The sequence below is a fragment of the Leclercia sp. GLN_9 genome (assembly GCF_043105735.1).
Lineage (GTDB): Bacteria > Pseudomonadota > Gammaproteobacteria > Enterobacterales > Enterobacteriaceae > Enterobacter > Enterobacter adecarboxylatus.
On the sequence record NZ_JBICLV010000014.1, the window covers coordinates 1 to 115,343 of the forward strand.

96 protein-coding genes, 1 pseudogene and 1 riboswitch (1 of these 98 running past the window's edge) are annotated in these 115,343 nt (G+C 56.4%); of the genes and pseudogenes, 53 read left to right on the top strand and 44 right to left on the bottom strand.

Going from position 1 to position 115,343, the window contains the following annotated elements:
* Nucleotides 1-203 precede the first annotated feature (203 nt).
* Nucleotides 204-1,055, bottom strand: coding sequence for a glutamate racemase (murI, locus tag ACF8PE_RS08345; protein WP_032615226.1), 852 nt, complete (start codon nt 1,053-1,055; stop codon nt 204-206).
* Complete coding sequence (btuB, locus tag ACF8PE_RS08350; protein WP_392494766.1) at nt 1,000-2,853, bottom strand: TonB-dependent vitamin B12 receptor BtuB; 1,854 nt, start codon at nt 2,851-2,853, stop codon at nt 1,000-1,002. The genes murI and btuB overlap by 56 nt, the downstream gene beginning before the upstream one ends.
* A gap of 65 nt (nt 2,854-2,918) precedes the next feature.
* Nucleotides 2,919-3,095, bottom strand: a riboswitch (cobalamin riboswitch).
* A gap of 104 nt (nt 3,096-3,199) precedes the next feature.
* Here btuB and trmA point away from each other — a divergent pair.
* On the top strand, nt 3,200-4,300 hold the full coding sequence (trmA, locus tag ACF8PE_RS08355) for a tRNA (uridine(54)-C5)-methyltransferase TrmA (RefSeq protein ID WP_150872713.1): 1,101 nt from the start codon (nt 3,200-3,202) through the stop codon (nt 4,298-4,300).
* A gap of 47 nt (nt 4,301-4,347) precedes the next feature.
* Here trmA and ACF8PE_RS08360 read toward each other — a convergent pair whose 3' ends face one another.
* Together ACF8PE_RS08360 and fabR are read right to left on the bottom strand one after the other, a co-directional pair.
* Nucleotides 4,348-4,707 carry a YijD family membrane protein gene (locus ACF8PE_RS08360; RefSeq protein ID WP_032615232.1) on the bottom strand — a complete coding sequence of 120 codons (360 nt, stop codon included), beginning with the start codon at nt 4,705-4,707 and terminating at the stop codon, nt 4,348-4,350.
* 10 nt (nt 4,708-4,717) lie between these two features.
* Complete coding sequence (gene fabR / locus ACF8PE_RS08365) at nt 4,718-5,356, bottom strand: HTH-type transcriptional repressor FabR (protein ID WP_032615233.1); 639 nt, start codon at nt 5,354-5,356, stop codon at nt 4,718-4,720.
* 196 nt (nt 5,357-5,552) lie between these two features.
* On the opposite strand from fabR, the gene sthA reads away from it, so the two are divergent.
* Entirely contained in the window at nt 5,553-6,953 is a 1,401-nt protein-coding gene (sthA, locus tag ACF8PE_RS08370) for a Si-specific NAD(P)(+) transhydrogenase (RefSeq protein WP_032615234.1), read from the top strand.
* Here the strand turns inward: sthA and oxyR are convergent.
* The 4 genes from oxyR to argC all read right to left on the bottom strand — a co-directional run bounded on the left by oxyR (nt 6,936) and on the right by argC (nt 11,435).
* Nucleotides 6,936-7,853, bottom strand: a complete 918-nt coding sequence (oxyR, locus tag ACF8PE_RS08375; RefSeq protein ID WP_032615235.1) for a DNA-binding transcriptional regulator OxyR — start codon at nt 7,851-7,853, stop codon at nt 6,936-6,938. The genes sthA and oxyR overlap by 18 nt on opposite strands.
* A 319-nt stretch (nt 7,854-8,172) precedes the next feature.
* Complete coding sequence (gene argH, locus ACF8PE_RS08380) at nt 8,173-9,546, bottom strand: argininosuccinate lyase (protein WP_032615236.1); 1,374 nt, start codon at nt 9,544-9,546, stop codon at nt 8,173-8,175.
* A gap of 101 nt (nt 9,547-9,647) precedes the next feature.
* Entirely contained in the window at nt 9,648-10,424 is a 777-nt protein-coding gene (gene argB, locus ACF8PE_RS08385; RefSeq protein WP_098946274.1) for an acetylglutamate kinase, read from the bottom strand.
* Nucleotides 10,425-10,430: 6 nt separating this feature from the next.
* Nucleotides 10,431-11,435, bottom strand: coding sequence for an N-acetyl-gamma-glutamyl-phosphate reductase (gene argC, locus ACF8PE_RS08390; protein WP_163604057.1), 1,005 nt, complete (start codon nt 11,433-11,435; stop codon nt 10,431-10,433).
* An 88-nt stretch (nt 11,436-11,523) separates the two neighbouring features.
* Between argC and argE the strand changes: the two genes are divergently transcribed.
* The 3 genes from argE to ACF8PE_RS08405 all read left to right on the top strand — a co-directional run bounded on the left by argE (nt 11,524) and on the right by ACF8PE_RS08405 (nt 16,515).
* A complete protein-coding gene (gene argE / locus ACF8PE_RS08395) occupies nt 11,524-12,675 on the top strand; it encodes an acetylornithine deacetylase (RefSeq protein ID WP_032615243.1) in 1,152 nt (383 codons plus the stop codon).
* Nucleotides 12,676-12,922: 247 nt separating this feature from the next.
* Nucleotides 12,923-15,574, top strand: a complete 2,652-nt coding sequence (gene ppc, locus ACF8PE_RS08400; protein ID WP_032615245.1) for a phosphoenolpyruvate carboxylase — start codon at nt 12,923-12,925, stop codon at nt 15,572-15,574.
* A gap of 104 nt (nt 15,575-15,678) precedes the next feature.
* Nucleotides 15,679-16,515, top strand: a complete 837-nt coding sequence (locus ACF8PE_RS08405; protein WP_392494767.1) for a helix-turn-helix transcriptional regulator — start codon at nt 15,679-15,681, stop codon at nt 16,513-16,515.
* Here ACF8PE_RS08405 and ACF8PE_RS08410 read toward each other — a convergent pair whose 3' ends face one another.
* The 5 genes from ACF8PE_RS08410 to ACF8PE_RS08430 are packed head-to-tail and all read right to left on the bottom strand — an operon-like array spanning nt 16,516 to nt 21,478.
* Entirely contained in the window at nt 16,516-16,872 is a 357-nt protein-coding gene (locus tag ACF8PE_RS08410) for a PTS fructose-like transporter subunit IIB (RefSeq protein ID WP_032615249.1), read from the bottom strand.
* Nucleotide 16,873: 1 nt separating this feature from the next.
* Complete coding sequence (locus ACF8PE_RS08415; RefSeq protein ID WP_392494768.1) at nt 16,874-17,752, bottom strand: [formate-C-acetyltransferase]-activating enzyme; 879 nt, start codon at nt 17,750-17,752, stop codon at nt 16,874-16,876.
* On the bottom strand, nt 17,718-20,015 hold the full coding sequence (locus ACF8PE_RS08420; protein ID WP_392494769.1) for a formate C-acetyltransferase: 2,298 nt from the start codon (nt 20,013-20,015) through the stop codon (nt 17,718-17,720). Before ACF8PE_RS08420 ends, ACF8PE_RS08415 begins: the two co-directional genes overlap by 35 nt.
* A 48-nt stretch (nt 20,016-20,063) precedes the next feature.
* Nucleotides 20,064-20,384: a PTS fructose-like transporter subunit IIB gene (locus ACF8PE_RS08425; protein ID WP_032615255.1), complete on the bottom strand. Its 321-nt coding sequence runs from the start codon at nt 20,382-20,384 to the stop codon at nt 20,064-20,066.
* Nucleotides 20,385-20,398: 14 nt separating this feature from the next.
* Nucleotides 20,399-21,478 carry a PTS fructose transporter subunit EIIC gene (locus tag ACF8PE_RS08430; RefSeq protein WP_032615257.1) on the bottom strand — a complete coding sequence of 360 codons (1,080 nt, stop codon included), beginning with the start codon at nt 21,476-21,478 and terminating at the stop codon, nt 20,399-20,401.
* 307 nt (nt 21,479-21,785) lie between these two features.
* On the opposite strand from ACF8PE_RS08430, the gene ptsP reads away from it, so the two are divergent.
* The 3 genes from ptsP to ACF8PE_RS08445 are packed head-to-tail and all read left to right on the top strand — an operon-like array spanning nt 21,786 to nt 26,077.
* A complete protein-coding gene (gene ptsP / locus ACF8PE_RS08435; protein ID WP_164541152.1) occupies nt 21,786-24,287 on the top strand; it encodes a phosphoenolpyruvate--protein phosphotransferase in 2,502 nt (833 codons plus the stop codon).
* Nucleotides 24,288-24,298: 11 nt separating this feature from the next.
* A complete protein-coding gene (fsa, locus tag ACF8PE_RS08440) occupies nt 24,299-24,961 on the top strand; it encodes a fructose-6-phosphate aldolase (RefSeq protein WP_032615262.1) in 663 nt (220 codons plus the stop codon).
* A gap of 12 nt (nt 24,962-24,973) precedes the next feature.
* Nucleotides 24,974-26,077 carry a glycerol dehydrogenase gene (locus ACF8PE_RS08445; protein ID WP_392494770.1) on the top strand — a complete coding sequence of 368 codons (1,104 nt, stop codon included), beginning with the start codon at nt 24,974-24,976 and terminating at the stop codon, nt 26,075-26,077.
* Nucleotides 26,078-26,181: 104 nt separating this feature from the next.
* Here ACF8PE_RS08445 and katG read toward each other — a convergent pair whose 3' ends face one another.
* The 4 genes from katG to metB form a co-directional block, all read right to left on the bottom strand.
* On the bottom strand, nt 26,182-28,353 hold the full coding sequence (gene katG / locus ACF8PE_RS08450) for a catalase/peroxidase HPI (protein ID WP_392494771.1): 2,172 nt from the start codon (nt 28,351-28,353) through the stop codon (nt 26,182-26,184).
* Nucleotides 28,354-28,496: 143 nt separating this feature from the next.
* The gene (metF, locus tag ACF8PE_RS08455) at nt 28,497-29,387 is read right to left on the bottom strand and encodes a methylenetetrahydrofolate reductase (RefSeq protein ID WP_032615268.1); all 891 of its coding nucleotides are present in this window, start codon (nt 29,385-29,387) and stop codon (nt 28,497-28,499) included.
* A 460-nt stretch (nt 29,388-29,847) separates the two neighbouring features.
* Nucleotides 29,848-32,280, bottom strand: coding sequence for a bifunctional aspartate kinase/homoserine dehydrogenase II (locus tag ACF8PE_RS08460; RefSeq protein WP_032615275.1), 2,433 nt, complete (start codon nt 32,278-32,280; stop codon nt 29,848-29,850).
* A gap of 2 nt (nt 32,281-32,282) precedes the next feature.
* On the bottom strand, nt 32,283-33,443 hold the full coding sequence (metB, locus tag ACF8PE_RS08465) for a cystathionine gamma-synthase (RefSeq protein WP_032615276.1): 1,161 nt from the start codon (nt 33,441-33,443) through the stop codon (nt 32,283-32,285).
* A gap of 278 nt (nt 33,444-33,721) precedes the next feature.
* On the opposite strand from metB, the gene metJ reads away from it, so the two are divergent.
* The gene (gene metJ, locus ACF8PE_RS08470; RefSeq protein WP_003862042.1) at nt 33,722-34,039 is read left to right on the top strand and encodes a met regulon transcriptional regulator MetJ; all 318 of its coding nucleotides are present in this window, start codon (nt 33,722-33,724) and stop codon (nt 34,037-34,039) included.
* Nucleotides 34,040-34,083: 44 nt separating this feature from the next.
* Here the strand turns inward: metJ and ACF8PE_RS08475 are convergent, their stop codons facing one another.
* Together ACF8PE_RS08475 and rpmE are read right to left on the bottom strand one after the other, a co-directional pair.
* Nucleotides 34,084-34,764, bottom strand: a complete 681-nt coding sequence (locus tag ACF8PE_RS08475) for an oligogalacturonate-specific porin KdgM family protein (RefSeq protein WP_392494772.1) — start codon at nt 34,762-34,764, stop codon at nt 34,084-34,086.
* 320 nt (nt 34,765-35,084) lie between these two features.
* Nucleotides 35,085-35,297, bottom strand: coding sequence for a 50S ribosomal protein L31 (gene rpmE, locus ACF8PE_RS08480; RefSeq protein ID WP_032615278.1), 213 nt, complete (start codon nt 35,295-35,297; stop codon nt 35,085-35,087).
* Between the two features lie 202 nt (nt 35,298-35,499).
* Between rpmE and priA the strand changes: the two genes are divergently transcribed.
* The 7 genes from priA to rraA all read left to right on the top strand — a co-directional run bounded on the left by priA (nt 35,500) and on the right by rraA (nt 43,463).
* Entirely contained in the window at nt 35,500-37,695 is a 2,196-nt protein-coding gene (priA, locus tag ACF8PE_RS08485) for a primosomal protein N' (protein ID WP_059306959.1), read from the top strand.
* Between the two features lie 134 nt (nt 37,696-37,829).
* Nucleotides 37,830-38,855 (top strand): DNA-binding transcriptional regulator CytR, encoded by a 1,026-nt coding sequence (gene cytR, locus ACF8PE_RS08490; protein WP_032615280.1) that lies wholly within the window; start codon nt 37,830-37,832, stop codon nt 38,853-38,855.
* Nucleotides 38,856-38,948: 93 nt separating this feature from the next.
* Nucleotides 38,949-39,932, top strand: coding sequence for a cell division protein FtsN (gene ftsN, locus ACF8PE_RS08495; RefSeq protein ID WP_032615281.1), 984 nt, complete (start codon nt 38,949-38,951; stop codon nt 39,930-39,932).
* A gap of 92 nt (nt 39,933-40,024) precedes the next feature.
* A complete protein-coding gene (gene hslV, locus ACF8PE_RS08500; protein ID WP_032615282.1) occupies nt 40,025-40,555 on the top strand; it encodes an ATP-dependent protease subunit HslV in 531 nt (176 codons plus the stop codon).
* Nucleotides 40,556-40,564: 9 nt separating this feature from the next.
* The gene (gene hslU / locus ACF8PE_RS08505; RefSeq protein ID WP_032615283.1) at nt 40,565-41,896 is read left to right on the top strand and encodes an HslU--HslV peptidase ATPase subunit; all 1,332 of its coding nucleotides are present in this window, start codon (nt 40,565-40,567) and stop codon (nt 41,894-41,896) included.
* A 69-nt stretch (nt 41,897-41,965) separates the two neighbouring features.
* Complete coding sequence (menA, locus tag ACF8PE_RS08510) at nt 41,966-42,886, top strand: 1,4-dihydroxy-2-naphthoate polyprenyltransferase (RefSeq protein ID WP_059306957.1); 921 nt, start codon at nt 41,966-41,968, stop codon at nt 42,884-42,886.
* A gap of 91 nt (nt 42,887-42,977) precedes the next feature.
* On the top strand, nt 42,978-43,463 hold the full coding sequence (gene rraA / locus ACF8PE_RS08515; RefSeq protein WP_032615286.1) for a ribonuclease E activity regulator RraA: 486 nt from the start codon (nt 42,978-42,980) through the stop codon (nt 43,461-43,463).
* Nucleotides 43,464-43,544: 81 nt separating this feature from the next.
* On the opposite strand, the gene zapB is transcribed toward rraA, so the two are convergent.
* Complete coding sequence (gene zapB / locus ACF8PE_RS08520) at nt 43,545-43,784, bottom strand: septal ring assembly protein ZapB (RefSeq protein ID WP_032615290.1); 240 nt, start codon at nt 43,782-43,784, stop codon at nt 43,545-43,547.
* 403 nt (nt 43,785-44,187) lie between these two features.
* Here zapB and ACF8PE_RS08525 point away from each other — a divergent pair, with 403 nt between their 5' ends.
* The 4 genes from ACF8PE_RS08525 (at nt 44,188) to fpr (ending at nt 48,581) form a co-directional block, all read left to right on the top strand.
* Nucleotides 44,188-45,033: an MIP/aquaporin family protein gene (locus tag ACF8PE_RS08525; RefSeq protein ID WP_151586732.1), complete on the top strand. Its 846-nt coding sequence runs from the start codon at nt 44,188-44,190 to the stop codon at nt 45,031-45,033.
* A gap of 21 nt (nt 45,034-45,054) precedes the next feature.
* Nucleotides 45,055-46,563: a glycerol kinase GlpK gene (gene glpK, locus ACF8PE_RS08530; RefSeq protein ID WP_032615293.1), complete on the top strand. Its 1,509-nt coding sequence runs from the start codon at nt 45,055-45,057 to the stop codon at nt 46,561-46,563.
* Nucleotides 46,564-46,727: 164 nt separating this feature from the next.
* The gene (gene glpX, locus ACF8PE_RS08535; protein WP_392494773.1) at nt 46,728-47,738 is read left to right on the top strand and encodes a class II fructose-bisphosphatase; all 1,011 of its coding nucleotides are present in this window, start codon (nt 46,728-46,730) and stop codon (nt 47,736-47,738) included.
* Between the two features lie 96 nt (nt 47,739-47,834).
* Nucleotides 47,835-48,581, top strand: coding sequence for a ferredoxin--NADP(+) reductase (gene fpr / locus ACF8PE_RS08540; RefSeq protein WP_032615296.1), 747 nt, complete (start codon nt 47,835-47,837; stop codon nt 48,579-48,581).
* Here fpr and ACF8PE_RS08545 read toward each other — a convergent pair whose 3' ends face one another.
* Nucleotides 48,582-49,001, bottom strand: coding sequence for a DUF805 domain-containing protein (locus ACF8PE_RS08545; RefSeq protein WP_032615297.1), 420 nt, complete (start codon nt 48,999-49,001; stop codon nt 48,582-48,584).
* Between the two features lie 149 nt (nt 49,002-49,150).
* Here ACF8PE_RS08545 and ACF8PE_RS08550 point away from each other — a divergent pair, with 149 nt between their 5' ends.
* Together ACF8PE_RS08550 and tpiA are read left to right on the top strand one after the other, a co-directional pair.
* A complete protein-coding gene (locus ACF8PE_RS08550; RefSeq protein WP_098946309.1) occupies nt 49,151-49,711 on the top strand; it encodes a DUF1454 family protein in 561 nt (186 codons plus the stop codon).
* Nucleotides 49,712-49,821: 110 nt separating this feature from the next.
* Nucleotides 49,822-50,589: a triose-phosphate isomerase gene (gene tpiA, locus ACF8PE_RS08555; RefSeq protein WP_032615300.1), complete on the top strand. Its 768-nt coding sequence runs from the start codon at nt 49,822-49,824 to the stop codon at nt 50,587-50,589.
* Nucleotides 50,590-50,622: 33 nt separating this feature from the next.
* Here the strand turns inward: tpiA and ACF8PE_RS08560 are convergent, their stop codons facing one another.
* The 6 genes from ACF8PE_RS08560 to cpxP all read right to left on the bottom strand — a co-directional run bounded on the left by ACF8PE_RS08560 (nt 50,623) and on the right by cpxP (nt 56,742).
* Nucleotides 50,623-51,927 carry an SLC13 family permease gene (locus ACF8PE_RS08560; protein ID WP_103793410.1) on the bottom strand — a complete coding sequence of 435 codons (1,305 nt, stop codon included), beginning with the start codon at nt 51,925-51,927 and terminating at the stop codon, nt 50,623-50,625.
* 58 nt (nt 51,928-51,985) lie between these two features.
* Complete coding sequence (locus ACF8PE_RS08565; RefSeq protein ID WP_392494774.1) at nt 51,986-52,750, bottom strand: CDP-diacylglycerol diphosphatase; 765 nt, start codon at nt 52,748-52,750, stop codon at nt 51,986-51,988.
* 105 nt (nt 52,751-52,855) lie between these two features.
* A complete protein-coding gene (locus ACF8PE_RS08570) occupies nt 52,856-53,845 on the bottom strand; it encodes a sulfate ABC transporter substrate-binding protein (protein WP_032615306.1) in 990 nt (329 codons plus the stop codon).
* A gap of 202 nt (nt 53,846-54,047) precedes the next feature.
* A complete protein-coding gene (gene pfkA, locus ACF8PE_RS08575) occupies nt 54,048-55,010 on the bottom strand; it encodes a 6-phosphofructokinase (RefSeq protein WP_032615307.1) in 963 nt (320 codons plus the stop codon).
* A 164-nt stretch (nt 55,011-55,174) separates the two neighbouring features.
* Nucleotides 55,175-56,089 (bottom strand): CDF family cation-efflux transporter FieF, encoded by a 915-nt coding sequence (gene fieF / locus ACF8PE_RS08580; RefSeq protein WP_155167574.1) that lies wholly within the window; start codon nt 56,087-56,089, stop codon nt 55,175-55,177.
* A 152-nt stretch (nt 56,090-56,241) separates the two neighbouring features.
* Nucleotides 56,242-56,742, bottom strand: coding sequence for a cell-envelope stress modulator CpxP (gene cpxP, locus ACF8PE_RS08585; RefSeq protein WP_032615311.1), 501 nt, complete (start codon nt 56,740-56,742; stop codon nt 56,242-56,244).
* Between the two features lie 150 nt (nt 56,743-56,892).
* Between cpxP and cpxR the strand changes: the two genes are divergently transcribed.
* Both cpxR and cpxA read left to right on the top strand, forming a co-directional pair.
* A complete protein-coding gene (cpxR, locus tag ACF8PE_RS08590) occupies nt 56,893-57,591 on the top strand; it encodes an envelope stress response regulator transcription factor CpxR (protein WP_032615313.1) in 699 nt (232 codons plus the stop codon).
* A complete protein-coding gene (cpxA, locus tag ACF8PE_RS08595; protein ID WP_032615315.1) occupies nt 57,588-58,961 on the top strand; it encodes an envelope stress sensor histidine kinase CpxA in 1,374 nt (457 codons plus the stop codon). Before cpxR ends, cpxA begins: the two co-directional genes overlap by 4 nt.
* Nucleotides 58,962-59,061: 100 nt before the next feature.
* Here cpxA and yiiM read toward each other — a convergent pair whose 3' ends face one another.
* The 4 genes from yiiM to rhaS (ACF8PE_RS08615) all read right to left on the bottom strand — a co-directional run bounded on the left by yiiM (nt 59,062) and on the right by rhaS (ACF8PE_RS08615) (nt 62,377).
* A complete protein-coding gene (gene yiiM, locus ACF8PE_RS08600; RefSeq protein WP_155167576.1) occupies nt 59,062-59,736 on the bottom strand; it encodes a 6-hydroxyaminopurine reductase in 675 nt (224 codons plus the stop codon).
* A gap of 76 nt (nt 59,737-59,812) precedes the next feature.
* A complete protein-coding gene (gene sodA / locus ACF8PE_RS08605) occupies nt 59,813-60,433 on the bottom strand; it encodes a superoxide dismutase [Mn] (protein ID WP_032615319.1) in 621 nt (206 codons plus the stop codon).
* A gap of 185 nt (nt 60,434-60,618) precedes the next feature.
* Nucleotides 60,619-61,467 carry an HTH-type transcriptional activator RhaR gene (rhaR, locus tag ACF8PE_RS08610; RefSeq protein WP_032615321.1) on the bottom strand — a complete coding sequence of 283 codons (849 nt, stop codon included), beginning with the start codon at nt 61,465-61,467 and terminating at the stop codon, nt 60,619-60,621.
* Between the two features lie 73 nt (nt 61,468-61,540).
* Complete coding sequence (gene rhaS, locus ACF8PE_RS08615) at nt 61,541-62,377, bottom strand: HTH-type transcriptional activator RhaS (protein WP_117386838.1); 837 nt, start codon at nt 62,375-62,377, stop codon at nt 61,541-61,543.
* A gap of 300 nt (nt 62,378-62,677) precedes the next feature.
* On the opposite strand from rhaS (ACF8PE_RS08615), the gene rhaB reads away from it, so the two are divergent.
* The 9 genes from rhaB to rhaM all read left to right on the top strand — a co-directional run bounded on the left by rhaB (nt 62,678) and on the right by rhaM (nt 72,706).
* Nucleotides 62,678-64,147 (top strand): rhamnulokinase, encoded by a 1,470-nt coding sequence (gene rhaB, locus ACF8PE_RS08620; protein WP_077226897.1) that lies wholly within the window; start codon nt 62,678-62,680, stop codon nt 64,145-64,147.
* A complete protein-coding gene (gene rhaA, locus ACF8PE_RS08625; protein ID WP_032615326.1) occupies nt 64,144-65,403 on the top strand; it encodes an L-rhamnose isomerase in 1,260 nt (419 codons plus the stop codon). Before rhaB ends, rhaA begins: the two co-directional genes overlap by 4 nt.
* A 120-nt stretch (nt 65,404-65,523) precedes the next feature.
* Nucleotides 65,524-66,354, top strand: coding sequence for a rhamnulose-1-phosphate aldolase (rhaD, locus tag ACF8PE_RS08630; protein WP_059306948.1), 831 nt, complete (start codon nt 65,524-65,526; stop codon nt 66,352-66,354).
* 85 nt (nt 66,355-66,439) lie between these two features.
* Nucleotides 66,440-67,426, top strand: a complete 987-nt coding sequence (rhaS, locus tag ACF8PE_RS08635) for a rhamnose ABC transporter substrate-binding protein (protein WP_032615332.1) — start codon at nt 66,440-66,442, stop codon at nt 67,424-67,426.
* Nucleotides 67,427-67,474: 48 nt separating this feature from the next.
* Nucleotides 67,475-68,977, top strand: coding sequence for a sugar ABC transporter ATP-binding protein (locus ACF8PE_RS08640; RefSeq protein ID WP_392494775.1), 1,503 nt, complete (start codon nt 67,475-67,477; stop codon nt 68,975-68,977).
* Nucleotides 68,977-69,978, top strand: a complete 1,002-nt coding sequence (locus ACF8PE_RS08645) for an ABC transporter permease (protein ID WP_130588071.1) — start codon at nt 68,977-68,979, stop codon at nt 69,976-69,978. Before ACF8PE_RS08640 ends, ACF8PE_RS08645 begins: the two co-directional genes overlap by 1 nt.
* Nucleotides 69,978-70,982 (top strand): ABC transporter permease, encoded by a 1,005-nt coding sequence (locus ACF8PE_RS08650; protein ID WP_032615450.1) that lies wholly within the window; start codon nt 69,978-69,980, stop codon nt 70,980-70,982. Before ACF8PE_RS08645 ends, ACF8PE_RS08650 begins: the two co-directional genes overlap by 1 nt.
* Before the next feature lie 264 nt (nt 70,983-71,246).
* Nucleotides 71,247-72,395, top strand: a complete 1,149-nt coding sequence (fucO, locus tag ACF8PE_RS08655) for a lactaldehyde reductase (RefSeq protein ID WP_032615338.1) — start codon at nt 71,247-71,249, stop codon at nt 72,393-72,395.
* A complete protein-coding gene (gene rhaM / locus ACF8PE_RS08660; protein WP_150872741.1) occupies nt 72,392-72,706 on the top strand; it encodes an L-rhamnose mutarotase in 315 nt (104 codons plus the stop codon). Before fucO ends, rhaM begins: the two co-directional genes overlap by 4 nt.
* Here the strand turns inward: rhaM and ACF8PE_RS08665 are convergent.
* From ACF8PE_RS08665 to ACF8PE_RS08680, 4 genes are all read right to left on the bottom strand, one after another.
* Nucleotides 72,694-73,968 carry an MFS transporter gene (locus ACF8PE_RS08665; RefSeq protein WP_392494776.1) on the bottom strand — a complete coding sequence of 425 codons (1,275 nt, stop codon included), beginning with the start codon at nt 73,966-73,968 and terminating at the stop codon, nt 72,694-72,696. The genes rhaM and ACF8PE_RS08665 overlap by 13 nt on opposite strands.
* A gap of 44 nt (nt 73,969-74,012) precedes the next feature.
* On the bottom strand, nt 74,013-76,136 hold the full coding sequence (locus ACF8PE_RS08670) for an alpha-galactosidase (protein WP_032615344.1): 2,124 nt from the start codon (nt 76,134-76,136) through the stop codon (nt 74,013-74,015).
* A 104-nt stretch (nt 76,137-76,240) separates the two neighbouring features.
* Nucleotides 76,241-77,236 carry a substrate-binding domain-containing protein gene (locus ACF8PE_RS08675; protein WP_032615346.1) on the bottom strand — a complete coding sequence of 332 codons (996 nt, stop codon included), beginning with the start codon at nt 77,234-77,236 and terminating at the stop codon, nt 76,241-76,243.
* Between the two features lie 21 nt (nt 77,237-77,257).
* On the bottom strand, nt 77,258-77,806 hold the full coding sequence (locus tag ACF8PE_RS08680; protein ID WP_032615348.1) for a helix-turn-helix domain-containing protein: 549 nt from the start codon (nt 77,804-77,806) through the stop codon (nt 77,258-77,260).
* 101 nt (nt 77,807-77,907) lie between these two features.
* Here ACF8PE_RS08680 and ACF8PE_RS08685 point away from each other — a divergent pair, with 101 nt between their 5' ends.
* Complete coding sequence (locus tag ACF8PE_RS08685; protein ID WP_032615350.1) at nt 77,908-78,567, top strand: AzlC family ABC transporter permease; 660 nt, start codon at nt 77,908-77,910, stop codon at nt 78,565-78,567.
* Entirely contained in the window at nt 78,567-78,890 is a 324-nt protein-coding gene (locus ACF8PE_RS08690; RefSeq protein WP_059306944.1) for an AzlD domain-containing protein, read from the top strand. Before ACF8PE_RS08685 ends, ACF8PE_RS08690 begins: the two co-directional genes overlap by 1 nt.
* Before the next feature lie 41 nt (nt 78,891-78,931).
* Here the strand turns inward: ACF8PE_RS08690 and ACF8PE_RS08695 are convergent, their stop codons facing one another.
* Entirely contained in the window at nt 78,932-79,144 is a 213-nt protein-coding gene (locus ACF8PE_RS08695) for a DUF1471 domain-containing protein (RefSeq protein ID WP_032615353.1), read from the bottom strand.
* A gap of 114 nt (nt 79,145-79,258) precedes the next feature.
* Nucleotides 79,259-80,107 carry a formate dehydrogenase accessory sulfurtransferase FdhD gene (gene fdhD, locus ACF8PE_RS08700; protein WP_267958133.1) on the bottom strand — a complete coding sequence of 283 codons (849 nt, stop codon included), beginning with the start codon at nt 80,105-80,107 and terminating at the stop codon, nt 79,259-79,261.
* A gap of 421 nt (nt 80,108-80,528) precedes the next feature.
* On the opposite strand from fdhD, the gene fdnG reads away from it, so the two are divergent.
* From fdnG to ACF8PE_RS08750, 10 genes and pseudogenes are all read left to right on the top strand, one after another.
* Complete coding sequence (gene fdnG / locus ACF8PE_RS08705) at nt 80,529-83,579, top strand: formate dehydrogenase-N subunit alpha (RefSeq protein ID WP_392494781.1); 3,051 nt, start codon at nt 80,529-80,531, stop codon at nt 83,577-83,579.
* 12 nt (nt 83,580-83,591) lie between these two features.
* Nucleotides 83,592-84,494: a formate dehydrogenase subunit beta gene (gene fdxH / locus ACF8PE_RS08710; RefSeq protein ID WP_032615361.1), complete on the top strand. Its 903-nt coding sequence runs from the start codon at nt 83,592-83,594 to the stop codon at nt 84,492-84,494.
* Nucleotides 84,491-85,126, top strand: coding sequence for a formate dehydrogenase cytochrome b556 subunit (gene fdoI, locus ACF8PE_RS08715; RefSeq protein ID WP_032615363.1), 636 nt, complete (start codon nt 84,491-84,493; stop codon nt 85,124-85,126). The genes fdxH and fdoI overlap by 4 nt, the downstream gene beginning before the upstream one ends.
* The gene (fdhE, locus tag ACF8PE_RS08720) at nt 85,123-86,052 is read left to right on the top strand and encodes a formate dehydrogenase accessory protein FdhE (protein ID WP_059306941.1); all 930 of its coding nucleotides are present in this window, start codon (nt 85,123-85,125) and stop codon (nt 86,050-86,052) included. The genes fdoI and fdhE overlap by 4 nt, the downstream gene beginning before the upstream one ends.
* Nucleotides 86,053-86,250: 198 nt before the next feature.
* Nucleotides 86,251-87,267: pseudogene (locus ACF8PE_RS08725) on the top strand (ShlB/FhaC/HecB family hemolysin secretion/activation protein); the annotation flags it as partial.
* A gap of 28 nt (nt 87,268-87,295) precedes the next feature.
* Complete coding sequence (locus ACF8PE_RS08730; RefSeq protein ID WP_392494777.1) at nt 87,296-95,518, top strand: hemagglutinin repeat-containing protein; 8,223 nt, start codon at nt 87,296-87,298, stop codon at nt 95,516-95,518.
* Nucleotides 95,515-95,775 (top strand): hypothetical protein, encoded by a 261-nt coding sequence (locus tag ACF8PE_RS08735; RefSeq protein ID WP_059306936.1) that lies wholly within the window; start codon nt 95,515-95,517, stop codon nt 95,773-95,775. Before ACF8PE_RS08730 ends, ACF8PE_RS08735 begins: the two co-directional genes overlap by 4 nt.
* A 695-nt stretch (nt 95,776-96,470) precedes the next feature.
* Nucleotides 96,471-96,713, top strand: coding sequence for a hypothetical protein (locus ACF8PE_RS08740; RefSeq protein WP_032615377.1), 243 nt, complete (start codon nt 96,471-96,473; stop codon nt 96,711-96,713).
* Between the two features lie 190 nt (nt 96,714-96,903).
* Nucleotides 96,904-97,341: a hypothetical protein gene (locus ACF8PE_RS08745; RefSeq protein WP_032615385.1), complete on the top strand. Its 438-nt coding sequence runs from the start codon at nt 96,904-96,906 to the stop codon at nt 97,339-97,341.
* A gap of 335 nt (nt 97,342-97,676) precedes the next feature.
* Nucleotides 97,677-98,237 (top strand): Ail/Lom family outer membrane beta-barrel protein, encoded by a 561-nt coding sequence (locus tag ACF8PE_RS08750; protein WP_312080165.1) that lies wholly within the window; start codon nt 97,677-97,679, stop codon nt 98,235-98,237.
* A gap of 48 nt (nt 98,238-98,285) precedes the next feature.
* Here the strand turns inward: ACF8PE_RS08750 and fabY are convergent, their stop codons facing one another.
* The 6 genes from fabY to ACF8PE_RS08780 all read right to left on the bottom strand — a co-directional run bounded on the left by fabY (nt 98,286) and on the right by ACF8PE_RS08780 (nt 103,042).
* The gene (gene fabY / locus ACF8PE_RS08755) at nt 98,286-99,227 is read right to left on the bottom strand and encodes a fatty acid biosynthesis protein FabY (RefSeq protein WP_032615389.1); all 942 of its coding nucleotides are present in this window, start codon (nt 99,225-99,227) and stop codon (nt 98,286-98,288) included.
* Between the two features lie 44 nt (nt 99,228-99,271).
* Nucleotides 99,272-99,709, bottom strand: coding sequence for a D-aminoacyl-tRNA deacylase (gene dtd / locus ACF8PE_RS08760; protein WP_392494778.1), 438 nt, complete (start codon nt 99,707-99,709; stop codon nt 99,272-99,274).
* On the bottom strand, nt 99,706-100,587 hold the full coding sequence (locus tag ACF8PE_RS08765) for a virulence factor BrkB family protein (RefSeq protein WP_032615393.1): 882 nt from the start codon (nt 100,585-100,587) through the stop codon (nt 99,706-99,708). Before ACF8PE_RS08765 ends, dtd begins: the two co-directional genes overlap by 4 nt.
* Entirely contained in the window at nt 100,581-101,180 is a 600-nt protein-coding gene (gene yihX / locus ACF8PE_RS08770; protein ID WP_032615395.1) for a glucose-1-phosphatase, read from the bottom strand. The genes ACF8PE_RS08765 and yihX overlap by 7 nt, the downstream gene beginning before the upstream one ends.
* 142 nt (nt 101,181-101,322) lie before the next feature.
* On the bottom strand, nt 101,323-102,111 hold the full coding sequence (locus tag ACF8PE_RS08775) for a DeoR/GlpR family DNA-binding transcription regulator (protein WP_059306932.1): 789 nt from the start codon (nt 102,109-102,111) through the stop codon (nt 101,323-101,325).
* Between the two features lie 34 nt (nt 102,112-102,145).
* A complete protein-coding gene (locus ACF8PE_RS08780; protein WP_103793394.1) occupies nt 102,146-103,042 on the bottom strand; it encodes a sugar kinase in 897 nt (298 codons plus the stop codon).
* 154 nt (nt 103,043-103,196) lie between these two features.
* Here ACF8PE_RS08780 and yihU point away from each other — a divergent pair, with 154 nt between their 5' ends.
* The 7 genes from yihU (at nt 103,197) to ompL (ending at nt 111,945) form a co-directional block, all read left to right on the top strand.
* A complete protein-coding gene (gene yihU / locus ACF8PE_RS08785) occupies nt 103,197-104,093 on the top strand; it encodes a sulfolactaldehyde 3-reductase (protein ID WP_059306930.1) in 897 nt (298 codons plus the stop codon).
* Between the two features lie 10 nt (nt 104,094-104,103).
* Nucleotides 104,104-104,979 carry a sulfofructosephosphate aldolase gene (gene yihT / locus ACF8PE_RS08790; protein ID WP_032615405.1) on the top strand — a complete coding sequence of 292 codons (876 nt, stop codon included), beginning with the start codon at nt 104,104-104,106 and terminating at the stop codon, nt 104,977-104,979.
* A gap of 14 nt (nt 104,980-104,993) precedes the next feature.
* Nucleotides 104,994-106,235 carry a sulfoquinovose isomerase gene (yihS, locus tag ACF8PE_RS08795; RefSeq protein WP_032615407.1) on the top strand — a complete coding sequence of 414 codons (1,242 nt, stop codon included), beginning with the start codon at nt 104,994-104,996 and terminating at the stop codon, nt 106,233-106,235.
* A gap of 16 nt (nt 106,236-106,251) precedes the next feature.
* Nucleotides 106,252-108,276, top strand: coding sequence for an alpha-glucosidase (locus ACF8PE_RS08800; protein WP_204231588.1), 2,025 nt, complete (start codon nt 106,252-106,254; stop codon nt 108,274-108,276).
* A 45-nt stretch (nt 108,277-108,321) separates the two neighbouring features.
* Nucleotides 108,322-109,704, top strand: a complete 1,383-nt coding sequence (locus ACF8PE_RS08805; protein WP_032615411.1) for an MFS transporter — start codon at nt 108,322-108,324, stop codon at nt 109,702-109,704.
* A 55-nt stretch (nt 109,705-109,759) separates the two neighbouring features.
* On the top strand, nt 109,760-111,184 hold the full coding sequence (locus tag ACF8PE_RS08810) for an MFS transporter (protein ID WP_059306928.1): 1,425 nt from the start codon (nt 109,760-109,762) through the stop codon (nt 111,182-111,184).
* Nucleotides 111,185-111,258: 74 nt separating this feature from the next.
* Nucleotides 111,259-111,945, top strand: coding sequence for a porin OmpL (gene ompL / locus ACF8PE_RS08815; RefSeq protein WP_392494779.1), 687 nt, complete (start codon nt 111,259-111,261; stop codon nt 111,943-111,945).
* 79 nt (nt 111,946-112,024) lie between these two features.
* On the opposite strand, the gene typA is transcribed toward ompL, so the two are convergent.
* A complete protein-coding gene (gene typA, locus ACF8PE_RS08820) occupies nt 112,025-113,848 on the bottom strand; it encodes a ribosome-dependent GTPase TypA (RefSeq protein ID WP_032615418.1) in 1,824 nt (607 codons plus the stop codon).
* A gap of 389 nt (nt 113,849-114,237) precedes the next feature.
* On the opposite strand from typA, the gene glnA reads away from it, so the two are divergent.
* Nucleotides 114,238-115,343 carry the 5' portion of a glutamate--ammonia ligase gene (gene glnA, locus ACF8PE_RS08825; RefSeq protein WP_032615419.1) on the top strand. The gene runs 304 nt beyond the window's last position, so 1,106 of the gene's 1,410 nt are visible here — the first part of the coding sequence; the start codon lies at nt 114,238-114,240; the stop codon falls past the right edge of the window.

Sequence of the window (115,343 nt, forward strand, 5' to 3'; positions counted from 1 at the left end):
CCGTATATTACGTTTTCCTCATTCAGAGTCAAGCGATTATTTTTGCTTTTCTCTGCCGGCGTTCATCTCTGAAGCCTGCTGTCACGGCGGTTTGTAATCCGTTGTTCCGTGTCAGTGGAGGCGCATTATAGGGAGTTCTTCGGCAGTGACAAGAGCTAATTTAAAAAAATCTTTCAACCGTCTTTTTTTTGCTCAAAAACGTGCTACAGCGCTAGTTTTTCGAGCGTTTCGAAGCCGTAACGATGTAAAACGGGTAAAAGTTGCTCAGTCTCAGCGGTCAATGCCATGCAATAAGCAATATTCGCGTCGGTAGATTTCGCATCTGGCGCTTCATGTTCAAGCAGCCATGCGGTGCGACGGGCAATAGCTGCCCCCGAGTCTACCAGTCGGGTACCTTCCGGCAGTACGGCAAGCAGCTCGTCCTGCAATAAAGGGAAATGCGTGCAGCCGAGTACAACCGTATCTGGCGGCTCCTTCATACGCAGCCACGGACGCAGAACGCGGCGTAACTCTTCCAGTGATACCGGTTGGCCGTGTAATTTCGCTTCGGCCATCTCCACCAGCTCGGCTGAACCTAACATCGCGATCTGACACTCATTGGCAAAGCGTTCGATCAGCTCGCGGGTATAAGGACGCTTAACCGTCCCGCGCGTTGCCAGCAGTCCCACCACGCCATTCGCCGTCAGGCGTGCCGCAGGTTTAATCGCCGGCACCACGCCGACAACCGGGAATGGGAATTTTTCGCGTAAGGCTGGAAGGGAAACCGTACTCGCCGTATTACAGGCAATCACCGCCAGAGCGAGAGGGTAATGCTGTTGTACAGCAGTCACGATCTCAATGACGCGCTCGACAATAAAGTCTTCGCTCTTTTCCCCATACGGAAAAGCCACGTTATCGAATGCATAGATGTAATGAAGATCCGGCAGTAAATGCCGAATCTCATCATAGACTGAAAGCCCACCGACACCGGAGTCAAACACCAGTACGGTGGGACGTGGGTCAGAAGGTGTAGCTGCCAGACAAGGTGTATTCCCGTCCTGCAGTTTCGTAGCCATAAACTGTCTCGTAGTCTTTATCGAACAGGTTGGCGATTTTACCACGAACTGTAAGGTGAGAGGTGACAGGATATGAAACTGCGAGATCCCACAAACTGACCCCACCCATTTTCACGCGCTCTGAGGTGAACGTATCAGGATTGTACGCCACGTCATAACGGGTGCCCAGGTAACGGTAGGCCAGATTCCAGTCGAGATCCCACACCTGGGTATCCAACTGGTACTTCACCTGCTGCTTAGAACGGCGGGCCAGCACCTCGTTGGTTTTGGCATTGCGCGGGTCAACATAGTCATAAGAGATCTGATGTCCCACCGGGCCGGTATCAAACTGCGCCGTAGCTTCGATACCTTTAATGCGCGCTTTATCGACGTTGTAGTAGCGGAACGTACGCGGGTCGCTGCTAATCAGGTTGTCGATATCATTACGATATCCTGATACGCGCCAGGTGACCGGGCCGGTCAGCCCCTCGAAGCCACCTTCCCACTGCTTGCTCTCTTCCGGCTTCAGGTCCGGGTTGCCATAGCTCGCACTGTGGATCTGGCTCATGGTCGGCGCTTTATAGGCCGTGCCGTAGGAACCGATGATCCGGTAACCGTCGATAAACTCCCATCCGGCGCTGGTCTGCCAGGTGCTATGGTTACCAAAGTTAGAGTTATCATCATTACGTGCTGCGGCTTCCAGGGTGACACTATCAAACTGCTGCATGGCAGACAGGAATACCCCGGTGTTGCGCTGCGTGTAGCCTTGATCCAGATAACCTGTTCCCGCCTCGGTTTTTTGTTTCTGCCAGTCCAGACCCGCGCCGATATTGCCGTGGCCAACCGTCACGGTGTTCAGCCATTGAGCGGTGTACTGCTTAACGTCATCCGTAGTGGCAGAAGAAGCATAACGGCCTTTGCTCGGATCGTAGTTCTGGTCTTTACTGCGACCATACCCGCCCACCAGTTGAGTCTGGTAGATCCCCTGGTTATAGCGCAATCCGGTATCCCAGTTCTGGCTATACAGCTGGCGCGTGTCCGGCAGGCCATCGACCATAAAGTTAGCGTCATAGTGCTCATAGCCGTCATACGCCGTGCGGTTGTCATAACCCAGTCCCCGCACGAAACCGCTCAGGTTATCGGTGAGCTGCTGCTCAACCGAGCCAAACAGCGACTTACTCATAAAGCCGTCACGATCGGGCTGGCGTGGCGCATCCGCCGCATCGATATCAAAGCCGCGGGTATAGGTATAGTTGCCGCCGAGGGTGATTTTGGTTTTATCCAGTACCTGCTGGAAGGACCCATCGTAAGATTGATACCCTTTCGAGCCGACGCTGGCAGTGATTTCAGCGCCTGGCTTGTCCCGGCCGGTGATGATGTTAATCACGCCGCCAATAGCATCCGAACCATACAGGGCGGAACGCGGGCCGCGAATGTATTCGACACGTTGAATGAGCGAAACGGGGATTTGGCTGAGATCCGGTGAGTTACTGATGCCGGCGTTATTCAGTGGAATGCCGTCGATCAATATCAGCACATGACGGGATTCCGTTCCGCGAATAAAGGTAGAGGAATTGGCACCCATGCCGCCGCTTTGGGCGATATCCACACCCGGTAAGCGTGACATGATTTCAACGACGCTTTTTGCCTGCCAGCGTTCAATATCTTCCCGGGTCACAACGGAGCTAGGGGCCAGAACGGTGTTAGCAGGTTGAGCAACACGGTTAGCCGTTACGACCAGCGCGTCTGCGCCAGATTGCGCCCAGCCCGAAAATGCCGTGACGGAAAGCGCCGTCAACAGCGATACTTTTTTTATCATTGTAAAAGCATCCACAATATAAGAAGGATGCCGCAGGCCTCACCCATAGCACGCGATGATGAAACCAAATGCGACGTAATTCCGGCAGGTCTTCGGGCTAGGTGGCTTTATAAGGATGAAGACTTCCCATTTTCACAGTGTCTACAGCTCTCATCCCGCCAGTCTTTACCGCTGCGCGTCAGCTCCAGATTTGCACTGGATTCCCTTTTCACTCTCAAGAGACCGGAAACATAATGCTACATTTAGACACGTATAGATGTCCAGACTGCTGTTAACCATTAAGGCTGGACATCCCCTGTACAATCCCTACAATCCCCGCGTAATTCATCATCAATCAGGAAGCATCATGACCCCCGAACACCTCCCGACAGAACAGTACGACGCGCAACTGGCAGAGAAAGTCGTCCGTCTGCAAAGTATGATGACGCCTTTTGCTGCGCCTGCGCCTGAGGTGTTCCGCTCCCCGGTCAGTCACTACCGTATGCGTGCCGAATTCCGCATCTGGCATGACGGCGACGACCTTTATCACATCATCTTCGATCAGCAGACCAAAAGCCGTATCCGCGTGGACAGTTTCCCGGCGGCCAGCGAGCTGATTAACCAGCTGATGACCCTGATGATGGATGGCGTGCGTAATAATCCGCTGCTGCGCCATAAGCTGTTCCAGATTGACTACCTCACCACCCAAAGCAATCAGGCCATCGTCTCGCTGCTGTACCATAAAGCGCTGAATGACGAATGGCGCCAGGCCGCAGAAGCCCTGCGTGATGCACTGCGTGCGCAGAACATCAACGTGCATCTGATTGGCCGTGCGACAAAAACCAAAATCACGCTGGATCAGGATTTCATCGACGAGCGTCTGCCGGTGGCGGGCAAAGAGATGATTTATCGCCAGGTGGAGAACAGCTTTACTCAGCCGAACGCGGCGATGAACGTGCAGATGCTGGAGTGGGCACTGCATGCCACTGAAGGTTCAACCGGCGATCTGCTGGAGCTGTACTGCGGTAACGGTAACTTCTCGCTGGCGCTGGCGCGTAACTTCAATCGCGTTCTGGCTACCGAAATTGCCAAACCGTCGGTCGCTTCCGCCCAGTACAACATCGCGGCTAACCACATTGATAATGTGCAGATCATTCGGATGTCGGCGGAAGAATTTACTCAGGCGATGAACGGCGTGCGGGAGTTTAACCGTCTGCAGGGAATTGATCTGAAGAGCTACCAGTGTGAGACGATTTTCGTCGATCCACCGCGCAGTGGGCTGGACAGCGAAACCGAGAAGATGGTGCAGGCGTACCCGCGTATTCTGTATATCTCCTGTAACCCGGAAACCTTATGCAAGAACCTGGAAACATTAAGCCAGACGCACAAGGTTGAACGTCTGGCATTGTTCGATCAGTTCCCGTATACGCACCATATGGAGTGCGGTGTGTTACTGACGGCCCGGTAAATCGTAATGCCGGGTGGCGCAGCGCTTACCCGGCCTACAAACACATCTTACTCTGGCAGCTGCTGTTTACGGTTGCGCATTTTAAAGCCGATCCAGAACACCAGCGCCACAGACAGCACCGCAGGCAGGAAGTTAGAGCCAATGTCCGGGTACTCTGCACGCACCACGGTGCTATACAGCAGGACGCCCAGCACAAAGAACGCCGCCGACAATGCCGGTAACCCCACCGGCATGGTGCGATTCTGATAACGCTGATGCAGACAGTACACCGTCAGCACCAGAGAGATCATCGGGAAAACCGAAAACGGCACAATAGAGCTAAAAATCGCTGCAAACGTACCGTTAATGGATAAGCCAGCGATCAATGCCAGCAACAATGTTCCTTTATCCTGTCCTGTCTGTTTCATTACTCACCTTTCACTCATCGGATTGATGCGCCAGTTTTTCTTGTTCACGGCGATACCAGTAATAAGCCCCTTTAGAGATCATCCGCAGTTGCAATACCAGTCGCTCTTCGAGTTGTTTGCGTTGTTCAACGCTCACATCCAGTGCTTCGGCGCCCGCACTGAAGACTATTGTCACCATCGCCTCGGCCTGCGCTTCAGTGAAGGCGCGCGGCATATGGTTTTCGAGTTCAAGATAGTCGGCAAGTTCCGCAATAAAATGCTGAATCTCACGCGCCACGGCGGCACGAAACGCGGCCGACGTACCAGAGCGTTCCCGCAGCAGTAAACGAAACGCGTTGGGATTGTTGCCGATAAACTCCATAAAGGTGGAAACGGAGGTGCGGATCACGCTGCCCCCTTTAGCAATACGCTGACGCGCCTGGCGCATCAGCTGGCGGAGCATCAGCCCGCTTTCATCCACCATGGTCAGACCCAGTTCATCTACGTCACGGAAATGACGATAGAAAGAGGTAGGCGCAATCCCGGCTTCGCGTGCGACTTCGCGCAGGCTCAGACTGGCAAAACTTCGCTCGGCACTCAGTTGACTGAATGCCGCTTCTACCAGCGAACGCCGGGTTTTCTCTTTTTGTTGTGCTCTTACGCCCATCACGATAGTTGAATCCTTCCAAAGGCCCGCTGGCACTATACCAGAGAATAAAATTAATCGGTTTACCTGGCTTACAGAATGACGCTTTCCATGTTGTTTGTGCTCCATCACGCGAAAAGAGCACAACGATAATTGGGTTATCCCGCCAATGATGTTACTATTCTGTTGCTTTTATGTATAAGAACAGGTAAGCCTTACCATGTCACATTCCTACGATTACGACGCAATAGTTATTGGTTCCGGCCCTGGCGGCGAAGGCGCTGCTATGGGACTGGTTAAGCAAGGAGCCAGAGTCGCGGTTATTGAGCGCTACCATAATGTTGGCGGCGGTTGCACCCACTGGGGCACCATCCCTTCTAAAGCCCTCCGCCACGCTGTCAGCCGCATTATTGAATTCAACCAGAACCCTCTTTACAGCGATCACTCCCGTCTTCTCCGTTCATCATTTGCCGATATCCTGAACCACGCTGATACCGTTATTAATCAGCAGACCCGTATGCGTCAGGGCTTTTATGAACGTAATCACTGCGAAATTTTGCAGGGTAACGCCCATTTCGTGGATGAACATACGCTGGCGCTGGAGTGTCATGACGGTTCCGTCGAGACCATCACCGCCGAGAAGTTTGTGATCGCCTGCGGCTCACGCCCGTACCGTCCGGCAGATGTGGATTTCTCCCATCCGCGCGTCTACGACAGCGACTCCATTCTGAGCCTGCACCATGAGCCGCGCCACGTACTGATTTACGGTGCTGGGGTGATCGGCTGTGAATATGCTTCCATCTTCCGCGGCATGAACGTCAAAGTTGACCTGATAAACACCCGCGACCGCCTGCTGGCGTTCCTCGATCAGGAGATGTCCGACTCGCTCTCGTACCACTTCTGGAACAGCGGCGTGGTGATTCGTCACAACGAAGAGTATGAGAAGATCGAAGGCTGCGATGATGGCGTGATTATGCACCTGAAGTCCGGCAAAAAGCTGAAAGCCGACTGCCTGCTCTACGCTAACGGTCGTACCGGTAATACCGATTCGCTGGCGCTGGAAAACATCGGCCTGACCACTGACAGCCGCGGGCTGCTCAAGGTCAACAGCATGTATCAGACCGCTCTGCCGCATATCTATGCTGTAGGTGACGTCATTGGTTATCCAAGCCTGGCGTCGGCCGCTTATGACCAGGGGCGCATTGCCGCTCAGGCGCTGGTGAAAGGTGAAGCGACGGCGCATCTGATTGAAGATATCCCGACCGGCATTTACACCATTCCTGAGATCAGCTCAGTCGGGAAAACCGAACAGCAGCTGACGGCCATGAAGGTGCCTTACGAGGTGGGTCGCGCCCAGTTTAAACATCTGGCGCGGGCGCAAATCGTCGGGATGAGTGTGGGTACGCTGAAGATCCTGTTCCATCGCGAGACGAAAGAGATCCTCGGCATTCACTGCTTCGGTGAACGTGCGGCGGAAATCATCCACATCGGCCAGGCGATCATGGAGCAAAAAGGTGGCGGTAACACCATCGAGTATTTTGTTAACACCACCTTTAACTACCCGACCATGGCAGAAGCCTATCGGGTTGCGGCGCTGAACGGCTTAAACCGCCTGTTTTAACGCACTGTCGAAACGGCCATCCATCGAACTGCGGATGGCCTCTGCCAGCTGCTCATAGCGGCTGCGCAGCGGCGACCCCGGGCGATAGACCAGGCCAATAGTACGACGCGGCTCCGGCTTGATGCACGGCAGATAAACCACCCCGTCACGGCGACGCTCTGGCGGAACGGACAGCGCTGGCAGCAGCGTAATACCACTTCCCGCCGCTACCATGTTACGCAGCGTTTCCAGACTGGTTGCGCGGAAGTGGGTATCTTCATCGGCACCCGCTTCAAAACAGAAGCCCATCGCCTGATCGCGCAGACAGTGACCATCTTCCAGCATCAGCAGCTTTTCACCGGCCAGATCGGCCATCGGTACGCGATCGCGGTTCGCCCACGGGTGATCCTCATAGATCGCCAGCATCATCGGTTCATCAAACAGCGGGACTTCGATAAAGGATTCACTCTCTTTGACCAGCGCGAGGATCGCGCAGTCGAGTTTGCCGCTATCTAACTGCGCCAGCAGCTGATGCGTTTGCGCTTCATGCAGGTACATTTCGAGTTTTGGGAAAGTCTGATGCAGCATCGGAATAATTTGCGGCAGCAGGTATGGGCCAACGGTAGGGATCAGGCCAATATGCAGCGGGCCGGACATAGTCTCCCCCTGCTGGCTTGCCATTTCCTTGAGCACTTTGACCTCGCGCAGCACGGTGCGCGCCTGATCCACCAGCAGAAGACCTGCCTGGGTGAACAGAACCTTACGACTGGTGCGCTCCAGCAGCATCACACCAAGTTCGTCTTCCAGCTTACGGATCTGACCGCTAAGCGTAGGCTGACTGACGTGGCAGGAATCTGCCGCGCGGCGAAAATGGCGGTGTTCAGCTAATGCAACCAGGTATTCAAGATCACGAATATTCATTATTCATCCTCCGTCGCCACGATAGTTCATGGCGATAGATAGCATAGCAATGAACGATTATCCCTATCAAGCGTTCTGTTGAATAATGCATCACAGAGACGAAGCGGCACTGATTACCCTTGAAGTCCTGCCCGTCTAACGAGTTTTTCTCAAAGCTCGAACAACTAAAGCCAACGTGAACTTTTGCGGACCCCGTGGTCCGCTTTTTTTTTGCGTTAAAAAACGGGATAAAAGCAAAATGGCAACCGAAGTTGCCATTTTAGGGTGTGATCTCTCGAACTAAAGGAAAGAGCCGGGGTGGGGCACCAGCCCGCACGCATTAAAGCAGACGGGTTTTTGCATCCGCAATGGCCTGCGCCACCTGCTGCGGCGACACGCCGCCTTTTGCCGCACGCTTATCCAGGCACGACTGCAGCGCCAGAATAGGGTAAACATCATCACCAATCACGTTGCTGAATTTTTGCAGGTCAGCCAGAGATAAATCTTCCAGCGGTTTACCCTGACGAATGGCTTCTACCACCGCTTCACCCACAATATGGTGCGCTTCACGGAACGGCACGCCTTTGGCGACCAGGTAATCCGCCAGCTCGGTGGAGTTAGCATACCCCTGCTGGGCCGCTTCCTGGCAACGCGGACGTTTCACCTGAATGCCGTCCAGCACCAGCGCCGCCATATGCAGACAGTCCAGCCAGGTGTCGAGCGCGTCGAACAGCCCTTCTTTGTCTTCCTGCATATCTTTGTTGTACGCCAGCGGCAGCCCTTTCAGGGTCATCATCATGCCGGTCAGCGCACCCTGCACGCGGCCACACTTGCCGCGGATCAGCTCCAGCGCATCCGGGTTTTTCTTCTGCGGCATCAGGGAAGAGCCGGAAGTCACACGATCCGACAGCTCCACAAAACCGGCTTCGCCAGAGTTGAAGAAGATCAGGTCTTCGGCGAAGCGCGACAGATGCACCATACCGATTGACGCATTTGAGAGCAGCTCCAGCACGTGGTCACGGTCGGAGACGCTGTCCAGGCTGTTGCGGGTGGCGGAAGCAAAGCCCAGCCAGCCGGCCAGCTGCTCACGGTCGATTTCATACGCCGTACCGGCCAATGCGCCGCTGCCCAGCGGGCTAACGTCCAGACGCTTTAAGGCATCCTGCAGACGACTCTCATCACGCGCCAGCATCTCAACGTAGGCCAGCGACCAGTGAGCAAAGGTGACAGGCTGCGCACGCTGCAGGTGGGTATACCCTGGCATCACCGCGTCCTGGTTGTTTTGCGCGGTTTCCACCAGCGCGCTCTGCAGCTGACGGTTCGCCGCCAGCAGTTCCACCACGGTATCTTTACACCACAGCTTCAGGTCGGTCGCCACCTGGTCATTACGGCTCCGGCCGGTGTGCAGCTTTTTACCTAACTGGCCGACTTTGTCGATCAGTTTGCCTTCCACCCAACTGTGAATATCTTCGGCATCGCTCTCGAGGATTTGCTGCGGGTTCAGACGCACCTCTTCCAGCAGGTTGTTCAGCGCCTCTTCCAGCTGCAGCTGTTCGTCTGCGGTCAGCACGCCAACGGTGACCAGCGCTTTGGACCAGGCCACAGAGCCGACAATATCCTGCTCGGCCAGGCGGTAGTCGAAGCGCAAAGAGTCGTTGAACTGTTTGAACCGTTGATCCGCTGCCTGTGTAAAACGCCCACCCCAAAGTGCCATAACATGCTTCCTTTATTCGTTAGTTCTGCCGGGTGGCGCTACGCTTACCCGACCTACGGTCTTGTCGGCCCGGCAAGCAGAGTGCCGCCGGGCAGTAAATATTAAGCCAGAATACGGGTACCAATCGGCGTGCCGTTGAACAGGGCTGGCAGTTGCTCGGCATGACGCCAGGAGGCGATATCCACCGGGCGGCCAAGCGTGCGCGCGGCATCCAGCGCCGCATTCACTTTCACAATCATGCCGTCGGTAATAATGCCCTGGGCGATCAGCTGCTCAGCCTTCGCCGCAGTCATTTCCGCAATGCGCTGGCCTTTGCCGTCCAGAATACCGCTCACGTCAGAGAGGAGAATCAGGTCTGCGCCCAGCGTCGCCGCCAGAGCGGTAGCCGCCTGGTCTGCGTTGACGTTCATCAGCTCGCCCTCTTCGGTCACACCGATAGAGCTGACCACTGGCAGGAATCCCCCTTCCAGCAGGGTGTTAATCAGCTTAGGCGAACCCGGCTGCGCCAGGCCTACATGCCCCAGCTCTTCGTCAAGCTGGGTCACTTTTACGCTGTCGCCATCGCCGAGATAAAGGCCCACGGAGGCGATATGGTGTTTCTTCGCCCAGGCCAGCAGCGTTTTGTTGGCAGTGCCCGCCAGCGCGCCGGTAATGATGTCGATCTGGTCGGCAGGCGTGACACGCAGGCCATTCTTCTTTTTCACCGGCAGGTTAAGGCCTTTCATTAACTCATCAACCACACAGCCGCCGCCGTGGACAATCACCAGCGGGCGTTGATGGGATTCGCGATAGTTAACCAGCGCGGTAAACAGACGCTCCAGCGCCTCTTCGCTGTCCAGCAGCACACCACCAAGCTTGATAATTAATGGGTTCATCATCACACCTTAAATAAGAGACTGCGTTTCAGCATAGCCAAAACGAATATTTGCGCACTGAACAGCCTGGGCGGCTGCGCCTTTCAGTAAGTTATCTTCTGCGGCCACCACAATCAGGTGCTCACCCTGCACGGCAAAGCCGATATCGCAGAACGGCAGGCCGACCACATTTTTCAACGCCGGCACGCCTTTGTCATACAGACGTACCAGCGGTTTATTCGCATATGCCTGCGTGAAAGCCTCGCCTACCTGCTCTTTGGTCACGCCCGGTTTCAGACGGCAGGTGATGGTTTCGAGGATCCCGCGCGGGAAGTTGCCCAGGTGCGGAGTGAAGATGACTTCCGCCCCCAGATGGGTAGTGATTTCCGGGTGATGACGATGATTAAACACGCCATACGGCTGCAGGCTCACTTCACAGAAGCTGTTGGAGATAGCCGCTTTGCGCCCTGCTCCGCTCACGCCGCTGGTAGCGTTGATCACTGGCCACTGGTTGAGATCCAGCAGGTCTGCATCGATCAACGGCTTCAGGGAGAGTTGCGCCGCCGTCGGGTAGCAACCCGGCACGGCAATCAGGTTCGCTTCTTTCAGCGCATCTGCGTTCCACTCCGCCAGACCATATACTGCTTGTTCAAGCAGATCCGGGTGCTGATGGGTGAAACCATAGTATTTTTCATAGAACGCGGCGTCATTCACACGGAACGCACCGGAGAGATCGAATACCACGCAGCCGGCCGCCAGAAACTGCGGCGCCAGGTCGTGGCTAACTTCGTGGGCGGTGGCTAAAAACACCACGTCCACGCCGTCGGTAAACGCGCTGATATCCGACATTGGCTGCAACGGCAGATCAACAATCCCTTTAAGTTGCGGATGTAAATCGGAAATTAACTTTCCTGCATCATTGCTTTGCGCTGAGACAGTCAAAGCGGTTATGGTCATATGAGGATGGCGATTCACGTAGCTTACAAGCTCTGCGCCCGCATAACCGCTAGCGCCTACAATCAGCGTATTCAACATCGGGTTCCTTTATGCTCAACGTTAATGTATTTTTATTCACATTTATTGCATGAATATTGATACTATCACGACCTAAGGTGTGTCAACAATGAAAATGAATTTACCGCCATTTATCGAGATCTACCGCGCCCTGATTGCCACGCCGTCCATCAGCGCAACGGAAGAAGCGCTGGATCAGAGTAATGAGACTTTAATCAATCTGCTGGCGGGGTGGTTCAGCGATCTCGGGTTTAAAGTGGAAGTTCAGCCCGTCCCGGGAACCCGTAATAAATTTAACCTGCTCGCGAGCACCGGGCAGGGTGCGGGCGGCCTGCTGCTGGCGGGACATACCGATACCGTACCGTTTGACGATGGCCGCTGGACGCGCGATCCCTTCACCCTGACCGAGCACGACAACAAGCTCTACGGGCTGGGCACCGCGGACATGAAAGGCTTCTTCGCCTTTATCCTCGACGCGCTGCGTGACGTGGACGTGAAAACGCTGAAAAAGCCGCTCTATATTCTGGCGACTGCCGATGAAGAGACCAGCATGGCAGGCGCGCGCTACTTCTCTGAAAACACCGCAATTCGCCCGGATTGCGCCATTATCGGCGAGCCAACCTCCCTGCAACCTATCCGCGCGCATAAAGGCCATATCTCCACGGCGGTGCGCGTGCTGGGCCAGTCCGGCCACTCCAGCGATCCGGCGCGCGGCGTTAATGCCATCGAACTGATGCACGACGCCATTGGCCGCATCATGACCCTGCGCGACGATCTGAAAGAGCGTTATCACTACGATGCGTTCACCGTGCCGTATCCGACCCTCAACCTCGGCAGCCTGCACGGCGGCGATGCGTCCAACCGCATCTGCGCCTGCTGCGAACTGCATATGGATATCCGCCCGCTGCCGGGCATGACCTTAAGCGATCTTGACGGCTTGCTGAATGAAGCGCTGGCCCCGGTGAGCGAGCGCTGGCCGGGCCGCCTGACGGTTTCTGAACTGCATCCGCCGATCCCGGGCTATGAGTGCCCACCGGACCATCAACTGGTGGAGGTGGTGGAAAAACTGCTCGGCGAAAAAACCGACGTGGTGAACTACTGCACCGAAGCGCCGTTTATTCAGACTCTCTGTCCGACGCTGGTCCTCGGTCCGGGTTCCATCAACCAGGCCCACCAGCCGGATGAGTATCTGGAAACGCGCTTTATCAAACCGACCCGTGAACTGATCACCCAGGTTGTGCATCACTTTTGCTGGCATTAATGACTGTCCCCCTCTCTCACGAGAGGGGAAAAATCTCATGATCTTCGTCACACTCCTATAAGCATCTCTTATCTGACGCAAAGCGAATTAAATTTCGTAAATTGCCCGCATTTATTCGTTTGCTGAACCGTTTTCGCAGCAATTGACGACGGGGGTTTTACGTGGCTTTATAAAGGGAGATGACAAAATAATGTCCGTTGGATGTCTGGCCGGGCATAAACAAAAATGATGGGGTGACTGGGTTTTTATGAACGAACAATATTCCGCGTTGCGTAGTAATGTCAGTATGCTCGGCAAGGTGCTGGGAGATACCATCAAGGATGCGTTGGGCGAGAACATTCTCGATCGCGTTGAAACAATCCGTAAGCTGTCTAAATCTTCCCGTGCCGGTAACGAAGCCAACCGTCAGGAGCTGCTCACCACGTTGCAGAACCTCTCTAACGACGAGCTGCTGCCCGTTGCCCGTGCCTTCAGCCAGTTTCTTAACCTGGCGAATACCGCCGAACAGTACCATAGCATTTCGCCGAATGGCGAAGGGGCCAGCAACCCGGAAGTGATTGCCCGCACGCTCAGAAAACTCAAGGACCAACCCGATCTCAACGAAGCGACCATCAAAAAGGCCGTTGAGTCTCTGTCACTGGAGCTGGTGCTGACCGCCCACCCAACTGAGATTACCCGCCGCACCCTGATCCACAAAATGGGTGAAGTGAACAACTGCCTGAAGCAACTTGATAATAAAGAGATTGCTGACTACGAACGTAACCAGCTGATGCGCCGTCTGCGCCAGTTGATTGCTCAGTCCTGGCATACCGATGAAATCCGTAAGCACCGCCCAAGCCCGGTTGACGAAGCCAAATGGGGCTTTGCGGTGGTGGAAAACAGCCTGTGGGAAGGGGTGCCTAACTACCTGCGCGAGCTGAATGAACAGCTGGAAGAGAACCTCGGCTATCGCCTGCCGGTGGATTTTGTTCCGGTGCGCTTCACCTCCTGGATGGGCGGCGACCGCGACGGCAACCCGAACGTTACCGCCGAGATCACTCGCCACGTCCTGCTGCTCAGCCGCTGGAAAGCCACCGATCTGTTCCTGAAAGACATTCAGATTTTGATTTCAGAGCTGTCGATGGTCGAAGCCACGCCAGAACTGCTTGAGCTGGTAGGTGAAGCCGGTGCAACCGAACCTTACCGCTTCCTGCTCAAAAACCTGCGCAGCCAGCTGCTGGCCACTCAGGCCTGGCTGGAAGCGCGCCTTAAAGGCCAGCGTCTGCCGAAACCCGCCGGTCTGCTCAGCCAGAACGAGCAGCTGTGGGAGCCGCTATACGCCTGTTATCAGTCACTGCAAGCCTGCGGGATGGGCATCATCGCGAACGGCGAGCTGCTCGATACCCTGCGCCGCGTGAAGTGTTTCGGCGTGCCGCTGGTGCGTATCGACGTGCGTCAGGAAAGCACCCGTCACACCGAGGCGCTGGGCGAGCTGACCCGCTATCTCGGCATTGGCGACTACGAAAGCTGGTCAGAAGCCGACAAACAGGCCTTCCTGATCCGCGAACTGAATTCCAAACGTCCTCTGCTGCCGCGGAGCTGGGCACCAAGTGAAGAGACCCGTGAAGTGCTCGACACCTGCAAAGCGATCGTCGATGCGCCGAAAGGATCGGTGGCGGCCTATGTGATCTCCATGGCGAAAACCCCGTCTGACGTGCTGGCGGTTCACCTGCTGCTGAAAGAAGCGGGCATTACCTTTGCTCTGCCGGTCGCGCCGCTGTTTGAAACGCTCGATGACCTGAATAACGCCAACGACGTGATGACCCAGCTGCTGAACATCGACTGGTATCGCGGCTTTATCCAGGGCAAGCAGATGGTCATGATCGGCTATTCCGACTCCGCAAAAGATGCGGGCGTGATGGCCGCCTCCTGGGCGCAGTATCAGGCACAAGATGCGCTGATCAAAACCTGCGAAAAAGCCGGGATTGAACTGACCCTGTTCCACGGTCGCGGCGGCTCGATTGGCCGTGGCGGTGCCCCTGCTCATGCGGCCCTGCTCTCTCAACCGCCGGGCAGCCTGAAAGGCGGCCTGCGTGTGACCGAACAAGGCGAAATGATCCGCTTCAAGTACGGTCTGCCGGAAGTTACCATCAGCAGCCTGTCGCTCTACACCAGTGCGATCCTCGAAGCGAACCTGCTGCCGCCGCCGGAGCCGAAAGATGCCTGGCGTCATATCATGGACGAACTGTCCGATATCTCGTGCGATATGTACCGCGGCTATGTGCGCGAAAACAAAGACTTCGTGCCTTACTTCCGCTCGGCAACGCCGGAGCAGGAGCTGGGCAAACTGCCGCTGGGTTCACGTCCGGCAAAACGTCGCCCGACCGGCGGGGTTGAGTCCCTGCGTGCTATCCCGTGGATCTTCGCCTGGACGCAGAACCGACTGATGCTCCCGGCCTGGCTGGGTGCCGGTGCCGCTCTGCAAAAAGTGGTGGAAGACGGGAAGCAGAACGAACTGGAATCCATGTGCCGCGACTGGCCATTCTTCTCCACGCGCCTCGGCATGCTGGAGATGGTGTTCTCGAAAGCCGACCTGTGGCTGGCGGAATACTACGATCAGCGTCTGGTGAAACCGGAGCTGTGGGCGCTGGGCAGCGAGCTGCGCGAGCTGCTGCAAGACGACATCAAAGTGGTGCTGGATATCGCCAACGACTCCCATCTGATGGCCGATCTGCCATGGATTGCCGAGTCCATCCAGCTGCGTAACATCTACACCGACCCGCTGAACGTGCTGCAGGCAGAGCTGCTGTACCGTTCGCGTAAAGCGGAAGAAGAAGGTCTGGAGCCGGATCCACGTGTGGAACAAGCGCTGATGGTCACCATCGCAGGTGTTGCGGCGGGCATGCGTAACACAGGTTAATTAACCGCGACGGACATCATCACGGCAAAGGCCATCCAATTAGGATGGCCTTTTTCAATTATCAACGTTAATGTTGCCCTGTCTGCATCCGGCAAGGGAAAAACATGTATCACGACGTCAACCACCTTCTCTCCCGCCTTATCAGTGGCGCTACGCCATTGCGGCATATTTATTTTGCCAGCACCAGCGGCCCGGTGCCGGAACTGGCCTATAAGGTGGATTTCCCGCGCCTGGAGATCGTGCTGGAGGGTGAACTCATTGACGCAGGTCTCACGCTAACCCTTATCCCCTGCGATGTCCTCTATGTTCCGGCGGGTGGCTGGAACTTTCCGCAGATAAATAGCCCGGTGACGACCTTCAGCATTCTGTTTGGTAAACAGCAGCTCGGCTTTAGCGTGGTACAGTGGGATGGCAAACACTATCACAATCTGACGAAGCAGCACGTTGCACGCCGGGGGCCGCGAATTGGTTCTTTCCTGTTACAGACCCTCAATGAAATGCAGATGCAGCCGCAGGAGCAACACACCGCCAGACTCATCGTCACCAGCCTGCTCAGCCACTGTCGCGATCTGCTCGGCAGCCAGATCCAGACCGCATCGCGAAGCCAGGCGCTGTTCGAAGCCATTCGTAATTATATTGATGAGCACTACGCCATGGCGTTAACCCGGGAGTCGGTGGCGCATGCGTTTTATATCTCACCCAATTACCTCTCTCATCTGTTTCAAAAAACGGGGGGGATGGGCTTTAATGAGTACCTGAACCATACGCGGCTGGAGCACGCCCGGATGTTGCTGAAAGGGTACGATCTGAAGGTCAAAGAGGTGGCCCACGCCTGTGGGTTTGTCGATAGTAACTACTTTTGCCGCCTGTTCCGTAAAAACACCGAGCGCTCCCCCTCGGAATATCGCCGGCAGTATCACAGCCAGCTCACGGAAAAATAGTTATTCCACAATAAAGTGGGTTTGCTGCGGAGCGGAAAGCAGCCTACGCACGGCGCTCATCACGCGCTGCGGTTCCCGCAGAAAAGCGCTGATACCCGATTGTACGTAACGGCTGGAGGCAAACCGCTCCGCCCCTGCAAGCTCAATATCCGTAATCAGCAGCACCGCATCCGCCCGGCGGATATCCTCTTCCGCTAAGGGGTTTTCTATTCCCAGCGCCCCCTGGGTTTCAATCTTGATGTGCCATTTTTCTTGCTGACAAATCTTCTCGAGGCGCTCGGCAGCCATGTAAGTGTGCGCAACGCCGCTAACGCAGGCGGTTACGGCAACCAGATATCGTCCAGATGGCACTGTCATATTAACCTCCTACGGTGACCTCAAATCCGGCACTTTCCGCCCACTGACGGTAAGCTGCCACTTCTTGCGCCGACGGAGCGGACACCTCTCTCATCGACCACTGTTGCCCAAGCAGACGATACTTTGGCTCACCGTATTGATGAAACGGTAACAGATGCAGGTGCCTGATACCCAGAGACGTCAACAACGTAAGCGCCTGATGCATATTCTCTTTGCTGAGCGTGTAGCCAGGGATCAGCGGCAGCCTTGGCGTGACCGCAATCCCTTCCTGCACCAGCAACCGCAGGTTTTCCACTACCCGCGGCTGATTCATGCTGACGACTTCGCGGGCCTGCCGCGCGTCCATAATTTTAAGGTCAAACAGCACCTCATCACAGCAACGCGCCAGGGGTAGCAAGCGGCTGGCGGGCGCATCTCCGGCGGTTTCAATGGCGCAGGGCACGCCCCAGCTACGCAGACGTTGCAAAAACCGCGTCGCAAAGGGGGCCTGCATCAACACCTCGCCGCCCGATAAGGTCACGCCGCCCCCGGAAGCGCGAAAAAAGACTTCATCTTTCATCACTTCGCGGGCCAGTTCATTCAGGGTGACTTCACGCCCTACGGCCTCAAAAGCCCCGGAAGGGCATTCATCGGCATCCCGCTGGCAGGGCGAGCAGTGCAGGCATTTACTCTTACGCCGTACGGTTTCGATCCTGGGGGAGATCGATTCCGGGTTGGCGCACCACGGGCAGGTATGCGGGCAGCCCTTGAAGAAAACCACCGTGCGGATACCTTGCCCGTCGTTCAGGGAATAGCGCTGAATATTGAAGATGCGCGCGACCTCATCGCCGCGCGGATCAATCACCTCACAGCTGATGCGCGGTGCGGCGGATGATGTCATCCTGGATCTCCTTCGACAACTCAACAAAGAAGGCGCTATAGCCCGCAACGCGTACCACCAGACCGGCAAAATCCTGTGGCCGACGCTGTGCATCACGCAGCGTATCGGCATTCACCACGTTAAACTGCACGTGCTGTAATTTCAGCTGCGTAAAGGCACGCAGGAAATCCGCCAGCTTATGCAGCCCTGCATCTCCTTCCAGAGTGGCAGGTGTGAACTTAACATTCAGCAGCGTACCGTTAGATAACAGCATGTTATCCAGCTTGCTTACCGATTTCAGCACCGCGGTCGGCCCCTGCATATCCTGGCCCAGCATTGGCGACAGACCGCCGTCAGCTAACTGTTCTCCGGCATAGCGCCCATCCGGCGTGGCCCCGACGACCGAGCCCAGCGGCACATGTGCCGAGACGGTATAAGAGCCGGGAGTGAAGTAACCGCCACGCGGGTTAGCGTATTTTTCAACTTCTTTGCAGTAATGGCGAAGCAATTCGGCGCTAATATTATCCACATCATCAATATCGTTACCGTATTTTTCGAAGCGGTTAATCAGCCTGGCGCGTACTTTTTCCCCTTCCGGGGTGGCAAAATTCCCCTTCAGCACTGCCAGCAGTTCATCGAAACTTAAGCGTTGCTGTTCAAAGACCAGCCCCTTCAGCGCATGCAGCGAGTCGCTGAGGTTAGCGATACCAATCCCCTGCACGCCAGAGAAGTTATACCGCGCACCGCCATCGGTAATATCGCGGCCCTTATCCAGACAGTCACTGATAAACGATGAAAGCAGCGGCACCGGCGCCCAGTCGCGGTGGCCGATATCGCAGATATTGCTGCCCTCGACCATCAGTTGGATGTAATGGCTGATTTTGGCGCGGATTTGCGTCAGTAACCCCTCATAGCTCAGCGCATTATTGCCTTCGTTTTCATGCAGGCAAATTTCCATTACCTTCAGCAGGTTAAACATGGCGATATCATGCAGACCGTAAGTTCTGCCGGGAATCGACAGTTCCACGCAGCCCACCACCGCGTAGTCGCGGGCATCTTCCAGCGACACGCCGCGGTTCAGGAACGCAGGCACGACCACTTCGTCATTAAAGATCTGCGGAATACCCGTGCCGAGACGAATGGTCTCAGCGGTTTTTAGCAGGAATGGCGTGTCGATCAACGCATTGGTGCGCACACCAAGGTTAGGCTGCGGCAACTGGACGTTCTGATAAGCATCGAGGCAGAGGAAGGAGAGCACGTTGACTGCGCTACGCCCACTTTCGGTCAGCCCGCCGAGCAGGGCGGTGTAGCCGGTCGGGAACCCGGCAAAGTAGCGCGCACTGCTGGTAGAGCGTAACAGCACGATGTCATTGCATTTTACCCACAATGACTCCAGCAATTCCTTCAGGAAAGCGGGATTTTCACCCTGCGTGAGCGAAGCCTGATAAAACGGCAGCATATACTGGTCAAAGCGCCCCAGCGACAGGGAACTGGCGTTGGACTCGTATTGCAAAATAATGTTCATGTACCAGAACAGCTGGCACGCCTGCCAGAAGGTTTGCGGCTTGTGCTGGGCGTTATGGCGAGAGTTGGCAGCAATGGCCAGCAACTCCTGACGACGCTGCGCGTCAGGGCAGTTCTCGGCCATGTTTTCAGCCAACAGCGCATAACGCAAGATATGGCTTTGCGAGGCCTCAAGCAGCAGCAGTGCGGCCTGGTAGAACGGGTTATCCGGCTGCTGTTGGCAGTGCTGGCGCATCTGCGCTACCAGCTCGTCCAGGCCGTTATTCAGCAGATGCGGATAGTCGATAATGATGTGCCCCTGCCCTTTGTCCGTCTGGTTGACGCTAAAAATCTGCGTGCTGACGGCCGCCTTCACCTCGTCAGTCATCTGGCCGTTGATAAAATCTTTCATTGAGCGCTTTTCCCAGTAAGGGAAGAGCTCGTCACGATAGATGCGTTTGTCCTCATCGCTGATCGCAAAACGGTCCTGCGGCCGCGTCGGGAACTGTTCCAGCTCTTTCAGCAGCCAGTAGGGATCCATCTCTGGCGACATAATCCCCGCGCGCGGCTTCACAGTACGGTTACCGGCGATTAATTCCTCATCACGAATCGAAATCTCAACATGCTCAAGGATATACGCCGTGGCTTTGGCGCGACGCAGAATAACCGGCTCGCCCTCGGTCTGCCGATGGCTGGCGGTATAGAGCAAAGCGCGTTCGAGCGAAATTTCTCGGTTATGTGCAAAAAGCGCAGCTTTCAGGCGCTGGGTACGATTCGTCATGAGGAACTCCTGTAAAAATACAAACCCGCCCGAATGGGCGGGAAAGGATTAAGCGGTTTGCGCCAGATGGGCGTCGATTTTGTTCATGATGGCGTCGGCACGTTTGACGGCATCGCTGATGTTGACGCGTACAATGGTTTTCCCGGCAAAACGTTCTTCAAATTTGATGCCGATATCTTTGGTCAAAATGACCATATCGGCCTCAGCCACATCGGCGGCGGTCAGTTCGTTCTCCAGGCCGATCGACCCCTGCGTCTCCACTTTGACTTCCCAGCCCTTCGCTTTTGCGGCACTTTCCAGCGCTTCGGCAGCCATGTATGTGTGGGCAACGCCAGAAGGACATGCGGTTACAGCAATAATTTTGGTCATGGTTTATTCCTCACTTAATTCATTTCGAAATCTAAATCCAGGTCGTCTTCTTTCTCACTGACCGGGTCAACATTCTTGCGAGCCAAACTTTTCAATACGTTAACGCAGACTGCCGTCACCAGCGCCCCAACGGCAATGGCGGCGAGGTAGCCGAGTTTGCCCTCAACAACGGGCAGCACGATCACGCCGCCCCATCCTGCATAACACTGGGCACCCAGCAGCGCGGCGGTTACCGTACCGCAGGCAGAGCCCACCATGATGGAAGGGATCACGCGCAATGGATCAGCCGCCGCAAAGGGGATTGCCCCTTCAGTGACGCCAACACAGCCCATTACCAGCGCCGCTTTGCCGGCTTCGCGTTCTTCACCGGAGAAGTTTTTACGGCCCAACAGCGTCGCCAGACCCAACCCCAACGGCGGCACGCAGATGCCCACGGCGGCGATGGCAACCACGGTGTAGACTCCCTGCGACACGCAAATAAGCATGAAGGCATAGGCCACCTTGTTCACCGGGCCGCCCATGTCGAAGGCCAGCATCAGGCCCATGATCACCGCCAGCAACACGATGCTGCCCTGCTGCATACCTTGTAACCACTGGGTCAGGCTGGTGGTCAGCGCGCCGACAGGTTCGCCCAGGCCCCACATCATCACGCCCGCGGTAATAAAGGTGCCGATAATAGGAATGACGAAGATAGGCATCACCGAGCGCAGGACCTTATGCACCGGGATTTTTTTCAGGTAATAGACCACGATGCCACCGATGATCCCGGCAATCAGCGCCCCGAAGAACCCGGCGCCGAAGCTGTTGCCGACCCAGGCGCCAATCGCACAAGGTGCCAGCGCGGCGCGCTCGGCGATGGAGTAACCAATATAGGCCGCCAGGAAAGGCACCATCAGGGTCAACCCCGCCACGCCGATATCAAACAGCTTTTTGAGGTTTGGATCGGTCGCCGCATCCGGCACGGCGCCTTTGCCGTACAACATGACGGAAACCGCCAGCAGGATCCCACCCGCTACCACAAAGGGGATCATGTGAGACACGCCGGTCATCAAATGTTGACGGGTGTTTTTCAGGATCTGCACCAACTCTTTCATAAGTCGCTCCCGGGCCAGTGTGTGCCCATATCCATAAAGATGTTGTGGCAACAATAGGCAATCAGGCGGGAGGCAGACAGTGGATAAAAAGGCCATTTACTGGATTTTTGTAATGTCAGTACAAAAATGAGATCAGCCTCATAAGTTAAGCAGCCCACCAATTCTTACAGTAAGTGCTAACTTGTGAAACGACTCTCACTTTGGAACAGACATTACATTTGTCCAGCTTTTGGCATTTTTGTCACATGGTATCGGGCGACGTCGTACTTTTATTCTGTACGGAGAAAACCATTATGGGAGAGAGGCGATGGCCCTGATTGTGGAATTTACCTGTGAGCTACCCAATGGCGTCCATGCGCGCCCGGCAAGCCACGTTGAGACACTGTGCAACACCTTCAATGCCGATATCGAGTGGCATAACTTGCGTACCGATCGTAAAGGCAACGCCAAAAGCGCCCTGGCATTGATCGGCACCGATACCCTGGCGGGCGATAGCTGCCGGTTAATCATTTCTGGAGCGGACGAACAGGCGGCACATCAACAGCTGAGCAAGTGGTTGCGTGAAGAATTTCCCCACTGCGACGCGCCGCTGGCGGTGGCCGAAAACAGCGAGCTGGAGCCGCTTCCGGCTTCGCTCACTAACCTGAATCCGCGCCTTTTCCGCGCCCGCAGCGTATGTGCAGGTAGCGCGGGCGGCATACTGATGCGCCTCTCTTCGCTGGATCTGAATGCTCTGGGTGCGCTTCCTGCTGCAAAAGATGCAGAGAGTGAACAGTCCGCGCTGGATAAAGGCTTAACGTTACTGATAAAGAACATTGAGTTTCGCCTGCTCGACAGCGACGGTGCCACCCGCGCCATTCTGGAAGCACACCGTTCGCTGGCGGGGGATACCTCGCTGCGTCAACATCTGCTTGATGGCGTCTTGCGGGGATTAAGCTGCGCTCAGGCGATCGTCGACAGCGCCAGCCATTTCTGCGAAGAGTTTGGCCGCTCCAGCAGCAGCTACTTACAGGAACGCGCGCTGGATGTACGCGACGTCTGTTTCCAGCTACTGCAGCATATCTATGGCGAGCAGCGCTTCCCGGTTCCGGGCAAGCTCACTCAGCCCACGGTGTGCATGGCCGACGAACTCACGCCAAGCCAGTTCCTTGAACTGGATAAAACCCTGCTGAAAGGCCTGCTGTTGAAAAGCGGCGGCACCACGTCGCATACGGTGATCCTTGCCCGCTCGTTTAATATCCCGACGCTGGTTGGCGTGGAGATCGAAGCGCTAAATCCCTGGCTCAAGCAGACTGTCTTTATCGACGGCAACGCGGGCGCTGTTGTTGTCAGTCCGAACGAGGCGGTGGCGCGCTACTACCAACAGGAAGCCCGGGTGCATGACGCCCTGCGCGAGCAACAGCGCATCTGGTTGACGCAGGAAGCGCGCACCGCCGATGGCATCCGTATGGAGGTCGCCGCCAATATTGCTCACTCCGTAGAAGCACAGGCTGCATTTGGTAACGGTGCCGAGGCCGTTGGACTGTTCCGTACTGAAATGCTCTATATGGACCGCACCAGCGCCCCTTGTGAAAACGAGCTGTACAACATCTTTTGTCAGGCGCTGGAGTCCGCGCAGGGGCGCAGCATTATTGTACGTACCATGGATATCGGTGGCGATAAGCCCGTGGATTACCTGAAGATCCCCGCCGAAGCCAACCCGTTCCTGGGTTATCGCGCGGTGCGTATCTATGAGGAGTACGCCGCGCTGTTCACCACGCAACTGCGGGCAATTCTGCGCGCGTCGGCGCACGGTCATCTCAAGATTATGATTCCGATGATCTCCTCCATGGAGGAGATCTTATGGGTGAAAGAGAAACTTGCGGAAGCAAAACAGCAGCTGCGCAGCGAACAGATCCCCTTCGACGAGAAGATCCCTCTTGGCATCATGCTGGAGGTGCCATCGGTGATGTTCATCATCGATCAGTGCTGTGAAGAGATTGATTTCTTTAGTATTGGGAGTAATGACCTGACGCAGTACCTGCTGGCGGTCGACCGGGATAACGCCAAAGTTACTCGCCATTACAACAGCCTCAATCCGGCATTTCTCCGCGCACTGGATTACGCGGTACAGGCGGTGCATCGTCAGGGTAAATGGATTGGCCTGTGTGGCGAGCTGGGGGCAAAAGGTTCTGTACTGCCGCTGTTGGTGGGTCTGGGACTGGATGAGATCAGCATGAGCGCCCCGTCGATACCGGCCGCCAAGGCCCGGATGGCGCAGCTCGACAGCCGCGCCTGTCGCCAGCTCCTCAACCAGGCGATGGCCTGCCGCACCTCGCTGGAAGTCGAGCACCTGCTGGCGCAGTTCCGCATGACCCAGCAGGACGCACCACTCATCACCACGCAGTGCATCACCCTGGACAGCGACTGGCGCAGCAAAGAAGAGGTGCTCAAAGGGATGACTGACAACCTGTTGCTGGCAAGCCGTTGTCGCTATCCACGTAAACTGGAGGCCGATCTCTGGGCGCGTGAAGCAGTTTTCTCGACGGGACTGGGCTTTAGTTTCGCCATTCCGCACAGCAAATCAGAGCATATTGAGCAGTCCACCATTAGCGTGGCGCGCCTGAAGGCGCCGGTCCGCTGGGGTGACGAAGATGCGCAGTTCATCATCATGCTCACCCTGAACAAACACGCCGCAGGCGACCAGCATATGCGCATCTTCTCGCGCCTGGCGCGCCGCATTATGCACGAAGCCTTCCGCAACGCGCTGGTCAATGCCGCATCCGCGGACGCAATCGCCAGCCTGCTGCAACACGAGCTTGAACTTTAAGAGGACGCAAAATGGAACTGTATCTGGATACCGCCAACGTGGCGGAAGTCGAACGCCTGGCCCGCATCTTCCCTATCGCCGGCGTTACCACCAACCCGAGCATTGTGGCGGCCAGCAAAGAATCCATCTGGGATGTGCTGCCTCGCCTGCAGAAAGCCATTGGTGAAGAGGGCATTTTATTTGCCCAAACCATGAGCCGCGATGCTGAAGGTATGGTGGCTGAAGCAAAACGCCTGAGCAACGCCCTGCCGGGGATCGTGGTAAAGATCCCGGTGACGGCTGAAGGTCTGGTGGCAATCAAGCAATTGAAAAAAGAGAAAATCACCACTCTTGGCACCGCCGTTTACAGCGCCTCACAGGGTTTGCTGGCGGCGCTGGCAGGGGCGAAGTATATCGCGCCATACGTCAATCGCGTCGATGCTCAGGGCGGTGATGGCATTCGCACGGTGCAGGAGCTGCAATCCCTGCTGGAACTCCACGCCCCGGACAGCATGGTGCTGGCCGCAAGCTTTAAAACGCCGCGTCAGGCGCTTGATTGTCTGCTGGCTGGATGTGAAGCGATAACACTTCCTTTAGATGTAGCGCAACAAATGCTCGGCACCCCGGCAGTAGAGTCAGCTATAGAGAAGTTCGAGCAGGACTGGAAAAACGCGTTTGGTAACCTCAACCTCTAAGGGAGACATGTTATGGACCGTATTATTCAATCACCCGGCAAATACATTCAGGGGGCCGATGTGCTCACCCGCCTCGGTGATTATCTCAAGCCACTGGCGGCACGCTGGCTGGTGGTAGGCGATAAATTTGTACTGGGCTTTGCCGAAGAGACCCTGCACCAGAGTTTTGAACAGGCAGAGCTGTACGTCGAAATTGTACCGTTTGGCGGCGAATGTTCGCAGAACGAGATTGACCGGCTGCGTCAGCTGGCGAAAGAAGCCAACTGCCAGGCCGTGCTGGGCATCGGTGGCGGTAAAACGCTGGATACTGCAAAAGCGCTGGCGCATTTTATGGATGTCCCGGTCGCCATCGCCCCTACCATTGCCTCTACCGATGCGCCCTGCAGCGCGCTGTCCGTCATCTACACCGACAGCGGCGAGTTTGATCGCTATCTGATGCTGCCGCACAATCCGAATATCGTGATTGTGGATACCAAAGTGGTAGCGGGTGCGCCCGCACGCCTGCTGGCCGCCGGGATTGGCGATGCGCTGGCAACCTGGTTTGAAGCCCGTGCCTGCTCGCGCAGCGGCGCCACGACGATGGCGGGGGGCAAATGCACCCAGGCCGCTCTGGCGTTGGCCGAGTTGTGCTACAACACCCTGGTTGAAGAGGGTGAAAAAGCGATGCTGGCGGCAGAACAACATGTGGTAACGCCCGCGCTTGAGCGAGTCATTGAAGCCAACACCTATCTGAGCGGCGTCGGTTTTGAAAGCGGCGGCCTGGCGGCGGCGCATGCTATTCACAACGGTTTGACTGCCATCCCGGACGCCCATCATTACTATCACGGCGAGAAAGTAGCCTTTGGCACATTAACCCAGTTAGTGCTGGAGAACGCCCCGGTGGAAGAGATCGAAACCGTGGCGGCGTTATGTCACAGCGTAGGGCTACCTATCACCCTGGCGCAGCTGGATATCAAAGTGGATATTCCGGCCAAAATGCGTTTAGTGGCCGAGGCGTCATGTGCAGAAGGGGAAACTATCCATAACATGCCGGGTGGTGCAACGCCGGACCAGGTGTATGCGGCGTTGTTGGTTGCCGACCAGTACGGTCAGCGCTTCCTGCAGGAGTGGGAATAACCTTCCTGCCCGGCGGCGCTTGTAAGGGCCTACACTCCGTAGGTCGGATAAGCCGAAGCCGTTAACCGATAAAAAAATCCCCGCCGGAGCGGGGATTTTTCTGTTTACAGCAGATCAAACCGGTCGAGGTTCATCACTTTTACCCATGCCGCGACGAAATCCTTCACGAACTTCTCGTGGGCATCGCTGCTGGCATAAACCTCAGCCAGCGCGCGCAGCACGGAGTTAGAACCAAATACCAGGTCTGCACGGCTCGCCAGATATTTCACTTCCCCGCTCACGCGGTCGCGGCCTTCAAACAGCTCGCTGGACTCGTCAGTGGCTTTCCACTGCGTGCCCATATCCAGCAGATTGACGAAGAAGTCCGTGCTGAGTACGCCCACGCAATCGGTAAAGACGCCGCTCTTACCGCCATCAAAGTTAGCCCCCAACACGCGCAGCCCGCCCAGCAGCACCGTCATCTCTGGCGCGGTCAGCGTTAGTTGCTGTGCTTTATCAATCAGCAGCGACTCTGTGGTCGAAACGTCAATCGCCGCCCGGTAGTTACGGAAACCATCGGCAACCGGCTGCAGCAGGGTAAACATGCCGATATCGGTCTGATCCTGGCGCGCGTCAACACGACCCGGCGTAAAGGGTACGGTGATATTCACGCCAGCGGCTTTAGCCGCCTGCTCAACGCCCACGACACCGGCCAGCACGATGATGTCTGCCAGTGACGCTTTATGCGCCGATTTATAGATGCCTTCCAGCACCGGCAGAACACGCGCGGCCACGGCGTTAACATCCCAGCTGCGCTGCGGTGCCAGCGCCAGACGTGCGCCGTTGGCGCCGCCACGCTTATCGCCACCGCGGAAGGTGGACGCCGAAGCCCATGCCACCGACACCAGCTCGCTCACCGACAACCCAGAGTTGGCAATAGCCTCTTTCAGGCTCTGAATATCCTCCGCGGTCGGGTGGAAGAATGGCTGCGGCAGTGGGTCCTGCCAAATCAGCTCTTCTTTCGGCACTTCCGGGCCGATATAACGTGAAATTGGCCCCATATCACGGTGGGTCAGCTTGAACCACGCGCGGGCAAAAGCTTCGTTAAAGGCTTGCGGATCGTTGAGGAAACGACGGGAAATCTTGTCGAACTCAGGATCGAAACGCAGCGTCAGGTCAGTAACCAGCATGGTCGGTTTACGTTTTTTCGACGGGTCGAAGGGATCGGGCATGATCTCCGGCGCATTCGACGCTTCGAACTGGATCGCACCTGCCGGACTGCGGGTTTGTACCCAGTCGTATTTGTACAGGTTCTCAAAGAAGTAGTTGCTCCACTGGGTCGGCGTCTGAGACCAGATCACTTCCAGACCGGAGGTAATGGCGTCAGCACCAAAACCGCTGCCGTGCGTGCTGGCCCAGCCCAGGCCCTGCGCTTCAAGCAGGCCACCTTCTGGATCAACCCCCACATGGGTCGTTTCCCCTGCCCCATGGGTTTTCCCCAGCGTATGCCCCCCGGCGATCAGCGCGACGGTCTCTTCATCGTTCATCCCCATGTTGCCGAAGGTGGCGCGGATCGCCGCCGCCGCAGACAGTGGTTCACCGCTGGCGTTTGGCCCTTCCGGGTTCACGTAGATCAGCCCCATCTCGGTGGCGCCAACGGCGCTTTTCGCCAGGCTTTCTGGATGGCGATGCTCAAGCCAGGCTTTTTCATCACCCCAGTTAACGTCCAGATCCGGTTCCCACACGTCTTCACGTCCCGCACCAAAGCCAAAGGTTCTGAAGCCGGAATTTTCCAGCGCGACGTTACCGGCAAGAATAAACAGGTCGGCCCAGGAGATTTTCTGCCCATATTTTTGCTTGATGGGCCACAGCAGACGACGCGCCTTATCGAGGCTAACGTTATCCGGCCAGGAGTTGAGCGGAGAGAAACGCTGTTGACCACGACCCGCACCGCCACGCCCGTCTACGGAGCGATAGGTACCGGCGCCGTGCCACGCCATACGGATGAACAGACCGGCGTAGCTGCCCCAGTCTGCAGGCCACCACGGCTGGGAGTCCGTCAGCAGGGCTTTCAGATCGCCTTTCAGAGCAGAGTAATCAAGTTTGCTGAATTCTTTGCGGTAGTTGAAGTCTTTGCCTAGCGGGTTGGAACGTTCGGAGTGTTGATTGAGAAGATCGACACGAAGCTGTTTAGGCCACCAGTCGCGGCTGTTGGTACCGGCACCTGCGCTCTTGTCATAACCGCCCTGATGGAAAGGACACTTGCCTGAATTCTGGTTATCGTCGGACGTACTCATCGCTCTGCTCCCTCTATGGTTTTACCGTTAGGATATACACCACTGGCAACAAGAGATAATTGAAACCATCCACAGATTTGATAGTTAATACCGTGAATATCAGCCCGAAATAAAAATCCCCCACAACCGTGAGGGACTTGCCTTTACAGACCCGGGCGAACCCCCAGGGTATGGCAGATCGCGTAACTCATTTCGGCGCGGTTGAGGGTATAAAAATGGAAATCTTTCACCCCTTCGCGGCTTAAAATCTTCACCATGTCCATGGCGATACTGGCACCCACCAGCTTGCGGGTTTCAGCGTCATCGTCCAGGCCTTCATACATTTTCGCCATCCAGTGCGGGATGCGAACGTTGGTCATGTCGGCAAATTTCTTGGCCTGTTTGAAGTTCGAAACCGGCAGGATCCCCGGAATAATTTCGACGTCGATACCGGCGGAGACGCAGCGGTCACGGAAGCGCAGATAGCTTTCCACGTCAAAGAAAAACTGGGTGATAGCGCGGTTGGCCCCGGCATCCACCTTACGTTTCAGGTTGAGCAGATCCGCCTGAGCGCTTTTCGCCTCCGGGTGTACTTCCGGGTACGCCGCCACGGAGATGTCGAAATCGCCCACCTCTTTCAGCAGCGCCACCAGATCGGTCGCGTACATATCCGGCTTACCGCTGCCCGGCGGCAGGTCGCCACGCAGAGCCACGATGTGGCGGATACCGTTATTCCAGTAATCCTGGGCGATGGTACGCAGTTCGTCGCGGGTGGCATCGATACAGGTCAGATGCGGCGCGGCTTCCAGACCGGTACGATCCTTAATACCTTTAATAATGCTGTGCGTACGGTCACGCTCGCCAGAGTTGGCGCCGTAGGTCACCGAGACAAATTTCGGCTTCAGACTGCTCAGGCGATCGATAGAGGCCCACAGGGTCTGCTCCATTTCACTGGTGCGCGGCGGGAAAAATTCAAATGAGACGTTAATCTGGCCGTTTACTTCAGCCAGGCTCTGATTCAGGGCTTCCCGCTGGTTGGCGTGAAAAAAGCTCATACCTTACCTCATCAATCGCGTGTCGTTGTTTGTTGTGCTCGAACTTCTATACGTTTAGACGTCCAGATGTAAAAATGACGGAAAAGCCGACTGCCGTCAACAGAAATAATCAACAATAACGGTGAGGAATGCTCAGGGGAGTTGAGGGGAGTTCATGATGGGGTGAGAAGTCCCCTCACCCCGGCCCTCTCCCCAAAGGGGCGAGGGAGAAAAACAGCACCGTGCCGTCTTCTCTCTCCAGAGGAGCGAGGGAGGAAAAATAACACCGGGCCGCACACTCTTCCCAGAGAAGCGAGGAAGGAAAACAGCGCCGGGCCGTAACCTCTGCCAGGAAAGGCGAGGCAGGAAAAACAGCACCGGACCATCCCCTCTCCCCAGAGGAGCGAGGAAGAAAAAACAGCGCCGGACTGTCCCCTCTCCCCTGTGGGGAGAGGGTTAGGGTGAGGGGTAATCTTTGAAACTACAGCAGCTGCGCCAGACGGTTGATATCCGACTGGATCGCCCCGGCGGTCACGTCGCGGCCTGCACCCGGCCCACGGATCACCAGCGGGTTATCGCGATACCAGCGGCTTTCAATGGCGAAGACGTTATCGCACGGCAACAGCGCCGCCAGCGGATGTTCCGGGCGAACGGCTTCCACGCCAACGCGTGCTTTGCCATTGGCATCAAAACGCGCCACGTAGCGCAGGACCAGACCCATTTCGCGGGCCGCCTCCAGGCGCTGTAACATCTGCTCGTTCAGCGCATCGCCATTCTCGAAGAAGTGATCGACAGAACCCTCTTCACAGTCTGCCGGCACCAGCGACTCCACGCGGACCTGACCCGGCTCAATGTCGTAACCCGCTTCACGGGCCACGATCACCAGCTTACGCATCACGTCTTTACCGGAGAGGTCCACACGCGGATCGGGCTCGGTCAGCCCCTGCTGCCACGCCTGATCCACCAGGTCGGTAAAAGGTACGGTGCCATCAAACTGCAGGAACAGCCACGACAGGGTACCGGAGAAGATACCGCTAATCGCCAGAATGCTGTCGCCGCTTTCGATCAGATCGCGCACGGTATGGTTTACCGGCAGACCCGCCCCGACGGTGGCGTTATACAGCCAGTGACGACCTGTTTTTTCAAAGGCGTCGTGGATCTGGCGATAGTTACGGGTGTTGCTGGCTCCCGCCAGTTTGTTGGCGCTGATGACGTGGAAACCATGGCTGGCGAAATCAAGATACTGATCGGCCAGTTGCTCGCTGGCGGTCACATCCAGCACCACCAGGTCGTCGTACGGGTGGGCGCGCATCCACAGGAACAGCGACTCTTCATCCTGCTCGATGGCTTCGTCGTTAAAGAAGGCCAGCGCGCGACTCGCATCCAGCCCTTCATAGTTGAGCAGGCTGCGGCGGCTATCCACCACGCCCGCCAGCACAAATTCGAATCCGGTACGCGCCGAAAGTGTGGTCTGTTCGCGGGCGAACAGCTCCAGCCAGCGGGAACCAATGTTGCCTTTCCCAAACAGCATCAGACCGATACGTTTTTCAGCACGGAACAGCGACTGGTGCAGCCCCTGGATCAGGCTTTCGGTTGGCCCGGTACGCATGACCGCCACCAGGCTGATCCCCTCTTCCGACTGCCAGGTAAACTCCACCGGCTGGCCCTTCAACTGCTGCCAGAAGCGGTGGCAGTGCAGCGGGTTACGGGTGACGCCCGCCCCTACCATCGCAATCAGCGCCAGACCCTGACGCAGACGAAGCTCGCCCGGCAGGCCCGCTTCATCAAGAATTTTCAGCGCGCTGTCGGCCACTTCTGCGGTATAGCAGAACTGCAGCAGGTGCCGGTCAGTGTGCACACCCACGGCGAGCGGGCGCACCTGGGCGCGCTTCAGGATCAGGTCGATCTCTTTATGCGTCTGTTTGAAATCATGTCCGGCAGGAACGAGGAATTCGATCAGGCAGATGTCGTCATGGCTGGTAACGATACGCGCCCCTGTGCCGGAGGCCAGGACGCGCTCGATACGGGTTGAGCCTTGATCCGGCGTATAGCTGCAGCGCAGTTGCAGGTCGATATCGCTGCCAGACACCGGCTGCAGAGTACGGGCGTGCAGTACCGGGGCCGCCAGACGGGCCAGCTCGCTGGCTTCGTCGAGACGCAGCAGCGGCAGCAGGCACGCATCTTTAACCTTACGCGGGTCAGCGCTGTAAACACCGGCTACGTCGCTCCAGATGGTGACGCGAGACACCCCCGCCAGGGCACCGATCTGTGTTGCGGAGTAGTCAGAGCCGTTACGTCCCAGCAGCACGGTTTCACCCGCGTTGCTGCGGCTGATAAAGCCGGTTACGACGATACGTTTGTTCGGATGCTGCACCAGCAACTGCTGGAGCAGAGGATAAGAGAGGCCTTCATCAACCTGCGGTTGAGCGCCACGCTCGGCACGCAGGAAATCACGCGCGTCCAGCCATGCCGCTTCCAGACCCTGCTGTTGCAGGACGGCCGCCATCAGGCGGGCAGACCAGACTTCGCCGTGGCCCACGACTTCAGCATAAACGGCGTCAGTAACGCCACTATCGAGTAAACCGGCCAGTCGCTCCAGATCCTGAATAAAGGTGCTAATCAGGCCATCTGCCACGTCGGCTGGCAATAAACCGGCGATCAGCTCACTCTGGTAACGGCGTAACGCTTGTTGAACCTGATGCGCAGAGAGACGATCGGTCTGGCTTAACTTCAGCCAGCTAATCAACTGGTTGGTGGTGCTGCCCGCCGCGGAGACAACCATCATGTCCCCCGGCATCGAATACTCTGCCATGATCCCCGCGACCCGCAGGTAACATTTCACATCAGCAAGACTACTACCACCAAACTTGTGCAGCTGGCGACCCTTCGCCCCTGCCTGCGCTATCACACTCATGATTACCCCTTGGCTGCGACCCGGAAGCCATTTTCCAGATCGGCAATTAAATCTTCACAATCTTCAATACCGGTTGAGATTCGCAGCAGCGTCTCAGAAATTCCGGCGGCGGCACGCGCTTCTGGCGCCATGCCTGCGTGCGTCATTGTTGCGGCGTGGGAGATTAAGCTTTCGACTCCCCCTAAAGATTCCGCCAGCGTAAACAGTGACAACCCGCTCAGGAAGCGACGCAGCGTCTGCTCATCGCCATCCAGTTCAAAACTTAACATCGCGCCAAACCCCTTTTGTTGACGCGCCGCAATCTCGTGTCCCTGGTTCTCCGGCAGCGACGGGTGATAAAGCTTTTTCACCAGCGGCTGGGTCTTCAGGAAATCGACAATCGCCTGGGCATTACGCTGCGCCACGTCCATACGCGGCGACAGGGTACGTAGCCCACGCAGCAACAGGTAGCTGTCAAACGCACTGCCGGTAACGCCGATGTTATTCGCCCACCATGCCAGTTCGGTGACAAGCTCTGGATCTTTGGCAATAACGACCCCGGCGACAACGTCGGAGTGGCCGTTCAGGTATTTGGTGCATGAATGCAATACCAGATCCGCTCCCAGTGCCAGCGGGTTCTGCAAGGCCGGACTGAGGAACGTATTATCCACTACACTTATCGCTCCCGCATCCCTTGAAAGCTGACAAATTTTTGCAATGTCCACGACGCGCAGCAGTGGGTTGCTTGGACTTTCGACTAAAACCAGCTTCGGCTTTTCTGCCAGCGCCTGTTTCAGCGCCTGCTCATCACCCTGGTCGACAAACAGCACGCGATAGCAACCGCGCTTCGCCAGGCTGTCGAACAGTCGGTAGCTGCCGCCATAACAGTCGTGCGGAGCCACCAGCAGATCGCCAGGCTTCAGGAACACGGTGGTCACCAGGTGGATAGCCGACATGCCGGTATTGGTCATCACCGCGCCTGCGCCACCTTCCAGTTCCGCCAGCGCACGCTGGGTCACATCACGCGTCGGGTTACCACGGCGCGAGTAGTCATGGGCGCGTGGTTCATTAAATCCGGTGAAGTTATAGGTACTGGAGAGATGAATCGGCGGGACAACGCAGCCGTACTGTTCGTCATCATTCAATCCGCTACGCACTGCGATGGTGGCCTGTTTACGCGTCATGGTGAAGGCTTCCTGGCTTAATGGATGAAAAGTCAGGCACCAGAGTAAACATTGATTATATGGACGTCAATACATCTGGACATCTAAACTTCTTTGCGTATAGATTGAGCAATACGCAAATAGCCGTTAAAATTACATGCTTTAGCGCATAACGCAGAGGCAATATCCGTGTCACGGTGGCGTCTCTACGGTAAACTACGCAAGATTATGGCGCGAAACCCTGCGAACCGCTGCGGTGTCGGCCTCATATTAATGACAAAGAGGATTAAAGGTATCTCATGGCTGAATGGAGCGGCGAATATATCAGCCCATACGCTGAGCACGGTAAGAAGAGTGAACAAGTAAAAAAAATTACGGTTTCCATTCCTCTGAAGGTGTTGAAGATCCTCACCGATGAACGTACGCGTCGTCAGGTGAACAACCTGCGTCACGCAACCAACAGCGAACTGCTTTGCGAGGCGTTCCTGCATGCGTTTACCGGCCAACCGTTACCGAACGATGACGATCTGCGCAAAGAGCGCAGTGACGAAATCCCGGAAGAGGCGAAGGTGATCATGCGTGAACTGGGTATCGACCCGGAAACGTGGGAATACTAACGCTGCGGTATGATCCCGCTGAGGGTGCTCAGCGGGATGGTTTCTCAGAAGTTGCAGCCTAAGCCTACGCGCAGACGCGTCTGGCGGTCGTCGCTGGTGGCGGTGTTATAGCCGGAAGAGACGTTACCCACTTCCACAAACGGCACCCATGAATCAATCTTATACGCCACGCGGAAGTTATATTCGTAATCTTCTTTTTTGTTATTATACAAATCTTCGTTGTCGGCGAATTTATAAATGCCGTTCAGTTCAAACATCCAGTTATCGATATTATATCCCAGCCACATTTCCGGGCGGTATACCATACGATCATCTTTACCGTCTGCATTACGCCGGGTATATTCGGTACGATAACGGAACGCCGTCCACCAGTTATCATTAATATTATACTGCACGCGTAAATAGGGTTTATAAATGGACATATTGTCGCCCATTTCAACGGCAATACCCGGCTGCCAGACAAACCCCTGCCAGGTGAACTGATAGCTGGCAGTATATTCGCTGCTGTTGCTCTCCATATTATTGAGTGCATCGTTAGACTGCTTTTCATCAGAGCGCGAGACGGCCTCAACGGCTACGCCAAAGCCTGTCCCAAAGCGGTGCGACATGTATACGCGGTCATAGTTACGCCCATCGTCGTAATACTCGTGTCGATAATCAACATATCCTGCCTGCGCCGCACACGATATTAGCGGAAGCGCGAATAAGAGTTGCGTCAGTTTCATCCTTTTTCCCTCAACGTAAATCTACCCTGAAAGCCATCGTAACTAAAATGGCAAATAAAAATTTATGTCGAGCGCAGTGTAATTTTACAAAAAGGGATAAACCTTTTATTTATTGCCATGCCTGATAGCCAAATGGCAAAGATATCAAGAAGGCAAAGATGAAGCTCACTATCCGTATAAATAGGATGATATGACGTGGCGGGAATTATTTTCAGGAAACTTGAAATATATATTTAAAAGAAGAATATAAATATAAAATTTATTCAGGAGATATATTGCAGGCAAAAAAAAACCGCCCTGAGGCGGTTTCTTCTGGATGCTTATTTTGCGCCCGGGATGTTGAAACGCTTGTTGAAGCGGTCAACACGGCCACCGGTTGCAACATCACGCTGCTTACCAGTGTAGAACGGGTGGCATTTGCCGCACACGTCCAGGTTCAGATCGTGGCCCACGGTAGAGCGGATCTGGATAGAGTTACCGCAAGAGCAGTTTGCAGTAATCATTTCGTATTTAGGATGGATATCTTTTTTCATGGGGAGAACCTCAGTTAAGGCCGCGTCGCTCTTCCAGCCCTAACGCCAGACACCACGCGATGTTGAATGTAAGTTCTTTGATGCAAAGTGCACCAAAGGCGGCGAATCATACAGAATTTAACCAGGGTATGCAAACTGATCCGCACGCCGCCTTTCACTAATGTGTATACTAACGCGCCACTTTTCAAGTCAGGAAGATTCGATGCCCGTAGCTCACGTTGCCCTGCCCGTTCCGCTTCCCCGTACCTTTGATTACCTGCTGCCAGACAGTATGCAGGCCAAAGCGGGCTGTCGCGTGACGGTGCCGTTTGGCAAACAACAGCGGGTAGGCATTGTGGTCTCCGTGAGCCAGCAAAGCGAGCTGCCCCTCAGTGAACTGAAAAGCGTGGTTGAGGTGCTGGACGATGAGCCCGTCTTCTCCACCAGCGTCTGGCGACTACTGTTATGGGCCGCCGACTATTATCACCATCCCATCGGCGACGTGTTGTTTCACGCCTTGCCCATTCTGCTGCGTCAGGGGAAAAGCGCCAGCCACGCGCCAATGTGGTACTGGTTTGCCACCGAGCAGGGGCAAGCGGTGGATATTAATAGCCTGAAACGCTCCCCGAAACAGCAGCAGGCGCTGGCGGCGTTACGCCAGGGCCGGATCTGGCGTCATCAGGTCGAGAGCCTCGACTTTAACGATGCGGCGCTGCAGAGCTTACGCAAAAAAGGGCTGAGCGAGCTGGCCTGCGAAGCGCCCGCGCTGATCGACTGGCGCGATGGTTTTAGCGTGCCGGGCGACCGTCTGCGTCTGAATACCGAACAGGCCACTGCCGTCGGGGCAATCCACAGTGCCGCCGATCGCTTCTCGGCCTGGCTGCTGGCGGGCGTGACCGGCTCGGGTAAGACCGAAGTCTATCTGAGCGTGCTGGAAAACGTGCTGGCGCAGGGAAAACAGGCGCTGGTGATGGTGCCGGAAATCGGCCTGACGCCGCAGACCATCGCCCGTTTTCGCGAACGCTTTAACGCCCCGGTCGAGGTGCTGCATTCAGGATTAAACGACAGCGAACGCCTCAGCGCCTGGCTGAAAGCCCGAAATGGTGAAGCGGCGATCGTGATCGGCACCCGTTCATCGCTGTTTACGCCGTTTAAAAATCTGGGCGTCATCGTGATCGACGAAGAGCACGACAGCTCTTATAAACAGCAGGAGGGCTGGCGCTATCACGCCCGCGATCTGGCGGTATACCGCGCGCATAGCGAGCAGATCCCGATTATTCTCGGCTCGGCCACGCCTGCGCTGGAGACGCTGCACAACGTGCGCCAGCGTAAATATCACATGCTGCGCCTGACGCGCCGGGCGGGAAATGCCCGTCCTGCCGTGCAGCATGTTCTCGATCTGAAAGGCCAGCAGGTGCAGGCGGGATTAGCCCCGGCGTTAATCACCCGCATGCGTCAGCATTTACAAGCTAATAACCAGGTGATCCTGTTTCTCAACCGTCGCGGCTTCGCCCCGGCGCTGCTGTGCCACGACTGCGGCTGGATAGCCGAATGCCCGCGCTGCGATCATTATTACACCCTGCATCAGGCCCAGCACCATTTACGCTGCCACCACTGCGACAGCCAACGTCCGATCCCGCGTCAGTGTCCGTCCTGCGGCTCGACGCACATGGTGCCGGTCGGGCTGGGCACCGAGCAGCTGGAACAGGCCCTGACCCCTTTCTTCCCGGGCGTGGCGATCTCGCGCATCGATCGCGACACCACCAGCCGCAAGGGCGCACTTGAGCAGCAGCTGGCGGAGGTGCATCGCGGCGGAGCGCGGATTCTGATTGGTACCCAGATGCTGGCAAAAGGGCACCACTTCCCGGACGTCACCCTGGTGGCGCTGCTGGACGTTGACGGCGCGCTGTTCTCGGCAGACTTCCGTTCCGCAGAGCGCTTTGCCCAGCTCTATACCCAGGTGGCTGGTCGCGCCGGGCGTGCCGGCAAGCAGGGCGAAGTGGTGTTGCAAACGCACCATCCTGAGCACCCGCTGCTGCAAACCCTGCTGCATAAAGGCTATGACGCCTTTGCGGAGCAGGCGCTGGCCGAGCGCCAGACCCTGCAGTTACCCCCGTGGACCAGCCATGTGATTATCCGCGCCGAGGATCACAACAACCAGCAGGCCCCGCTGTTCCTGCAGCAACTGCGCAATCTCCTGCAAGCCAGCCCGCTGGTGGACAATCAGCTGTGGATTTTAGGCCCGGTTCCGGCGCTGGCCCCGAAACGCGGCGGGCGATATCGCTGGCAAATCCTGCTCCAGCATCCTTCCAGGATCCGCCTGCAACATATCGTCAGCGGAACCTTAGCGTTAATTAACACCCTGCCGGAAGCGCGCAAAGTGAAGTGGGTGCTGGACGTTGATCCCATCGAAAGCTAAAAAATGGTGGGAGGCAGATCGAAAAATTTAACTCGCCTCACACTTTTTATGAAAATTCTGTAACCGCTTCCATTCGCAATCTGATAAAACTGACGCAGTCAGAAGAGCGGTGATACGCCTGCGAGGAGAAGAGGTTGAAGTCCAGGAAAGAGGTTGCCTCGGCGACCATGAAAGATGTTGCCCTGAAAGCAAAAGTCTCAACGGCAACGGTATCCCGAGCCTTAATGAATCCCGATAAAGTCTCTCAGAGCACGCGCAATCGTGTTGAGCAGGCTGCGCTGGAGGTGGGTTATCTGCCTCATGCGATGGGCCGTAACGTTAAACGTAACGAATCCCGCACCATCCTGGTCATTGTGCCCGACATCTGCGATCCCTTTTTCAGCGAAATTATCCGCGGCATTGAAGTGACCGCCGCGGCTCAGGGCTACCTGGTACTGATTGGCGACTGCGCGCATCAGAACCAGCAGGAAAAAACCTTTATCGACCTGATTATTACTAAGCAGATCGACGGCATGCTGCTGCTCGGCTCCCGCTTGCCCTTCGATGCCAGCATTGAAGAGCAACGCAACCTGCCGCCGATGGTCATGGCCAACGAGTTTGCCCCTGAGCTGGAACTGCCTACCGTTCACATTGATAACCTCACCGCAGCCTTCAACGCCGTGAACTATCTACAGGAACTGGGCCATAAACGTATCGGCTGTATCGCCGGGCCGGAAGAGATGCCGCTGTGCCATTATCGCCTGCAGGGTTACGTGCAGGCGCTGCGCCGCACCGGGGCGACGGTGGATCCGCACTATATTGCCCGGGGCGATTTTACCTATGCCGCTGGCGGGCTGGCGCTGGAACAACTGCTGTCGCTGCCACAGCCGCCGACCGCGGTGTTCTGCCACAGCGACGTGATGGCGCTGGGCGCGCTGTCGTATGCCAAGCGCCGCGGCCTGAACGTGCCGAAAGATCTCTCTATTATTGGCTTCGATAACATCTCATTGTCTGAGTTTTGCGATCCGCCGCTCACGACCGTGGCGCAGCCCCGCTATGATATTGGCCGGGAAGCGATGCTGTTGTTACTGGATCAACTGAACGGCCAAACGGTCAGCAGTGGCTCCCGTTTACTTGACTGTGAATTGATTGTTCGCGGTTCAACCCAGGCACTAACGTAAAGCCGCCGCCTTTCAGACTTCCTCATCTGGTCAAAGGCCCGTCGCTTAAGTAACATGACGGGCTGACAAACGATAAAATACAGCGAAACGATAGTGGCACAACGAGATTATGTACGTCGCGGCCAGCCGGCACCTTCGCGACGCAAAAAGAGTAGCTCACGGAAACCGCAACGCAGCATGCCTGCGGTCTCGCCTGCCATGGTCGCGATTGCGGCGGCGGTACTGGTAGCATTCATCGGCGGCCTCTGGTTCATTACGCACCATAAAAAAGAAGAAGCAGAAGCGCTGCAGGGCAATAAAGTTGTCGGCAATGGCTTACCCCCGAAACCGGAAGAGCGCTGGCGCTATATTAAAGAGCTGGAGAGCCGCCAGCCGGGCGTCCGTGCGCCGACAGAACCTTCTGCCGGTGGCGAGGTGGTGGATCCCACTCAGTTAACTAACGAACAGCGTCAGCTACTGGCACAGATGCAGGCCGATATGCGCCAGCAGCCCACCCAGCTTAACGAAGTGCCGTGGAATGAACAGACGCCGGCACAGCGCCAGCAAACGCTGCAGCGTCAGCGTCAGGCACAGCAGCAAACTCAGCAGCAGCAACAGTGGGCGCAGAGCCAGCCGGTACAGCAGCCTAAAGCGCAGCCGCGCGTAACGGAGCAGCCGTATCAGCAGCCGCGTACCGCGCAGACTCAGCCGGTTCAGCAGCCTAAAGCACAGCCGTCGAAACAAAATCAGCCGTATCAGGATCTGTTGCAGACCCCGGCGCATACCACCGCCCAGGCGCCGAAAACGCAGCAGGCCGCGCCAATCACCAAAGAGACCGAGGCGCCAAAGCAGACGGCTGAGAAGAAAGACGATCGCCGCTGGATGGTACAGTGCGGCTCCTTTAAAGGGGCAGAGCAGGCAGAAACCGTACGGGCGCAGCTGGCCTTTGAAGGGTTTGACTCGCGTATCACCACCAATAACGGCTGGAACCGCGTAGTGATTGGGCCGGTCAAAGGCAAAGACAATGCCGATGGCACCATCTCCCGTCTGAAGATGGCAGGTCACACAAACTGCATTCGACTCGCTTCCGGGGGTTGAAACCCCCAAAATCCCCCCCATCTATACTCCTATTCAGCCCTGAGCACTGCCTCGGGGCTTCTATTCCGAATTTGTAACCAGGGGGTCTGCTCGTGACAACAATAGTAAGTGTACGCCGTAACGGCCAGGTGGTAATTGCCGGTGATGGCCAGGCCACACTGGGTAATACCGTCATGAAAGGCAACGTGAAAAAAGTGCGTCGTCTGTATAACGACAAAGTGATCGCCGGTTTTGCAGGCGGTACCGCTGACGCCTTCACGCTGTTTGAACTGTTTGAACGTAAACTGGAAATGCATCAGGGCCATCTGGTGAAAGCCGCCGTTGAGCTGGCGAAAGACTGGCGTACCGATCGCATGCTGCGCAAGCTTGAAGCACTGCTTGCGGTCGCTGATGAAAATGCGTCACTGATCATCACCGGTAACGGTGACGTGGTACAGCCAGAAAACGACCTGATTGCTATCGGTTCCGGCGGCCCGTACGCCCAGGCTGCCGCCCGCGCGCTGTTGGAGAACTCCGACCTTGGCGCGCGCGATATCGCTGTGAAAGCGTTGGATATTGCAGGTGATATCTGCATCTACACCAACCACTTCCACACCATCGAAGAATTGCCATCTAAGGCGTAAGGATTTCTCATGTCTGAAATGACCCCACGCGAAATTGTCAGCGAACTGAACAAACACATTATCGGCCAGGATAACGCCAAGCGTTCCGTGGCGATTGCCCTGCGTAACCGCTGGCGTCGTATGCAGCTGGATGAAATGCTGCGCCATGAAGTGACGCCGAAAAACATTCTGATGATCGGCCCGACCGGTGTCGGTAAAACCGAGATCGCACGTCGTCTGGCGAAACTGGCTAACGCGCCGTTCATCAAAGTTGAAGCGACCAAGTTCACCGAAGTGGGCTATGTCGGGAAAGAAGTGGATTCTATCATCCGCGATCTGACCGATTCCGCCATTAAAATGGTGCGCGTCCAGTCCATCGAGAAAAACCGCTATCGCGCCGAAGAAATGGCGGAAGAGCGCGTGCTGGATGTGCTGATCCCACCGGCGAAAAACAACTGGGGCCAGGCAGAACAGCCTGCTGAGCCGTCAGCTGCACGCCAGGCGTTCCGCAAAAAACTGCGCGAAGGCCAGCTGGATGACAAAGAGATTGAGATCGATCTCGCCGCCGCACCAATGGGTGTGGAGATCATGTCACCTCCAGGCATGGAAGAGATGACCAGCCAGCTGCAGTCCATGTTCCAGAACCTGGGCGGGCAGAAGCAGAAGCCGCGTAAATTGAAAATCAAAGACGCGATGAAGCTGCTGATTGAAGAAGAAGCGGCCAAACTGGTGAACCCGGAAGAGCTGAAGCAGGACGCCATCGACGCCGTTGAACAGCACGGCATCGTGTTTATCGATGAGATCGATAAAATCTGTAAGCGTGGCGAGTCCTCCGGCCCGGATGTCTCCCGTGAAGGCGTACAGCGCGACCTGCTGCCGCTGGTTGAAGGCTGCACAGTCTCCACCAAGCACGGCATGGTAAAAACCGACCACATTCTGTTTATCGCTTCTGGTGCATTCCAGGTGGCGAAGCCGTCTGACCTGATCCCGGAACTGCAGGGCCGTCTGCCGATCCGCGTTGAGCTGCAGGCGCTGACCACTGAAGACTTTGAGCGTATCCTGACCGAGCCAAACGCCTCTGTGACCGTACAGTACAAAGCGCTGATGGCGACCGAAGGCGTGAACATTGAGTTTACCGAAGACGGTATTAAGCGAATTGCTCAGGCAGCCTGGCAGGTTAACGAAACCACCGAAAACATCGGTGCGCGTCGTCTGCACACCGTGCTGGAACGCCTGATGGAAGACATCTCTTATGATGCGAGCGACCTGAACGGTCAAAGCATTACCATCGATGCCGACTATGTGAGTAAGCATCTTGATGCTTTAGTAGCAGATGAAGATCTGAGCCGTTTTATCTTATAATCGCGGTCATTGCATTTTCATCACTGATGATGGGGCTGAAAAGCCCCATTTTTATTGGCTAAAAATCTTATGACTGAAATCAGCCGTACACGTGCCTGGCTGGAAAGCCTGCGTCCTAAAACCCTTCCTCTCGCCTTCGCCGCCATTATTGTCGGCACGGCCCTTGCGTGGTGGCAGGGCTATTTCGATCCGCTGGTCGCTGCGCTGGCGCTGATCACCGCCGGACTACTGCAAATCCTCTCGAATCTCGCTAACGACTATGGCGATGCCGTCAAGGGCAGCGATAAGCCCGACCGTATCGGACCTTTGCGCGGGATGCAGAAAGGGGTGATCACCCAGGAGCAGATGAAGCGGGCGCTGATTATCACCGTCGTGTTGATTTGTCTCTCCGGGATTGCCCTGGTGCTGGTGGCCTGTAAAACCCCGGCAGATGCCGTTGGCTTCCTCGTACTCGGCTTACTGGCGATTGTCGCGGCGATCACCTATACCGTCGGCACCCGTCCTTACGGATACATTGGGCTGGGTGACATATCGGTGCTGGTGTTTTTCGGCTGGCTGAGCGTGATGGGTAGCTGGTATCTACAGGCGCATACCCTGATTCCGGCCCTGTTCCTGCCAGCCACCGCCTGCGGCATGCTGGCGACAGCGGTGCTCAATATTAACAACCTGCGGGATATCGACAGCGATCGCCTGAACGGTAAGAACACGCTGGCGGTCCGTCTGGGTGCGGTCAATGCACGCCGCTACCATGCCTGCCTGCTGATGGGTGCCCTGCTCTGTCTGGCCCTGTTCAACCTGCTGTCGCTGCACAGCCTGTGGGGCTGGTTGTTTGTACTCGCCACGCCGCTGCTGGTCAAACAGGCACGTTATGTGATGCGCGAGCAGAGCGCCTCGGCCATGCCGCCAATGCTGGAACGCACGGTAAAAGGGGCATTGCTGACTAACCTGTTGTTCGTAGTCGGGATTGTCCTTAGCCAGACGCTAAGTTAGCTGACAAATATCAATTAACAATTGATGATTTTGCCAACAATGCATTTCGCGCGATATACTGAAATCACTCGCAGCAACTGAACTTAAGCCTATGAAATACGATACCTCCGAGCTTTGTGACATCTACCAGGAAGATGTTAACGTCGTAGAACCGCTGTTTTCCAACTTTGGAGGACGGTCGTCGTTTGGCGGACAAATCATTACGGTGAAATGTTTTGAGGATAACGGGTTGCTGTACGATCTGCTCGAACAGAACGGCCGTGGTCGCATTCTGTTGATTGACGGCGGCGGCTCCGTGCGCCGGGCCTTGATCGATGCAGAACTTGCCCGTCTCGCCACGCAAAACGAGTGGGAAGGCATTGTGGTGTATGGCGCGGTGCGTCAGGTCGATGACCTCGAAGAACTGGATATTGGCATTCAGGCGATTGCTGCTATTCCGGTAGGTGCCGCAGGCGAAGGCATTGGCGAAAGCGACATACGCGTCAATTTCGGCGGCGTGACGTTCTTCTCCGGCGACCATCTGTATGCCGACAACACTGGCATTATCCTGTCTGAAGATCCGCTGGATATCGAGTAATAAAAAAGCCGGGTGGCGGCTTCGCCTTACCCGGCCTGTGCATGCTCTTTCACGCCGCTACAGCATGAAAGATGATAGGAATTAAACCTCTTCCATACGTCCCAGCAGGGCATGCAGACGATCCTGCCAGCCGTTCTGCTGTTCGCGCAGATGTTGGTTTTCACGCTCCAGCTCTTCGCGACCGTGCTGAGCAGTCTGAATTTCCTGCGACAGTGCGTTGTTTTTTTCTTTCAGCTCTTCGATTTCCATCTGCAGCAGGGTGATGGTATCAATCGCCTGCTGTACTTTGGATTCCAGTTTCTCAAACACTTCTAAAGACATAATCCTACCTCTCCTGAATTTGCAAGGCGACGCTTTGACGTAAACGCGCACAACACCTGGTGTCGATTGTATGGAGCGCCGCCCTCCCTGTCCAGCGGCAGACCGCGCAGATTGCGGTTTGCAACACTTTTCAGTCTCCTCCTGGTGCGTTCGCATCATATACCCCTAAATTGTTAACACTTCCGTTAATAGAATGCTTATGCCCGCCCTGGCGTATAAACGCTAATGCACACTTCATGGCGCGATATCGCTCATTTTCTTGACGCGGTACACACATTTTAATTTCGATATTTCTCGTTTTTGCTCGTTAACGATAAATTAACACTGTGTCTACAGGACATCGTGGCGATGGTGACGTTCGGCGCGATAACAATAACCATTATTTTTCTTTCAGGATCCGATTATGAGTGAAACATCAACCTTAAAAGGCCAGTGCATCGCAGAGTTCCTGGGTACTGGGTTGTTGATTTTCTTTGGCGTAGGTTGTGTGGCGGCGCTGAAAGTGGCGGGCGCCAGCTTCGGTCAGTGGGAAATCAGCGTGATCTGGGGTCTGGGCGTGGCGATGGCCATCTACCTGACGGCGGGGGTTTCAGGTGCCCATCTTAACCCTGCGGTGACCATCGCGTTGTGGCTGTTTGCCTGCTTTGACAAACGCAAGGTTGTTCCTTTTATCGTGGCGCAGTTTGCCGGTGCCTTTTGTGCAGCGGCGTTAGTTTACGGGCTTTATTACAACCTGTTTATCGACTTCGAACAGACGCACCATATGGTGCGTGGCAGCACCGAAAGCCTCGAGCTGGCGGGTATCTTCTCCACCTATCCGAATCCGCACATTAATTTTGTGCAGGCCTTCGCAGTAGAGATGGTGATTACCGCTATCCTGATGGGCGTTATTATGGCGCTGGGTGATGACGGTAACGGCATTCCGCGCGGCCCGCTGGCACCGCTGCTGATTGGTTTACTGATTGCGGTGATCGGTGCATCTATGGGACCGCTGACGGGCTTCGCCATGAACCCGGCACGCGATTTGGGACCCAAGACTTTTGCCTTCTTTGCGGGCTGGGGCGACGTAGCCTTTACCGGTGCGAAAGATATTCCTTACTTCCTGGTGCCGCTGTTCGGGCCTATCGTTGGGGCATCACTTGGCGCATTTGGTTATCGTAAGTTAATTGGCCGCCATCTGCCGTGCGACACCTGTGTGGTTGAGGAGAAGAAAAGCCTCTCCACAACTGAATCAAAAGCTTCGCTGTAATCTGACTACGGGACACTTAATATGACCGACAAAAAATATATCGTTGCGCTCGACCAGGGCACGACCAGCTCCCGCGCTGTCGTTATGGATCATGACGCGAACATCGTCAGCGTGTCACAGCGCGAATTCGAGCAAATCTATCCTCGTCCAGGCTGGGTAGAACACGATCCAATGGAAATCTGGGCATCGCAAAGCTCGACACTGGTTGAAGTGCTGGCGAAAGCCGATATCAGCTCCGATGAGATTGCGGCCATCGGCATTACCAACCAGCGTGAAACGGCCATTGTCTGGGAACGCGAAACCGGTAAGCCTATTTACAACGCCATCGTCTGGCAGTGCCGTCGCACTGCGGATATCTGCGAAAAGCTCAAGCGCGACGGTATGGAAGAGTACGTGCGCAGCGCCACAGGCCTGGTGGTGGACCCGTACTTCTCCGGCACGAAAGTGAAATGGATCCTCGACCACGTTGAAGGCTCCCGCGAGCGTGCCAAACGCGGCGAACTGCTGTTCGGCACCGTCGATACCTGGCTTATCTGGAAGATGACCCAGGGACGCGTACACGTGACCGATTACACCAACGCCTCGCGCACCATGCTGTTCAACATCCACGAGCTGGACTGGGATGAAAAAATGCTGGACGCGCTGGACATCCCGCGCGCCATGCTGCCGCAGGTACGTAAGTCGTCTGAAGTGTACGGCCAGACCAATATCGGCGGTAAAGGCGGCACCCGTATTCCGATTGCCGGGATCGCTGGCGACCAGCAGGCGGCGCTGTTTGGCCAGCTGTGCGTAAAAGAAGGCATGGCGAAAAACACCTACGGCACCGGCTGCTTTATGCTGATGAATACCGGCGAGAAGGCGGTGAAATCAGAGCATGGCCTGCTGACCACCATCGCTTGCGGCCCGCGCGGCGAAGTAAACTACGCCCTGGAAGGCGCGGTGTTTATGGCGGGGGCCTCCATTCAGTGGCTGCGCGACGAGATGAAGCTTATCAGCGACGCCTTCGACTCGGAGTATTTCGCCACCAAGGTGAAAGATACCAACGGGGTATATGTGGTTCCGGCCTTTACCGGGCTGGGCGCGCCGTACTGGGACCCGTATGCACGCGGGGCGATTTTCGGCCTGACGCGTGGGGTGAACTCCAACCATATTATTCGCGCTACGCTTGAGTCGATTGCCTATCAGACCCGTGATGTGCTGGAAGCGATGCAGGCCGACTCCGGTATTCGTCTGCATGCCCTGCGCGTGGACGGCGGCGCGGTGGCTAACAACTTCCTGATGCAGTTCCAGTCCGATATTCTGGGCACCCGTGTGGAGCGCCCGGAAGTGCGTGAAGTGACGGCGCTGGGGGCGGCTTATCTTGCTGGCCTGGCGGTCGGCTTCTGGCAGAACCTGGACGAGTTGCAGGAGAAAGCGGTCATCGAGCGTGAATTCCGTCCGGGCATCGAAACCACCGAGCGCAACTACCGCTACAGTGGCTGGAAGAAAGCGGTGAAACGCGCCCTGGCGTGGGAAGAGCACGACGAGTAAGACAAACTCACCCCTCACCCTCTCCCCAAAGAGGCGAGGGGACTTAAAATACCCTCTCCCCTTTGGGGAGAGGGCCGGGGTGAGGGGTTCAGACCGCACCACCCTCCCCCTTCCTCACTCTGTGATAAACTTCGTGCAATTCCTTTTGACCGCACGAGTATCCAATGAAACGTGAACTTGCTATCGAATTTTCCCGCGTGACCGAAGCTGCCGCTCTGGCAGGCTATAAATGGCTTGGCCGTGGCGATAAAAATACCGCCGACGGCGCAGCCGTCCATGCCATGCGCATTATGCTTAACCAGGTCAACATCGACGGCACTATCGTGATTGGCGAAGGCGAAATCGACGAAGCGCCGATGCTGTTTATCGGTGAAAAAGTGGGAACCGGCAACGGCGATGCGGTGGATATCGCCGTGGATCCGATTGAAGGCACCCGCATGACCGCTATGGGTCAGGCTAACGCGCTGGCCGTGCTGGCCGTAGGCGATAAAGGCACCTTCCTCAACGCGCCTGATATGTATATGGAGAAGCTGATTGTCGGGCCTGGCGCAAAAGGGATTATCGATCTTAATCTGCCGCTGGCAGATAACCTGCGTAACATTGCTGCCGCGCTCGGGAAACCGCTGAGCGAACTGACGGTCACCATCCTGGCAAAACCGCGTCATGATGCAGTCATCGCCCATATGCAGCAGCTGGGTGTGCGCGTCTTTGCGATCCCTGATGGCGACGTGGCGGCCTCTATCCTTACCTGTATGCCGGACAGCGAAGTCGACGTGCTTTACGGCATCGGTGGCGCACCGGAAGGGGTGGTATCCGCTGCGGTGATCCGCGCCCTCGACGGTGATATGCAGGGCCGTCTGCTGGCCCGTCACGAGGTGAAAGGCGACAGCGAAGAAAACCGCCGTATCGGTGAGCAAGAGCTGGCCCGCTGTGCCGCGATGGGGATTAAGGCCAATACCGTGCTGCGTCTGGATGATATGGCGCGCAGCGACAACGTTATCTTCTCTGCTACCGGCATCACCAAAGGCGATCTGCTGGACGGCATCAGCCGCAAAGGCAATATGGCCACCACCGAAACGCTGCTGATCCGCGGTAAATCCCGCACCATTCGCCGCATCCAGTCGATTCACTATCTCGACCGCAAAGATCCCGACGTGCAGACCTACATTCTGTAAAACCGTTTGATCAATTGAGCTTTCCGGCCCCCGCGGGCTGGAAATCTCCCTCTCAGGTAAGGAAGATATAACCCGAGATCAGCACAGGAGAACATCATGGCAGACTGGGTAACAGGTAAAGTCAAAAAGGTAGAGTTCTGGACCGATGCGCTATTTAGTCTGACCGTCCATGCGCCCATCCAGCCTTTTACGGCCGGGCAATTCGCCAAGCTGGGACTGGAAATCGACGGCGAACGTGTGCAGCGCGCCTACTCCTATGTCAACGCGCCGGATAACCCGGATCTCGAGTTCTATCTTGTCACCGTTCCCGATGGCAAACTCAGCCCGCGGCTGGCGGCACTCAAACCCGACGATGAGATCCAGATAGTCAGCGAAGCGGCAGGCTTCTTCGTGCTTGAGGAAGTACCGGACTGCGACACCCTGTGGATGCTGGCGACCGGGACTGCCATCGGCCCGTACCTTTCTATCCTGCAATACGGGAAAGACCTGGAGCGTTTTAAAAATATCGTCCTGGTGCATGCCGCGCGCTACGCTGCTGACCTGAGCTACCTGCCGCAGATGCTGGAGCTACAGAAACGCTATGAAGGGAAAGTGAAAGTTCAGACGGTGGTGAGTCGCGAGACGGTAGCGGGTTCGCTGACCGGACGTGTACCGGCGCTGATTGAAAGCGGAGAACTGGAAGCTGCCGTTGGCCTGCCGATGACCGCCGAGACCAGTCATGTCATGTTGTGCGGCAACCCGCAGATGGTACGTGACACCCAACAACTGCTGAAAGAGACCCGGCAGATGACCAAGCATTTACGCCGTCGGCCGGGCCATATGACTGCAGAGCACTACTGGTAATTAACGGTACTTTACCTCGATCGTATCTTTGCCGTATTTATTCTCGCCCTGGGTGCCCACGAAAGCGCCCAGGTCGACAATAAGCATCACAAAAATAACGGTGGGGATCAGCCTGCCAACCACCCATGGCAGCATGGAAGGCAACATCGACCAGTTACCTGCCAGCAGCATCCACGCCAGCACCACCAGCAGCGCCCACAGCCCCGAACGCCCCCGATCGTGCAGACGTTTCACTAATACCGCCGCCGTTGGCCACAACAGCGAAACCAGCGCGAAAGCCGCCGTCTGGGTGTTCAGCCACGCATTGTTGGCAGAAATAAACAGACCCAGCATGGCGATAATCCATACGCCAATCCAGATCCAGAAATCACGGCGCCCAATACGCCCTCTGAATGAAAACAACCACTGCTGTATGGTCATGCCAGGTTCCTTATTATCATCGCGGAGCGTAGTTTACCCTGGAGTCGCATCCTTTTGACAAGCCAGCCGGATATGGTTTTAATCGTGGGCAGTAACAGTGAGAGACTTTATTGATGAAGATGCGGTTTTCCCTTATTTGGCTGGGTTTAATGCTGTCGTGTGCGAGCATTTCTCTGCGTGCTGCCGAGACATCCGCACCTGCGACTGCGCCCTACGTGATGCCTGGCGCACCGTCATTTGATCAATCCATTAGTCTGTTCCGCGAAAGCTTTAATAGTGCTAACCCCACCCTGCCACTCAATGAATTTCGCGCCATAGAAGGTGCCCGGGATACCCCCACCCTGACCCGCGCCGCCAGCAAAATTAATGAGAACTTATACGCCTCAACGGCGCTGGAACGCGGAACGCTCAAAATCAAGAGCATGCAGATCACCTGGCTGCCGATCCAGGGGCCGGAGCAAAAAGCCGCTAAAGCCAAAGCGCTGGAGTACATGAGCGCCATTTTACGGGCGTTTACCCCGGCGTTGACCAAATCGCAAAGCCAGCAAAAGCTGCAAAAGCTGCTGACTGCCGGTAAAAACAAACGCTATTACGCCGAAACGGAAGGTGCGGTTCGTTACGTAGTGGCAGATAACGGCGAAAAGGGGCTGACCTTCGCTGTTGAACCGATTAAGCTGGCGTTATCTGAGACCCTCGGCGGGGCGAATTAATGACAAAAAGCAAAGCCTTTCGAGGGAAAATCTCTATACTGATTCACAGACCATGCTGCCCAGCCGGGTGGCCATATTCCTTAATTCGCTCTTGAGCGTGGAGAATTGAAATGCGACATCCTTTAGTGATGGGTAACTGGAAACTGAACGGCAGCCGCCACATGGTAAACGAGCTGGTAGCTAACCTGCGTAAAGAGCTGGCTGGTGTGACTGGCTGTGCTGTTGCGATCGCTCCGCCGGACATGTACCTGGATATGGCTAAACACGCCGCTGACGGCAGCCACATCGTTCTGGGTGCACAGAACGTTGACGTTAACCTGTCTGGCGCGTTCACCGGTGAAACCTCCGCTGAAATGCTGAAAGATATTGGCGCGAAATACATCATCATTGGCCACTCTGAGCGTCGTACCTACCACAAAGAGTCCGACGAGTTCATCGCTAAGAAATTCGCTGTGCTGAAAGAGCAGGGTCTGATCCCAGTGCTGTGCATCGGTGAAACCGAAGCCGAAAACGAAGCGGGCAAAACGGAAGAAGTGTGCGCACGTCAGATCGACGCCGTGCTGACCACTCAGGGCGCAGCAGCGTTCGAAGGCGCGGTAATTGCTTACGAGCCAGTATGGGCGATCGGTACCGGCAAATCTGCAACCCCAGCGCAGGCTCAGGCGGTTCACAAATTCATCCGTGACCACATTGCGAAAGCAGACGCGAAAGTGGCTGAGCAAGTGATCATCCAGTACGGCGGTTCCGTAAACGCAGCGAACGCAGCTGAGCTGTTCACCCAGCCGGACATCGATGGCGCGCTGGTTGGCGGCGCATCCCTGAAAGCAGACGCTTTCGCGGTGATCGTTAAAGCAGCAGAAGCAGCTAAACAGGCGTAAAACCCTTCTCCCTCTCCCCCGGGGAGAGGGAATTTATAATTTCCCCAGCACGCTAAACCACAGATAATCCAGCGGCAGCAGCACCAGATACGTTGCCACCGCCAGCGCCAGACAGAGCAACATTCCCGCCCGCGCAGGCACCTTCCCCAGCCCCATCGCCACCACAATCGGCGACGCCTGATACGGCAGCAGCGGCGTGGAGTATCCCAGCACCTGAATCATAATCACCGACAACAGCGGAAAGCCGGTGGCGTCCGAGAAGCTTTGCGCCAGGGTGGTGTACAGCGCTGGAACGCCGTTAGCAGTCATGATGAAATTCAGCGCGGTAGTGATACCGGTCAGCGCCAGGAAACTGGTGAACGGCGCATCCGCATCCAGCGGCATGACCTGCATCAGCGCCTCACCCATCGCATTGCCGATCCCGGTCTGGGTCACGGTGATCGCCAGCCCAAGAATGCCTGCCACGTAAATACAGGTGCGCATGTTCACCCCGGCCGAGAACTCATCGCCGGTGATAAAACCGATCCGCGGCAGCATCACCACAATTGATGCCGCAAGCCCGGTCCACGCAGGACCAATGCCGTGCCAGCTCTCCGTCACCCACATCACCAGCACGACCGCCAGCAGCCAGGCGAGGCGTTTTTCGTCGCGGTCCATTGGTTCCGGTGGCGTAAGATCGCGGGGTGGTTTTGGCGCCCCGGGGAACAGCCAGCAGATCAGGCCGATCAGAACCAACCCCTTGAGAATGCCCAGTACCGGCGTATGGAGCAGCAGGTAAGGGACATAATTAAGATGAATACCGTACGAGCCTTCCGCCGCCCCGCTCATCACCAGATTAGGCACATTGGCCGGGAGGATAGTGGCGGAGAGCTGGAAGGTGCCAAACCCCACCGCCAGCGCCAGTCCAAACCATGCCCGGGAGCCGTCGGCGATGCCGGCCCGCTTCGCCATCGCCGCCACAATCGGCATCAATAGCGCGATGCGCCCCATGTTAGAAGGCATCACAAACGCCAGCGCATAGGTAAGCAGCACCACGCTGGCCACCATCAGCGGCCAGGAGTCGGTCAGTCTTGAGGACAGCGCTCGCGCCGCCCTGTCTGCCAGCCCGGTTTTGCGGATCGCAACGCCCAGCACAAAACCGCTGAACACCAGCCAGAAGGCCGAGGAGGCAAAACCGCCGAAAATGACCTCCGGCGGCGCAATTTTGGCGATCATCGCGGCGGTAAAAAACAGCAGCGCCGTCAGGAACTCCGGCAGTAGCGAGGTCGCCCAAAGGATGATGGTGACGACGATAATCAGCGAGGGCAGAAACAGTGGGTGAGTGAACCAGATCGACATGCCTGTCTCCTGTAGAATTTTTCAGCAAGTCTAAGGCGGCAGGCAGCGCGAGTAAACGCTATTTATGGTAGGGATCATGCAGGATATCGCATTGATGATCCTGCAATTCCTCAGCGGACGCGAGGTTAAGCGCCAAAAGATTGCGCTCGGTCGCCAGCAGGACAAACGAGCCGTCTGACTGCTGCGCCATCGCCATCCCGTAGCGTCCCATATGCTTGCGCGCATCGGGAACCTCTTCAGCCAGCATCATGAACGGGCTGCGTTTCACCAGCTCCGCTTCCGTCACCCGACGCGCCAGATACTCGTGCCCTTCCAGCCCACCCGGAAACGGCCGCCACTGGGTGCCCACCTGGGCCTGGTGCGCATTCAATTTTTCGCGTATGTCCGGGCGCAGGCAGGAGATATGGATATGCAGATGATTTTGCGTGCGTCCGAGCCGCGAATTAATGGTCAGCAACACCGCGCTATTAGGGATTTCCGCGCCATGCTTCATGCGCATAAACCCGCGCGCCTGCCATGCCAGCCAGAAGAAGTTGGGGGTATGCGCCTTTGTCAGTAACGGACTTTCAGTTCCGTTAATACGGTACGTCGGCATCAGCAAATATTGCAGCGGGCCGTTGCGATCCTTAAAGACCACATAGCCTGCATCGGGCTTCACCTGGAAACAGGGAGCGGGATTGCGGTGTTGCAGCTGTCCGGGCAGACACTGGTCGAGAACAATATGGCGTAACGCATCAGGATGACCGACAGACTTTAGCCAGACAACGACGATGACCATCGTCACCACCACCAGTGCCAGGAGGAGTAAAGCCGCTTTTTTCATGATGCGTTCCCTGTATTCGATTCAATCAGAAGCGTAACGCACTTTGATGACAAACAAAAAAGCCCGACAGTATGATGCTGTCGGGCTTGCAAGCACTATGGCTAATTAACGCTTGCTGATCTGATCGAAAGTTCCGCCATTAGCGAAGTGATCTTTCTGCGCTTTGGTCCAGCCGCCGAATACTTCATCGATGGTGAACAGCTTCAGTTTCGGGAACTCCTTCTCATATTTCTTCGCCACCGCTTCATCACGTGGACGGTAGAAATTCTTCGCGGCAATCTCCTGGCCTTCCGGGGTGTAAAGGTACTTCAGGTAGGCTTCCGCCACGGCCTGGGTGCCTTTCTTATTCGTCACTTTATCGACCACAGAGACGGTTGGCTCAGCCAGAATCGATTCGCTTGGGGTGACGATTTCAAACTTGTCTTTACCCAGCTCGTTAGTTGCCAGCAGCGCTTCGTTTTCCCACGCAATCAGCACATCGCCAATGCCACGTTCAACGAAGGTGTTGGTTGAACCGCGCGCGCCGGAGTCCAGCACTTCAACGTTTTTAAACAGCGACTTCACGAAATCCTGGGCTTTAGCCTGGTCGCCATTATTGTGGTGCAGGGCGTAGCCCCAGGCTGCCAGATAGTTCCAGCGAGCGCCGCCAGAGCTTTTCGGGTTTGGGGTGATCACCGACACGCCCGGCTTAACCAGGTCGTTCCAGTCGTGGATCTGTTTCGGGTTGCCCTTACGTACGAGGAAAACGATGGTGGAGGTGTATGGCGCAGAGTTGTCCGGCAGACGTTTGATCCAGTTTTTATCGATACGACCGCGTTCCGCGATAGCGTCCACGTCATAGGCCAGGGCCAGCGTCACCACATCGGCTTCGATACCGTTAATGACCGAGGTCGCCTGCTTACCGGAGCCGCCGTGCGACTGACGGATCACCACGTTGTCGCCGGTTTCCTGCTTCCAGTGTGCGGCAAACGCTTTGTTGTACTGCTCGTACAGTTCACGCGTCGGATCGTAAGACACGTTCAGCAGCTGGATATCCTTTGCCAGAACGCTGGTCGAAGCCAGCAATAAAGTTAACCCCACGCCCCATTTGTTCATCGTCCCACTCTCTTGAAGTTGTGTTTAATGGTTGCAGCGTGCCAGAAAGCTGACCAATGATTAAAGAATAAAAAAAGATTGGCTATAACGTAGAGGAATAAAAATCAGGCAATAGACGTTAAAAAGCCGGGTGGTGGCTAAACCTACCCGGCCTGGAGTCACGGTGTGGGCTGATGTCCTCAACCCGGCAACGATCGGCTGATTAATACAGCTTTTTCGCGCAATCCATCCAGTCACCTTTAAACGGACGCTTCATGTTTTCGATAGCGTCAATGATGTCGTGGTGAACCAGTTTTTCGTTCTGAATGCCGACGCAACGGCCGCCAAAGCCCTGCTGCAGCAGTTCAATCGCGTACGCACCCATACGGGAGGCCAGAATACGGTCGTAAGGACCCGGGGAGCCGCCGCGCTGGATGTGGCCGAGAACGGTCGCGCGGGTTTCGCGTTTGGTTTCGGTTTCGATGTATTTCGCCAGCTCGTCAACGTCACAGATGTGCTCGGTGATTGCCACGATGGCGTGTTTCTTACCTTTCGCGATACCGGCTTTGATTTCGTTAACCAAATCTTCACGGCTGAATTCCACTTCTGGAACCACCACGAACTCACAGCCGCCCGCAATCGCCGCCGCCAGAGTCAGGTCGCCACAGTAGCGGCCCATCACTTCAACGATGGAAATACGCTGGTGAGAAGAAGAGGTGTCGCGCAGGCGGTCAATGGCTTCAACCACGGTGCCCAGAGCAGTGAAGTAACCGATGGTGTAGTCAGTACCTTTGATGTCGTTGTCGATGGTGCCTGGCAGGCCAATGCACGGGAAGCCCATTTCGGTCAGGCGTTTTGCACCCATATAGGAACCGTCACCACCGATAACCACCAGCGCGTCGAGGCCGCGTTTTTTCATGTTCTCGATAGCCACTTCACGGATGCGTTCGTCACGGAATTCCGGGAAACGTGCGGAACCCAGGAAGGTACCGCCGCGGTTAATCATGTCGGAAACACTGTAGCGATCGAGCTGCACCATGCGATCTTCATACAGGCCCAGATAACCGTCATAGATACCAAAAACTTCCAGACCTTCCGTCAACGCAGCACGAACTACACCGCGAATTGCTGCGTTCATGCCGGGCGCATCACCGCCGCTTGTCAACACACCGATTTTCTTAATCATGACTACCTCTGAACTTAGGAATGCAAAAATGAAATCTGTTGCCGGAAGACTTCTGACGACCAACGAATACTGCAAATAGTATATCAATCACTTCCAGCTGAATTGATTCAGGTCAGGCCATATGGCGGTTATTTTTCCACAAAATGCTAGCCTGGTTCACTTTTTTACAACGAATTACGAAAGCTCAAATGTCCATTGCCTGGCTTAGGTACGACTGAGCAGGGATCCTGGTGAATAATGACATCTGACCCCGGGAAACGCTGCAAAATCGCCTGCTCAACCTGCTCAGCCACCAGATGTGCCTGAACCAGCGGCAGGTTATCTTCCATTTCTAAATGAATCTGAATAAAGCGGGTCGGCCCTGACTGCCGCGTGCGAAGATCGTGAGCGCCACTGACGCCTGGCCAGGAGGTCACAATTTCGAAGATTTCATGCCGTTCTGCGTCTGGCAATGCGCGATCGAGCAGTGATTGCACCGCATCGTACCCCATGCGCAACGCACTGTATAAAATATAAAAGCCAATCCCTAACGCAAATAGCGCATCGGCCCGGTGCCAGCCATACCAGGCCAGACCGAGCGCGATCAGGATCGCGCCGTTCATCATAACATCAGACTGATAATGAAGCATATCGGCCCGTATCGCCTGACTTTGCGTTTTACGCACAACCCAGCGCTGGAACGTTACAAGAACCAATGTGCTTATAAGCGCTATTACCGTCACCACCACGCCCACGCCGGGATCTTTCATTGGCGTCGGGGTAAACAGGTGCTGAATGCCGGTCAAAAAGAGAAACAGCGCCGAACCGGAAATAAACATGCTTTGCGCCAGCGCCGCCAGCGACTCCGCTTTGCCGTGGCCAAAGGTATGCTCTTCATCCGCTGGCTGCAGCGAGTAACGCACGACCAACAGGTTAGTGAGCGAGGCGGCAATATCGACCAGCGAATCGACTAGCGCTGCCAGAATACTGACGGAACCGGTGTACCACCACGCGAAAATTTTAATGACTAACAGGCACGACGCCATGATCGTCGCAGCAAGTGCGGCCCGGCTTACCAGCCGTCCATAGGATTGATTCATAAACACTCCTGTCACGCTATGCCGCTAGTATAACGGATGCAGGGGCGTCAATAAGATGAATAAACGGTTAACGAAATTTAATGACGGGCAAAAAAAACCCCCACATCATGTGGGGGAAGACAGGGATGGTGTCTATGGCAAGGAAAACAGGGTTACTGGTTACTACGGGTATTGCTACTAAAAAGCGTCGATTCAGCGTTCTTCTGCATCCGTGCAACCTCGCGCAACTGATCCATACGTTGCTGGTGTTTCTGGTTCAAAACCGCTTGCTGCTCGGGCGTTAGCAGGTGAAACATCTGGTTGCGGACCTTAGCCATTTCGACCTGTCGGGCAACCTGTTCCTGCGCCATTTTGTTTGCCTGAGCGCGCACAGCGTTTTCATCAAAATTTTCTGCGGTGACAAGGCGATGCATTGTCTCCATTTCGCTAACATTAACAGGGGGCTGATCATGACGAGCCCGCTGCATGAGATCTCGCATCTGCTGACGCTGATGTTCGGTTAAACTTATGCCGTCGAACATATGGCCCTGGGCACTCTGCTGCGCGATGCCCTCCACTGAGAGACGGTTATCGCCGGTGATGACTCCAGCAGCCTGGCTAAATGCACTAAACGCCAGCGTTGAGGCCATGACAGCAGCGGTAACTTTGCGCATCACTTACTCCCAAAATCTTTCGTGTCGCGATTCAACGAGAGACAGTCTACGATTCAGGCTGCAAACATGCGTCAGGGGGTGTAAAACAACGTAAAGTCATGGATTAGATAGCCTTGATGACGTAATTTCTGCCTCGGAGGTATTTAAACAATGAATAAAATCCTGTTAGTTGATGATGACCGAGAGCTGACATCCCTTTTAAAGGAGTTGCTCGACATGGAAGGCTTTGACGTGTCGGTAGCCCACGACGGGGAGCAGGCGCTGAGTCAACTCGACGATAGCATCGACTTGCTTTTGCTCGACGTCATGATGCCGAAGAAGAACGGTATCGACACCCTTAAAGAGCTGCGCCAGACGCACCAGACCCCAGTAATTATGCTGACCGCGCGCGGTAGCGAACTTGATCGTGTACTTGGCCTTGAGCTGGGTGCCGATGACTATCTGCCTAAACCGTTTAACGACCGTGAGCTGGTGGCACGTATTCGGGCGATCCTGCGCCGTTCCCACTGGAGCGAGCAGCAGCAAAACACCGACAGCGGTTCGCCAACCCTTGAAGTCGACTCCCTGAGCCTGAATCCAGGCCGCCAGGAAGCCAGCTTCGACGGCCAGGCGTTGGAACTCACCGGCACCGAATTCACACTGCTTTATCTGCTGGCGCAGCATCTGGGCCAGGTGGTATCCCGTGAGCATCTGAGCCAGGAAGTGCTGGGTAAACGCCTGACGCCGTTCGACCGGGCAATTGATATGCACATCTCCAACCTGCGCCGCAAATTACCGGAGCGCAAGGATGGTCATCCGTGGTTTAAAACCCTGCGTGGACGCGGCTATCTGATGGTGTCCGCTTCATGATAGGCAGCTTAACCGCCCGCATCTTCGCCATCTTCTGGCTGACGCTGGCACTGGTTTTAATGCTGGTTTTGATGTTACCCAAACTCGACTCACGCCAGATGACGGAGCTTCTCGACAGCGAGCAACGTCAGGGTGTGATGATCGAGCAGCACGTAGAAGCAGAGCTGGCCATCGATCCGCCCAATGATTTGATGTGGTGGCGCAGACTGTTTCGCGCTATCGAAAAATGGGCGCCGCCGGGACAACGCCTGCTGCTGGTGACCAGCGAAGGCCGCGTGATCGGGGCAGACCGCAATGAAATGCAGATTATCCGCAACTTCATTGGCCAGGCGGATAACGCCGATCATCCGCAAAAGAAAAAATATGGTCGGGTAGAGATGGTAGGGCCATTCTCCGTCAATGACGGGGAGGATAACTACCAGCTCTACCTGATTCGCCCGGCGAGCAACTCCCAGTCCGACTTTATCAACCTGCTATTTGACCGCCCGTTGCTGCTGCTGATTGTTACCATGCTGGTGAGTTCACCGCTGTTGCTGTGGCTGGCGTGGAGCCTGGCGAAACCCGCACGTAAGTTAAAAAACGCCGCGGATGAAGTGGCGCAGGGCAACCTGCGACAGCACCCGGAGCTGGAAGCCGGGCCGCAGGAGTTCCTGGCGGCAGGGGCCAGCTTCAACCAGATGGTGGCGGCGCTTGAGCGGATGATGACCACCCAGCAGCGTCTGCTCTCTGATATTTCCCATGAACTGCGCACCCCGCTGACGCGCCTGCAACTGGGCACCGCCCTGCTGCGCCGCCGTAGCGGAGAGAGCAAAGAGCTGGAGCGTATCGAAACCGAAGCGCATCGTCTGGACAGCATGATCAATGACCTGTTGGTCATGTCCCGCAATCAGCAGAAAAACGCGCTGGTCAGCGAGACGGTGAAAGCCAATCACCTGTGGCATGAGGTGCTGGATAACGCGGCATTCGAAGCGGAGCAGATGGGGAAATCCTTCACCGTCAACTTCCCGCCAGGCCCGTGGCCGCTGTACGGTAACCCCAACACGCTGGAAAGCGCGCTGGAGAATATCGTACGTAACGCCCTGCGCTATTCGCATACCAAAATCGAGGTGGCGTTCTCGGTGGACAAAGATGGCATCACCATCAACGTTGATGACGATGGCCCTGGCGTCAGCCCGGAAGATCGCGAGCAGATTTTCCGTCCGTTCTACCGTACCGACGAGGCGCGTGACCGTGAATCCGGCGGCACCGGGCTGGGTCTGGCGATTGTCGAAACCGCGATGCAGCAGCACCGTGGCTGGGTGAAAGCCGATGACAGTCCGCTGGGCGGCTTGCGGTTAACGCTCTGGCTACCGTTGCACAAGCGTTCTTAGTTTTACGCTGACTCTATGTTGCAAGCCCGGTAAGCGCAGCGCTACCGGGCAGTAACAGGCGCAGAGGTAAAAAGCCGGGTGGAGACTCCGTCTTACCCGACTACTTCCCCCACAATCTCCGCGAATTATCTTCGATCTTGTTGCTAAGTCGTCGCTTCTGCATGGTTCTGGTCCAGCTGGTGGACAGCCCCGCCGCCGACAGCAGACGGTGATATTGCTCATCATCAAACGGCATATGCCAGGCGATAGCGCAGGCGTCATACACCGACACATCGCTCAGGCGAGAGACCAGCGTCAGCGGCGCATCCGTTTCGACCTTCCCTGCCAAAATCACCCGATACAGCCAGCCGGTTTTCCCGGCATTTTGCATCTGCGTAGCGATATCGCTGATACCGAAGTGGAAGTTGAGCTTGAAGCAGGGAGACCGCGGCTGGGTGACCTGGATCAAGGCCTCGCCCCAGCGAAAGATATCCCCGATAAAGACGTTCTTCTCGGTCAGCCCTTCGGTTGACAGGTTTTCGCCAAATGCCGGGGCGACAAAAAGCCCGGCCAGGTCAGGGTATTCGCTGGCCCAAAATGCATAGTGCTCGCGCGGATAGTGGCACAGCGCCCGATCCGGCCCGCCGTGGATTTTCTTCTCCGCCTGCTCATCGCCCACCAGCCCTTTTTCGGTGAGGGAGAGTTCGCCGTCAACCTGCAGTTTGGCAATCGCGCTCGGGCGGCTGCCTTCGTAATCCTTTATTTTTCCGATAAATACGTTAACGGGATGATTCATCGCGGCTCCTTACGCAGATTGTGGGTATAAAAAAAGCGAGTCATCAGACTCGCTTCTCACAGACGGCTTTGCAACCTTATTTTTTAGCGGCGAAACGTGCTGCTGCTTCGTCCCAGTTCACCACGTCCCAGAAGGCTTTGATGTAGTCCGGGCGACGGTTCTGGAATTTCAGGTAATAAGCGTGTTCCCACACGTCCAGACCCACGATTGGGAAACCGGATGCGCCAGAGATAGCTTCACCCATCAGCGGGGAGTCCTGGTTAGCAGTGGAAACCACAGCCAGTTTGTCGCCTTTCAGTACCAGCCACGCCCAGCCAGAGCCGAAACGGGTAGCAGCGGCTTTTTCAAACTCAGCTTTGAAGTTATCAACGGAGCCGAAGTCGCGCTCGATAGCGGCTTTCAGGTCGCCCTGCAAGGTGGTGCCAGTTTTCAGGCCTTTCCAGAAGAAGCTGTGGTTAGCGTGGCCGCCTGCGTTGTTACGCAGAACGGTTTTCTTGTCAGCTGGCAGTTGATCCAGTTTGGTGATCAGCTCTTCAGCAGGCAGGCTAGCGAATTCTGGCAGGCTTTCCAGCGCCGCATTGGCGTTGTTAACGTAAGTCTGGTGGTGTTTGGTGTGATGGATCTCCATCGTCTGCTTGTCGAAATGCGGCTCAAGGGCGTCGTAAGCGTACGGCAGGGATGGCAGGGTATAGCTCATAATCATCTCCATTATTGTCGGGCGGCAAACGTGTTAATGCCGCGTAAGCAGTTGGTTCATTATAGTTAATTAAATGATATTGAAAATGTTTATCAATGCCGTAGTTTTAATAAGGTTATAACTTTTCGTTATGTGACTGATCTGGCGGGGCGTGCGGTGATGCGCAGGGGGGAGCAAACAATCTATTACGCGGCGTTATGGCTGCGGTGTCGCCACTGAACCGGGGTCATCCCCACTTCACGGTTAAACACCACCGAAAAATAGTTACTGTCCTCAAAGCCGCACTGCATGGCGACTTCGCTGACCAGCAGCTCGGTATGTTGTAGCAAATACTGCGCATGGCAGATCCGCAGTTGGCGCAGGTAGTGGTTTACCGTCATGCCGGTCTGGGTGCGGAACTGCTGGCGCAGGGCGCGCTCGCTGCACTGCTCCTGCTCGCAAAACTTTTCCAGCACAAAGCTGCGGTTCAGGCTGCCCGCCAGGGCGGTGATCAGCTTATCCAGCAGCGCTTCCGGCTCGCTGGCGGCCGGGTTATCCGGGGCGTAACGGTAGCGTTTGAGCATGATCGTCAGCTGTGCAAACAGCAGCTCGGCCATATCGAATGCGTGGGGATCGGTCTTCAGGCTCTCCTGCTCCAGTTGCGTAATCACCGGGCGCACCTGCGTCATGCCGTTGCTGCCCAGCCGCCAGTGCGGGGTGTTGCCTGCTTTGAGAAAACCGGGGATGTTCGCCGCCCAGTCCACGTTGAGCTTCAGTCGGTCGGGGCAGTAGATGATGTTCTGAAGTACCAGATCGTTGACCGAGGCGTAGGAGTGTTTATCTTCCGCACGGATATAAAACAGGTCGCCACGGGTAATGCGGTAAGGGCGATCGTTGAGGACATGCAGGCCATTACCGCGCCATACCAGCACCAGTTCGCCAAAATCGTGTGTATGTTCGGCAAAGACATTTTGCGGATAGCGGTCCGCCACCGCGACGGCCTGCGCGGTGGAGGCAAAAAAATCAGCTCTGCGAAGAATCAACTGTCCGGCCACATCACAACCTCAACGGTGAATAACCTGACATTATTACCCGCTTTGCGGCAGTAAAACGGTGATTTTCCTCGCGTTACTGAAGCATCGCATCCCGGCCCTGGCGAATGTCGCGCGGGGACCAGTCAAATTCCCGGCGAAACAGGGTCGAAAAGTGGTTACTGTCGCCAAAACCGCAGCGATAGGCGATATCGGTAACGCTCTCGTCGGTATGGCGCAGCAGATGGCGCGCTTTGATTAAGCGCAGCCGGTTGAGATAGCGCTGGGGCGTTAGCCCGGTGTGCTGCTTCAGCTGGCGATGCAGCGTGCGCAGCGACAGGGAAAAGTTATCTGCCAGCGTCTCCCAGCAGACATCTTCGGCGAAGTGATCTTCCAGCCACGCCATCAACTGGTTGAGCCGCGCGTCGTTATCCACCGCCCCGTCCACCAGACTGCCACGACGCAGCAACACCAACAGCTGCATAAACAGGATCTCGCGGCTGGCGAGGGCGTGGGTAGTCTGCCCCTCTTCGGACTGCTCCATCTGGCTGACCAGCTGGCGCACCTGCTGTAGCGTGGCCTGGTTTACCCGCCAGTGCGACGGATAGTGGCCGTCCTGCTCCTGAGGCAGCAGTTGGTTCAGCCCCGACAAAAACTGGAACGCTTCCGGGGAGCGATACAGCACGTTGGTCAGGCACAGGTTATCGGTGTGTTCATACATATGCCGATCATGGTCGCGCACAAAGCACACCGTGCCGCCGCTGATGGTATAAGGCTGCCCGTTGAAAACATGGATACCCGTACCGTGCTCCACGATCACAATCTCATGAAAATCATGATGATGCTCTGGAAACGCAGCCTGGGGCAGCCGCGGCTCAATCGCCACAGGCGAGTGGCCTGAAGGGAAAAAATCCACGCTGTGCAGTACGGTCATAACGGGTCACCAGATGATAAAAGTTCTCAAAATAGTAATTTAGGGTTTCCCGGCTGACCTTAAATTTTCGACAGCAAATGGCGCAAAGCCTGTCGCTTTTTCAAGAAAAGGCGGGAAAGATCTGGAAATGCGCCCACCGTCACATCCCCTGAGAGCCGCGCTATTAGCGGAAAATGTGAACTTCCTCACGTTCATCTTTGCTTTCTTGCCAGCGCCTGAAATGCGCTGTCAGTGGTAAGAAGGTCGCCGACGCTTCCCTTTTTTACACTGTCCGGTAATGACTAAAGGAAGGACCGGACCATGACTTTTCGCCATTGTGTGGCTGTCGATCTAGGCGCATCCAGCGGCCGCGTAATGCTGGCGAGCTACCATCGCGAGCAGCGCACCCTTCAGCTGCGCGAAATCCACCGTTTCGTGAACTGCCTGCAAAAACAGGACGGTTTTGACTGCTGGGATATCGACACGCTGGAAGCGGAGATCCGTACCGGGCTAAATAAGGTATGTGAAGAAGGCATTCACATCGACAGCATCGGGATCGACACCTGGGGCGTGGATTACGTCCTGCTGGACGGCAACGGTAACCGCGTCGGCCTGCCGGTCTCGTATCGTGATAGCCGCACCGATGGGGTGATGGCGCATGCGCTGGCGCAGCTCGGGAAAGCCGAAATCTATGGCCGCAGCGGCATTCAGTTTCTGCCGTTTAATACCCTATATCAGCTGCGCGCCCTGGTGGAACAGCAGCCGGAGCTGGTGGCGAACGTCGCCCATGCCCTGCTGATCCCCGACTACTTCAGCTACCGTCTCACCGGCCAGATGAACTGGGAATATACCAACGCCACCACCACCCAGTTGGTAAACATCAATTCCGATTCCTGGGACGAGAACCTGCTCAACTGGACGGGTGCGTCGCGCGACTGGTTTGGCACCCCGACCCATCCGGGCAACGTGATCGGTCACTGGACATGCCCGCAGGAGAACGCTATCCCGGTGGTAGCCGTCGCCAGTCACGACACCGCCAGCGCGGTTATCGCCGCTCCGCTGGCCTCGCAGGATGCGGCCTATCTCTCCTCCGGCACCTGGTCGCTGATGGGCTTTGAGAGCAAAACGCCCTACACCAGCGACACCGCGCTGGCAGCGAATATTACCAACGAAGGCGGCGCCGAAGGCCGCTACCGGGTGCTGAAAAACATTATGGGCTTATGGCTGCTGCAGCGGGTGCTGAAAGAGCAACGCATCAGCGACCTGACCGCCCTGATCGGTGAGGCGGAAACCCTTCCGGCGTGCCGTTTCCTGATCAACCCCAATGACGATCGCTTTATCAACCCGGCCAATATGAGCGCCGAGATCCAGGCCGCCTGCCGCGAGACCGCCCAGCCCGTACCGGAGAGCGCCGCCGACCTGGCGCGCTGCATCTTCGACAGCCTCGCCCTGCTGTATGCCGAGGTGCTGCACGAGCTGGCGACCCTGCGCGGCAAGCCGTTCAGCCAGTTGCACATTGTTGGCGGCGGTTGCCAGAACCATCTGCTCAACCAGCTGTGCGCCAACGCCTGCGGCATCACGGTGTTAGCCGGGCCGGTTGAGGCCTCCACTCTCGGCAATATTGGCATCCAGCTGGTGACCCTCGACGAGCTGGCCGACGTGGACCAGTTCCGTCAGGTGGTGACCGGCAATTACGGCCTGACCACTTTTACCCCTCATCCCGATCATGAGATTGCCCGCTACCGCACGCAGTTTCAGCAACAACGACCGACTAAGGAGCTTTGCGCATGACCACTCAACTTGAACAAGCCTGGGAACTGGCTAAACAGCGTTTCGCCGCCGTGGGCGTGGATGTCGAGGAGGCTCTGCGTCAGCTCGACCGTCTGCCCGTCTCTATGCACTGCTGGCAGGGCGATGATGTCGCCGGGTTTGAGAACCCAGGCGGTGCGCTGACCGGCGGCATCCAGGCCACAGGTAACTATCCGGGCAAGGCGCGTAACGCCGCCGAGCTGCGGGCCGATCTGGAGCTGGCCCTGAGCCTGATCCCGGGGCCAAAACGCCTGAACCTGCACGCTATCTATCTGGAGTCCGACACGCCGGTCGATCGCAACGCCATCAAGCCGGAACACTTTAAGAACTGGGTCGAGTGGGCGAAAACCAACAAGCTGGGGCTGGATTTTAACCCCTCCTGCTTCTCGCATCCGTTGAGCGCCGACGGCTTTACCCTCGCCCACGCCGATGACGAAATTCGTCAGTTCTGGATCGACCACGTGAAGGCCAGCCGCCGCGTGTCGGCGTACTTTGGCGAGCAACTGGGCACGCCATCGGTGATGAACATCTGGATCCCGGACGGGATGAAAGACATCACCGTGGACCGCCTCGCCCCGCGTCAGCGTCTGCTGGCGGCGCTGGATGAAGTGATTAGCGAAAAGCTGAACCCGGCGCACCACATCGATGCCGTGGAGAGCAAGCTGTTCGGCATCGGCGCGGAGAGCTACACCGTCGGCTCCAACGAGTTCTACATGGGTTACGCCACCAGCCGTCAGACCGCGCTGTGCCTGGATGCCGGCCACTTCCATCCGACAGAGGTGATCTCCGACAAAATTTCTGCCGCCATGCTCTATGTGCCGCACCTGCTGCTGCACGTTAGCCGTCCGGTACGCTGGGACAGCGACCACGTGGTGCTGCTGGATGACGAAACCCAGGCCATCGCCAGCGAGATTATTCGCCATGACCTGTTCGACCGGGTGCATATCGGCCTCGACTTCTTTGATGCCTCCATCAACCGCATCGCGGCCTGGGTTATTGGTACCCGCAACATGAAGAAAGCCCTGCTGCGCGCCCTGCTGGAGCCAACCGCCGAACTGCGTGCGCTGGAAGCCGCGGGCGATTACACCGCGCGTCTGGCGCTGCTGGAGGAGCAAAAATCACTGCCATGGCAGGCGGTATGGGAGATGTACTGCCAGCGCAACGACGCCCCGGCAGGCAGCCAGTGGCTGGATAACGTCCGGGCGTATGAGAAAGAGATTTTGAGCCAACGCGGGTAAGACAACCCTCGTCCCTGCCCTCTCCCTGACAGAGCGGGATCACACCATTCCCTCGCCCCTTTGGGGAGAGGGTCAGGGTGAGGGGAAACCCCACCCCGATTTAACAGGAAATGAAAGACTATGCAGACCATTATCGACGCCTGGTTCGTCCAGGGCATGATTAAAGCCACCTCCGACGCCTGGCTGAAAGGCTGGGACGAGCGCAACGGCGGCAACCTGACGCTGCGCCTGGACGAGGCGGATATCGCCCCGTATGAAGCCGACTTCCACGCCAAACCGCGCTATATCGCCCTGAGCCAGCCGATGCCGCTGCTCGCCAATACGCCGTTTATCGTCACCGGTTCCGGCAAGTTCTTCCGCAACGTCCAGCTTGATCCCACCGCGAATTTAGGGGTGGTAAAAGTGGACAGCGACGGCGCGGGCTACCACATTCTTTGGGGGCTGACTGACGAAGCGGTGCCAACCTCTGAGTTGCCGTCCCACTTCCTTTCCCACTGTGAGCGTATCAAAGTCACTGGCGGGAAAGATCGCGTGATTATGCACTGCCACGCCACCAACCTGATTGCCCTGACCTTCGTGCTGGAGAACAACACCGACGTTATCACCCGTCAGTTGTGGGAAGGCAGCACCGAGTGTCTGGTGGTGTTCCCGGATGGCGTGGGCATTCTGCCGTGGATGGTACCCGGTACGGATGAAATCGGCGAAGCCACGGCGATTCAGATGCAAAAACACTCGCTGGTGCTGTGGCCGTTCCACGGCGTGTTCGGCAGCGGCCCGACGCTCGATGAAACCTTTGGTCTGATCGACACCGCCGAGAAGTCTGCCGAAGTGCTGGTAAAAGTCTATTCGATGGGTGGCATGAAGCAGACCATCACCCGGGAAGAACTGATTGCGCTGGGCAAACGCTTTGGCGTCAACCCGATGCAGTCCGCGTTAGATCTGTACAAATAAGAACATCGCGCCCCGCTCATTGAGACGGGGCGAAGCTACACCTGCAATCCCTACACAAATCACCTTATTAAGTGGAGTAAAAGCAATGAAAATAAAGACAAGCTTGATCCTCACCGTTGCCGCCCTGGCGTTGTCCGGTTCTGCTTTAGCTGAAGTTAAAATCGCCCTGGTGGCGAAATCGTTAGGTAATGGCTTCTTCGAAGCGGCAAACGTGGGTGCCCAGGAGGCAGCCAAAGAGTTAGGTGATGTCAAAGTGATCTATACCGGCCCAACCACCACCACCGCCGAAGCCCAGATCGAAGTGCTGAACGGGTTGATCGCACAGGGGGTGGATGCGATCGCCATCTCCGCCAACGATCCTGATGCCGTGGTGCCGGTGCTGAAAAAAGCGATGCAGCGCGGGATCAAAGTGGTGTCGTGGGACTCCGGCGTGGCGAAAGCCGGGCGCCAGATCCACCTTAACCCTTCCAATAACGCGCTGATTGGCGAGACTAACGTCAAGCTGGCGGCCGAAGCGCTGAAAGCGCTGAACGTGGAAAAAGGCGATGTGGCGGTATTGAGCGCTACGCCGACCTCCACCAACCAGAACACCTGGATTGCCGAGATGAAAAAGGTGCTGCCACAGTACCCGTCCGTCAATCTGGTAACCGTGGCCTATGGCGACGATCTGTCGGATAAGAGCTACCGCGAAGCGGTCGGCCTGCTGAAAACCTACCCGGATCTGAAAGTGATCGTCTCTCCGTCGTCGGTCGGCATCGTGGCGGCAGCGCAGGCGGTGAAAGATCAGGGCAAGATCGGCAAAGTGTACGTGACCGGCCTCGGCCTGCCATCTGAAATGGCGGGCGCGGTGAAATCCGGTGCCAGCAAGAGCTTCGCCATCTGGAACCCGATCGACCTCGGTTATGCCGCGACTTACTTAGCGGATGATCTGGTGAAAGGCACGGCGACCAAAGAAGAAGCCAGCATGGGCAAACTGGGCAAAGTGAAGCTGGATGCCGACGGCAGCGGCGCAATGGCTGAGCCGTTTGTTTACGATGCCAGCAACATTGATAAGTTCTCAAAAATCTTCTGATTCCTTTTCCCTCTCCCTGTGGGAGAGGGATACAAGTGGAGAACTATCATGACCCCATTACTGGCGCTCAATGGCATCACCAAGGTTTTCCCTGGTGTACGCGCGCTTGAGAACGTGCAGCTTGAACTCTGGCCCGGCAAAGTCACCGCTCTGATCGGTGAAAACGGCGCGGGCAAATCGACGCTGGTCAAAGTGATGACCGGCATCTACCAGCCCGACGAGGGCGAGATCCTCTACAAAGCCATTCCTATACAGCTGCCGACCCCCGACTCGGCGCATAAGGTGGGCATCACCGCGATTCACCAGGAGACCGTCCTGTTCTATGAGCTGTCGGTCACCGAAAACATTTTTGTCGGTCAGTATCTGTATAAAGGCATTTTCAAAAAGCTCGACTGGCCGGAAATGCACCGCCGGGCGCAGGCGATCCTCACCCGTCTGGAGGTGCAGATTGACCCCCGCGCGACGCTGAAAACCCTGAGCATCGCCCAGCGCCATATGGTCGCAATTGCCCGGGCGCTGTCGTTTGACGCGCAGGTCGTTATTCTCGACGAACCGACGGCGGCCCTGTCCCAGCACGAAATCCTTGAGTTCTATCAGATCGTGGAACGTTTAAAGCAGGAAGGGAAAGCGATCCTGTTTATCTCGCATAAATTCGACGAGATTTTTGAACTGGCCGATCACTACACCATTCTGCGCGACGGCGTGTTTGTCGGCGCGGGGGCCATCAATGACATCACCGAAGAGCGGATGGTGGCGATGATGGTAGGCCGCGCCATTACCCAGACCTTCCCGAAGGTGGAATGCGAAAAAGGCGATATCGTGCTCGAGGTGCAGGATCTCTGCCACCCGACCGAGTTCGCGAACATCACCTTTACCCTGCGCAAAGGTGAGATCCTCGGCTTCTACGGGCTGGTGGGCGCCGGGCGTACCGAGCTGATGCAGGCGCTCTCCGGCGTCTCGCGCCCTTCTTCCGGCAGCATTGTGCTGAACGGTAAAGAACAGCATTTCCGCCAGCCAGCGGATGCCATCAAAGCCGGGATCGTCTGCGTGCCTGAAGAGCGCCAGAAGCAGGGGGCGATTATCGAACTGTCGATTGCGCAGAACATCAGCCTGCCACAGCTCAACAAACTCAACGCCAACGGCGTGCTGAATGACGATCGCGAGTGGCAACTGGCAGACGAATATGCGAAGCGGCTGCAAGTAAAAGCCTTTAGCTGGAAACAGGCGGTCGAAACTCTCTCTGGCGGCAACCAGCAGAAAGTGGTGATCGGCAAGTGGCTGGCAACCCACCCGGACGTAATCATCCTCGATGAACCGACCAAAGGGATCGATATCGGCTCCAAAGCGGCGGTGCATCAGTTTATGTCCGAGCTGGTCGGACAGGGGCTGGCGGTGATCATGGTCTCCTCCGAACTGCCGGAAGTGATGGGCATGGCTGACAGGATCATCGTTATGCATGAAGGGTTAATGGTGGCGGAATATCAGGCGGGGGGCGCAACGGCTGAAACCATCGTCAGCGCCGCCAGCGGTGCCAGACAGGAGGCCGCATAATGGTGCAACAGCTGCTTAAACACCGCGAGGCCTTACTGGCGGCGGTGATTGTGCTGATGGTTATCGCCATCGGCACGCGTGCCCCCTCGTTTATCGCTCCGGGCAACCTGGTGGAGATATTTAACGACACCTCCATTCTGATCATTCTCGCCCTCGGGCAGATGATGGTGCTGCTCACCAAAGGCATTGACCTGTCGATGGCGGCAAACCTGGCGCTGACCGGGATGATTGTCGCCCTGATTAACTTCCATTACCCCGATGTGCCGGTCTGGACGCTGCTGATCCTGGCGACCGCGCTGGGCCTGCTGATGGGTATCATCAACGGCCTGCTGGTATGGAAAATGGGCATTCCGGCGATTGTGGTGACGCTGGGCACCATGAGCATCTACCGCGGGATTATCTTTCTGCTCTCCGGCGGCGGCTGGGTGAACTCCAACCAGATGGGTGCCGATTTCCTCGGCCTGCCACGGGCATCGGTGCTGGGCTTGCCGGTGCTGAGCTGGTGCGCCATTGCCGCGTTGCTGCTGGTGGGCTATTTCCTGCGCTACAGCCGTACCGGGCGCGCACTGTACACCGCAGGCGGTAACGCCACGGCGGCTTATTACACCGGGATCAACGCCGGAAAAATGCAGTTCGTCAGCTTCTGCCTCTCCGGGGCCCTGGCCGGGTTCTGCGGCTATCTGTGGATCTCGCGCTTTGCGGTGGCCTATGTCGATGTGGCAAACGGCTTTGAGCTGCAGGTGGTAGCGGCCTGCGTCATCGGCGGCATCAGCACCATGGGCGGTACGGGCCGGGTGTTGGGGTGCCTGTGCGGGGCGCTGTTCCTCGGGGTGATCAACAACGCCCTGCCGGTGATTGGCGTGTCGCCGTTCTGGCAGATGGCCATCTCCGGGACGGTGATCGTGATTGCGGTGCTGCTCAATGAACGTGGCAACAAACGCAAAGGACGGCTGATCCTGCGCGATGCGGCGCTGGCTCGTCAGAAACAGGCGGTGAGATGATGAGTAAAATAATGACGTCTGAAGAGATTAAACATGCCCCCGCCCCGGCGGGCATCTTCCAGCGCCTGCTGTGCTGGGAAGGTTTTCTGCTGGCGGTAACGCTGGCGGTATTCGTGGGTAACGCCCTGGCCTCCCCTTACTTCCTCGATATCTGGAACCTGTCGGATGCGACGTTCAACTTTACCGAAAAAGCGATCATCGTGTTGCCGATGGCAATGCTGATTATCGCCCGGGAAATTGATCTGTCGGTGGCCTCCACTATCGCCCTCAGCTCCACGGTGATGGGCTTTTGCGCGGCGGCCGGGCTGGATACACCGCTGCTGGTCTGCGTGGGCTTAGGCGTTGGGCTGCTGTGCGGGCTGTTCAACGGCCTGCTGGTGACCCGCTTTAACTTGTCCTCGATTGTGATCACCATCGGCACCATGAGCCTCTATCGCGGCATCACCTACATTCTGCTGGGCGACCAGGCGCTGAACACCTGGCCGGAGAGCTTCGCCTGGTTTGGTCAGGGGTATGTCTGGGGCGCGCTGTCGTTTGAGTTCGCGCTCTTTATCGTGCTGGCCATCCTGTTTGCCTTCGTGCTGCACAAGACCAACTTCGGGCGTCGCACCTACGCCATCGGCAACAATCCGACCGGGGCCTGGTATTCCGGCATCAACGTGAAGCGTCACAACCTGATCCTCTTTGCCCTGGTGGGGCTGATGGCCGGGCTGGCCTCGGTGCTGCTTACCTCGCGTCTGGGCAGTACCCGCCCGACCATTGCGATGGGCTGGGAGCTGGCGGTGGTGACCATGGCGGTGCTCGGCGGCGTCAATATTCTTGGCGGTTCCGGCAGCATGGTGGGCGTGATTATCGCCGCCTTCCTGATGGGATTGGTCACCTTTGGCCTGAGCCTGCTCAACGTGCCGGGCATTGTGATGTCGGTGATCATCGGCGCCATGCTGATTGTGGTGATCTCCCTGCCGATTATCACCCGCCGGATTATGCAGCGAAGACGGATGTAATCCCCTCACCCCTGCCCTCTCCCCAAAGGGGAGAGGGAGAAAGGCCGCACGGTGCAGTGCCCTCGCCCCTTTGGGCAGAGAGAAAGGCCGCACGGTGCAGCGCCCTCGCCCCTTTGGGCAGAGAGAGAAAGGCCGCACGGTGCAGTGCCCCCGCCCCTTTGGGCAGAGGGAGAAAGGCCGCACGGAACAGTCCCCTCGCCCCTTTGGGGAGAGGGTTAGGGTGAGGGGCCCAGATTTGCAAAATCACCATTAAGGAGAATTATCATGAGCTTTATGTTGGCGCTGCCTAAAATCAGCCTGCACGGCGCAGGCGCAATCGGCGATATGGTTAAGCTGGTGGCAAACAAACAGTGGGGCACGGCGTTGATTGTCACCGACGGTCAGCTGGTAAAAATGGGCCTGCTCGACAGCCTGTTTACCGCCCTCGACGCGCAGCAGATGTCGTATCACCTGTTCGACGCGGTTTTCCCCAACCCGACCGAAGCGCTGGTGCAGCAGGGTTATGCCGCGTATCAGGATGCGCAGTGTGATTATATTATTGCCTTCGGCGGCGGCAGCCCGATCGATACCGCCAAAGCGATTAAAATTCTCACCGCCAACCCAGGCCCCTCTACCGCTTACTCCGGCGTCGGCAAAGTGATCAACGCGGGCGTGCCGCTGGTGGCGATCAACACCACCGCAGGTACGGCAGCAGAGATGACCAGCAACGCGGTCATTATCGACGCCGAACGGCAGGTCAAAGAGGTGATCATCGACCCGAACATCATCCCGGATATCGCCGTGGATGACGCCAGCGTAATGCTCGACATTCCGGCTGCCGTGACGGCTGCCACCGGGATGGACGCCCTGACCCACGCCATCGAAGCCTATGTCTCCGTCGGTGCGCACCCGCTGACTGACGCCAACGCCCTGGAGTCCATTCGCCTGATCGCCCACTGGCTGCCGGAAGCGGTAGACAACGGGCATAACCTGGAGGCGCGCGAGCAGATGGCCTTCGGCCAGTATCTGGCGGGTATGGCCTTTAACAGCGCCGGGCTTGGACTGGTGCACGCCCTCGCCCACCAGCCGGGGGCAACGCACAACCTGCCGCACGGCGTGTGCAATGCCATCCTGCTGCCGATTATCGAAAACTTTAACCGTCCGAACGCCGTGGCACGGTTTGCCCGCGTGGCGCAGGCGATGGGCGTCGATACCCGCGGCATGAGTGATGAAGCGGCGAGCATGTCGGCCATTCAGGCGATTCGTGACCTGAGCGCCCGCGTCGGTATTCCTTCTGGTTTCAGCAAGCTTGGCGTCACCAAAGCCGACATCGAAGGCTGGCTCGACAAAGCTCTCGCCGACCCGTGCGCCCCCTGCAACCCGCGCAGTGCCAGCCGTGACGAGGTGCGCGAACTCTATCTGGAGGCATTATGATCCGCAAAGCCTTTGTGATGCAGGTAAACCCTGACGCACACGAGGAGTATGAACGTCGCCACAACCCGATCTGGCCCGAGCTGGAAGCGTTGCTGAAAGACCACGGCGCGCACAACTACGCCATTTATCTGGATAAATCCCGCAACCTGCTGTTCGCCACGGTGGAGATCGAATCGGAAGAGCGCTGGAACGCGGTAGCGAATACCGACGTTTGCCAGCGCTGGTGGAAATATATGGGGGAGGTGATGCCGTCTAACCCGGACAACAGCCCGGTGAGTACCGGGCTGCAAGAGGTGTTTTACCTGGCCTGATGTGTTAACGCTGCCGCGCTCGCGGCAGCGATATCTCGCTTATTGCTCAACGTAAAGGCTGACAACACCGTCACCGCCAGTACAAAACAGCCCAGCATCAGATAGGTATCCTGGAAGCCGATCCGGTCATACATATTCCCGGCAAACGCGGAGAGGAAAATCGCCGCCAGCTGTTTGGCAAAGTTGAAGCCAATCAGGTAGATGGTCGCAGACAGGCGAGTATCGAACACGCCAGTAATGTATTTGAACGCCCCCACCAGCAGGAACGGCACTTCCAGCGCGTGCAGCATCTTCAGGGCCACCACTTCGACGGCAGTGGTCGCAAATGACGAACCAATGATGCGCGTCGCCATGATCACCCCGGCAATCAGCAACGTATTTTTTGCGCCAATGCGGTTAATGATCCACGGCGAGCAGAACATGATGATGGCGTTGCAGATCTCCCCGGCGGTGGTCGCAAAGCCGAATGCCCGCGTGCCTTCCTCCGGCGTGGCGAAGAAGGTTTTAAAGAACGTGGCGAACTGCTGATCGAAGACGTCGTACACGCAGGCCACGCCAATCACGTACAAAATGAACATCCACATTTTGCGCTGGCGGAACAGGTTAAACACGGTTCTGGCGGTGATCTGCGGCTGGTTTGCACCGAGGGCGTTCATCACCTGGGCGGTCTGGTTAGGCTTCGGTTTTGCCACCACCAACAGCACCATCAACACCAGCGCCGCCGCGGAACCCATCCAGAACACATAGGAGGGATCAATCCCGAACAGGATGCCGCTCGTTGAGGCGCACAGCCCCCAGCCGAGACAGCCAAACATTCGCGCCTTGCCGTACTCAAAGAAGCTGTTGCGGCTCACGCGCTCAATGTAGGCCTCGATCGCGCCCGACCCTGCCGAGAAGACGAAGCCGATATAGATCCCACCGCTCAGCGCCCCGAGCCAGATATTGGTCTTCAGCAGCGGAGCAAAGACATAGAGGAAAAACGGCGCGAACAGAAACAGCAGTACCGCGATGATCCACAGCAGGTGTTTTTTCAGCCCCAGCTTGTCCGACACCACCCCCAGCACGGGCTGGAACGAGATGGCAAACAGCGAGATGCATGAGAAAACGATCCCGGTATGGGTTTTATTCAGGCCGATGATGTCCGACAGCCAGATCGGCAGGAACGGAAAGCAGGTGGCCATGATGAAGAAGTAGAGAAAGAAGAACGATCCGAAGATCCAGAAGTTCGGGTTGTCTTTGTGGGTACAGGTGGTCGTATTCATTATTTTTATCCTCAACACAGGGCCGGTTGCCCGGCCCATTACCCTTATACGCGTTCAACGCCAATCAGGATGGCAGTTTCCGGGTCCAGAACCGGCAGGGCAAGCCCCGCCTGCATCAGCCATTCGCCGCTCACCGTCTGCGGGGATTCCATCCACGCCGGCAGTTTGCGCATGGTGTGCCCCCCCTCACCGGTCAGGCGAATATTGGGGTGATCGAGCAGCGTGATGCGGTACTGCGCGCTGGCTGTCAGCCCCGGCATACGCAGCGGCATCATCAGAGTGTAATCAGGCATTGCCAACTGGCTGACAATGAACAGCCCCTGACGCTGGTCCTGACTCACTATCCCCTGCGCCAGCGTGGTGCTGTCGGGCATATCCACCCGCCACTGGGTGCCGTGGTGGATCACCTCGCGCCACTGCTTATGCAGGGCCGCATAGTGCCGGTAGCCTTCGCGCTCCTGCTCATCCACGGCGAGAGGGTCCAGCTCCAGCCCCATATGGCCAAACAGCGCCGTCAGGCCACGGAAGGCGATACTGTGCTGGCGGAAGGTGGCATGGCATTTATGATGACCGATATGCGCGCCCATCACTTCCGGCGGGAAGAAGTAACTCATGCCACGCTGGATAGTGTTGCGTTCCAGCGCGTCATTGTTATCCGATGCCCAGAAGCGATGGCAGCGGGTCAGGACTTCATAATCGATACGCCCGCCGCCGGAAGAGCAGGATTCAAATTCCACATGGGGGAAGCGTTCGCCCAGGGTATCCAGCAGGCGGTAGAACTGTCGGGTCTGGGCATCGGCAGCGGCTTTGCCGTTATGGCCCGGCTGCACCAGCTCACGATTCATGTCCCACTTCACATAGTCCACCGCGTGCTCACCCAGCAGCCAGCTCATGCGCTCCAGCAGATAATTGAAGGCAGCAGGAATGTTGAGGTTCAGCACCCACTGGTGGCGGCCAGTGGCCTGCTCATAACCCGGTAAGGCCAGCACCCAGTCCGGGTGAGCGCGGTACAGATCGGAGTTGGGATTAATCATCTCCGGCTCGACCCAGATGCCAAACTCCATACCGAGGCTTTTGACGTGATTAATCACCGGCGTTAAGCCGTTGGGGTATTTCTGCTCGTCGAGATACCAGTCGCCCAGCGCCGCATGGTCGTCATTGCGCCCTTTAAACCAGCCATCATCGATGATAAAGCGCTCCACGCCCAGCGAGGCCGCTTCGTCTGCCATACGCATGATGTACTCAGGATCGTGGTTAAAGTAGATCCCCTCCCAGGTATTGAGGTGTACCGGGCGCGGTTTGTTCTCCGGGAAGCGAATGATGTTGTCACGCAGATAGCGGTGGAACTGCTGGCTCATGCCGTTCAGCCCCTGGGCGGAGTAGCTGGCGTAAAGGCGTGGCGTCCACAGCGTTTCGCCCTCCTCCACCGCCATTTCACCCGGCAGATAGAGCGCTTCGGCCTGCAAATAACGACGGCCATCGGTTTTGGCCTCCGCGCGCAGACGATGGTTGCCGCTCCAGCCCAGATGGACGCCCCAGACGTCACCGTGCATTTCGCTAAAGCCCGGCGTGCCGCTGATCAGCGCCGGGAAATGCTCATGGGAGCTGCGGCCGCGGCGGTTTTCAATCACAAAGCTATCGTGCTCCAGCAGCAGGCGATGCGGCTGGAATTCGCGGATCCAGCGGCCATGAAACGCCATAACTTCGCGGGCACGTTCCGCCAGTGGCAGGGTGACGGCCAGGCGGTCAACCTGCCACGGCTGGCTTTTGAGATTGGTCAGGCCGTGGCGAATCGCCAGTACGCCGCTGTCATCGAGGGCGATCTCACTGGTCAGACGCAGGCCAGCCTGGTCATCTTCGGCGGTGAGGGTCAGGGTTTGTCCCTGCTGCGATACCGCGACGGTACGGAACTGCGGCGAGCCATCCCGCCCCTGGCGGTGGCCTTCAATGCCCGGCGCGCCGAACAGACCGTGACTGAGTTCAGCCATAAGCGTGACCGGCGAATCAACATCCAGTCTGCCGTTGGCAATCGGGCGGGAAAGCGTTTCCGCATCCTGCGGCGAAAAGTGGCGAAGGTGCGGCCCCCAGTAAAGAATTTCGGCGAACGGGTGGGTTTTGATCACCACATCAACCGTTTCGCTCGCGAGTCGTAATACTGCCTCTTGCATCGGACATCTCCTGTCATCGGGATATCCTGAGTGTTGATCCGAAACGTTTCGGATACAAACCAAAACGTTTCGGATTTGTGATCGGGTTTAGATATTGGGGAAATTTATGCCGTCTGACCCGGCGAGAATTCTGGCTGCCACAGCACCTGAAGCTGGCTGATTTCTTCTCCGTTAATCAGCTGAAGGACCATATCGGCGATCTGCTTGCCCACCCCCTGGCGGGTGGACTGGATCACTGCCGCCACGTCGATATCGACAATGCTGTCCTGCGGCAGGCCATCGTAGACCACCAGCGCAACGGCATCCTCGCCGGTTAAGCGCCCCATCTGCGCCAGCGCCATCGCGGCACCGTCGCCATGGGTGTTGCAATCGGTGACGATCGCCGTGGGAGCGACATCCAGCGCCAGCAGTTCCTGCGTGGTGGTGTAGCCTGCCCGGCGTGAAGGAGGCATGGTGCGCAGCCATTCGCTGGAAAGGCCCGCTTCTTTCAGGGCGTCAAGGTAGCCCTGACGGCGCTGGGTAATAAACGCCTGATTGTTGCTCTCACCCAGCAGCGCAATACGCTGATGCCCGCCCTCGATTAAGCGCCGGGTTGCGTTGAAGGTGCCCGCATAGTTGTCGAAATCGAACCAGGCGTAGGGCTTTGGCAGATGGCTGCGGCCCAGTGCCAGGAACGGGAATCCGGCGGCCTGCAGTTGCTCGAGGCGCGGATCGTTATCCAGGGTATGGGCCACGATCAGCGCATCCACACGGCGGCTTTGCACCATGCGCATGTAGCTGTGTTTGTCGGCCAGATCGTCATCGGCAATCAACAGCAGATCGATCTCATGTTGCGCCAGTTCGTGGCTAATTTCGCCAACCATGTCCATAAAGACGCTGTTATTGAGCGGAACGGGATGCACCGGAAAGACCAGCCCCACGGCGTCGATTTTGCCCATCTTCAAACGGCGGGCAAAGGTGTTCGGGCGATAGCCGCGGCGCTGCGCTTCGGCTTCCACGCGGGCGCGCGTCTCGCTGGAAACGTCAAAATAGCCGTTGAGGGCGCGGCTCACCGTCGTTACCGACAGTCCCAGTTCTTTAGCAATGGCTTTAAGCGACATGATTATCCGTGTCTTCGTGTGTCAGTTTTGTTCCGCCACCATAAGCGCCAGGGTATCTGGCTCAAGCGCTTTGAAGAGATGCGGCTGGTCGGCAGGATAGCAAATATAGTCTCCAATCCCGAGCGCTTCCGGTGCGTCGGTGAGACCAACCAGTGCCTTTCCCTTCATGATGACAATATGCTCAACCGAACCCGGCGGGTGCGGATGGGAAATACGGTCAGCCCCGGGCTGCGCCATCAGGATATAGATATCGCGTCGCGCACCAGGCGGACAGGCCGCCAGTAAAATGGCCTCATAATTGGCCTGTTCAGCAATGACTTTCGTCCCTTCGCCAAGGCGGATCACCTGGGTAGTGGGCTGTTGCGGTTCGAGCAGACGGGCAAAAGGGATATCCAGCGCCACGCACAGCGACCATAAGGTTTCGAGGCTAGGATTACCATTCCCGGACTCCAGCTGGGAAAGGGTGGATTTGGCGATCCCGGCACGGCGAGCGATTTCCGCCAGTGAAAGCCCGGTCCGCATGCGCTCCCGCACCAGACTTTTAGCGATTACGCTGATTGGCTGCGTCATAATGGGTCTCGTGTTCTATAAAACGAACAAATCGTTCATCTTGATAAACGAATATGATGCGTTCATTATAATGGATACTCGTTCGATATGGCTAAATATGTATGAAACAGACTTTCTCTTGTCTTAACGGCGACACCATCAAGGCGATTATTCTCGTGTGTCTGGCGGTGGGCGTTGTGGGGATGTCCTACGGCTCGCTGGCGATGGCGTATGGCTTCCCGCTGTGGGTGCCCTTTGTGCTCTCCATTTCGGTGCTGGCAGGTGCATCGGAATTTATGTTTATCGGCATCGTCGCCAGCGGGGGCAATCCCCTTGCCGCAGCGGCGGCCGGGCTGCTGGTTAACGCCCGCCATGTGCCGTTTGGCGTAACGGTGCGCGATCTGGTGGGTAAACGCGGCGCCAGCTTGCTGGGCTGCCACATCATGAATGACGAAAGCGTGGTGTTTGGCCTGTCGCAAAAAACGCCGGAACAGCGTAAAGCAGCCTACTGGCTCTGCGGTCTGGGAGTCGCCATCATCTGGCCGCTGGGCACACTACTGGGGGCGATGGTCGGCAAACTGCTGCCGGAGCCGGAAACCATCGGGCTGGATGCGGTGTTCCCGGCCATTTTACTGGCCTTAGTCGTCCCCGCCTTTAAGAACCGCACAACGCTTATCCGCGCCTGTAGCGGTGCTGCGCTGTCGCTGGCCGCCGTGCCCTTTGCACCAGTGGGGCTGCCGGTGCTGCTCTCTCTGCTTGGCCTCGCGGCGAGGAAAAAATAATGGAAAACATGACCGTTTTTATTCTCGGCATCGCCCTGCTGTCGGCGGGCACCTACCTGATGCGTCTCGGCGGAGCCAAACTGGGCAGCCGGTTAGCGTTGTCTGAACGCGCCCAGGCCCTGCTGTCGGATGCAGCAACGGTGCTGCTGTTTTCAGTGGCGCTGGCGACCACCTTCTATGAAGGGGAACATTTTGCCGGGATGGCGCGTGTGCTGGGTGTGGCCTTTGCGGTGTTTCTGGCCTGGCGCAAGGTGCCGTTGATTGGGGTGATCGTCGCGGCAGCCGTGGTGACGGCCTTGCTGCGTCTGGCAGGTATAAATTAAAAAAGCGCCCCGGGGGCGCTCTTTCGACAAAAACGTTGCTTTTATTTGTTCAGTTCAGCGGTCATGTGTACACGGTTACCGGCGAAAGCCTGAGTAATAGTGTAAGAAGACGCGCCTGCCTGTTCAGCCTGAGCGGCGATTTTGGCTTCTGCGCCATCAATGGTGCTGGCGGATGCGGTAACAGACTGCGCTGCGAAAGAACCGAAAGATGTTGCCAGAGCGATTACTGCTACAAAAGTTTTGATGCTTTTCATGATAGAGACCCTTGCGATTAGTTGTTGGTGTAAGGCACCGTGCCTTGATGTGATAAATAATAGGCCTCATCACCGACAACTGAAAGCGGAAGGATTTGCTAAAATAATTCAAATTTATTGAACAACATTCAACCGCTGTGGGTGGGTATAGATCGTGGCTTTTCCCGGCTTGCAGAATCCCACCAGCGTCAGGTTGCAACGCTCGGCCACCTCCACTGCCAGCGTGGTGGCGGCAGATACCGCAAACAAAATCTCGACCCCGCACATGGCCGCCTTTTGCACCATCTCGTAGCTGGCCCGGCTGGAGACCAGCGCAGCCCCCTGCTGCCAGACGGCGCTCTCTCCCGCGCGGCGGCCCAGCAGTTTATCCAGCGCCACATGGCGTCCGACATCTTCATGCCCGCCTGCGATCTCGCCCGACGGTAATACCCAGGCGGCGGCGTGGGTGCAGCCGCTCAGATTGCCGACCGGCTGTACCACGTGAAGGTTGTTCAGCGCCATATCAAGGTTCGCCAGGCTGAAGGTCTGGCTAAAAGGCAACGGGGTGATGGGTTTGCCAATGTCGTTCAACTGCTCCACACCGCACACACCGCAGCCGGTGCGTCCGGCCAGCGCGCGGCGGCGCTCTTTAAGGGCCATAAAGCGACGGCTGGAGAGTTCAATTTGCACCTCCATGCCGTTGCAGACCTGCACCACATCCATCCCGTAAATCTCCTGCGGGTGGTCGATAATGCCCTCAGAGAGTGAAAAACCGATGGCAAAGAGCGTCAGATCTTTTGGCGACGCCATCATTACGACGTGCGAGATACCGTTGTAGACCAGCGCCACGGGCACCTCTTGCGCAATCCAGTCCGGGATAGGTTGGTTGAGTTGAGGGGGTCTGCGTACCTCGCACGCCACGACGCCGACGGGCTGGGAGGAGGTATCTCGGATTTGTTTTAGCACGACTTCGTTCCTGGGCAACTTCGCAATTAAGGGGGCTATTGCAGCATAAATAGCAGCGGTTCGCCCCAGAGATGGATCAATTTTTCGTCCGGGCGTCCGTAGACCGGTTTTACCTCCTGGGGAGGAGGAGATCGAATGAGTTGATACAGTCTTGTAACACACAAAATCAATAACGTGATTTAGTTCACATTTCTAAATTAGCAAGCTTAGAATTCGTTCACTTTGTTTTAACTACATTCAAACAAGCCTACCGACAATATGGTATTCTGCGCTCTATCCCTCAAGGAATTGTGGGAATACAAAATTCCAACCCTTTGCGGTTATTTTGTAACCGTAAAGTAAAACTCTAAATACCCAAATAACACGTGTTGCAGGCAAGCAGCAAAACGCGCCTGCGGCTCGCCTTATTAAGGTAGCAATGTCGAAACAAGGAGTGACCATGCAGGTCAGCAGAAGGCAGTTCTTTAAGATCTGCGCTGGCGGTATGGCAGGCACCACGGCGGCGGCACTGGGCTTTGCGCCCGGCGTAGCGCTGGCGGAAACTCGGCAGTATAAACTGCTGCGCACCCGCGAAACCCGTAACACCTGTACGTACTGCTCTGTCGGCTGTGGGCTGTTGATGTATAGCCTCGGCGACGGTGCAAAAAACGCCAAAGCATCTATCTTCCATATCGAAGGTGACCCGGATCATCCGGTTAACCGCGGGGCGCTTTGTCCGAAAGGGGCAGGTCTGGTGGACTTCATTCACTCGGAAAGCCGCCTGAAATTCCCGGAATATCGCGCGCCAGGCTCTGACAAATGGCAACAAATCAGTTGGGAAGAGGCGTTCGATCGCATCGCTAAACTGATGAAAGAAGACCGCGATGCCAACTTTATGGCGCAGAACGCAGAAGGCACCACCGTTAACCGCTGGCTCTCCACTGGTATGCTGTGTGCCTCTGCTTCCAGTAACGAAACCGGCTATTTAACCCAGAAGTTTACGCGCGCACTCGGTATGCTCGCGGTCGACAACCAGGCGCGTGTCTGACACGGACCAACGGTAGCAAGTCTTGCTCCAACATTTGGTCGCGGTGCGATGACCAACCACTGGGTCGACATCAAAAACGCCAACCTCATTGTGGTGATGGGCGGTAACGCCGCTGAAGCGCACCCTGTCGGGTTCCGCTGGGCGATGGAAGCCAAAATCCACAACGGTGCGAAACTGATTGTGATCGATCCCCGCTTTACGCGTACTGCGTCAGTGGCGGATTTCTACACCCCTATTCGTTCAGGTACTGACATCACTTTCCTGTCAGGCGTACTGCTGTACCTGATGACCAACGAAAAATACAACCGCGAATACACCGAAGCCTATACCAACGCCAGCCTGATCGTGCGTGAGGATTACCACTTCGAAGATGGCCTGTTCAGCGGTTACGACGCCGAAAAACGCAAGTACGACAAAACCAGCTGGAACTACGAGCTGGATGAGAAAGGCTTTGCGAAACGCGACACCACTCTGCAACACCCGCGCTGCGTGTGGAACCTGCTGAAAGAGCACGTTTCCCGCTATACGCCGGAGGTGGTGGAAAACATCTGTGGGACGCCGAAAGCCGACTTCCTGAAGGTGTGCGAGATGATCGCTGAAACCAGCGTTCACGATAAAACCGCGTCGTTCCTGTATGCCCTCGGCTGGACGCAGCACTCTATCGGCGCGCAGAACATCCGTACCATGGCGATGGTTCAGCTGCTGCTCGGCAACATGGGGATGGCGGGCGGCGGCGTGAACGCCCTGCGCGGTCACTCCAACATCCAGGGTCTGACCGATCTCGGCCTGCTGTCACAAAGCCTGACCGGTTATATGAACCTGCCAAGCGAAAAACAGACCGACCTGCAAACCTACCTGACGGCCAGCACGCCAAAACCGCTGCTCGAAGGCCAGGTGAACTACTGGGGCAACTATCCGAAGTTCTTCGTCTCAATGATGAAGGCCTTCTTCGGTGACAAAGCGACGGCGGAAAACAGCTGGGGCTTTGACTGGCTGCCGAAGTGGGACAAGGGCTACGACGTTCTGCAGTATTTCGAGATGATGCACCAGGGCCAGGTTAACGGCTATATCTGCCAGGGTTTTAACCCGGTGGCGTCGTTCCCGAACAAGAACAAGGTTGTCGCCTCTCTGTCGAAACTGAAGTTCCTGGTCACCATTGACCCGCTCAATACCGAGACCTCGACCTTCTGGCAGAACCACGGTGAGTCGAACGACGTCGATCCGTCGAAGATTCAGACCGAAGTGTTCCGTCTGCCGTCCACCTGCTTCGCGGAAGAAAACGGTTCTATCGTCAACTCTGGCCGCTGGCTGCAGTGGCACTGGAAGGGCGCGGACGCCCCGGGCATCGCCATGAACGACGGCGAGATCCTGGCCGGTATCTTCTTACGCCTGCGTAAGATGTACGCCTCTCAAGGCGGCGCGAACCCGGAACCGGTGCTGAACATGACCTGGAACTACTCGACGCCGGAGAACCCATCCCCGGAAGAAGTGGCGATGGAGAGCAACGGTAAGGCGCTGGCAGATGTTATTGACCCGGCTACCGGTGTTGTTCTGGCGAAGAAAGGCGATCAGCTCAGCACCTTCGCGCACCTGCGTGATGACGGTACCACCTCCAGCGGCTGCTGGATCTTTGCCGGAAGCTGGACGCCGAAAGGCAACCAGATGGCCAACCGCGATAACGCCGACCCGTCAGGGCTGGGCAATACGCTGGGCTGGGCATGGTCCTGGCCGCTGAACCGCCGCATTCTTTATAACCGTGCGTCTGCTGACCCGCAGGGCAACCCGTGGGATCCGAAGCGTCAGCTGCTGAAGTGGGACGGCGCGAAATGGGGTGGCGTGGATATTCCTGACTACAGCACCGCGCCTCCGGGCAGCGATGTCGGGCCGTTTATCATGCAGCCTGAAGGGATGGGACGTCTGTTTGCTATCGACAAGATGGCGGAAGGGCCGTTCCCGGAACACTACGAGCCGTTTGAAACGCCGCTGGGCACCAACCCGCTGCACCCGAACGTGGTCTCTAACCCGGCTGCCCGTATCTTCAAAGGCGACTTTGAAGCGCTGGGTAAAAAGGACAAGTTCCCGTATGTCGGCACCACCTACCGTCTGACCGAGCACTTCCACTACTGGACCAAGCACGCGCTGCTTAACGCCATCGCGCAGCCGGAACAGTTCGTGGAGATCGGCGAGAAGCTGGCGAACAAGCTCGGCATTGCCCACGGCGATACCGTGAAGGTCTCTTCCAACCGCGGCTACATCAAAGCCAAGGCGGTAGTGACCAAGCGTATTCGCACGCTGAACGTAAACGGTCAGCAGGTAGATACCATCGGCATCCCGATTCACTGGGGTTACGAGGGCGTGGCGAAGAAAGGGTTCATTGCGAACACCCTGACGCCATTCGTTGGTGATGCGAACACGCAGACGCCGGAGTTTAAGTCCTTCCTCGTGAACGTGGAAAAGGTGTAACGGAGACGACTTATGGCTTATCAATCGCAAGACATTATTCGTCGTTCCGCGACTAACAGTTTCACCCCCGCGCCTCAGGCGCGGGACCACCAGCAGGAAGTGGCGAAGCTTATCGACGTAACCACCTGTATCGGCTGTAAAGCCTGTCAGGTGGCCTGTTCGGAGTGGAACGACATCCGTGACGAAGTGGGTCACAACGTCGGGGTGTACGATAACCCAGCCGATCTGACCGCTAAGTCCTGGACGGTGATGCGCTTCTCGGAAGTGGAGCAGAACGACAAGCTGGAGTGGCTGATCCGCAAAGATGGCTGTATGCACTGCGCGGACCCGGGCTGCCTGAAGGCCTGCCCGTCCGAAGGGGCAATCATTCAGTACGCCAACGGCATTGTCGACTTCCAGTCTGAGCAGTGCATCGGCTGCGGCTACTGCATTGCGGGCTGTCCGTTCGACGTGCCGCGCCTGAACCCGGAAGACAACCGCGTCTACAAATGTACGCTGTGCGTCGACCGTGTGAATGTCGGCCAGGAGCCAGCCTGCGTGAAGACCTGTCCAACCGGCGCCATTCATTTTGGCTCCAAAGAGGACATGAAAACGCTGGCGGGCGAACGCGTCGCTGAGCTGAAAACCCGCGGTTACGACAACGCTGGCCTGTACGATCCGTCCGGGGTTGGTGGTACGCACGTGATGTACGTGCTGCACCACGCCGACAAGCCGAATCTGTATCACGGCCTGCCGGAGAACCCGGAAATCAGCGCCACGGTTAAGTTCTGGAAAGGCATCTGGAAGCCGCTGGCTGCCGTCGGTTTTGCCGCGACGTTCGCTGCAAGTATCTTCCACTACGTCGGCGTTGGTCCGAACCGCGCGGAAGAGGAAGACGACAACCTGCATGAAGAGAAAGACGAGGTGCGCAAATGAAAAGACGTGACACCATCGTGCGCTACACGGCGCCGGAACGTATCAACCACTGGGTCACCGCCTTCTGCTTCATGCTGGCGGCGATAAGCGGGCTGGGGTTCTTCTTCCCCTCCTTCAACTGGCTGATGCAGATCCTCGGTACGCCGCAGCTGGCGCGCATCCTCCACCCGTTCGTTGGGGTGGTGATGTTCGCCTCGTTCATCATCATGTTTTTCCGTTACTGGCACCACAACCTAATCAATCGGGATGATATCTTTTGGGCGAAGAATATTCGTAAGATCGTCGTCAACGAGGAAGTAGGTGATACCGGACGCTATAACTTCGGCCAGAAATGCGTATTCTGGGCGGCGATTATCTTCCTGGTGCTGTTGCTGGTCAGTGGTGTGATCATCTGGCGTCCGTACTTTGCGCCTGCTTTCTCAATCCCGGTGATCCGATTTGCGTTAATGCTGCATTCATTTGCCGCAGTGGCGTTAATTGTGGTTATCATGGTGCATATCTACGCCGCCCTCTGGGTGAAAGGCACCATTACCGCGATGGTGGAAGGCTGGGTTACTAAGACGTGGGCGAAGAAACATCACCCGCGCTGGTACCGTGAAGTCCGCCAGAAACAGGAAAAGTCATCTGAATGAGTATTCGCATAATCCCGCAAGATGAGCTGGGTTCGAGCGAGAAACGCACGGCGGAAGTGATTCCGCCGCTACTGTTCCCCAGACTGAAAAACCTCTACAACCGCCGCGCTGAACGCCTGCGCGAGCTGGCTGAGAACAACCCGCTTGGCGATTATCTGCGCTTTGCCGGGCTGATCGCCCATGCCCAGGAAGTGGTGCTGTACGACCATCCGTTGCAGATGGACCTGACCGCGCGCATCAAAGAGGCGAACGCTCAGGGCAAACCACCGCTGGATATCCACGTCCTGCCGCGCGATAAGCACTGGCACAAGCTGCTGAATTCGCTGATTGCCGAGCTAAAGCCCGAGATGAGCGGCCCTGCCCTGGCGGTGATCGAGAATCTCGAGAAAGCCTCTGAGCAGGAGCTGGAGCAGATGGCGAGCGCGCTCTTTGCGTCCGATTTTGCGTCGGTCAGCAGCGATAAAGCGCCCTTTATCTGGGCCGCCCTGTCGCTCTACTGGGCGCAAATGGCGAGCCTGATCCCAGGTAAAGCCCGCGCCGAATACGGCGAAGCACGCCAGTTCTGCCCGGTGTGCGGTTCGATGCCGGTCTCCAGCATGGTGCAAATCGGGACGACCCAGGGGCTGCGCTATCTGCACTGCAACCTGTGCGAAACCGAGTGGCACGTGGTGCGCATCAAATGCAGCAACTGCGAGCAGACCCGCGATCTGCACTACTGGTCGCTGGAGAATGAGCAGTCTGCGGTGAAAGCCGAAAGCTGCGGCGACTGCGGCACCTACCTGAAGATCCTGTACCAGGAAAAAGACCCGAAAGTGGAGGCCGTCGCTGACGATCTCGCTACCCTGATTCTGGACGCAAAAATGGAGCAGGAGGGCTTTGCCCGCAGCTCTATTAACCCGTTCCTGTTCCCGGGTGAAGGGGAGTAATTCCCTGTGATAGTGCCGGGCGGCGCATGGTTGCCCGGCCTGTCAATCCCAAACTCCATCCGTTTCTGGACATCACAGCCGCTTGACATAGCGCTATTTTTTCAGAATTCATTTAGCCGCTAAACGTAGAAAACCCACCTTCACTGCGTCACTATCCCTGCAACAAAACATTACATTATGTAAGGGAAAGTGTTGAAAATGGAATTCCGGCTATTACGATTACGGATTAAGAGAACCGTCTTTTTCATCTGCGCGCTTCTCAGTCTTTCATCAACGGCTGTCGCCGCACCGGCCGATGCGCAATTTATCCTTCAGCAGCAACGCCAGCAGGCACTGGAAGACCAGCTAACGCCTCAAACGCCCGACGTTCGTCTGCCCTCTCCTGCGAGAAGTGACGATAGCGGTGAATTTGCAGCCGAAACGCCCTGCTTCACGATTCATGACGTCACGCTGTCTGGACAGGATGCGTTCCCGCACTGGGTGCCGCTGCAACGCATGGCGAATCAGGCTGTGGGTAAATGCCTGGGTGCTAAAGGCATCAACCGCGTCATGAGCCTGCTGCAAAACCGCCTTATCTCCCACGGCTGGACAACGGCACGCGTGCTGGCTCCCTCGCAGGATTTAAAAAGCGGGCATTTAGCGCTGGCGGTTATTCCGGGCAAAATCCGCCACGTCTCGTTAACCGACGACAGCAGCCGCTGGCTGTGGCTGTATAGCGCCTTCCCCGCGCACGACGGCAACCTGCTGGACCTGCGGGATATTGAGCAGGGTCTGGAGAACCTTCAGCGCCTGCCCACCGCTCAGGTCAAGATGGACATCGTTCCGGCCGAACAGCCCGGCGAAAGCGATATCGTGATTACCCGCCAGCAGAGCAAGTTTTGGCGGCTTGGCCTGTCGCTTGATGATTCAGGCACCTCATCCACGGGCCGCTATCAGGGCGGGATGACGCTTTCGCTGGATAACCCCCTGGCGCTGAGCGATCTCTTCTGGTTCTCCATTAACCACGACCTCCAGACCGGGCCGGAAAAAGGCAATCAGAACCTCAGCGCCCACTGGTCCGTTCCTGTGGGCTGGTGGGCATTTTCCGTCACCGGCAGCGACTATCACTATCACCAGTCCGTCGCCGGGCTAAACGGCGACATTCGCTACAGCGGGAAAAGCCAGAGCCTGGTGGCGCAGGCCAGCCGGGTGCTGCACCGCAGCAGCGCGCAGAAACCCAAGCCAGCTCAACGGTTACATCGAGGTGGCCGGACGAAAAGCCGACGTGGTCATCGCCAGCCCGTCGGGCATCACCTGCGACGGCTGCGGCTTTATTAACGCCGGGCGCGCCACGCTGACGACCGGCACCGCCCAGATGCAGGATGGCCGGATAACTGGATACCAGGTGGAGCGCGGTGACATTACCGTGAACGGCAGCGGGCTGGACTCTACCCGCCAGGAGCACACCGACATCATCGCCCGGGCGGTTCAGGTGAACGCCGCCATTCACGCACAGGATTTACGCGTCACCACCGGGCGCAACGCGGTGGATGCGGCTCATGAAAAGGTTTCCGCCCTTGCGGATAAGGGTGCGGCAAAACCCGCGCTGGCGCTGGATGTCGCGCAGGTCGGCGGCATGTACGCCGGGAAAATCCGCCTGCTCGGAACGGAAAAAGGCGTCGGGGTGCGCAACGCGGGCAATATCGGCGCGGAAGCCGGGACGGTCACCCTCTCTGCCGACGGACGCATTGAGAACAGCGGCGCCCTCTGGTCTTCAGCGGACGCGACCCTCTCCAGCACGGCCTCCGTGCAAAACAGCGGTTCGATTGCCGCTGAGCATAACGTCAGCCTGACCGGCACGGAGATCGCCAGCACCGGCACGCTGGCTGCGGGCGTGCTGTCCGATGGCAGCATCGGCAATGATGGCAATCTCACGCTGAACGCCAGTGGCACGCTCAATATGCACGGCCTGAATGCGGCAGGCGGAAACATCAAAGCCGTGGGTCAGGGGCTGGATGCATCAGGCAGCGTGACGCAGGGTAACGCCATTACGCTTGACGCCGGACAAGGCAGTCTCAGCACTGAAAACGCGCAGATCGTTGCCCGGGACACGCTTAGCGCGGCCACCTCAGGCACACTCGACAATAACGGTGGCCTGCTCGCCGCCGACCAGCTCACGCTCTCGGCAAAACGCCTGCAAAACCAGAAAGGTCAGATAAGCCAGAGCGGTACACGGGCGCTGACGCTGAACCATCAGGACGGCATTGATAATCGCGAGGGCGTGATTGCCGCCAACGCCACGGTCAACGTTAACGCCGCGTCGCTGGATAACCGCAAGGGCCAGGTTGTCGCCGCCGATACCGGCACCCTGACCATAAAAACGACTGACCTGACGGACAACCGCGAGGGCGAACTGGCGGCGGCAGACAGCCTCAGCGTGACCGCCAACAGGCTGGACAACAGTGGAGGCTTTATCGGCGCTGAACAAGGCCGTGTCGGGCTGACCAGCACCAAAGCGCTGATGAATGCCGGCGGGACGATTGCCGCCCGCGATACCCTGACGCTCGACAGCGCCGGGTTGAATAACGATGAAGGTTTGATTCAGTCTGGTGCGGACACGATCGTCGATACCCACGGCAACAGCATTTCAAACAGAGATAACCAGACGACGGGCGGCATCGTCAGCTTTGGCAAACTGCACGTTAACGCTGGCAGTATTAACAACCAGCACGGCATGCTTGCCGGGGTGAAAGAGACTGAAATTTGGGCCAAAAACGTAGATAACCGCGACGGCACGCTGGCCTCTGATTCTACCCTGCAACTGCATGCGCATGCCGTTGACAACCAGCGCGGTACGCTCAGCACCGGGAACGACCTGTCGCTGGCGCTGGCTGATAACCTGGACAACCGCAACGGCACCCTCAGCGCGGCTGGCTCGCTGAGTATTCATGCCGGGGCGCTGGATAATACGCAAGGTACGCTGGTATCCGGTAAGGATGCGCGAATAGACACGTCCCGGATAACTAACCAGAGAGGGCTGATTGCCGCCCGGAGCGATCTTGCAATCACCGGGCAAAGCCTGAACAACGACAGCAGCGGGCTGGTACAGAGCGGGAGCGATCTCACCCTGGCCGTTGAACATATCAACAACCGCAACAGTGGCGATATGGGCGGCATCGTGAGCCAGGGCAACCTGTCGATCAAAACGACCGATCTGCAAAATGATGCGGGCGTCATCCTCACCGAAAAACAGGCCACGCTGGACGCCACACGCTTTAGCAATATTGCCGGAACGCTGTTTGCCCTGGATACGCTGGCGCTGGCCACACACAGTGATAGCGACAACCGTCAGGGGATCATTCAGGGAAGCGGGATCGTTCTTGATACCCACGGCTATCAGCTGGATAACCGCGAGGGGACGCTCTACAGCCTGGCGGCCATGCAACTTGCTACCGCCGGGCTGAACAACCAGAACGGTACCCTGGGCGCAAAGGGTGATTTTTCACTGCTGGCAACCTCGCTGGATAACCGTTCCGGCGGGCGTCTGGTTAGCGAACAGGCAATGGCCCTCACCCTCGACCGTCTTGATAACCAGGACGGGCAGATCCAGTCTCTGGGTAAGCTGGTGGTGAACGCCGTATCAGGCGCAATCGACAACACGCTGGGCCTGATCCGCAGTGGCGCAACGGTGACGCTCAACGCAGCCTCACTGCTCAACCGCAATACTCAGGCCGAAGAAAAGGGCATTGAAGGGCTGGATGTGACAATCCATAGCCAGCAGCTCGAGAATGCCCAGGGAACGGTGCTGGCAGGCAAGACACTCTCCATCACCAATGTCGGAACCCTCGATAACACGCAGGGCGAGCTGTCCGCCGCTGGCAAGCTGTCGCTAAGTGGAGCAGCCATGCGGCTCCTCAACACCGATGGTGTGGTCATCGGTGGCGAGCGCGTGAACATTGACGCGAGCGATGTCACGGGTGATGGTCAGTTGCTGTCGCTGGGCGACATGGCGCTTCGCACACGCCAGGCCTTTAACAACACGGGTGATATTATCGCCAACGGCAGCGTCACGTTTACCACGCCAGGCCGCGTGACCAACGCCGGTAATCTGCTGGCCGGTACAACGCTTGACCTCACTGCCACCAGCCTCTTCAACGCAGCTTCCGGTGAAATAGCCGCGGGTGCAACCTGGCTATCAGTTGCCGGTTCGCTCGACAACTATGGCCTTATTGATGGTAGCCAGACGTGGCTGCGTGCCGGGACCTTAACGAACGCGGGCACCGGCCGTATCTATGGCGACCATCTCTCGCTGCAGGCTACCACGCTGAATAACCTGGCTCAGGGCGGAAAAGCGGCGACCCTCGCCGGGCGTCAGCGTGTGGATATTGGCGCAGACACCATAAACAACCGCGATCATGCGCTGATCTACAGCGACGGTGCGCTGGCTATCGGCGGACAGATCGATGCCCGTGGTTTTGCCACCGGTCAGGCGAAGACGCTGAACAACCATAGCGCAACGATTGAATCTGCGGGTGATATGGCGCTGTCCATCAGCCAGATTAATAACGTCAACGATCGTTTCAGCACCGAGGTGGCGCTGATCTCCACGGAGGAGATGCACGAGTATCAGCACAGGGGATCGCCTGACCGCTGGGACGCGAATACCGAAGGGGTTTTTGTCGACCGTAACTCTGCCGACCGCTTGCTGAATCTCAACACCCCGGACGATACCGGGGCCAATAATGATAACTTCTACGAATACCGCTACACCCGCACCATCGAAGAAGAGGTAATCACCGAGAGTGACCCGGGAAAAATCCTCTCCGGTGGAAATATGCTGATCGCTGCACACCAGGTGCTGAACGATAAAAGCCAGATTGTGGCAGGAGGAACGCTCGGCATCTTCGCCGATTCAGTAGATAACGTGATGCCAGAAGGCAGCCGCTGGATCACCGATGCAGGCTCGGTGACGCACTACAGCCGTAAATCCAAAAAAGGCGGTGACTCTCAGGGTAAGAGCACCTCAGACTACACGCCGCCAGTGGTGATCCAGTCCATCACCCTCAACCCCGGACGCATGGAGGGCAACAGCCAGGCTGAAGGCAGCGACATTTCCCTCTCCCCTGCCACCGCGCACGGAACGGACGCCACGCTCCATGAAGTGGGTAGCCTGACGGTTGGCGTTGAAACCACCGTACCCGGACAGGGGGCGTTGTCCCCTGAACTACCTGCCGGACATACCCCAGCGAAATGGCTCGAAACGCCTGCCAGCGATGCGCAGGGCGTGGTGATCCGTGCGGCAGGGCCAGACACCCGACTGCCAGACAGCAGCCTGTTTAATACCCTACCCGATCCGTCGGCGGCGTATCTGGTTGAAACCGATCCACGCTTTACCAACAACAAAACGTGGCTCGGCAGCGACTACATGCAGAATGCGTTCGCGACAGATCCAAACAACGTGCATAAGCGACTTGGTGACGGCTATTACGAGCAGCGACTGGTGCGCGAGCAGATCATCGCCCTCACCGGCGGGCGCTATCTGGGCGACTACCGCGATGACGAGACCCAGTTCAAAGCACTTATGGATGCGGGTATTGCTTTCGGACAAGAACATCAGCTTATCCCGGGCGTGGCGCTCACCGCCGAACAGATGAGCCTGCTGACGGAGGACATGGTCTGGCTGGTGAATACACGGGTGCAGCTTGCAGACGGCAGTTGGCAAACCGTGACGGTGCCGCAGGTGTATGTTCGCGTACAGCCTGGCGACATTGACGGTTCCGGCGCGCTGATGGGGGGCCAGAACGTCGTGATGAACCTGAACCGTGACCTGGTCAACAGCGGCACAATTCATGGCCGTGAAGTGGTCCAGCTTAGCGCCGACAACATCACTAACAGGGCGGGGACGATTCAGGGGGCAGACGTCAGCCTGCTCGCCCGTACGGACATCAATAACATCGGCGGCACAATTTCCGGCAACCATTCCGTACTGGCCTCTGCCGGACGGGACATTAACATCACTACCACGACCCGCAGCGCACAGAGCACCGCCGGGAAAAATAGCTTTGAACGCACCACTATTGAACGTGTGGCGGGGATCTACGTCCAGGGCGATGACGGTAAGCTGGTATTGAACGCCGGGCGCGATCTCAGCCTGACCGGGGCGCAGGTGGTGAACAGCGGCAGCGACAGCCAGACGGTGCTTAACGCCGGGCGGGATCTGAACCTGTCGACCGTTACCACCTCGACCAGCGATAACCTGACGTGGGATAAAGACAACTGGCTGAAGCAGTCCGTCACGCAACAGATGGGAAGCCAAATCTCCGGGGCTGGCGACGTTACGATGATAGCCGGACGCGACGTGAACGCGCAGGCAGCCTACGTCGAGGCGGGTAACCAACTCGGCGTGGGTGCGGGCCGTGATATTTCCATCACGGCCGCCACTGAACGCAGCGAGTTTGAGTCGCACCATAAATCCACCGGCAGCAGCGGCGCGCTGTCGAAAAAGACCGTGACCACCCACGATGTGGTCAACCGTGAGACCGCACAAGGTACCCTGTTCAGCGGCGACACCGTGATACTGCAGGCAGACAATAATCTGCTTGTTCAGGGCAGTAATATCGTTGGCGATAACGATGTCCACCTGGCGGCAGGCAACAACCTGACCCTGACCACGGCGGAAGAGCACAACCAGGAGAGCCATCAGCGACAGGAGAAAAAATCGGGCTTCTCCGGCACGGGCGGCATTGGTTTCAGCTACGGCAAGCAGAGCCTGAAGGTCACTGACACCGCGCAGGACACCACGCATCGCGGCAGCACCATCGGCTCCATTAACGGCAACGTCACCCTGAGCGCGGGCAGCGACCTGAACGTCCACGGCTCGGAGCTGATTGCCGGGCAGGACATGACGCTGGCCGGGAAAAACGTCAGCATCACCGCCGCCAGCGACAGCGGCACCCAGACCCACACCGTTGAGCAGAAAACCTCCGGCCTGACCCTTGCGCTCTCCGGCGCGGCGGGTGGTGCCCTCGACAGCAGCGTCCGCACCCTGAAGCAGGCCGGTGAGACAGACAACGACCGCCTCGCCGCCCTGCAGGCGGTGAAAGGCGCCCTGACCCTCGGACAGGGTGCACAGGCCGTCGTGCTCGACCAGGCCACCGGCGACCAGAAGGGCAATGACAACACCATCGGCGTCAGCCTCTCTTACGGCAGCCAGTCGTCAACATCCACCCAGACCAGCACGCAGACTACCGCAAAAGGCAGCAGCCTCACCGCCGGGAATAACCTCACCGTGGTGGCAACGGACGGCGACCTGCTGGTTCACGGCAGCCAGCTTGATGCCAGCAATGACCTGTGGTTACAGGCGAGCCAGGACGTGAACCTGATATCTGCCCTGAACACCTCCACGCTCGACGGCAAAAACGAAAGCCACGGCAGCAGCGCGGGCGTGGGTATCGGCTATGGCTCCGGCGGCCTGGGCATCAATGTCTCCGCCAGCGTCAACGGCGGCAGGGGGACAGAGCGCGGCAACGGCACCACCCACACCGAGACCATGGTGAACGCCGGGGAGACACTCAGCATCGTCAGCGGGCGCGACGCCACCCTCGCCGGGGCGCAGGCCAGCGGGAAAACCGTCGTGATGGATATCGGGCGTAACCTGACCCTCGTCAGCGAACAGGACACCGACAGCTACGACAGCAAACAGCAGAACGCCAGCGCGGGCGGCAGCTTCACCTTCGGCTCGATGAGCGGCTCCGCCAGCGTTAACTACAGCCGCGATAAAATGACCAGCGACTATGCCTCCGTGAAGGAGCAGACCGGCATCTTTGCAGGCTCCGGCGGGTTCGACATCACCGTGGGCGACCACACGCAACTCGACGGCGCGGTTATCGCCTCCACCGCCGAGGCGGACAGGAACCGTCTCGACACCGGAACGCTCGGCTGGCGCGATATTCACAACACCGCTGAATACGAGGTAGAGCATCAGAGCGTGGGCATCAGCACCGGCGGCAGCATCGCCGGGCAGTTCGCCGGGAACATGGCAAGCAACCTGCTGGCCGGGGCGGACAGCAGCGGCAGTGCGGAGGGCACGACGCACGCGGCTGTCGGGGAAGGAACCATTACCGTTCGTGATGGCGCAAACCAGACGCAGGATATCACCACCCTCTCCCGCGACACGGCGAATGCCAACGGCAGCATCGACGCCATCTTCGATAAGGAGAAAGAGCAGCGCCGGATGGAGGAGGCGCAGCTTATCGCGGAAATCGGCATGCAGGTGGCGGATATCGCCCGTACCCAGGGCGAAATCGCGAAGCAGGAGGCCATGAAGGACCCGGCCGCCCTCAGCGCCGCAGAGGAGAAGCTGAAAGCCGAAGGCAAGAGCAACCCGACTCCGCAGGAGATAGCCGACCAGGCCGGACGCACGGCAATGGAGCAGTACGGGACGGGCAGCGACATGCAGCGCGCCATCCAGGCGGCCACCGCAGCCGTTCAGGGGCTGGCGGGCGGCGACATGACCGCCGCGCTGGCCGGGGCTGCCGCTCCGTACGTGGCGGAGGTTATCGGGCACCGTTCCGGGCTGGACGACACGATGGAAAAAGCTGCCGCCCACGCAGTGGCGAATGCTGTGCTGGCCGCAATGCAGGGGAAAGACGCGCTCGCGGGTGCCGCGGGTGCCCTGGCCGGGGAACTGGCAGGGACGATTGCGCTGGAGATGTACGGGAAGGATGTTGCTGCGCTGAGTGAAAGTGAAAAGCAGACCATCAGCGCCCTGGCGACCCTTGCCGCAGGAATAGCGGGCGGCGTTGCGGGCGACGGCACGGCCAGTGCCATTGCGGGGGCCCAGACCGGGAAGACGGTGGTTGAGAATAATACGCTGAGTATACCGTCGGGTATGATGAATTACGGACAGGCCGCTGCTTCATGGAACCAGTACGCAGTAGATAACAATCTGACGCCAGAACAAACGCAGGCAGGGCTGAATAAGCTGGCAAAAGGTGATTTACCGGAAGGTGCTAATATCAGCAAAGCCATTGTTGAAGGTTATCAGGACGGTGTATTTATCGCCGATGCATTCTATCTTGCGCCTCAAATAGCGATAGCCAAAGGTATTATCGGAGCGGTAATTGGAGGTGGGGCAAACTCGGCTTTCCAGTATATGAATATGGCACCTGACGGTGAGTTTAGTTATTATAGCGCAACTGTTGCAGCAGGGGCAGGTTATCTGGCTCCGGGATATAATATTGGCGGGAACACTCTGATTAATATGGGCGGAGCCTTTATGACTGATGGACCGAGCTTGTCTGGTCAGGGAGGCGCTATTGCAGGTTCACTGGCTGGGGGAACTTTCGGAAAATATGCGCCGGACTTACTTGCGCCATATGCTGGTAGCGCTTCTGGTGTTTTAGGTGATATAGGCGCGGCACTGATATTCGAGTCGATAAATGACAGAACGAAAAATATTGTCAATGAGAAAGAGAAAAAACAATGAAAAGAAAAATGACTTTGAGAATATCTATCTTCTTATTTTTTTATCTTTTTACTGCATTTTTTCTGTTAGGTATTGCAGCAAGAATTGTAACTGGGTTTATTGCTTCCGGTGAGATATATCTACTTCAGGAAGAATTAGTTAAATCGGCAAAAATGAGTTTTGTAGCAGGGGCTTTAGGAACATTGGTTTCCTTCATCTTCTACAAAATAGACGAGTACAATGCTCGTAAAAAGCCGCCCACAGGCCCTGACAAGTGATCCAGGCGACTAAAACCCCCGCCTTCCAAAGCGGGAATTTTTGCTTTTTATTCGTCTTCACAGCGTATCAAGCAGTCATCATTAGGAGCCAAAACACAACAAACAACGAAAGCAATTAATTCATTCGATGAATGTGAAGGATAATGTCACTCTTAGCGCAAAAGCTCGTGAATCTTCTAATTTCAACCAGTTCAGTAAAGCTGAGGGGCCATTCAGGAGTCACTGGGTATTTGGCCCCCTAACTGCGGTGCTTATGGCCCTGTAAATAAAGTCACGCTACCGACGGGTGCAACTATTTATCGATATGGATACCCAGGCGGCAGTTTTATGTCATCTGTTGGTGTACCTTTTGAAAATCGAGAATTACCTTAATCTTATGAAACGACGAAACCGTACTTTCAGTACGAAATTATTATATTAATACCAGATATCCCAAGATCAAAGAGCTTGCCATGGTTCGGACAAAAGTACTGGTACTCAATATGAACTACTTAAATCAATTGAATATTTTCTGGATAACGATTAAATGAAGTGAGTGAATAAATGAAGGTTCACGAACTTATAGATCAGGATTATGGCCTTTCAAAGAAAATGAAACCAAGCAATATTCTTTGTGATTTCGGTGACATTAGAGCCTCTTTCCCCTCTGAATATGGCGGAAAAAAAATTGAACCAGTTATTAAGGATTCGCTGAAATGAAATACATCAATGAAAAAGCATTAAATCTTCTGATGTTATTTATCGTATGTGTAATGGGAATTACAATTACATTCTTATGTATAGCACTGTCGGTGGACATTTTAGTTTGGATACTGACTGGCTCTTTTGATTTAACAAAAATAGAGATATTAAAAATCATTAAAATTGGCTGTGCTATTGGCTCTTTTACTGGCGCGATTTTTGTTATTGCTAATCTATTAAAATTAAGGGGGTTTTAAGGGAGGAAAGCCGCCGCCCACGCAGTGGCGAACGCCGTACTGGCCGCGATGCAGGGGAAAGACGCACTCGCAGGTGCCGCGGGTGCGCTGGCCGGGGAGCTGGCCGGGGAGCTGGCGCAGCTTATCACGGAAATAGGTAGAAAGAATGGGAACTTATGACAGCAATCTGAATAGGATTAAGGACTACTATATGTTTGGCATTTTCCCAGAGGATAAACCAGTGGATGTTGAGGGTGAGCTTGTCTTACCTGCATCAATAGTTATTGATGATTTTTCAGAAATAATCAATATCCCTTTATCTTACTGGAATATAAATGACTATAAAAAATCATGGTTAAGCTCACTTGAAAGTGGTTTGGCAAGTAAGAAGCATGCTACTTTAGTTGTCTCAATGTATGAACCTGACCACACGAATTTTATATTCACTTGGGTTTTATATTTCCATGGAAATAGAGTTTTCGTGCAAAACGAAATATTATTCCTCGATGAACATCCTGATTTTACAGTGGATAAAATCAATGATTTTATGGAACCACGCGTTACTCATAATGAAGATGGTATGAAAATATCTGAATGGTGTACCGATCTAAAAAGTGTTTTGGATTTTATCAATAGTCTTAACGATTAAAAATCATCTGGCCGCCTCGCCGGGATTCGCCTTGAATCACTACTTCCGGCACATTTTCACCGGTTAATCTCCCGCGTCACACACCGCCCCAGGAACTTCCCCAACCCCTTATGCACTTCCAATTTATTTATACAGGTGATACTTAGACTTTCCAGACCCTTTCACAGCCAATAAATATTCACCGCCCCCTCTCCATACTCAGCAAATAAAAAAACACATTCATAACCAAGCTATAAATATCTTCCTAAAAATAGATCGCCAGGGCTAAACCCTCTCTTTTTACTTTTACTACCCCTTTAAAATCCCCTCGTCAAAAACACTAAGGGAATATATAAATGAATAAAATATCTTTGGCGATATTTCTGGCATTCACCATGGCAAGTGGGGCAACCTTCGCTAACGAACAAACGTTATCTCTTGGCTATGCACACGCCGATGTGCAAAACTTTAACAATCTAAGCGGTGTAAACCTACAATATCGCTACGAATTGAGCTCGCCGTTAAGCATCATTGGCTCTTTTACCTACATGCAGGGCGATGGTTCCACTCAATATTATGTGGCTAATGACTTCGTAAAAAACGATGTTGATGTGAAATATTATTCCGTACTAGCTGGTCCGTCATACCGTATTAATGATTATATCTCCCTGTATGCCCTGGGCGGTATCGCTTATGTCAAAGCAACGGGAACGACAAAGTGGATTAACGCTACGCTGGACTATACCGGTCATGACAGTCTTTCTGAAAAATCGACCTCTTTTGCCTATGGCGCAGGTCTAATGATTAATCCAGTCGAAAATGTCTCGATGACGCTCGGCTATGAAGGAACAGAAGCCGATCTGAATGGTAATTACGCCATCAATGGGTTTATTTTGGGTATTGGCTACCGCTTCTGATATCACGTGAGAGTTATCTTCTGAAAAGATAACTCTCTTTAAATATCCCTACTCCTCTTCATTCCCCCCTTCCTCATACGCGCCATAGGGCTTCGCAGGCAGAACAATATAGGTGCCTTCAAACACCGCGCCCGGCGTTTCATCGCCGAACAGCTCAACCTGCATTTGTACGCGCGCCTTGCGGCCACGTGCCAGACGGTCGAGATCGCCGCCCAGTGCGCCGAGGTCAGCTACCGCGCTTGGCTTACCGCTGATCGGGGCGCTGTAACGAATATGGGCATCGGCAAGAATAATCGTGCCGCCAAGATGGCGCTCGCGCAGCATCAGCCAGATAAGCCCCCAGCCGGTGAGCGTGGCCAGAGAAAACAGGCTGCCGGCAAACAGCGTATGGTGCGGGTTCTGATTGCCGATCTCCGGCATGGTGGTGATAAATTTTTGCCCGGTGTACTGCTGAATGCGCACCCCCATCTTTTCGCTCAGCGGGATGTGCTGATACCAGGCCTGCTGCAGCTGACCGCACCAGTCGGCACGATGCAAAATATCATCCAGCGAAGCGATGGGTTTGATCATCAAAAAGTGGCGAATCGGGGTGGTTTGCGGCGTAGTGATTTCGCCCTGGTTTATAAAACCCAGCTTGGCAAAGAACTCGACCGCATCTTCACGCGCGCTACAGGTGACGCGCTTCACGCCCTCCTGACGGGCAACAGACTCCAGCGTCATCGCCATCAGCGTACCGAGACCTTTATCCTGTACGCTGGGGTGCACCGCCATAAAGCGAATGGAGGCTTCATTATCAGCGTTGATATACAGCCGCCCGACGGCGACAAGGTTGCCCTCTTCATCCATGACCATCTGGTGATGCGCCATGGCGTCCCAGGCGTCGCGCTCCGACCCTTTCGGCTGATGCAATGGCTTACGCAGCATCTCCCAGCGGAACTGATAATAAAGCGCCAACTCTTCTTCCGTTTGCGGTACTCGAAGGTGATACATAGCTGTAGTCTCTCTTGTTACCCGCGGCCATGCCGTCAGCTCACTCATACCTGGAGCCAGAACGTGACGGGGCCATCATTTACCAGCGAGACCTGCATATCTGCAGCGAAACGTCCGGTCTGTGTATGCATCTCTTGCTCACGGCAACGGTCAACAAAGTATTCATATAACGCTTCTGCCCGATCCGGCGCCGCCCCTTTAGAGAAGCCCGGACGCATGCCGCGCTCGGTATCGGCAGCCAGCGTAAACTGCGATACGACCAGCACGCTGCCACCCGCCTGCTGGACGTTGAGGTTCATTTTGCCTTCTGCATCGCTGAAGATGCGATAACCCAACACGCGCTCGCATAAGCGGTTGGCTTTCTGCTCGTCGTCATCCCTTTCGACACCTAACAAGACTAAAAGTCCCGGGCCAATTTCACCCGTCACCTCTCCCTCCACGGTGACGCTGGCACGGGTTACGCGCTGGATTAATGCAATCATGGTTGGTCTGCTTCTCGTCGTTTTTCGGCTTCGGCCGCTTTTTTTAGCTCGCGATATACCCCGAGAGTGACAGTAATTTCAGCGCCAAGCAAGACGATGCACCACGTCCAGTAAACCCAGAGGAACAAAATGGGGATCACCGCCAGTACGCCATAAATCAGCTGATAGGAGGGGAACATGGTGATGTAGAGCGCAAAGCCTTTCTTACCCAACTCGAAAAGCAGAGCGGCCACCAGCGCGCCCAGCATCGCATCGCGGTTAGGCACCCGCATGGTAGGCACAATGCTGTAGAGCAACCAGAAAGCGAGCCAGGACAAGAGCAACGGGAAGATGCGCAGCACGTCGTCAATCACGCTGTCGAGTTCGCTGGCCCAGCGTAACGAGAGCAGATATGAGCTGATCGCCAGGCTGGCACCGGCCAGCAACGGCCCCAGCGTCAGGATCATCCAGTAGACTGCAAACGAGTAAACCTTAGGACGCGCCCGGGTGCTGCGCCAGATGGTATTGAGCGCGCTATCGATGGCATACATCAGCAGCAGCGCGGTGACAATAAGCCCGCACGCCCCCACCGCCGTCATCTTGCTGGAGTTCGCGACAAACTGCTCAATGTAATTCTGAATGACATCCCCGGTGGCAGGCATGAAGTTCGCAAAAACAAAATGGCGGAGCTGCAGGCTGACATCCGAAAACATCGGAAAAGCGGCAAAAAGGGCAAAAATAACGGCCACCAGCGGCACCAGAGACAACAACGACACGTAGGCAAGGTTGCCTGCCAGAGTGGTCATGTTGTCCTCATCGATGCGATGCCAGAGGAGTTTTAGCCACGCACGAAACGGTCGGGTGTGGTGGCTGGCTTTTTGATGAACGATTTTTAGCATAACTGCTTCGCAAAATAGTCAGGTATTGTCTGTTTTCCGGTCACCAGAATTGACGTGATACCCAACTGGTTAGCTCCCTCTATATTATCGACGTTATCGTCAAAAAAGATGGCGTCGGCGGCAGAGAATCCTTCGGCCTGCAAAACGGCCTGGTAGATCCGCGCTTCCGGTTTGCGCATCCCCATCTCCTGGGACAGGTAGATTTTGTCTGCCGCCGCTTTCACTTCGGGATATTCATCCGGCCAGAAAGTGGTATGCAGACGGTTGGTATTGGACAGCACCACTACCCGATGCCCTTGCTCACGCAGCTTGTGCATGATGGCAATCACCTCGGGACGAATACCGACAAAGATCGCCTGCCAGCCGTGGGAAAACTGTTCGTAACTGAGGGCAAGTTCCATCTCCTGGCAGAGCTTTTCGGCAAATTCTTCATCCGAAATCTCACCGCGCTCATGCTGATGGAAGGTATCGCCCATCGTAAAACTCTGCTTAAGCGTTGCCAGCGGAACGCGGCTGAAATCACTCCATGACCCCAGCACACGATTAAAGTCGATATCGACGATTACGTTTCCTAAATCAAAGATATAGAGCATCTGCTTCTCCTTTTCGCCGTGAAAATTAACTTTAGCGGGAAAGAAGATGTTTGGCTATGCGCCAGCGCCAGCTTACAGAAAGGAAGGAACGGCCCGCAGGGTACCTGCCAGGCCGTGAGAGCAAAAACCGCGAAGCGGTCTGTTATTCGTCGCCCGGATTGACTTCAACAACCTCAACCTTGCCGGATTTCAGATGACCTTGCAGGGCAGAGCCGGGGAGTTTATCGGTGAAGAGCGCCGTAGCCTGCGCCACGTTACCGACTTCGATCGCGGCGGAAGCGTGGTATTTCGTATGATCGGCCGCCAGTAAAATGTGCCGGGAGTGCGCCATCATGGTCTTCGCCACGCTGGCTTCGTTAACATCAAATTCCATCAGCGCACCGTCGGATTCAATCGCCCCGACGCTGGTCACCAGGTAATCAGCACGGAAACCCGACACAAACGCCGTGGCCGCCGGCCCGATGATGCCGCCGTTGTGCGGACGCAGCGTACCGCCGGGGACCATCACCTCAAAGCGCGGGTTTTTGTAGAGAATATGCGCCACCCGCAGGCTGTTGGTGATAATACGCAGATGATTATGGTTAAGCAGGGCACGGGCCACATGCTCCACGGTCGTACCAATGGTGATAAACAGGGTTGAGCCATCAGGAATATAGTCCGCAATGGCCTCGGCAATCGCTCGCTTCTCTTCGGTCAGAGAGACTTCGCGCTGCTCAAAAGCCGTGTTGACCACGCTGGATGCCCTGCCCGCACCACCATGATGACGTGTTATCAGCCCCTGGTCGCTCAGTTTGCGGATATCCCGACGCACCGTTTGCGTGGAGACATCCAGCAGGTTCGCCAGTTCATCAATGTTCATATAACCACGATCGGCAATTAGCGTTAGCAGCTGATCGTGGCGCGGGTTGCCGGTCAGTTCGGTAAGGCTCATGGGCTGTCCTCTGAAAACCATCACGCCCCGCATTTTATACAAAAAGTGACAAAAAAGAGCGGGTTTGATCACAGTCAGGTATACCTGCGCGCCCGCCCGGTTTGGTGCATTTCAATGCCGCGACGGCACTGGCATAACGAACTGCCTCTGATGACGGCATCTGTTGCGCCAGACTGAGCGCCAGCGCGCCATGAAAAACATCCCCCGCGCCTGTTGTATCAACCACTTCAACGGCATACCCCGGCTGATGGCAAAGTTCGCCCTTTTCCAGCCAGTAACACCCCTCACGGCCCTGCGTGACATACACGTGTCCATTTGTGAGCGTTTGTGCTTTTTTTAAGGCATCGAGTGGATTATCTATGCGCGTTAAACGTTTCAGACCCGGCGCGGAAAAGGCCGCATGGTCGCTCAGCGCAACGAGTTCAGCGATATCCTGCGGAGTGACATCCGCATCAAGCACCGTAGGCACGCCCTGCTGACGGGCAAGGGTAAAGGCTTGCTTTGCGCCCTCATGCCAGCGTACATCGGCCAAGACACTGTCCCACTGCGAAAAATCGATCTCCTTTAGCCAGTCTGCGGTCGCAGGAAGATCGGCGCTGGGATAGTTAGCAATAACACGCTCACCGCTCGCATCCACCAGCACGGCCGACTGTGAAGAGCGGGCACCTTTAACAACGCGGGTGTACCGCGTATTTACCCCCAGGGACTCCAGCTCCGCGAGTAATCTTCTGCCGGTGTCGTCATCCCCCACCCGGCCAATAAAATCCACTTCTGCCCCCAGTTTTGCCGCCGCCACCGCCGCAGTTGCCGCCGGGCCACCACCCACTTCCGTATAGTCTTTTGCGACATATTTCCCACCTTCTTTCGGTAAATCATCGAGATACCAGATGCGATCCAGCACGGTAATGCCAACACAAACAATGCGAGTCATGGTGATTCCTTCTGCGTTTCTGATGCTCTCATTTTAATTTCACAAAATGTTTAAAAAGTGACCCGTGTCAATTTTTTGACTATAAATTACAAATACGATCAAAAACAGACAACATAAACGCTCAATAATTGACACGATGTGACAGGAGAGAAGCATGTCAGCAATTGCCTTTATCGGTTTAGGACAGATGGGCGCGCCCATGGCGAAGAATCTTTTACAGCAGGGCCACCAGCTTAGCGTCTTTGATGTAAACCCCCAGGCGATTCAGGCTCTGGTAGAGAGCGGCGCACAAGCAGCGGCAACCCCTGCACAGGCGGCAACCGATGCTGAATTTGTCATCACCATGCTGCCAAACGGCGACCTGGTGCGCACCGTTTTGTTTGGTGAGCACGGCGTTTGCGGCGGGCTGTCCCGCGACGCGCTGGTGATTGATATGTCCACCATTCATCCGCTGCAGACCGACGCGCTGATCCGCGACATGGCTAAACAGGGTTTCAGCCTGATGGATGTGCCTGTCGGGCGCACGTCGGATCATGCTATCGCCGGAACGTTGCTCCTGCTGGCGGGCGGCACGGCCGAACAGGTTGAACGCGCCACGCCGGTGTTGATGGCGATGGGCAATGAACTGATTAACGCAGGCGGGCCTGGGATGGGCATTCGCGTGAAGCTTATCAATAACTACATGAGCATCGCCCTGAACGCGCTTTCTGCTGAGGCAGCGGTACTGTGCGAAGCGCTCGGCCTCTCCTTTGATGTGGCCCTGAAAGTCATGAGCGGCACCCCTGCGGGGAAAGGGCACTTCACCACCTCGTGGCCAAACAAGGTGCTGAAAGGGGATCTTTCACCCGCCTTTATGATCGACCTTGCACATAAAGATCTGGGGATCGCCCTGGACGTAGCCAACCAACTGCACGTCCCGATGCCGCTGGGTGCCGCCTCCCGCGAAGTCTACAACCAGGCACGCGCCGCCGGACGCGGACGTGAAGACTGGACGGCCATTCTTGAACAGGTTCGCGCATCCGCCGGACTGAATAATCACACTGATAAGTAAGGACTGAGGAATGACGATGTACACCCTGAAAGATATCACCCGACCTTCCGGCGGTTTTGCCATGCTGGCCGTGGATCAGCGCGAAGCGATGCGTCTGATGTTTGCCGCAGCGGGTGCGCCTGTGCCAGTCACCGATCAGCATCTGACTGACTTTAAGGTCAATGCGGCGAAAATTCTGTCGCCGTACGCCTCCGCTATTCTTGTCGACCAGCAGTTCTGCTATCGCCAGATCGTGGAACAACAGGCGGTTGCCAACAGTTGCGCGATGATTGTGGCGGCTGACGAGTTTATTCCGGGGAATGGCATTCCGGTCGACAGCGTGGTGATTGATAAAAATATTGATGCGCAGGCGGTCAGGCGCGATGGCGGTAAGGCGCTGAAGCTGCTGGTGCTGTGGCGTAGCGACGAAGATCCGCAGCAACGTCTGGAGATGGTGTCGGCGTTTAATAAGCTGTGCCATGACAACGGGCTACTTAGCATTATTGAGCCGGTGGTTCGTCCGCCGCGTCGCAGCGCTGTGTTTAACCGCGAACAGGCCATTATCGATGCGGCAAAAGAGCTGGGCGACAGCGGCGCCGATCTCTACAAAGTCGAGATGCCGTTGTTCGGTAAAGGCACGCAGCAGGAACTGTTAGCCGCCTCGCAGAAACTGAATGAACAGATCAACATGCCGTGGGTGATCCTCTCTTCCGGCGTGGATGACAAGCTCTTCCCGCGCGCAGTGCAGGTTGCCATGCAGGCGGGGGCTTCAGGCTTTTTAGCCGGTCGCGCCGTGTGGTCGTCCGTGGTGGGGCTGCCGGATACTGAAATGATGCTGCGTGACGTCTCTGTACCGAAACTGCAGCGTCTGGGCGAAATCGTCGACGAAATGATGGCTCGCCGTTAAGAAAGGATACGAACATGAAATGGTTTAACACCCTGAGCCATAACCGCTGGCTCGAACAAGAGACCGACCGCATTCTCGATTTCGGCAAAAACGCCGCCGTACCCACTGGCTTTGGCTGGCTGGGCAATAACGGCCAGATCCGCAGCGACATGGGCACCCATCTGTGGATCACCGCCCGTATGCTGCACGTTTACGCGGTGGCCGCGAACATGGGACGTCCCGGTGCTTACACCCTGGTTGAGCATGGCATTAACGCCCTCAACGGCCCGCTGCGCGACAAACAGCACGGCGGCTGGTACGCCTGCGTCAACGACGAGGGCGTGATCGACGCCTCCAAGCAGGGCTATCAGCATTTCTTCGTGCTGCTGGGCGCGGCGAGCGCCGTCACCACGGGTCATCCACAGGCGCGCAAGCTGCTGGACGAGGCGATTGAGGTGATCGAGCGCTATTTCTGGAGCGAGGACGAACAAATGTGCCTCGAATCCTGGGACGAGGCATTCAGCAAAACCGAAGATTACCGCGGCGGCAATGCCAACATGCACGCCGTGGAAGCCTTCCTGATCGTTTACGACGTGACGCACGACCGCAAGTGGCTTGACCGCGCCCTGCGCATCGCCTCGGTGATTATTCACGACGTGGCGCGCAAAGGGGAGTATCGCGTTAACGAGCACTTCGACACGAACTGGAATCCAATCCGCGATTACAACATCGACAATCCAGCCCACCGTTTCCGCGCCTACGGCGGCACGCCGGGGCACTGGATCGAGTGGGGACGCCTGATGTTACACCTGCGCGCCGCCCTGGAAGCTCGCTTTGAAACGCCGCCAGAGTGGCTGCTGGAAGATGCGAAAGGGCTGTTCCACGCCACTATACGCGACGCCTGGGCACCCGACGGGGCGGATGGCTTTGTCTACTCCGTGGGCTGGGATGGCAAACCTATCGTGCGCGAACGCGTACGTTGGCCAATCGTCGAAGCGATGGGAACAGCCTATGCGCTCTATACCGTCACCGGCGAGGCGCAGTACGAAGCCTGGTATCAGACGTGGTGGGAATACTGCATTAAGTACCTGATGGATTACGAGAACGGCTCCTGGTGGCAGGAGCTGGATACCAATAACGAAGTGACCACCAAAGTCTGGGATGGAAAACAGGATATTTACCATCTGCTGCACTGCCTGGTGATCCCACGTTTGCCGCTGGCACCAGGATTAGCCCCTGCGGTCGCCGCCGGATTACTGGATAGCCAGGCCAAATAATAAAGACGGAGTTTTTATGCGTACCCTACACAATATTGACCTGAAAAATAACGAAAGTGGTTTTACCCTGCACTGGGAAAACCGACTGATTTTGTCCCACACCGCGGATGCCCCCTGCCTGTGGATCGGCGCTGGCGTTGCCGATATCGACATGTTTCGTGGCAATTTCAGTATCAAGGACAAGCTCAACGAAAAGATTGCCCTGACGGACGCGACCGTCACACAGCAAAACGCGGGCTGGGCCATTCGCTTTACCCGTGGCGACGCGGTGAGCGCGACGCTGCTGGTAGGCGTCGATGAAACAGGCCGTCTGGCGCTGAAGCTCAAAAACGATGCCCCCCACCATAACCGTATCTGGTTGCGCCTGGCGGCTCAGCCCGACGATCACATTTACGGCTGCGGAGAGCAGTTCTCGTACTTCGACCTGCGCGGCAAGCCGTTCCCGCTATGGACCAGTGAACAGGGCGTTGGGCGTAACAAACAAACCTACGTGACCTGGCAGGCCGACTGCAAAGAGAATGCAGGCGGCGATTACTACTGGACCTTCTTCCCGCAGCCCACCTTCGTGAGCACCCAGAAGTATTTCTGCCACGTGGATAACAGCTGCTATATGAACTTCGATTTCAGCGCGCCGGACTTCCACGAGCTGGCCTTCTGGGAAGATAACGCCACGCTGCGCTTCGACTGTGCCGAAACGTATGTCGATCTGCTGGAAAAACTGACCGGCCTGCTGGGTCGTCAGCCTGAGCTGCCAGACTGGGTTTACGATGGCGTGACGCTGGGTATTCAGGGCGGCACCGAGGTGTGTCAGCAGAAGCTGGATACCCTGCGCAAAGGCGGCGTGAAGGTCAACGGCATCTGGGCGCAGGACTGGTCCGGCATTCGCATGACCTCCTTCGGCAAGCGCGTGATGTGGAACTGGAAGTGGAACAGCGAGCTGTATCCGCAGCTTGATGAGCGTATTCAGCAGTGGAAGCAGGAAGGCGTGCAGTTCCTCTCCTACATCAACCCGTACGTGGCCAGCGATAAAGACCTGTGCGAAGAGGCGGCGAAGCGCGGCTATCTGACCAAAGATGCTGACGGCAAGGACTACCACGTCGAGTTCGGTGAGTTCTACGCAGGCGTTATCGACCTGACTAATCCTGAGGCCTACGACTGGTACAAAGAGGTCATTAAAAAGAACCTGATTGAACTGGGTTGTAGCGGCTGGATGGCCGACTTCGGTGAATATCTGCCGACCGATACCTTCCTGCACAACGGCGTCAGTGCGGAGATTATGCATAACGCCTGGCCTGCGCTGTGGGCGAAATGTAACTACGAGGCGCTGGAGGAGACGGGCAAGCTCGGCGAGATCCTGTTCTTCATGCGTGCGGGTTACACCGGGAGCCAGAAGCACTCGGTGATGATGTGGGCGGGAGATCAGAACGTCGACTGGAGCCTCGACGACGGTCTGGCATCAGTGGTGCCGGCTGCGCTCTCTCTGGCAATGACCGGGCATGGCCTGCACCACAGCGATATCGGCGGGTATACCACCCTGTTCGAGATGAAGCGCAGCAAAGAGCTGCTGCTGCGCTGGTGCGATTTCAGTGCTTTTACGCCGATGATGCGTACCCACGAAGGGAACCGTCCTGGCGATAACTGGCAGTTTGATGGTGATGCCGAAACCATTGCGCACTTTGCGCGCATGACCACCGTCTTTACCACTCTGAAACCCTATATCAAAGATGCCGTGGCGCAGAATGCGAAAAGCGGCCTGCCGGTAATGCGGCCGTTATTCCTGCACTACGAGGATGACGCGCACGTCTACACGCTGAAATACCAGTATCTGTTTGGCCGCGATCTGCTGGTGGCCCCTGTGCACGAAGAAGGGCGTCATGACTGGTCGCTCTATTTGCCAGAAGACAGCTGGGTAAATGCGTGGACGGGGGAAGTTTGCCATGGCGGTGATGTCACCGTTGATGCTCCACTCGGCAAGCCACCGGTCTTCTATCGCCAGCAAAGCGAATGGGCAGATCTGTTTAGCACTCTGCGTCATATCTGATAAGGCTCGCCCGCAGGGAAACCTGCGGGCAGACGGAGAACAATAATGAGTCAACATACTTCTGATCCGGCAACCCTGCGCCTGCCGTTTAAAGAAAAACTCGCCTACGGGATGGGCGATCTCGGCTCTAACATCCTGTTGGACATCGGCACGCTGTATCTGCTGAAGTTTTACACCGACGTGCTGGGCCTGCCGGGTACCTACGGCGGGATCATCTTCCTGATTGCCAAATTCTTTACTGCCTTCACCGATATGGGCACCGGGATCATGCTCGACTCCCGGCGCAAGATCGGCCCAAAAGGGAAATTCCGCCCGTTCGTGCTCTACGCGGCGTTCCCGGTGACCCTGCTGGCCATTGCCAACTTCGTCGGCACGCCGTTTGAGGTGACCGGCAAAACGGTGATGGCAACGGTGCTGTTTATGCTCTACGGCCTGTTCTTCAGCATGATGAACTGCTCTTACGGCGCAATGGTACCTGCCATTACTAAAAACCCGGACGAGCGCGCCTCACTGGCCGCCTGGCGTCAGGGCGGCGCCACGCTGGGTCTGCTGCTGTGTACCGTCGGTTTTGTACCGGTGATGAACCTGATTGAGGGCAATGACCAGCTTGGCTACATCTTTGCCGCGACCCTCTTCTCGCTGTTCGGGCTGTTCTTTATGTGGTGGTGCTACAAAGGCGTGACCGAGCGTTACGTTGAGATGCAGCCCGCCAGTGCGACACATAAACCCGGGCTGCTGCAGTCGTTTCGCGCCATTGCCGGTAACCGCCCGCTGTTTATTCTGTGCATCGCCAACCTGTGTACGCTGGGTGCCTTTAACGTCAAACTCGCCATTCAGGTTTACTACACGCAGTACGTGCTGAACGACCCTATTCTGCTGTCGTATATGGGCTTCTTCAGCATGGGCTGTATTTTTATCGGCGTCTTTATGATGCCCGGTGCAGTGCGGCGGTTTGGTAAGAAAAAGGTCTATATCAGCGGGCTGATGATTTGGGTGGCAGGCGACCTGCTCAACTACTTCTTCGGCGGCGGGTCGGTGAGCTTTGTGGCGTTCTCCTGCCTGGCGTTCTTTGGTTCCGCCTTTGTAAATAGCCTGAACTGGGCGCTGGTGTCCGACACCGTGGAGTATGGCGAGTGGCGCACCGGGGTGCGATCCGAAGGAACGGTCTATACCGGATTTACCTTCTTCCGCAAGGTGTCGCAGGCGCTGGCGGGCTTCTTCCCGGGGATCATGCTCACGCAAATCGGCTACGTACCCAACGTGGTGCAATCCAGTAGCACGGTTGAGGGACTGCGGCAGTTGATCTTTATCTACCCAAGCCTGCTGGCGGTCATCACCATCGTGGCGATGGGCTGCTTCTACAACCTCAACGAGAAAATGTATGTGCGCATTGTAGAAGAGATTGAACTGCGCAAACGTACCGCATGAATGACCTGATCGAGCGCCCTGCGGGGCGCCCTGCGGGGCGCTATGAGGATCGACCATGACACACAATATTGATCCCTTAACGCTGAAGTTGAGCCTGCGCGAGAAGTGCGCCTATGGGATGGGCGATTTTGGCTCTAATTTGATGCTCTGTATCGGCACGCTGTATCTGCTGAAGTTTTACACTGACGAGCTGGGCATGCCCGCGTTCTATGGCGGCATTATCTTCCTGGTAGCGAAGTTCTTCACCGCCTTTACCGACATGCTCACCGGCGTGCTGCTGGACTCCCGGCGTAACATCGGTGCCAGAGGGAAATTCAGGCCGTTTATTCTTTATGCTTCCGTTCCGGTGGCACTGGTCGCCACGGCCCAGTTTATGGCGAATGATTTTAGCCTGACGGTGAAAACAGCCATCGCCACGGTGCTGTTTATGATGTTCGGCCTGTGCTATAGCCTGATGAACTGCTCTTACGGCGCGATGGTGCCAGCGATCACCAAAAACCCGAATGAGCGCGCACAGCTTGCGGCCTGGCGTCAGGGCGGCGCAACGGTGGGTCTGTTGCTCTGCACTGTCGGCTTTATGCCCATTCAGGCGCTGTTCGTTAGCCAGCCGTCACTCGGCTATCTGGTTGCCGCACTGGTGTTTGTCACCGGGGGGCTGGTCTGTATGTGGTGGTGCTACAGCGGGGTGAAAGAGCGCTACGTGGAGATCACGCCCGATCATCATAAGCCGGGTATCCTGAAATCCTTCTGCGCCATCTTCCGCAATCCACCGCTGCTGGTGTTGTGCATCGCCAACCTCTGTACCCTCGCGGCGTTTAACATCAAGCTGGCCATTCAGGTTTACTACACCCAGTACGTGCTGAACGATCTCCATCTGCTGTCGTGGATGGGCTTTTTCAGTATGGGCTGCATTCTGGTGGGCGTGTTTCTGGTACCGGGCGCGGTTAAGCGTTTCGGCAAGAAGCCGGTCTATCTGGGCGGGCTGGCGCTATGGGCGGTGGGCGACGTGCTGAACTTCTTCTGGGGGACCAGCTCCCTGCTTTTCGTGCTGTTTTCCTGCATGGCCTTTTTTGGTACCGCATTTGTGAATAGCCTCAACTGGGCGCTGGTGCCGGATACCGTCGATTATGGCGAGTGGAAAACCGGCATCCGCGCCGAGGGGTCGGTTTATACCGGTTACACCTTCTCACGCAAAATCTCCGCGGCCCTCGCCGGATTCCTGCCGGGTATTATGTTGACCCAGATTGGTTATATTCCGCATGCCGTGCAAAGCGCGGGCACCCTGCTGGGGCTGCGTCAGCTTATTTTTCTCTGGCCGTGCGGCCTGGCGATTATCGCCGCCATCACTATGGGACTGTTTTATAAACTCAACGAAGCGCGCTTCGCTTTTATTATCGAGGAGATAGGGAAACGGAAAAAAGAATTAGCGGATACGCCTGAGATAATCGCCAACAATAAAGCGTCAGCAGTCACTTTATAACAATAAATCCGGCCATTGTTTCCTTCCTGTTAATCAGGAGGGAGGCCTTTCTGTACCTGATACATGGACAAATTATGAAAAGAATCATCACTGTACTGATCGTGTCGTCTGTGTCCTGCCCGGTATTTGCCGGTGCCTACGTCGAAACCCGCGAAGCCTACAATACGGCCTCGGAGATGCACGAGGTGATCCTGCGTGCGGGCTATAACTTCGATATGGGCGCGGGACTGATGTTCACCAATGCTTATAACCTGGGAAAATGGGATGAGCTGAAGCACAGCTATAACGAAATAGAAGGATGGTATCCACTCTTTAAACCCACCGACAAACTTACTTTCCAACCCGGCGGATTGATTAACGACAGCAGCGCGGGTTCGGGCGGTGCCGTCTATCTGGACACCAACTATAAATTCGTTGACTGGTTCAACCTGACGTTCCGCTATCGCTACAACCACAACAATTACGATACGCCGGACTATAACGGGCAGATGGATAAGAACGATACGCACGAGCTGGCGAATTACTGGAATTTCAAAGTGACGGAGGCGTTTTTCTATACCTTTGAGCCGCACTTTTTTCAGCGGGTGAATGATTACCGCAGCAAAAATGGCAAAGATCACCACTGGGAAATTACCAATAAATTCAGCTATAAGATCGACAAAAACTGGCTGCCGTACCTTGAACTCCAGTGGCTGGACAGATGGAATGATTACAACCGCGAGCAGTACCGGGTTCGGTTAGGATTGCGCTATTCGTTCTAATAAAAAAGCCGCTGAGGGATCAGCGGCTTTTTAGTTACCGGGCGGCGCTCGCGCTTGCCCGGCCTACGGCATCACCGAATTAGTCTTCTTTCGGGCCGCGCATTGCGCGTTTACGATCGTTCTCGGTCAGGTGACGTTTACGGATACGGATAGAAGTTGGGGTGACTTCTACCAGTTCGTCGTCATCGATGAATTCCAGAGCCTGCTCCAGAGTCATCTTAACCGGTGGAACCAGAACCGTTGCTTCGTCAGTACCGGAAGCACGCATGTTGGTCAGTTTCTTACCGGTCAGGCAGTTTACAGTCAGGTCGTTAGAACGGCTGTGAATACCGATGATCTGGCCTTCGTAAACTTCTGCACCGTGACCCAGGAACAGCTTACCGCGGTCCTGCAGGCTGAACAGGGCGAACGCAACTGCTTTACCCTGACCGTTGGAGATCAGAACGCCGTTGTTACGCTGGCCAACATCGCCTGGACGCACGTCGTCGTAGTGGCTGAAGGTGGAGTACAGCAGACCCGTACCGGAGGTCATGGTCATGAACTCTGAACGGAAGCCGATCAGACCACGGCTTGGGATCACGTAGTCGAGACGTACGCGGCCTTTGCCATCTGGATTCATGTTTTTCAGGTCGCCTTTACGCTCACCCAGTGCCTGCATCACAGAACCCTGGTGCTGCTCTTCGACGTCCAGCGTTACGTTTTCGAATGGCTCTTGTTTACGGCCATCGATTTCGCGGAAGATAACTTTCGGACGGGAAACCGCCATCTCGAAACCTTCACGACGCATGTTTTCGATCAGAACTGACAGGTGCAGCTCACCACGACCGGAAACACGGAATGCATCAGCGTCTGGCGTTTCTTCAACACGCAGCGCAACGTTGTGCACCAGCTCTTTGTTCAGGCGGTCAAGGATCTGACGAGAGGTAACGAACTTACCTTCTTTACCACAGAACGGAGAGGTGTTGACGTTGAAGAACATAGATACAGTTGGTTCATCAACAGACAGGGCTGGCAGCGCTTCTACCGCTTGCGTGTCGCAAATGGTGTCAGAGATGTTCAGCTCGCCCAGACCGGTGATCGCGATGATGTCGCCAGCTTCAGCGATGTCGCTCTCGATACGCTCCAGACCCAGGTGAGTCAGTACTTTACCGACTTTACCGTTACGGGTTTTGCCTTCGCTATCGATGATAGTAACTTGCTGGTTAGGCTTAACTTTACCGCGCTTGATACGACCAATGCCGATTACACCAACGTAGTTGTTGTAGTCGAGCTGAGAGATCTGCATCTGCAGGGTGCCGTCAATATCAACGTTTGGCGCAGGAACACGGTCAACAATCGCCTGGTACAGCGGGGTCATGTCTTCAGCCATGTCTTCGTGGTCCAGACCTGCGATACCGTTCAGCGCAGACGCGTAAACGATAGGGAAGTCCAGCTGCTCGTCAGTGGCGTCGAGGTTTACGAACAGGTCGAAGACCTGATCCACAACCCAGTCAGGACGCGCGCCAGGGCGGTCAACTTTGTTGATAACCACGATTGGCTTCAGACCATGGGCAAATGCCTTCTTGGTTACGAAGCGCGTCTGCGGCATTGGGCCATCCATTGCGTCAACGACCAGCAGCACGGAATCGACCATGGACATTACACGTTCAACTTCACCACCGAAGTCGGCGTGCCCCGGGGTATCAACGATGTTGATACGGTAGTCATTCCATTTGATAGCGGTGTTTTTAGCGAGGATGGTAATCCCACGCTCTTTCTCCAAATCGTTGGAGTCCATCACGCGTTCTTGAGTTTCGGCACGAGAGTCGAACGTACCAGATTGCTGCAGCAGCTTATCAACCAGGGTAGTTTTACCATGGTCAACGTGCGCGATGATGGCGATATTACGCAGATTTTCGATCACAACTTTGCCTCAGGCATTTAGAAATAGCGCGTTATTGTACACGGATTAATCGCACTACAAAACAGGATCACAAACATCCCCCGCAAACAAGTATCGCAGAGATGCTTTGTGATCGCTTTCACGGAGCGGTAAAAGGGCACTTTAACGTAAATTGCACCAATATGGTGCTCAATGTTCACATTGAAGCACTATACTGGTGCAACAAAACCATCATGGTGCAGCCCTTTTGCACTATGGTGCGCATGATAACGCCTTTTTGGGGTGTTTTAAAAGTTGGCACAGATTTCGCTTTATAAAAAATACGGCAACCCGAGGCAACATTGCCTGCCTTATACAGAATTTGAAGACCTCGTTACCACGACGACAATGACCAATCTGGAGAGTTAAGTATGTCCGCTGAACACGTTTTGACGATGCTGAACGAACATGAAGTGAAGTTTGTTGATCTGCGCTTCACCGATACTAAAGGCAAAGAACAGCACGTCACTATTCCTGCTCATCAGGTGAATGCCGAATTCTTTGAAGAAGGCAAAATGTTTGACGGCTCCTCGATTGGTGGCTGGAAAGGTATTAACGAATCTGACATGGTTCTGATGCCTGACGCATCGACTGCGCTCATTGACCCGTTCTTCGAAGAATCTACCCTGATCATCCGTTGCGATATCCTCGAGCCAGGCACTCTGCAGGGCTACGACCGCGACCCACGCTCTATCGCTAAACGCGCTGAAGAGTACCTGCGCTCCACCGGCATCGCAGACACCGTTCTGTTCGGGCCAGAGCCAGAGTTCTTCCTGTTCGACGACATCCGTTTTGGTGCGACCACTTCCGGTTCTCACGTTGCTATCGATGATATCGAAGGCGCATGGAACTCCTCCACCAAATACGAAGGCGGCAACAAAGGTCACCGTCCTGCTGTTAAAGGCGGTTACTTCCCGGTTCCTCCGGTCGATTCTTCACAGGACATCCGTTCTACCATGTGTCTGATCATGGAAGAGATGGGCCTGGTTGTTGAAGCGCACCACCATGAAGTTGCAACTGCTGGCCAGAACGAAATCGCCACCCGTTTCAACACCATGACCAAGAAAGCGGACGAAATTCAGATCTACAAATACGTTGTTCACAACGTTGCACACCGTTTCGGTAAAACCGCGACCTTCATGCCAAAACCAATGTTTGGTGACAACGGTTCCGGTATGCACTGCCACATGTCCCTGTCCAAGAACGGTACTAACCTGTTCTCTGGCGACAAATATGCCGGTCTGTCCGAGCAGGCACTGCACTACATCGGTGGCGTCATCAAACACGCTAAAGCGATCAACGCCCTGGCGAACCCAACCACCAACTCCTACAAGCGTCTGGTCCCAGGCTACGAAGCTCCGGTCATGCTGGCGTACTCTGCCCGTAACCGTTCTGCTTCTATCCGTATTCCGGTTGTTGCTTCTCCGAAAGCACGTCGTATCGAAGTGCGCTTCCCGGACCCAGCGGCTAACCCATA

Excerpts from the sequence above, each read along its gene's own strand:
- ACF8PE_RS08410 (WP_032615249.1), bottom strand. The coding sequence starts at position 16,872 with ATGACAGTGCCATCTGGACGATATCTGGTTGCCGTAACCGCCTGCGTT.
- ACF8PE_RS08640 (WP_392494775.1), top strand. The coding sequence starts at position 67,475 with ATGACCCCATTACTGGCGCTCAATGGCATCACCAAGGTTTTCCCTGGT.
- pfkA (WP_032615307.1), bottom strand. The coding sequence starts at position 55,010 with ATGATTAAGAAAATCGGTGTGTTGACAAGCGGCGGTGATGCGCCCGGC.
- ACF8PE_RS08430 (WP_032615257.1), bottom strand. The coding sequence starts at position 21,478 with ATGAAAGAGTTGGTGCAGATCCTGAAAAACACCCGTCAACATTTGATG.
- rhaA (WP_032615326.1), top strand. The coding sequence starts at position 64,144 with ATGACCACTCAACTTGAACAAGCCTGGGAACTGGCTAAACAGCGTTTC.
- trmA (WP_150872713.1), top strand. The coding sequence starts at position 3,200 with ATGACCCCCGAACACCTCCCGACAGAACAGTACGACGCGCAACTGGCA.
- fabY (WP_032615389.1), bottom strand. The coding sequence starts at position 99,227 with ATGTATCACCTTCGAGTACCGCAAACGGAAGAAGAGTTGGCGCTTTAT.
- metF (WP_032615268.1), bottom strand. The coding sequence starts at position 29,387 with ATGAGCTTTTTTCACGCCAACCAGCGGGAAGCCCTGAATCAGAGCCTG.
- priA (WP_059306959.1), top strand. The coding sequence starts at position 35,500 with ATGCCCGTAGCTCACGTTGCCCTGCCCGTTCCGCTTCCCCGTACCTTT.
- sodA (WP_032615319.1), bottom strand. The coding sequence starts at position 60,433 with ATGAGCTATACCCTGCCATCCCTGCCGTACGCTTACGACGCCCTTGAG.
- rpmE (WP_032615278.1), bottom strand. The coding sequence starts at position 35,297 with ATGAAAAAAGATATCCATCCTAAATACGAAATGATTACTGCAAACTGC.
- ACF8PE_RS08695 (WP_032615353.1), bottom strand. The coding sequence starts at position 79,144 with ATGAAAAGCATCAAAACTTTTGTAGCAGTAATCGCTCTGGCAACATCT.
- ACF8PE_RS08360 (WP_032615232.1), bottom strand. The coding sequence starts at position 4,707 with ATGAAACAGACAGGACAGGATAAAGGAACATTGTTGCTGGCATTGATC.
- yihS (WP_032615407.1), top strand. The coding sequence starts at position 104,994 with ATGAAATGGTTTAACACCCTGAGCCATAACCGCTGGCTCGAACAAGAG.
- ACF8PE_RS08445 (WP_392494770.1), top strand. The coding sequence starts at position 24,974 with ATGGACCGTATTATTCAATCACCCGGCAAATACATTCAGGGGGCCGAT.
- fieF (WP_155167574.1), bottom strand. The coding sequence starts at position 56,089 with ATGAATCAATCCTATGGACGGCTGGTAAGCCGGGCCGCACTTGCTGCG.
- ACF8PE_RS08685 (WP_032615350.1), top strand. The coding sequence starts at position 77,908 with ATGAAACAGACTTTCTCTTGTCTTAACGGCGACACCATCAAGGCGATT.
- oxyR (WP_032615235.1), bottom strand. The coding sequence starts at position 7,853 with ATGAATATTCGTGATCTTGAATACCTGGTTGCATTAGCTGAACACCGC.
- ACF8PE_RS08665 (WP_392494776.1), bottom strand. The coding sequence starts at position 73,968 with ATGAATACGACCACCTGTACCCACAAAGACAACCCGAACTTCTGGATC.
- ACF8PE_RS08800 (WP_204231588.1), top strand. The coding sequence starts at position 106,252 with ATGCGTACCCTACACAATATTGACCTGAAAAATAACGAAAGTGGTTTT.
- fdhE (WP_059306941.1), top strand. The coding sequence starts at position 85,123 with ATGAGTATTCGCATAATCCCGCAAGATGAGCTGGGTTCGAGCGAGAAA.
- ACF8PE_RS08680 (WP_032615348.1), bottom strand. The coding sequence starts at position 77,806 with ATGACGCAGCCAATCAGCGTAATCGCTAAAAGTCTGGTGCGGGAGCGC.
- ACF8PE_RS08550 (WP_098946309.1), top strand. The coding sequence starts at position 49,151 with ATGCTGTCGTGTGCGAGCATTTCTCTGCGTGCTGCCGAGACATCCGCA.
- ACF8PE_RS08565 (WP_392494774.1), bottom strand. The coding sequence starts at position 52,750 with ATGAAAAAAGCGGCTTTACTCCTCCTGGCACTGGTGGTGGTGACGATG.
- ptsP (WP_164541152.1), top strand. The coding sequence starts at position 21,786 with ATGGCCCTGATTGTGGAATTTACCTGTGAGCTACCCAATGGCGTCCAT.
- fdoI (WP_032615363.1), top strand. The coding sequence starts at position 84,491 with ATGAAAAGACGTGACACCATCGTGCGCTACACGGCGCCGGAACGTATC.
- tpiA (WP_032615300.1), top strand. The coding sequence starts at position 49,822 with ATGCGACATCCTTTAGTGATGGGTAACTGGAAACTGAACGGCAGCCGC.
- murI (WP_032615226.1), bottom strand. The coding sequence starts at position 1,055 with ATGGCTACGAAACTGCAGGACGGGAATACACCTTGTCTGGCAGCTACA.
- argB (WP_098946274.1), bottom strand. The coding sequence starts at position 10,424 with ATGATGAACCCATTAATTATCAAGCTTGGTGGTGTGCTGCTGGACAGC.
- ACF8PE_RS08645 (WP_130588071.1), top strand. The coding sequence starts at position 68,977 with ATGGTGCAACAGCTGCTTAAACACCGCGAGGCCTTACTGGCGGCGGTG.
- yihT (WP_032615405.1), top strand. The coding sequence starts at position 104,104 with ATGACGATGTACACCCTGAAAGATATCACCCGACCTTCCGGCGGTTTT.
- ACF8PE_RS08560 (WP_103793410.1), bottom strand. The coding sequence starts at position 51,927 with ATGTCGATCTGGTTCACTCACCCACTGTTTCTGCCCTCGCTGATTATC.
- argE (WP_032615243.1), top strand. The coding sequence starts at position 11,524 with ATGAAAATGAATTTACCGCCATTTATCGAGATCTACCGCGCCCTGATT.
- fsa (WP_032615262.1), top strand. The coding sequence starts at position 24,299 with ATGGAACTGTATCTGGATACCGCCAACGTGGCGGAAGTCGAACGCCTG.
- dtd (WP_392494778.1), bottom strand. The coding sequence starts at position 99,709 with ATGATTGCATTAATCCAGCGCGTAACCCGTGCCAGCGTCACCGTGGAG.
- hslU (WP_032615283.1), top strand. The coding sequence starts at position 40,565 with ATGTCTGAAATGACCCCACGCGAAATTGTCAGCGAACTGAACAAACAC.
- yihU (WP_059306930.1), top strand. The coding sequence starts at position 103,197 with ATGTCAGCAATTGCCTTTATCGGTTTAGGACAGATGGGCGCGCCCATG.
- rhaD (WP_059306948.1), top strand. The coding sequence starts at position 65,524 with ATGCAGACCATTATCGACGCCTGGTTCGTCCAGGGCATGATTAAAGCC.
- ACF8PE_RS08545 (WP_032615297.1), bottom strand. The coding sequence starts at position 49,001 with ATGACCATACAGCAGTGGTTGTTTTCATTCAGAGGGCGTATTGGGCGC.
- ACF8PE_RS08420 (WP_392494769.1), bottom strand. The coding sequence starts at position 20,015 with ATGACGAATCGTACCCAGCGCCTGAAAGCTGCGCTTTTTGCACATAAC.
- ACF8PE_RS08475 (WP_392494772.1), bottom strand. The coding sequence starts at position 34,764 with ATGAAACTGACGCAACTCTTATTCGCGCTTCCGCTAATATCGTGTGCG.
- ACF8PE_RS08675 (WP_032615346.1), bottom strand. The coding sequence starts at position 77,236 with ATGTCGCTTAAAGCCATTGCTAAAGAACTGGGACTGTCGGTAACGACG.
- rhaM (WP_150872741.1), top strand. The coding sequence starts at position 72,392 with ATGATCCGCAAAGCCTTTGTGATGCAGGTAAACCCTGACGCACACGAG.
- glpK (WP_032615293.1), top strand. The coding sequence starts at position 45,055 with ATGACCGACAAAAAATATATCGTTGCGCTCGACCAGGGCACGACCAGC.
- rhaS (WP_032615332.1), top strand. The coding sequence starts at position 66,440 with ATGAAAATAAAGACAAGCTTGATCCTCACCGTTGCCGCCCTGGCGTTG.
- rhaB (WP_077226897.1), top strand. The coding sequence starts at position 62,678 with ATGACTTTTCGCCATTGTGTGGCTGTCGATCTAGGCGCATCCAGCGGC.
- menA (WP_059306957.1), top strand. The coding sequence starts at position 41,966 with ATGACTGAAATCAGCCGTACACGTGCCTGGCTGGAAAGCCTGCGTCCT.
- ACF8PE_RS08805 (WP_032615411.1), top strand. The coding sequence starts at position 108,322 with ATGAGTCAACATACTTCTGATCCGGCAACCCTGCGCCTGCCGTTTAAA.
- fucO (WP_032615338.1), top strand. The coding sequence starts at position 71,247 with ATGAGCTTTATGTTGGCGCTGCCTAAAATCAGCCTGCACGGCGCAGGC.
- rraA (WP_032615286.1), top strand. The coding sequence starts at position 42,978 with ATGAAATACGATACCTCCGAGCTTTGTGACATCTACCAGGAAGATGTT.
- ACF8PE_RS08415 (WP_392494768.1), bottom strand. The coding sequence starts at position 17,752 with ATGACATCATCCGCCGCACCGCGCATCAGCTGTGAGGTGATTGATCCG.
- ACF8PE_RS08750 (WP_312080165.1), top strand. The coding sequence starts at position 97,677 with ATGAATAAAATATCTTTGGCGATATTTCTGGCATTCACCATGGCAAGT.
- argC (WP_163604057.1), bottom strand. The coding sequence starts at position 11,435 with ATGTTGAATACGCTGATTGTAGGCGCTAGCGGTTATGCGGGCGCAGAG.
- ACF8PE_RS08670 (WP_032615344.1), bottom strand. The coding sequence starts at position 76,136 with ATGCAAGAGGCAGTATTACGACTCGCGAGCGAAACGGTTGATGTGGTG.
- yihX (WP_032615395.1), bottom strand. The coding sequence starts at position 101,180 with ATGCTCTATATCTTTGATTTAGGAAACGTAATCGTCGATATCGACTTT.
- btuB (WP_392494766.1), bottom strand. The coding sequence starts at position 2,853 with ATGATAAAAAAAGTATCGCTGTTGACGGCGCTTTCCGTCACGGCATTT.
- ACF8PE_RS08740 (WP_032615377.1), top strand. The coding sequence starts at position 96,471 with ATGAAATACATCAATGAAAAAGCATTAAATCTTCTGATGTTATTTATC.
- ompL (WP_392494779.1), top strand. The coding sequence starts at position 111,259 with ATGAAAAGAATCATCACTGTACTGATCGTGTCGTCTGTGTCCTGCCCG.
- katG (WP_392494771.1), bottom strand. The coding sequence starts at position 28,353 with ATGAGTACGTCCGACGATAACCAGAATTCAGGCAAGTGTCCTTTCCAT.
- ACF8PE_RS08650 (WP_032615450.1), top strand. The coding sequence starts at position 69,978 with ATGAGTAAAATAATGACGTCTGAAGAGATTAAACATGCCCCCGCCCCG.
- argH (WP_032615236.1), bottom strand. The coding sequence starts at position 9,546 with ATGGCACTTTGGGGTGGGCGTTTTACACAGGCAGCGGATCAACGGTTC.
- yiiM (WP_155167576.1), bottom strand. The coding sequence starts at position 59,736 with ATGAATCATCCCGTTAACGTATTTATCGGAAAAATAAAGGATTACGAA.
- cpxR (WP_032615313.1), top strand. The coding sequence starts at position 56,893 with ATGAATAAAATCCTGTTAGTTGATGATGACCGAGAGCTGACATCCCTT.
- cpxP (WP_032615311.1), bottom strand. The coding sequence starts at position 56,742 with ATGCGCAAAGTTACCGCTGCTGTCATGGCCTCAACGCTGGCGTTTAGT.
- fpr (WP_032615296.1), top strand. The coding sequence starts at position 47,835 with ATGGCAGACTGGGTAACAGGTAAAGTCAAAAAGGTAGAGTTCTGGACC.
- ACF8PE_RS08690 (WP_059306944.1), top strand. The coding sequence starts at position 78,567 with ATGGAAAACATGACCGTTTTTATTCTCGGCATCGCCCTGCTGTCGGCG.
- ACF8PE_RS08765 (WP_032615393.1), bottom strand. The coding sequence starts at position 100,587 with ATGCTAAAAATCGTTCATCAAAAAGCCAGCCACCACACCCGACCGTTT.
- ACF8PE_RS08460 (WP_032615275.1), bottom strand. The coding sequence starts at position 32,280 with ATGAGTGTGATAGCGCAGGCAGGGGCGAAGGGTCGCCAGCTGCACAAG.
- ACF8PE_RS08775 (WP_059306932.1), bottom strand. The coding sequence starts at position 102,111 with ATGAGCCTTACCGAACTGACCGGCAACCCGCGCCACGATCAGCTGCTA.
- ACF8PE_RS08570 (WP_032615306.1), bottom strand. The coding sequence starts at position 53,845 with ATGAACAAATGGGGCGTGGGGTTAACTTTATTGCTGGCTTCGACCAGC.
- metJ (WP_003862042.1), top strand. The coding sequence starts at position 33,722 with ATGGCTGAATGGAGCGGCGAATATATCAGCCCATACGCTGAGCACGGT.
- ACF8PE_RS08810 (WP_059306928.1), top strand. The coding sequence starts at position 109,760 with ATGACACACAATATTGATCCCTTAACGCTGAAGTTGAGCCTGCGCGAG.
- glpX (WP_392494773.1), top strand. The coding sequence starts at position 46,728 with ATGAAACGTGAACTTGCTATCGAATTTTCCCGCGTGACCGAAGCTGCC.
- ACF8PE_RS08745 (WP_032615385.1), top strand. The coding sequence starts at position 96,904 with ATGTTTGGCATTTTCCCAGAGGATAAACCAGTGGATGTTGAGGGTGAG.
- ACF8PE_RS08780 (WP_103793394.1), bottom strand. The coding sequence starts at position 103,042 with ATGACTCGCATTGTTTGTGTTGGCATTACCGTGCTGGATCGCATCTGG.
- ACF8PE_RS08425 (WP_032615255.1), bottom strand. The coding sequence starts at position 20,384 with ATGACCAAAATTATTGCTGTAACCGCATGTCCTTCTGGCGTTGCCCAC.
- fdxH (WP_032615361.1), top strand. The coding sequence starts at position 83,592 with ATGGCTTATCAATCGCAAGACATTATTCGTCGTTCCGCGACTAACAGT.
- zapB (WP_032615290.1), bottom strand. The coding sequence starts at position 43,784 with ATGTCTTTAGAAGTGTTTGAGAAACTGGAATCCAAAGTACAGCAGGCG.
- ACF8PE_RS08405 (WP_392494767.1), top strand. The coding sequence starts at position 15,679 with ATGTATCACGACGTCAACCACCTTCTCTCCCGCCTTATCAGTGGCGCT.
- ACF8PE_RS08735 (WP_059306936.1), top strand. The coding sequence starts at position 95,515 with ATGAAAAGAAAAATGACTTTGAGAATATCTATCTTCTTATTTTTTTAT.
- rhaS (WP_117386838.1), bottom strand. The coding sequence starts at position 62,377 with ATGACCGTACTGCACAGCGTGGATTTTTTCCCTTCAGGCCACTCGCCT.
- metB (WP_032615276.1), bottom strand. The coding sequence starts at position 33,443 with ATGACGCGTAAACAGGCCACCATCGCAGTGCGTAGCGGATTGAATGAT.
- cpxA (WP_032615315.1), top strand. The coding sequence starts at position 57,588 with ATGATAGGCAGCTTAACCGCCCGCATCTTCGCCATCTTCTGGCTGACG.
- sthA (WP_032615234.1), top strand. The coding sequence starts at position 5,553 with ATGTCACATTCCTACGATTACGACGCAATAGTTATTGGTTCCGGCCCT.
- ACF8PE_RS08525 (WP_151586732.1), top strand. The coding sequence starts at position 44,188 with ATGAGTGAAACATCAACCTTAAAAGGCCAGTGCATCGCAGAGTTCCTG.
- ppc (WP_032615245.1), top strand. The coding sequence starts at position 12,923 with ATGAACGAACAATATTCCGCGTTGCGTAGTAATGTCAGTATGCTCGGC.